General features: G+C 40.8%; 91 protein-coding genes, 4 tRNA genes, 3 pseudogenes and 1 other annotated feature (1 of these 99 running past the window's edge). Of the genes and pseudogenes, 27 read left to right on the forward strand and 71 right to left on the reverse strand.

All coding sequences use genetic code 11. The features are described from left to right. Positions 1–552: the 3' portion of a GntR family transcriptional regulator gene (locus tag MHB67_RS18370; RefSeq protein WP_024423998.1), read on the forward strand. It extends 159 nt beyond the left edge of the window; the window shows 552 of its 711 coding nt (coding positions 160–711); its start codon lies off the left edge, out of view; it ends in the stop codon at positions 550–552. Positions 553–602: 50 nt separating this feature from the next. On the opposite strand, the gene MHB67_RS18375 is transcribed toward MHB67_RS18370, so the two are convergent. After that, positions 603–1,613: a hypothetical protein gene (locus MHB67_RS18375; RefSeq protein ID WP_209304735.1), complete on the reverse strand. Its 1,011-nt coding sequence runs from the start codon at positions 1,611–1,613 to the stop codon at positions 603–605. Positions 1,614–1,718: 105 nt separating this feature from the next. Next, positions 1,719–3,902 carry an Ig-like domain-containing protein gene (locus MHB67_RS18380; protein WP_234107489.1) on the reverse strand — a complete coding sequence of 728 codons (2,184 nt, stop codon included), beginning with the start codon at positions 3,900–3,902 and terminating at the stop codon, positions 1,719–1,721. A 243-nt stretch (positions 3,903–4,145) separates the two neighbouring features. On the opposite strand from MHB67_RS18380, the gene MHB67_RS18385 reads away from it, so the two are divergent. Further along, positions 4,146–5,042 carry a PhzF family phenazine biosynthesis protein gene (locus tag MHB67_RS18385; protein WP_024424000.1) on the forward strand — a complete coding sequence of 299 codons (897 nt, stop codon included), beginning with the start codon at positions 4,146–4,148 and terminating at the stop codon, positions 5,040–5,042. 39 nt (positions 5,043–5,081) lie between these two features. Here the strand turns inward: MHB67_RS18385 and MHB67_RS18390 are convergent, their stop codons facing one another. Further along, complete coding sequence (locus tag MHB67_RS18390; RefSeq protein WP_238550007.1) at positions 5,082–5,957, reverse strand: LysR family transcriptional regulator; 876 nt, start codon at positions 5,955–5,957, stop codon at positions 5,082–5,084. A 225-nt stretch (positions 5,958–6,182) separates the two neighbouring features. Here MHB67_RS18390 and MHB67_RS18395 point away from each other — a divergent pair, with 225 nt between their 5' ends. Further along, on the forward strand, positions 6,183–7,829 hold the full coding sequence (locus MHB67_RS18395) for a DUF2075 domain-containing protein (RefSeq protein ID WP_342492697.1): 1,647 nt from the start codon (positions 6,183–6,185) through the stop codon (positions 7,827–7,829). After that, positions 7,822–8,127 (forward strand): nucleotide pyrophosphohydrolase, encoded by a 306-nt coding sequence (locus tag MHB67_RS18400; protein WP_342492698.1) that lies wholly within the window; start codon positions 7,822–7,824, stop codon positions 8,125–8,127. The genes MHB67_RS18395 and MHB67_RS18400 overlap by 8 nt, the downstream gene beginning before the upstream one ends. Before the next feature lie 84 nt (positions 8,128–8,211). Here the strand turns inward: MHB67_RS18400 and MHB67_RS18405 are convergent, their stop codons facing one another. The 6 genes from MHB67_RS18405 to MHB67_RS18430 all read right to left on the reverse strand — a co-directional run bounded on the left by MHB67_RS18405 (position 8,212) and on the right by MHB67_RS18430 (position 12,496). Further along, positions 8,212–8,718: an LURP-one-related family protein gene (locus tag MHB67_RS18405; protein WP_024424003.1), complete on the reverse strand. Its 507-nt coding sequence runs from the start codon at positions 8,716–8,718 to the stop codon at positions 8,212–8,214. 105 nt (positions 8,719–8,823) lie between these two features. Further along, positions 8,824–9,165 (reverse strand): darcynin family protein, encoded by a 342-nt coding sequence (locus tag MHB67_RS18410; RefSeq protein WP_144489733.1) that lies wholly within the window; start codon positions 9,163–9,165, stop codon positions 8,824–8,826. Positions 9,166–9,235: 70 nt separating this feature from the next. Further along, the gene (locus MHB67_RS18415; RefSeq protein ID WP_342492699.1) at positions 9,236–9,826 is read right to left on the reverse strand and encodes a Crp/Fnr family transcriptional regulator; all 591 of its coding nucleotides are present in this window, start codon (positions 9,824–9,826) and stop codon (positions 9,236–9,238) included. A gap of 147 nt (positions 9,827–9,973) precedes the next feature. Then, positions 9,974–10,822: an MBL fold metallo-hydrolase gene (locus MHB67_RS18420; RefSeq protein WP_342492700.1), complete on the reverse strand. Its 849-nt coding sequence runs from the start codon at positions 10,820–10,822 to the stop codon at positions 9,974–9,976. 66 nt (positions 10,823–10,888) lie between these two features. Then, complete coding sequence (locus MHB67_RS18425; RefSeq protein ID WP_149126100.1) at positions 10,889–12,055, reverse strand: MFS transporter; 1,167 nt, start codon at positions 12,053–12,055, stop codon at positions 10,889–10,891. Positions 12,056–12,193: 138 nt separating this feature from the next. Continuing rightward, the gene (locus MHB67_RS18430) at positions 12,194–12,496 is read right to left on the reverse strand and encodes a metalloregulator ArsR/SmtB family transcription factor (protein WP_039182804.1); all 303 of its coding nucleotides are present in this window, start codon (positions 12,494–12,496) and stop codon (positions 12,194–12,196) included. Positions 12,497–12,610: 114 nt separating this feature from the next. On the opposite strand from MHB67_RS18430, the pseudogene MHB67_RS18435 reads away from it, so the two are divergent. Continuing rightward, positions 12,611–12,715: pseudogene (locus tag MHB67_RS18435) on the forward strand (family 1 glycosylhydrolase); the annotation flags it as partial. Between the two features lie 403 nt (positions 12,716–13,118). Here MHB67_RS18435 and MHB67_RS18440 read toward each other — a convergent pair. The 12 genes and pseudogenes from MHB67_RS18440 to MHB67_RS18495 form a co-directional block, all read right to left on the reverse strand. After that, a pseudogene (locus MHB67_RS18440) lies at positions 13,119–13,871 on the reverse strand (MBL fold metallo-hydrolase). A gap of 158 nt (positions 13,872–14,029) precedes the next feature. Continuing rightward, on the reverse strand, positions 14,030–15,793 hold the full coding sequence (locus MHB67_RS18445) for a DNA cytosine methyltransferase (protein ID WP_257802292.1): 1,764 nt from the start codon (positions 15,791–15,793) through the stop codon (positions 14,030–14,032). A 430-nt stretch (positions 15,794–16,223) separates the two neighbouring features. Then, entirely contained in the window at positions 16,224–18,035 is a 1,812-nt protein-coding gene (locus MHB67_RS18450; RefSeq protein WP_257802291.1) for an AIPR family protein, read from the reverse strand. Positions 18,036–18,038: 3 nt separating this feature from the next. Next, positions 18,039–19,064, reverse strand: a complete 1,026-nt coding sequence (locus tag MHB67_RS18455; RefSeq protein ID WP_257802290.1) for a PD-(D/E)XK motif protein — start codon at positions 19,062–19,064, stop codon at positions 18,039–18,041. Between the two features lie 17 nt (positions 19,065–19,081). Next, complete coding sequence (locus MHB67_RS18460) at positions 19,082–21,727, reverse strand: Z1 domain-containing protein (RefSeq protein ID WP_257802289.1); 2,646 nt, start codon at positions 21,725–21,727, stop codon at positions 19,082–19,084. Beyond that, entirely contained in the window at positions 21,714–23,192 is a 1,479-nt protein-coding gene (locus MHB67_RS18465) for an ATP-binding protein (protein WP_257802288.1), read from the reverse strand. Before MHB67_RS18465 ends, MHB67_RS18460 begins: the two co-directional genes overlap by 14 nt. A gap of 148 nt (positions 23,193–23,340) precedes the next feature. Next, positions 23,341–23,820, reverse strand: coding sequence for a 23S rRNA (pseudouridine(1915)-N(3))-methyltransferase RlmH (rlmH, locus tag MHB67_RS18470; protein ID WP_125586994.1), 480 nt, complete (start codon positions 23,818–23,820; stop codon positions 23,341–23,343). Positions 23,821–23,900: 80 nt separating this feature from the next. Continuing rightward, entirely contained in the window at positions 23,901–24,071 is a 171-nt protein-coding gene (locus MHB67_RS18475; RefSeq protein WP_065215011.1) for a CxxH/CxxC protein, read from the reverse strand. 158 nt (positions 24,072–24,229) lie between these two features. After that, the gene (locus tag MHB67_RS18480; protein ID WP_342492701.1) at positions 24,230–25,060 is read right to left on the reverse strand and encodes an energy-coupling factor transporter transmembrane component T; all 831 of its coding nucleotides are present in this window, start codon (positions 25,058–25,060) and stop codon (positions 24,230–24,232) included. After that, positions 25,051–26,766 (reverse strand): ABC transporter ATP-binding protein, encoded by a 1,716-nt coding sequence (locus MHB67_RS18485; RefSeq protein ID WP_176967100.1) that lies wholly within the window; start codon positions 26,764–26,766, stop codon positions 25,051–25,053. The genes MHB67_RS18480 and MHB67_RS18485 overlap by 10 nt, the downstream gene beginning before the upstream one ends. A 19-nt stretch (positions 26,767–26,785) precedes the next feature. Continuing rightward, positions 26,786–27,343, reverse strand: coding sequence for an ECF-type riboflavin transporter substrate-binding protein (locus tag MHB67_RS18490; RefSeq protein WP_024424020.1), 558 nt, complete (start codon positions 27,341–27,343; stop codon positions 26,786–26,788). Positions 27,344–27,357: 14 nt separating this feature from the next. Continuing rightward, a complete protein-coding gene (locus MHB67_RS18495) occupies positions 27,358–28,218 on the reverse strand; it encodes an S-adenosyl-l-methionine hydroxide adenosyltransferase family protein (RefSeq protein ID WP_024427616.1) in 861 nt (286 codons plus the stop codon). Between the two features lie 111 nt (positions 28,219–28,329). Beyond that, positions 28,330–28,600: a binding site (T-box leader), on the reverse strand. A 192-nt stretch (positions 28,601–28,792) separates the two neighbouring features. Here MHB67_RS18495 and MHB67_RS18500 point away from each other — a divergent pair. Both MHB67_RS18500 and MHB67_RS18505 read left to right on the forward strand, forming a co-directional pair. After that, on the forward strand, positions 28,793–29,482 hold the full coding sequence (locus tag MHB67_RS18500; RefSeq protein WP_342492702.1) for an ABC transporter permease subunit: 690 nt from the start codon (positions 28,793–28,795) through the stop codon (positions 29,480–29,482). After that, complete coding sequence (locus MHB67_RS18505) at positions 29,483–30,364, forward strand: ABC transporter ATP-binding protein (protein WP_342492703.1); 882 nt, start codon at positions 29,483–29,485, stop codon at positions 30,362–30,364. A gap of 39 nt (positions 30,365–30,403) precedes the next feature. Here MHB67_RS18505 and MHB67_RS18510 read toward each other — a convergent pair whose 3' ends face one another. From MHB67_RS18510 to MHB67_RS18560, 11 genes are all read right to left on the reverse strand, one after another. Then, positions 30,404–30,868, reverse strand: a complete 465-nt coding sequence (locus MHB67_RS18510) for a GNAT family N-acetyltransferase (RefSeq protein WP_342492704.1) — start codon at positions 30,866–30,868, stop codon at positions 30,404–30,406. A 68-nt stretch (positions 30,869–30,936) separates the two neighbouring features. After that, positions 30,937–32,124, reverse strand: coding sequence for a trypsin-like peptidase domain-containing protein (locus MHB67_RS18515; RefSeq protein ID WP_024427620.1), 1,188 nt, complete (start codon positions 32,122–32,124; stop codon positions 30,937–30,939). An 81-nt stretch (positions 32,125–32,205) separates the two neighbouring features. Continuing rightward, complete coding sequence (locus MHB67_RS18520; protein ID WP_024424026.1) at positions 32,206–33,000, reverse strand: MBL fold metallo-hydrolase; 795 nt, start codon at positions 32,998–33,000, stop codon at positions 32,206–32,208. A 6-nt stretch (positions 33,001–33,006) separates the two neighbouring features. Then, on the reverse strand, positions 33,007–33,870 hold the full coding sequence (gene yycI, locus MHB67_RS18525; RefSeq protein WP_122632110.1) for a two-component system regulatory protein YycI: 864 nt from the start codon (positions 33,868–33,870) through the stop codon (positions 33,007–33,009). Continuing rightward, positions 33,857–35,236 (reverse strand): two-component system activity regulator YycH, encoded by a 1,380-nt coding sequence (gene yycH / locus MHB67_RS18530; RefSeq protein ID WP_073208144.1) that lies wholly within the window; start codon positions 35,234–35,236, stop codon positions 33,857–33,859. The genes yycI and yycH overlap by 14 nt, the downstream gene beginning before the upstream one ends. Beyond that, positions 35,226–37,064, reverse strand: a complete 1,839-nt coding sequence (gene walK / locus MHB67_RS18535; RefSeq protein ID WP_024424029.1) for a cell wall metabolism sensor histidine kinase WalK — start codon at positions 37,062–37,064, stop codon at positions 35,226–35,228. Before walK ends, yycH begins: the two co-directional genes overlap by 11 nt. A 7-nt stretch (positions 37,065–37,071) precedes the next feature. Further along, positions 37,072–37,779, reverse strand: a complete 708-nt coding sequence (gene yycF / locus MHB67_RS18540) for a response regulator YycF (protein WP_024424030.1) — start codon at positions 37,777–37,779, stop codon at positions 37,072–37,074. Positions 37,780–38,126: 347 nt separating this feature from the next. After that, positions 38,127–38,199 (reverse strand) — tRNA-Phe (locus tag MHB67_RS18545). Positions 38,200–38,226: 27 nt separating this feature from the next. After that, positions 38,227–38,303, reverse strand: a tRNA-Asp gene (locus MHB67_RS18550). Positions 38,304–38,385: 82 nt separating this feature from the next. Continuing rightward, positions 38,386–38,457: transfer RNA gene (locus MHB67_RS18555), tRNA-Glu, on the reverse strand. A 6-nt stretch (positions 38,458–38,463) separates the two neighbouring features. Beyond that, positions 38,464–38,539 (reverse strand) — tRNA-Lys (locus tag MHB67_RS18560). A gap of 343 nt (positions 38,540–38,882) precedes the next feature. Here MHB67_RS18560 and MHB67_RS18565 point away from each other — a divergent pair. Next, a complete protein-coding gene (locus MHB67_RS18565) occupies positions 38,883–39,407 on the forward strand; it encodes a peroxiredoxin family protein (protein WP_024424031.1) in 525 nt (174 codons plus the stop codon). A gap of 29 nt (positions 39,408–39,436) precedes the next feature. On the opposite strand, the pseudogene MHB67_RS18570 reads toward MHB67_RS18565, so the two are convergent. The 4 genes and pseudogenes from MHB67_RS18570 to MHB67_RS18585 form a co-directional block, all read right to left on the reverse strand. Next, positions 39,437–39,647: pseudogene (locus MHB67_RS18570) on the reverse strand (hypothetical protein). A 13-nt stretch (positions 39,648–39,660) separates the two neighbouring features. After that, on the reverse strand, positions 39,661–40,794 hold the full coding sequence (locus tag MHB67_RS18575; protein WP_342492705.1) for a DUF418 domain-containing protein: 1,134 nt from the start codon (positions 40,792–40,794) through the stop codon (positions 39,661–39,663). A gap of 136 nt (positions 40,795–40,930) precedes the next feature. Then, a complete protein-coding gene (locus MHB67_RS18580; protein WP_024424032.1) occupies positions 40,931–42,220 on the reverse strand; it encodes an adenylosuccinate synthase in 1,290 nt (429 codons plus the stop codon). Positions 42,221–42,430: 210 nt separating this feature from the next. Then, a complete protein-coding gene (locus MHB67_RS18585; RefSeq protein ID WP_044333093.1) occupies positions 42,431–43,018 on the reverse strand; it encodes a TetR/AcrR family transcriptional regulator in 588 nt (195 codons plus the stop codon). A gap of 136 nt (positions 43,019–43,154) precedes the next feature. Between MHB67_RS18585 and MHB67_RS18590 the strand changes: the two genes are divergently transcribed. Further along, positions 43,155–44,360 carry a cytochrome P450 gene (locus MHB67_RS18590; RefSeq protein ID WP_342492706.1) on the forward strand — a complete coding sequence of 402 codons (1,206 nt, stop codon included), beginning with the start codon at positions 43,155–43,157 and terminating at the stop codon, positions 44,358–44,360. 32 nt (positions 44,361–44,392) lie between these two features. Here MHB67_RS18590 and MHB67_RS18595 read toward each other — a convergent pair whose 3' ends face one another. The 4 genes from MHB67_RS18595 to MHB67_RS18610 form a co-directional block, all read right to left on the reverse strand. Further along, a complete protein-coding gene (locus MHB67_RS18595) occupies positions 44,393–44,806 on the reverse strand; it encodes a VOC family protein (RefSeq protein ID WP_024424033.1) in 414 nt (137 codons plus the stop codon). A 129-nt stretch (positions 44,807–44,935) separates the two neighbouring features. Then, positions 44,936–46,300 carry a replicative DNA helicase gene (dnaB, locus tag MHB67_RS18600; protein WP_024424034.1) on the reverse strand — a complete coding sequence of 455 codons (1,365 nt, stop codon included), beginning with the start codon at positions 46,298–46,300 and terminating at the stop codon, positions 44,936–44,938. A 215-nt stretch (positions 46,301–46,515) separates the two neighbouring features. Beyond that, a complete protein-coding gene (locus MHB67_RS18605) occupies positions 46,516–47,472 on the reverse strand; it encodes a DUF4885 family protein (RefSeq protein WP_103132532.1) in 957 nt (318 codons plus the stop codon). Further along, complete coding sequence (locus MHB67_RS18610) at positions 47,469–48,416, reverse strand: DUF4885 family protein (RefSeq protein ID WP_103132531.1); 948 nt, start codon at positions 48,414–48,416, stop codon at positions 47,469–47,471. Before MHB67_RS18610 ends, MHB67_RS18605 begins: the two co-directional genes overlap by 4 nt. A gap of 107 nt (positions 48,417–48,523) precedes the next feature. Here MHB67_RS18610 and MHB67_RS18615 point away from each other — a divergent pair, with 107 nt between their 5' ends. After that, on the forward strand, positions 48,524–49,381 hold the full coding sequence (locus MHB67_RS18615; protein ID WP_103132530.1) for a hypothetical protein: 858 nt from the start codon (positions 48,524–48,526) through the stop codon (positions 49,379–49,381). Between the two features lie 161 nt (positions 49,382–49,542). Here MHB67_RS18615 and MHB67_RS18620 read toward each other — a convergent pair whose 3' ends face one another. After that, complete coding sequence (locus tag MHB67_RS18620) at positions 49,543–49,761, reverse strand: hypothetical protein (protein ID WP_103132529.1); 219 nt, start codon at positions 49,759–49,761, stop codon at positions 49,543–49,545. Between the two features lie 534 nt (positions 49,762–50,295). Here MHB67_RS18620 and MHB67_RS18625 point away from each other — a divergent pair. The 12 genes from MHB67_RS18625 to MHB67_RS18680 all read left to right on the forward strand — a co-directional run bounded on the left by MHB67_RS18625 (position 50,296) and on the right by MHB67_RS18680 (position 68,259). Then, positions 50,296–51,180, forward strand: coding sequence for an alpha/beta hydrolase-fold protein (locus MHB67_RS18625; RefSeq protein ID WP_103132528.1), 885 nt, complete (start codon positions 50,296–50,298; stop codon positions 51,178–51,180). A gap of 4 nt (positions 51,181–51,184) precedes the next feature. Further along, the gene (locus MHB67_RS18630; RefSeq protein ID WP_103132527.1) at positions 51,185–51,970 is read left to right on the forward strand and encodes a 2,3-dihydro-2,3-dihydroxybenzoate dehydrogenase; all 786 of its coding nucleotides are present in this window, start codon (positions 51,185–51,187) and stop codon (positions 51,968–51,970) included. A 26-nt stretch (positions 51,971–51,996) separates the two neighbouring features. Beyond that, positions 51,997–53,175, forward strand: coding sequence for an isochorismate synthase DhbC (gene dhbC / locus MHB67_RS18635; protein WP_122632121.1), 1,179 nt, complete (start codon positions 51,997–51,999; stop codon positions 53,173–53,175). Positions 53,176–53,202: 27 nt separating this feature from the next. Further along, positions 53,203–54,822, forward strand: coding sequence for a (2,3-dihydroxybenzoyl)adenylate synthase (locus MHB67_RS18640; RefSeq protein WP_122632122.1), 1,620 nt, complete (start codon positions 53,203–53,205; stop codon positions 54,820–54,822). 18 nt (positions 54,823–54,840) lie between these two features. Further along, positions 54,841–55,749: an isochorismatase family protein gene (locus tag MHB67_RS18645; RefSeq protein WP_025093681.1), complete on the forward strand. Its 909-nt coding sequence runs from the start codon at positions 54,841–54,843 to the stop codon at positions 55,747–55,749. Positions 55,750–55,764: 15 nt separating this feature from the next. Continuing rightward, positions 55,765–62,913: an amino acid adenylation domain-containing protein gene (locus tag MHB67_RS18650; protein WP_342492707.1), complete on the forward strand. Its 7,149-nt coding sequence runs from the start codon at positions 55,765–55,767 to the stop codon at positions 62,911–62,913. Positions 62,914–62,933: 20 nt separating this feature from the next. Beyond that, a complete protein-coding gene (locus MHB67_RS18655; protein WP_025093680.1) occupies positions 62,934–63,161 on the forward strand; it encodes an MbtH family protein in 228 nt (75 codons plus the stop codon). A 123-nt stretch (positions 63,162–63,284) separates the two neighbouring features. Next, complete coding sequence (locus MHB67_RS18660; protein WP_342492708.1) at positions 63,285–64,910, forward strand: helix-turn-helix domain-containing protein; 1,626 nt, start codon at positions 63,285–63,287, stop codon at positions 64,908–64,910. A gap of 98 nt (positions 64,911–65,008) precedes the next feature. Beyond that, entirely contained in the window at positions 65,009–65,974 is a 966-nt protein-coding gene (locus tag MHB67_RS18665) for an iron-hydroxamate ABC transporter substrate-binding protein (RefSeq protein ID WP_342492709.1), read from the forward strand. Between the two features lie 94 nt (positions 65,975–66,068). Next, a complete protein-coding gene (locus tag MHB67_RS18670; RefSeq protein ID WP_247721720.1) occupies positions 66,069–66,803 on the forward strand; it encodes an alpha/beta hydrolase-fold protein in 735 nt (244 codons plus the stop codon). 72 nt (positions 66,804–66,875) lie between these two features. Further along, positions 66,876–67,022, forward strand: coding sequence for a YycC family protein (locus MHB67_RS18675; protein ID WP_064498621.1), 147 nt, complete (start codon positions 66,876–66,878; stop codon positions 67,020–67,022). A 22-nt stretch (positions 67,023–67,044) separates the two neighbouring features. After that, on the forward strand, positions 67,045–68,259 hold the full coding sequence (locus MHB67_RS18680; protein WP_044333124.1) for an MFS transporter: 1,215 nt from the start codon (positions 67,045–67,047) through the stop codon (positions 68,257–68,259). A 39-nt stretch (positions 68,260–68,298) separates the two neighbouring features. Here the strand turns inward: MHB67_RS18680 and rplI are convergent, their stop codons facing one another. From rplI to MHB67_RS18695, 3 genes are read right to left on the reverse strand one after another with little or no spacing between them, the layout of a single operon-like run. Then, positions 68,299–68,748 carry a 50S ribosomal protein L9 gene (gene rplI / locus MHB67_RS18685; protein ID WP_008359128.1) on the reverse strand — a complete coding sequence of 150 codons (450 nt, stop codon included), beginning with the start codon at positions 68,746–68,748 and terminating at the stop codon, positions 68,299–68,301. Continuing rightward, the gene (locus MHB67_RS18690; RefSeq protein ID WP_048238316.1) at positions 68,745–70,724 is read right to left on the reverse strand and encodes a DHH family phosphoesterase; all 1,980 of its coding nucleotides are present in this window, start codon (positions 70,722–70,724) and stop codon (positions 68,745–68,747) included. The genes rplI and MHB67_RS18690 overlap by 4 nt, the downstream gene beginning before the upstream one ends. Positions 70,725–70,754: 30 nt before the next feature. Continuing rightward, positions 70,755–71,693, reverse strand: a complete 939-nt coding sequence (locus MHB67_RS18695) for a YybS family protein (protein WP_142927729.1) — start codon at positions 71,691–71,693, stop codon at positions 70,755–70,757. 303 nt (positions 71,694–71,996) lie between these two features. Between MHB67_RS18695 and MHB67_RS18700 the strand changes: the two genes are divergently transcribed. Further along, entirely contained in the window at positions 71,997–72,923 is a 927-nt protein-coding gene (locus tag MHB67_RS18700) for a manganese-dependent inorganic pyrophosphatase (RefSeq protein WP_024424048.1), read from the forward strand. Positions 72,924–72,978: 55 nt separating this feature from the next. On the opposite strand, the gene MHB67_RS18705 is transcribed toward MHB67_RS18700, so the two are convergent. The 3 genes from MHB67_RS18705 to MHB67_RS18715 form a co-directional block, all read right to left on the reverse strand. Beyond that, entirely contained in the window at positions 72,979–73,833 is an 855-nt protein-coding gene (locus MHB67_RS18705) for a DUF3298 and DUF4163 domain-containing protein (protein WP_073208192.1), read from the reverse strand. Then, positions 73,834–74,328: an RNA polymerase sigma factor gene (locus tag MHB67_RS18710; protein WP_073208195.1), complete on the reverse strand. Its 495-nt coding sequence runs from the start codon at positions 74,326–74,328 to the stop codon at positions 73,834–73,836. A gap of 147 nt (positions 74,329–74,475) precedes the next feature. Beyond that, a complete protein-coding gene (locus MHB67_RS18715; protein ID WP_073208199.1) occupies positions 74,476–75,135 on the reverse strand; it encodes a hypothetical protein in 660 nt (219 codons plus the stop codon). 105 nt (positions 75,136–75,240) lie between these two features. Between MHB67_RS18715 and katX the strand changes: the two genes are divergently transcribed. Then, positions 75,241–76,830, forward strand: a complete 1,590-nt coding sequence (katX, locus tag MHB67_RS18720; protein ID WP_064498946.1) for a catalase KatX — start codon at positions 75,241–75,243, stop codon at positions 76,828–76,830. A 162-nt stretch (positions 76,831–76,992) separates the two neighbouring features. Here katX and MHB67_RS18725 read toward each other — a convergent pair whose 3' ends face one another. The 13 genes from MHB67_RS18725 to MHB67_RS18785 form a co-directional block, all read right to left on the reverse strand. After that, the gene (locus MHB67_RS18725; protein ID WP_148960867.1) at positions 76,993–77,613 is read right to left on the reverse strand and encodes a LysE family transporter; all 621 of its coding nucleotides are present in this window, start codon (positions 77,611–77,613) and stop codon (positions 76,993–76,995) included. A 22-nt stretch (positions 77,614–77,635) separates the two neighbouring features. After that, positions 77,636–78,022 carry an ACT domain-containing protein gene (locus MHB67_RS18730; RefSeq protein WP_212052991.1) on the reverse strand — a complete coding sequence of 129 codons (387 nt, stop codon included), beginning with the start codon at positions 78,020–78,022 and terminating at the stop codon, positions 77,636–77,638. 4 nt (positions 78,023–78,026) lie between these two features. Next, positions 78,027–78,902 (reverse strand): 2OG-Fe dioxygenase family protein, encoded by an 876-nt coding sequence (locus tag MHB67_RS18735; protein ID WP_197173060.1) that lies wholly within the window; start codon positions 78,900–78,902, stop codon positions 78,027–78,029. A 386-nt stretch (positions 78,903–79,288) separates the two neighbouring features. After that, on the reverse strand, positions 79,289–79,903 hold the full coding sequence (wrbA, locus tag MHB67_RS18740; RefSeq protein ID WP_034283654.1) for an NAD(P)H:quinone oxidoreductase: 615 nt from the start codon (positions 79,901–79,903) through the stop codon (positions 79,289–79,291). A 72-nt stretch (positions 79,904–79,975) separates the two neighbouring features. Then, positions 79,976–80,584, reverse strand: a complete 609-nt coding sequence (locus tag MHB67_RS18745) for an alpha/beta hydrolase (RefSeq protein ID WP_044333137.1) — start codon at positions 80,582–80,584, stop codon at positions 79,976–79,978. Beyond that, positions 80,581–81,552, reverse strand: a complete 972-nt coding sequence (locus tag MHB67_RS18750; RefSeq protein WP_044333140.1) for a ring-cleaving dioxygenase — start codon at positions 81,550–81,552, stop codon at positions 80,581–80,583. The genes MHB67_RS18745 and MHB67_RS18750 overlap by 4 nt, the downstream gene beginning before the upstream one ends. A 191-nt stretch (positions 81,553–81,743) precedes the next feature. Beyond that, complete coding sequence (gene opuFB, locus MHB67_RS18755; protein ID WP_257802261.1) at positions 81,744–83,261, reverse strand: osmoprotectant update ABC transporter permease/substrate-binding subunit OpuFB; 1,518 nt, start codon at positions 83,259–83,261, stop codon at positions 81,744–81,746. After that, a complete protein-coding gene (locus MHB67_RS18760) occupies positions 83,254–84,219 on the reverse strand; it encodes an ABC transporter ATP-binding protein (RefSeq protein ID WP_342492710.1) in 966 nt (321 codons plus the stop codon). The genes opuFB and MHB67_RS18760 overlap by 8 nt, the downstream gene beginning before the upstream one ends. Before the next feature lie 203 nt (positions 84,220–84,422). Then, positions 84,423–84,662 (reverse strand): 30S ribosomal protein S18, encoded by a 240-nt coding sequence (gene rpsR / locus MHB67_RS18765; RefSeq protein ID WP_008359105.1) that lies wholly within the window; start codon positions 84,660–84,662, stop codon positions 84,423–84,425. A gap of 40 nt (positions 84,663–84,702) precedes the next feature. Next, positions 84,703–85,245 (reverse strand): single-stranded DNA-binding protein SsbA, encoded by a 543-nt coding sequence (gene ssbA / locus MHB67_RS18770; protein ID WP_007497456.1) that lies wholly within the window; start codon positions 85,243–85,245, stop codon positions 84,703–84,705. Between the two features lie 36 nt (positions 85,246–85,281). Then, the gene (gene rpsF / locus MHB67_RS18775) at positions 85,282–85,569 is read right to left on the reverse strand and encodes a 30S ribosomal protein S6 (RefSeq protein WP_024424058.1); all 288 of its coding nucleotides are present in this window, start codon (positions 85,567–85,569) and stop codon (positions 85,282–85,284) included. Between the two features lie 108 nt (positions 85,570–85,677). Then, the gene (gene ychF / locus MHB67_RS18780) at positions 85,678–86,778 is read right to left on the reverse strand and encodes a redox-regulated ATPase YchF (protein WP_024424059.1); all 1,101 of its coding nucleotides are present in this window, start codon (positions 86,776–86,778) and stop codon (positions 85,678–85,680) included. Positions 86,779–86,994: 216 nt separating this feature from the next. Further along, on the reverse strand, positions 86,995–87,201 hold the full coding sequence (locus MHB67_RS18785; RefSeq protein WP_008347561.1) for a DUF951 domain-containing protein: 207 nt from the start codon (positions 87,199–87,201) through the stop codon (positions 86,995–86,997). Between the two features lie 295 nt (positions 87,202–87,496). Here MHB67_RS18785 and MHB67_RS18790 point away from each other — a divergent pair, with 295 nt between their 5' ends. Beyond that, the gene (locus tag MHB67_RS18790) at positions 87,497–88,816 is read left to right on the forward strand and encodes a phage hydrolase (protein WP_044333164.1); all 1,320 of its coding nucleotides are present in this window, start codon (positions 87,497–87,499) and stop codon (positions 88,814–88,816) included. A gap of 15 nt (positions 88,817–88,831) precedes the next feature. After that, positions 88,832–89,242 carry a hypothetical protein gene (locus tag MHB67_RS18795; RefSeq protein ID WP_133744940.1) on the forward strand — a complete coding sequence of 137 codons (411 nt, stop codon included), beginning with the start codon at positions 88,832–88,834 and terminating at the stop codon, positions 89,240–89,242. A 25-nt stretch (positions 89,243–89,267) separates the two neighbouring features. Here the strand turns inward: MHB67_RS18795 and MHB67_RS18800 are convergent, their stop codons facing one another. Further along, positions 89,268–90,323 carry a hypothetical protein gene (locus MHB67_RS18800; protein ID WP_342492711.1) on the reverse strand — a complete coding sequence of 352 codons (1,056 nt, stop codon included), beginning with the start codon at positions 90,321–90,323 and terminating at the stop codon, positions 89,268–89,270. 72 nt (positions 90,324–90,395) lie between these two features. Between MHB67_RS18800 and yyaC the strand changes: the two genes are divergently transcribed. Beyond that, positions 90,396–91,022: a spore protease YyaC gene (gene yyaC, locus MHB67_RS18805; RefSeq protein ID WP_024424063.1), complete on the forward strand. Its 627-nt coding sequence runs from the start codon at positions 90,396–90,398 to the stop codon at positions 91,020–91,022. A 25-nt stretch (positions 91,023–91,047) separates the two neighbouring features. Here the strand turns inward: yyaC and MHB67_RS18810 are convergent, their stop codons facing one another. The 10 genes from MHB67_RS18810 to rpmH all read right to left on the reverse strand — a co-directional run bounded on the left by MHB67_RS18810 (position 91,048) and on the right by rpmH (position 100,647). Then, positions 91,048–91,902, reverse strand: a complete 855-nt coding sequence (locus tag MHB67_RS18810; RefSeq protein ID WP_024424064.1) for a ParB/RepB/Spo0J family partition protein — start codon at positions 91,900–91,902, stop codon at positions 91,048–91,050. Beyond that, the gene (gene soj, locus MHB67_RS18815; RefSeq protein WP_008360890.1) at positions 91,895–92,656 is read right to left on the reverse strand and encodes a sporulation initiation inhibitor protein Soj; all 762 of its coding nucleotides are present in this window, start codon (positions 92,654–92,656) and stop codon (positions 91,895–91,897) included. Before soj ends, MHB67_RS18810 begins: the two co-directional genes overlap by 8 nt. Positions 92,657–93,112: 456 nt before the next feature. Then, positions 93,113–93,988, reverse strand: coding sequence for a nucleoid occlusion protein (noc, locus tag MHB67_RS18820; RefSeq protein ID WP_024424067.1), 876 nt, complete (start codon positions 93,986–93,988; stop codon positions 93,113–93,115). Positions 93,989–94,093: 105 nt separating this feature from the next. After that, on the reverse strand, positions 94,094–94,813 hold the full coding sequence (gene rsmG, locus MHB67_RS18825) for a 16S rRNA (guanine(527)-N(7))-methyltransferase RsmG (protein WP_024424068.1): 720 nt from the start codon (positions 94,811–94,813) through the stop codon (positions 94,094–94,096). Between the two features lie 13 nt (positions 94,814–94,826). Next, positions 94,827–96,713, reverse strand: a complete 1,887-nt coding sequence (gene mnmG / locus MHB67_RS18830) for a tRNA uridine-5-carboxymethylaminomethyl(34) synthesis enzyme MnmG (RefSeq protein ID WP_073208217.1) — start codon at positions 96,711–96,713, stop codon at positions 94,827–94,829. A gap of 17 nt (positions 96,714–96,730) precedes the next feature. Further along, on the reverse strand, positions 96,731–98,110 hold the full coding sequence (mnmE, locus tag MHB67_RS18835) for a tRNA uridine-5-carboxymethylaminomethyl(34) synthesis GTPase MnmE (RefSeq protein WP_044333175.1): 1,380 nt from the start codon (positions 98,108–98,110) through the stop codon (positions 96,731–96,733). Positions 98,111–98,513: 403 nt separating this feature from the next. Beyond that, positions 98,514–99,137, reverse strand: a complete 624-nt coding sequence (jag, locus tag MHB67_RS18840; RefSeq protein WP_103132513.1) for an RNA-binding cell elongation regulator Jag/EloR — start codon at positions 99,135–99,137, stop codon at positions 98,514–98,516. Further along, positions 99,134–99,916, reverse strand: coding sequence for a YidC family membrane integrase SpoIIIJ (gene spoIIIJ / locus MHB67_RS18845; RefSeq protein WP_087976621.1), 783 nt, complete (start codon positions 99,914–99,916; stop codon positions 99,134–99,136). Before spoIIIJ ends, jag begins: the two co-directional genes overlap by 4 nt. 158 nt (positions 99,917–100,074) lie before the next feature. Then, entirely contained in the window at positions 100,075–100,434 is a 360-nt protein-coding gene (gene rnpA / locus MHB67_RS18850; RefSeq protein ID WP_024427652.1) for a ribonuclease P protein component, read from the reverse strand. A 78-nt stretch (positions 100,435–100,512) separates the two neighbouring features. After that, positions 100,513–100,647 (reverse strand): 50S ribosomal protein L34, encoded by a 135-nt coding sequence (gene rpmH, locus MHB67_RS18855; protein WP_073208224.1) that lies wholly within the window; start codon positions 100,645–100,647, stop codon positions 100,513–100,515. Positions 100,648–101,267: the final 620 nt, after the last annotated feature.

Below are 101,267 nucleotides of genomic sequence, written 5' to 3' on the forward strand. Positions count from 1 at the left end.
GGAATTATCTATCAAGTGAGGGGCAGCGGCATCTTTGTTCGAAGACACCGGCGCAAGGGCTACATCAGCCTTTTATCCAACCAAGGGTTTAAAAAAGATTTAGAGGAATTTCAACTGACATCAGAGGTTTTAATGCTAGACACCATCAAACCTACCGAAGAAACTGCACTTAATTTGAACATTGAACAAGAAGAGGATGTTTTTTATCTAAAACGAATTCGTTACATCAACGGACAAACCTTATGTTTAGAAGAATCCTATTACCGAAAAACGATCATTCCTTATCTCAACACAGAAATTGCTGCCGATTCCGTTTTTAAATTCGTCAGTGAAGGTTTAGGGCTCAAAGTCGGTTTTTCCGATATGTACTTACAAGTAGGCAAATTGAATGAAACCGAAGCGACACACCTCGGCCTCAAACAAGACGATCCCGCCCTCCGCGTCGAGACGGTCTTTCATCTCACAAACGGCCAGCCCTTCGACTTCTCGAAAATCACCTATAACTACATGCAGTCCCAATTTTTTATTCAAGCGAATAATTATTATGGGTGATGGATGGAAAAAGCCCCTCATAAGCTGAGGGGCTTTTTGCAAATAACCTATCACTTGTAATAGTTATAATCATTGAACGTTGCGATCATATCTTCTTGTGTGCCGTTCTTCCCGCGATTGGTATTAAAATATAACGTTCCGTCATCGAAATCAACAGCTTCTATTTCAAAAAGAGTAAATGCACTGCTCGTAATTCGGAATGAAAGGTCTTTTCTAGTAAACAACTCTTTTGAAAAATCTTTTGCAGGTGTGTCCTTTTGCTCTTTCAGCATTTGATTGATATTTAACGGGTATGTGAGAATGACACTCACATTAGAAGCTCCGCCATTAGAGTCTGGCTTAGATAATGGTACATATAATGTTCCTTGGTAGAAAGAAATACCTTGAAGAATGTACTTAGAAACATCCACCACTGATTGATTTACAATCGCTTTCGTATAATTTAATGTAAACGTTGCCTCATATTCAAATTGTCCTTTTTGGTCATTAAAATTCCCAATAAAAAAGCGATTTCCAGACCTTACAATAAACTTGTCCGCTCCAACAGAATATGTGATACCGCTAATTGATAAATTCGCCCCTTGGTATGGAAGGACATAAGATTTAGCCACTTTGTACGTATTTTTCTTCGTGTTCACACTTAACTTCACTATCTTTTTTACATACTTTACACCATCAGACATAGGCGCTACATATAAGCTAACTTGATCATCACCTTTTTGAGCTTTCACAGCTAAGTCATTGGCATGTCCTAAGTCATTGCTAGTACTGTTGGTGTCAGAGTTTTTAAGGAGCTTCACAGTTCTATTACTTGACGAGCCATTCATTTTAATCGCGTACAATTGCGTCATGTGGTTGGACGTATTTATTTTTGCAGCATAAATCATATTATTATTACGATCTACAGCCATCCCTTGCATAGAAGTGTAGAACCCAGAACCTGACATTGCAGAATACGTTGTATACGTGTTGAAATATCCGGATTGTGCCTGAACAGTCGCGGACCACATACTGCTGCAAAGGATGACAGCCATTAGGATAAAACACTTTACTCTTTTCAATATAAACACTCTCCTATCATTGGAATTTATGTCGTTTGGCTATTAAAAATAAAATCGTCACCATAGAAATGAATGACGATTTTTTTAAAATTGTAAGATTGAACTCTACTTTTCAGCTTTAAACGCCTTTACCGTTTTACTGCTTTCCGACATGCCTTTCCCAGTGACGGTAAAGTAGAGTTTTCCTCCCTTAGCGCCTAGTTGTTTGAAAGTGACTTTTACAACTTTGCCTTTAGTAGCTGTTGACTTCCCAATAAGCTTTCCTGAAGAATGATAGATTTTGACAACATCTTGATTTGTGAGTTTACTAACCGTGACCACATCTTTTTTCTTTTTGTTGTTCACGATGTTGATTTGATTACTTTTTAACGAAGCAGACGGCTCACCTTTAAAAGAAATGGCTTGCTTTCCGCTTTCCAGCATTTTATCGCTGCTGCGCGTGACATACACTTTACCGCTCTTAGTTCCTACTTGTTTGACGTACAATTTGATGGATGAACTGTTAGCTGGTTTTGATATGGCTAGTAATTTCCCGCTTGTTGAGTAGACTTTAATCACATCTTTTTTCTTCAATTTACTCACTGTAATGATGTCATTTTTATTTTTAAGATTATTGATTTTGACTTGGCTGGCTTTTAAAACGTCTGACTTTTCACCCTGATAACGAATCGGTACTCGATTTCCCTCTTTTAAACCAGGCTCTTTCATACTGATATAAAGCGTTCCACTTGTTTGGCCCAATTGTTTGATGGAAATTGCCATGTTCGAACTTGAAGCAGTCTGCTGGGCAATCGCTTTACCGCCAGAGGCTTGTTTAAATATTTTGATGACTGATTGCTTTTTGATTCCTTTTATCGTCACCGTATCATTTTTCCCTTTGTTGTTCGTCACCTTCACTTGGGATGCTGCAAGTGGAGATGTGACGACTTTTTTGACGGTTACGGCAGGCAGAGCGACCTTTCTATTTCCGCTTAGCAACGTGATCGTTACTTTAGACCCTTGTTGTAATTTTCCCGTTTTCAATTTAAAATCTTTGCCCGGCGTAATGTTGAATGGTCCAAATTTCTTTTTCGTTGTGCTAGCGCTGAGTTTCGACATTGTTTTTATTGTGTTATTCGCTGAATCAGATTGCACCTCTACAATAGCTTGATTACCAAATGTACTCATGCCATTAATGGTATCACTTGAATCATCGATTTCTTCCACAAAAACTTTCTGTACATCTTCCTGAGATTGATCTGTTTCACTCGGAGTATCAGCCATGTACGACTTGACTGTAATTAAGTCACCACCGATTAACTTTGAAACAGGAACATCATAGACGCCATTAGAGTCTGTCTGACCTTCCCCAATGACTCTTCCCTCTCCATCTAAAATGTTGATTATGCTTTCAGGAGTTGCGGTTCCACTCACTGAAGTTGAAAGCTGGGTAAATGGATCAATAGTTGGAGCAGTTGATCTCAGTTGGAAAGTGGTCTCATGCAAAGCATTATCATAAGAGGGTTCCAATACTTGAAATTTACTTTGATTTAATGATTTTATTGAGTTTTTGTCCAAACTCAATTCAAAGTTGCCATCACCATCTGCAGTCATCGATTGAATGATGTCACTTGATTTTTGATTTTTAAAGACGATCTTTGCATAAGGAATTCCTGTTTGGCCTTTCACTGATTTAGACCATTTTGTCGTAGGAATAAGTGAGATTTTCTTAGGATTCACAATTTTTTTGTAAACGTCGATATTGCTGCCAGTCGTCATTTTCACTGTTAGGAATGTACCTGCATTTAGGGGAGGCAGCTTTAAATGAATGGCATCATTGAATGTGCCTGAGGTAATCACTTTGCCATCTTTCATGACCTCTACTTTTGTGTTCTTCACAGTTTTCCCAGTTAACTCCTGAGAAGTATCATATATCGGATCTAATGAGCTAAAAGATTCCTTGAAAACATACACTTTGTTTGAAGAAAGCATTGTTCCATTTTGGTCATATGTATCTAACTCAAACGTTTGGCCTGAACTAAAGTTCCAAGAAAACAACTTAAAGTTTCCGTCACTATCTGCTTTTGCGTAGTGCATATATTTAGATTTCCAGTTACTCGGAACACCCCAATCTGCGAATGCAACGATTGCGTTTGGCGCTGTTTTACCTGTCAGATAATTATCACCATATTGATAACGATCAACCGTTGTTTTCGTTCCACCCTCTGTGGCACTCACACTTTCTTGTATATGAAAACTCAACATCATCACACATAGAACAGAAGCTACTAATTTCAGGACCATTTTCATAAATATATCCTCACTTTTCCTATTAATGTTTTTATATACAAATATTATACATTTCATCTAGTATAGATACAAGAGTTAATAACATGACTAAAGACTTATCAAAATACCAATTTAATAGGTACAGTGAACCCTCCTTCTCTTACATGAACACTTCCGATTTAAACCATCAAAAAGATTCATTTTACGAATGCATCAAACAAACTTATGATTAACGTAACAAGAGTGTATAGGAGGGTTCGTCAGATGAGAGACATTAGAGTGTATCATGTCGATGCGTTTACAACTGAGAAATTTGGAGGAAATGCCGCTGGAGTGGTGTTGGATGGTGAATTTTTAACAGAAGATGACATGCAGAGCATCGCCAAGGAGTTGAATTTACCGGAATCCGTCTTCTTGCTGCCTGCCCATGATCAGGAAGCCGATTATCGTGTCAAATACTTCACCCCGACGGAAGAGGTCAATTTCTGCGGGCATGCGACTGTTGGATTGACTTGGCTTCTGGCGACGGAGCTAAGACTGGCTAAAGAGAGATCAGGGGTTGTGTTAGAAACAAAGATCGGCAATGTTCCTGTTGTATGGAATGAAGAAAACGGCAAAGTCGTTGATGTGGAAATGACGCAGGTGACACCGAAGACGCGGGATTTTGTCATCGATTTAGAAGAGCTTAGTGACATGCTTGGTGTGAGCAGTGACCGCCTTGATCCTTCCTATCCTATCAAATTAGCAAACACCGGTAACTGGCATCTTCTTGTTCCGATGAAGGACCAACAGGACATTGATCAAGCGGCACCAAACTTAGCGGCTTTAGCTAAAATGAATAAAGAGCATGGCATCTCGACAACCCACCTTTATACGTTTCACCCCTCAAAAGAATGCGATCTTTATACGAGGGATTTTGCACCTGGGATTGGTATACCCGAAGATCCTGTGACGGGGGCAGCAAATGGGGCGTTGGCTGGATATCTTTATTTGGAGGGTATCATTTCTCAGCAAGAAATCACTCACCTGAACATTGCCCAAGGGGATGCCATCGGCAGACCTGGCTTGCTTCGTATCACAGTCATTCCAAATGAATCAAAGCCGGTGATCAAAGTGGCAGGCGCAGCTGTCATCACGATCCGCGGCGTGTTGACTTTATAAAACATCAGCTTGAATGGGGACTTCCTGTTCAAGCTGATTCTATTTAAAATGATTTTTGACCGTTTCGATCCACCTCTTGGCCGATGGGGAAGCTGTTTTGAATGATTTGAGCGCCAAGTTGACCTCACGAAAGACGCTCGTCTCCAGTGGAATGACTTTCGTATGAGGTATGTGCGGCGGCAACACTAATTTGGGAATGATCGTGACCCCAAGCCCTTCTTGCACCATAGAAATGAGCGTATTGTTGTCTTCAATTTCAAACAGAACATGAGGCTTCACGCCGCCTCTTTCTTTTAACAGCTTCTTAACGAGTATGTCACAGCCCGCTTTCGGCATGATAAAGGCTTCATCATGTAGCGAGTCCACTTCAATCACTTTCTTCGTATGAAAGCGATGATTCTCTTGTATGAGCACCACCAACTCATCCTGAAAAAGTGGAACGGTCTCAAATTCCCTCGATGACTGCGTTAAAAAACCAACATCAACCGTCCCTGAAGCAATCCATTCCTCAATCTCCTCATAACCGCCTTCATATAACTCCAGCTTGATATGCGGATAGCTTTGCGTAAAACGATGAATAAGGCGTGGAAGGACATTTGAAGAAAAACTGGGGAATGTCCCAATCTTGATGCTCCCTACTTCCATCCCTTGAATCAGCGCCGCCTCCTGCTCAAGCAATGCCGCATGATACATGATTTGCCGAATATGCGGCATCACCCGCTCACCTGCGTCTGTTAACGAAAGCCCATTTCGATTCCTCCGAAGCAGCACAATCCCGAGTTCCGACTCAAGCTTCGCAATATTATGACTCACCCCAGACTGCGTCAGCCCAAGCTTCTCCCCTGCTTTTGTAAAACTGCCGCATTCGACGACTGTTAGAAATACTTTGTATTGGAATGTGATCAGTGTGCTCACCTCGTATGTTCATATGATAAATCGAAAGATATACTGCTAGTTATAAAGTTCATTTGGGTTTAGTAACTTCCCCCCATCACCAGTAAAACAAAGACACCTATCTCTCTATGGAAAATAACTCAACATGTCTAATTTGTCGAGAATCAATATCCACCTATAAGCACTGAGATATTTTGCTAAATTTATGATACGATAATAGGCAAAAAGACTACAGGGGCTAGCTAAATGAGTGAACTTTTTATTGAAAAACGCGATTTTAATACAAATCATATTCTTTCTTTACGAACAACCTTATTTCATAATCAACCTATTGTCTACATTCTTTATGATGAAAAGAAGAAACCATCTGCTTATATTGGTCAGTCAGTCCAAGCTAGCAGACGATTGAAGGATCATTTGAAAGACCCAAAAAAGAACAAATTAACTAAAACAATTCTGATCGGACATGAACGATTTCATCAATCTGCCTCTTACAATATTGAGACAAATCTCATAAACTACTTTATTGCAGAAAATCGTTTCCAATTAAAAAATGTTAGTCAGACACGATCGAGGGAAATGCATCATTATTATCAAAAAGATTTTTACAATGAAACTGTTTTTAAAGAGATATGGGAGCAACTGCAAAAAGATAAGATCGTTAGTAATTCAATTGAAACCTTAAAAAATAGAGATATTTATAAACTTTCTCCCTATAAAGAATTATCACCTCAACAAGTAGAAATTAAATATGAAATCTTATCTTTTTGCAAAGAGCATATCAAACAGTCAGGTCACCATGTGATTTCGATAGAAGGTGATGCAGGAACTGGGAAGAGTGTTTTACTGAGTTCTCTTTTTAATACGATTCAAGATTTATCAAATGATATGGACTCTGTCTTAAACAATAAGAACAATTATTTACTTGTAAATCATGCGGAAATGCTTAAAACATATCAAAACATCGCAAAGAGTCTGCCAAATCTGAAAAAGAAACAAATTATGAGACCAACCTCGTTTATCAATAAGATGACAAAGTCAGGTGAAATGGCTGACATCGTGTTAATTGATGAAACCCATCTTTTATTAACAAAAGATGATAAGTACAATAACTTCCATTACCAAAACCAACTAGAAGAAATTATCAAACGAAGTAAAATAACCATTGTCATTTTTGATCCAAAGCAAGTACTCAAAATTAAAAGCTACTGGAATGAAAAATTACTCGAGGAAATTACAAATAGATATCATGCCAAAACTGTAAAACTCACAGAACAAATGCGTATGCATGCTGATACTGATACGTTGAAATGGATTGACCAATTTGTGTCAAAACAATTATTACCTCTGCCTATAAAACAGGATTCTTTCGAACTTAAAATTTTTGAGGAGCCTGACAAATTTAAAACGGCCATTCAGCAGAAAGATGAAGAGGTAGGCCTATCCCGCATTGTATCTACCTTTGACTTTTTACATAAAAAAGATGGAGCTGCCTATATCGTAGATGAAGCTGGTATCAATATGCCATGGAATTTTACAAATGATAAATGGACATGGGCTGAACATGCAGATTCAGTTAGAGAAGTGGGCTCAATCTATACAGTTCAAGGATTTGATTTAAATTATGTCGGCGTCATACTTGGCCCTTCTATCAGCTATGATGAAGAAAAGGATGAACTTCTCATAGACACATCAAATTATAAAGACACAGGTGCATTCACATCAAGAAGTGACATGTCTCCAGAGGAAATCAAACAGGCAAAAGAAAAGATTATACTAAACTCGATTAACGTTTTGATGAAGCGAGGCATTCACGGGCTTTATATTTATGCAACAGATGAAAAATTGAGAAGAAAATTACAAGAGATAAAAGAGGGAGGAAAATATGACTGAGATCAAAGATTTAATACATTCAATTAACCAATTTAGAGATGATCGAAACTGGAGACAATATCATAACCCAAAAGACTTGGCCATCTCAATCTCGATAGAAGCAGCTGAACTGCTTGAAGACTTCCAATGGAAAAGTAATGAAGAAGCTCTTGAGGCGAACGAAGAAAACATCCGAGAGGAAATAGCCGATATCTTAATATATTCACTAATGTTTTGCTCAGATCTTCATCTAAATGTGAAAGAAATAATTGAAGAAAAATTAATAAAGAATGGAGAGAAATATCCCATTGATAAGTAATGAAACATGATTCGTCTTTTTAATGAAGAAGAGTAATGTCCTATCACTCTTCTTCATTTCATTATACTTTAAGAATATATTTAACTAATTCGTCGTTGCCGACGACGAAGACCTAGACGCTGCTTCATCAGCTTTCACACAATCAATCGCAACAACGAGCGCAATCATCACAGGCTCCATTTCTTCTTTCAAAATATCAACCTTATAGCTGTCACCCCAAGTAAACCATTCCTTCTTCACCTGACCAATCACTTCGCCGTTCTGGAGCACCTGGAAATTCATATCCCACCAGTTACCTTGTACTTCAATCCCAGCAGCATCAATTGAATATTTTGCTTTAAAGAACGTAAACTCTTTTTTAATCGTCAATACCTCTTGACCACCAACTTCTACTAAAAACTTCGGTAAAAAGGTAAACATTTTCTTCGTAATCACAGCGATTTCATCTCGTTCTGTATTCAAAATGGTAAACGTCTTCGGCATCTTCATAAAGCTGCCCTCAACCACATACACATCGTTCTCCTGCTGATCCTTTACCGTAAACCTGCCGCTCAGGCTAAATACTTTCTGCTTCATGTAAAGCTGTTTCATATGTACCTCCGATTCAGTTCAAAAATTTATCCGTTCTAACATTACCTCTGATTATACCAAAAAATAGAATGTACAAAAAACCACCTGATAGCAGGTGGTTTTTGATTACTGATCCATTTTCAGAGATTCTTTTTCATATGTTTGAAAAGCATTTTCCATTCCCATGATGACTTCTTTAATTTTGACATAACCACTTGTGTAAGGAATAGAATCTCTAATCTCTTCCCACATAAAATGATAGAATTTCAGGTCATCCGTTTCACACATCACAAAATCTGTGTAATCTTTACCTGGAAGAGCTTCAGCATCAAAAAAGCGCACCGTCACATGTTCCTCATATTTCTGCATCAACTCTTGCAGCGAAGCCGCATGGGTTCTTCGCTCCTCTCGTGGTAAAGCAAGCCAAGATGGATAGAACTCTAATAAAACAACCATCATATATTTCATCATCATACCCCCGATTTTTCTATGATGTGATGATTGTACGTAAGATCTAGAGAATGTGCATTATCATAGGTTAATGTTCAGCAGGATGGAGCAGCCTGCTCAGCGAAACCGGAGAAATACCGATATATGAGGCAATATGATATTGAGCGATACGTTGATGTAACCCGGGATATTTCAATAAAAACGCCTGATATCGCTCAATTGCGGGCAAATATAGCAGTTCCCTCTCACGCTCTTCCTTTCTCGTATACAGCCTTTCTACACTAACCCGAACAAACCGCTCCCACATATGACTTCTATCCATCAACATTTGAAGCAGATCATACGGAATTTCAATCACGATCGAATCCTCCATCGCTTCAATCGAATAAGGAGAAGGCTGCCCGTTGATCATACTTGCATAAGAAGTAGCAAAATCATCTTCCAACGTAAAAGCCACATTGTACTCCCTTCCATCCGGTAACAAATAGAAGAGACGGAAGAGCCCCGTTATGCAAAAATAAGCATGCTGCACCCGATCGCCAGCTTTGATCATGCATGTACCTGCTTTTAATTGTTTAATCGTTGTTCCATCTTTGAAGGCTTGCCAATGATTTTGTTCGATTGGATACTTGGATATTTTGGTTTTGAAAGTGTCGTAAGGGTCAGTTATTTTGTCCATCTGTTTTTTACCTCCTAATGGAAAACTCAAGCCTACTTGGGGATTGTTTTTATGATCAATGCCAAAAATAAGTCTGTCACAATACATGATGCAAAAAAAGTCCCGTTTGAGGGAAATCACTCAAATGAGACTTTTTTTAGTGAGTATTTAATAACCATTTACAAAGTAATCAATGGTTTCTAATTCATCTTCTTTCAGTTCTCTGTTCACGTAATGTTGATATTCTTTCGTGATTTTTTGCTTATCTCCACCACATTGATCAGTGAATTTCGCTATCATCCGAAGTTTGTCTGTTTCCTGACGAAACTCCTTTTTTGTCCACGGTCTTTGGTGTGAAGGAATATAAGTATCAGCATCAAAAGCTTCTAACTCATCTAAAAGACGCAATATTTCTTTCACCGTATAATGAACTTTTTCGGCATACATTTTCGGATAAATACAATCACCAAGAAAAAGAATTTTCTCTTCTTTCACATACACGATCACTGAATCTGCCGCATGATCGCCTCCAACCTGCTGCACAATGCAAGTAACCCCGCCAAGATCAATCTCTATCCAACGGTCAAACGTGACATCCGGTAAAACCACCTGAATATCTCGATGACCCTGATATTCTTCCTTAATGGCCTTCGCGCAGAACTCAATCTCCGTTCCTTCCCTCACCCGCTCATCAATCGCCTCATCTGACCACGAAAACGGAACAAGCTTCTCCATTTCCTTTTTTGTCTTTGCAGAAGCAATTGAAACCGTATCAGGCAGCGCAGGCAGACCAAAAATATGATCCCAATGCCAATGCGTGAGGACAACCATATCAGGCGTGGCGCTCTTGTGTTCTAAGGTTTTTTGGATGAAATAGTTCGCATGATCTTCCGAGTTACCAGCATCGATCATTAATGTTTTGTTAGTGCCTGCGACCATACCTAGGATGGGGCGGTCGGTAAGTGATACTGGTGTGATGTACCAAAAACTCTGACCTATTTTTTTAATTGAGTGCAAAGGTGCTTCCTACTTTCTGTCATTATTTTTTAAATTGAATCACGTTTTTTCCCATCGTTCTACTGTTTAAGTATATCGAATTTCATTACTCGAAGTAGCACGCGAAGCCAATATTGTGACAATGATCGCGATTGCAACGCCTAAAGCACCTGCCCAAGTAACAGAAGATAGAGAAACCCTCTCTACAAAGATACCTCCAATAGCTGCACCTGCAGCCATCGCCAATTGCATCATTGACTGATTGAGACCTAATAGTATACCTGATGACTCTGGCTCCATTGTAGCTAAGTGATATTGTTGAGTCGGGCCAGAAGACCATGCAGCAAATGACCATAATATTAAAATGAGCAATACTCCAACATAAGAATGCGTAACTAGTGAGAGCAATATGAGCATGATGACATGTAATGTCATTCCACTAATTAGAGTAAAATTCACACCCCATCGATCGGTACTAAATCCACCAAACTTTGACCCAACTAGACTAGCAACCCCGAATACGAGGAGAACTCCACTCAGCAATTTGCTGCTTACACCTGATATATTTAAAAGGTAAGGGGATAGGTAGGTATAGGCAATTGAATAACCACCGAGCCAGAAAAAGGTGATGGCTAATCCCAACACTACTTTTGGTTTTTTAAAAAGAGCGAGTTGTTGAATTAAAGGTACAGGTTTATCCCCTTGGATTTTTGGAATCGTAAGAGAAATGATCACCATAGCTAATAATCCGAGTAAGGCTATTCCTCCAAATACAGCCTTCCAACCAAAGAAATCACTAGTCATTCTGCCCAGTGGGACTCCAATGATCAATGACGCTGTAAATCCCATTACTACTGTAGCAATAGCGGTACCTTGCTTACCTTTTGGTGCAATTTTTTCAGCAATTGTTAATGCAGTAACTACGACCATCCCCGCTCCAAGAGCCATAATAATTCTTGACACAATAAATAATTGATACCCAGGGAGGACGAATGCAAGAATATTACCTAGAATAAAAACGCTAAGTGAAAATAACATTAACTTGCGTTTATTCATTCCCGATGTTAAAGCCATTAATACTGGGGTGAAGATGGCATACACAAGAGAAAAAATCGTAATTAACTGGCCAGCAGCAGCTATCGTAATCCCTAATGATTCAGAAATATTATCCAAAATACCAGAGATGATATACTCTGATGTACCAACTAAAAAACTGACAATAGCTAAAATGTAAATCTTTACAGTGTTTGACAATGTAGATCACTCCTTATATAGTAATACATTTACATATCTAGAATTGTTAATATGTATGGACAAAAAAACATATTACGATAAGTCGATTTGTATTTAATAAATGAAACTGAATTCTGATGTATGAATTCAGTTCATTTATTAAATATTTTTTTCTAGAATCTCAGCAATTTGTTTTATGGCATTTTCATCTCTTTTATAATACGTGTATTTACCTATACGCTCTGTCGTAATTAATCCAGCTCGTAATAAAATTGAAAGGTATTGAGATGCTGTTGATTGCGTCATTTTCAATTTATCTGTTATTTGACTAACACATACCCCTGTAGTATTCATATCAATCCCTTCATGGGGTGTAAAATGACGATCAGGTTCCTTTAACCATTGTAAAATTTGCAATCTGGATTCATTGGATAAGGCTTTGAAAACTTCTATTGGCTCCATACAAATCATTATATCGATTAATAACGATATGTCAACATGTGTTGTTGGAGATTCCTTAAAATTTTCTAATTTCCTTCTTCCTCTGGTACGGTTCGCCGTGATGTCTTTACATGCATTGAGCCTGTTATTACGCTGTCTCACTTTGAGATGCCGCTTCATTTGGTAAGAGAGTATGGCGGGTTCCGTAGCCGAAAAGTTGCTGAGTATTTCGTGAAATTCATACTTCAGCAAATAAAGCTGGTTCTTGGCTCTATAATAAGATTAGTTATTATTTCAGTAAGAAAGATGCTGATACTGCAGCTAAAAAAATCCCAAAGAGTTTAAAAAACATCAGAGGGTAAAGTTGATTTAAAAAAGTTTAAAGACAAACATGGAAAAACGCCAGCCAAAAAACAAGCGGTACGTTCAAAAATGGTAAATGGGTAATAACAAAAGATGTAGCGAACCATATATAGAAAATCGGCACTTCTACACGAAAAGCATCACTAGATAAGTATGGTAATGTTATCAGTGAATAAAAGGAGGAACTATGAAGAAAATCACTTTTTATGATTGGACAGCTCGCTATCCTGAACATTTAACAGTCCGTCAAAGACGAGTTTAGTTACCTTACCATAATTATTTAATAACCATTTACAAAGTAATCAATGGTTTCCAATTCATCTTTCAGTTCTCTGTTCACGTAATGTTGATATTCTTTCATGATTTTCTGCTTATCTCCATCACATAAATTAGTGAATTTCGCAATCATCCGAAGTTTGTCTCTTTCCTGACGAAACTCCTCTTTTGTCCACGGTCTTTGGTGTGAAGGAATATACGTATCAGCATCAAAAGCATCTAACTCATCTCAAAAATGCAACGTTTCCTTCACCGTATAATGGACTTTTTCGGCATACATTTCGGATAAATGCAATCACCAAGAAACAGGATTTTCTCTTCTTTCACATACACGATCACTGAATCAGCAGCATGATCGCCACCAACATGCTGCACGACACAAGTTACCCCCCCAAGATCGGTCAAACGTCACATCCGGTAAAACCACCTGAATATCTCGATGATCCTGATATTCCTCCTTGATGGCCTTCGCACAGAACTCAATCTCCCTTCCTTCCCTCACCCGCTCATCAATCGCCTCATCTGACTACGAAAACGGAACAAGGTTCTCCATTTCCTTTCTTGTTTTTGCAGAAGCAATCGAAAGCGTATTAGGCATCGCCGGCAGACCAAAAATATGATCCCAATGCCAATGCGTGAGGACAACCATATCAGGCTTGGCGTTCTCGTGCTTTAAAGTTCTTTGGATGAAATAGTTCGCATGATCTTCTGAGTTACCCGCATCGATCATTAATGTTTTGTTAGTGCCTGCGACCATGCCTAGGATGGGACGATCGGTAAGTGATACTGGTGTGATGTACCAAAACCTTATGATTTATCTTGTTTTTTATCCAAAGCTATTTCAAAAGAGTTAATTTAAATTAATTTACTTTAAAATTAAATAGGTTATATAAAGCTTACAGGTTATAGTATTTATCAGACCTTTACCCGCAAGTTTTTCGCTTCAGAAAATGCACATTCTTTTAACGAATTTTCAACAACACGATTAGACAAAAGTATTTCTCTAATATTCTCCTCAACCTCTTCACCTAAAGATTGCAAAATTCCCTCTGCAATAGCCCTAGCAAGCAATGGGGGAACCGCATTTCCAATTTGTTGATACTGTGAGTCCTTTGATCCACAGAATTTATATGAATCCTGGAATGATTGTAGCCTAGCCGCTTCTCTAATACTGATAGCTCTGTCTATAACAGGATGAACCCACATCGATTTTCTGGCATTAAGTACAGTATCTGAAGGCTCATTATATGCAAGTCTTCTGTAAATCGTATTTTGTGTTCTGCTATGATCTGTGTAGGTTGTCTTCAATGAATCATCCAAATTATGGAAATTCTGACCTTCTTTAAGGGCCTTAAACCTTTTTAGAGCTACTTCACCAGTTTCAGTTCTAACATGGTTGTAAATCTTATCTATATTATTAAGATAATTATTAAGAGGACTATTAAGTAGCGGTTGATGGGACGACTTATCTAGTTCATCATCTTTAACATTTACACCTGGTGAAATGTTTTCTAAATCACCTATAGCATCATAGATTTTATTATACTCTTTCTTTTTATGAAATAATGGCTCAGGCGTTTTAACTGTTTTCGTTTTTAAACAAGTACCTTTGATTCCCATTAAAACTAATCGGCTTCTTTCTTGCGCTACTCCATAATGAGCAGCATTAAAAATATACTTATTTTCATTTAATACATAACCCAAGCTGGTAAACTTTCTTTTAATATAATTAAACACATTAAATGATTTAATGATAATCTCAATATCGTCATGATTTTCTTCTATATCGAATAACAAAACTTTATTTTCGATTACTTCTGATATCTTGCGTATTATCTTCTGAGCCTCAATGATGTTTTCAAGAGTATCTGTATATGAAGCGAAATCTTCAGTTGTTTTGTCTAAAAGATTCTTCAGCTTTTCTCCCAGGTCAGTCCAATCTAATTGGTATAGGCTATTCCAGTATTCACAATGCTGACTAAGCCATTGCTTGTTTATTACCTTCATAAAAAATTTATAGTTTGCCTCTTTTTCTATAAAACGCAATAAATCAATGGGCGATTTCTTTTTAGCATGTTTTAAAAGTGTATTTAATTTAGAAAAGAGTTCATTACTTATCATAAAAGGTGTTAAATCTGTCCTCTGTTCGTACGCATTCATAAGAAAATTTCTCAAGTTAACAGAATAAGATGTCCTTCTGCCAATCTTAATATGTTCTTCCACAGGCTCGATTTCCAGCTTAACAAGTTCGACTTCGTCACCCTCACTCAAAAAAAACTTATGCTTTTCTGACTCCATACTTTTCACGTTTTCCATCACAAAAGCTAAAGGACGAATTTCTTCAATCGCCCGCAAATACTCCTTAACAAGATTATTATTCGAAGAAATTAAGGTATTCTGCTGCCGATTCGCATTGGAAAATCCTTGACATGGCGGTCCTCCGATCACAACATCAATATCACAGAATTCACCAATCTTTTTTCCATTTTCGTCTGCATATTGAAGTTTTGTAATATCCTCATGTAAAATGACATCATTATGGTGGTTTATTTTGAAGGTTTTACGTGCGTTCTCATTAATTTCGACAGCGACTTTCACTTCGAACCTGCCTGTCTGTTCAAAGCCGTTGCTGAGACCGCCTGCCCCTGCAAAAAGATCCATTACTTTAAATTTTTTCATTATAAAACCTCACTTCATTAAGAAGTAGTCTTTCATACTATATTTTCGATAAGAACATAAGTTCCTGAATTTGTTTTTTAATTAACTTTTCAATTATATCATAATTATATTTATATCAAGTGGTTTAATGTTGGGTACTCGAGTAAGATTCCTGAATATACACTAGACAATTTTTTCTCACAAAGAATAACAAAACCACAGCGCTCCTATCCATGTCAGAAAATGCTCTCTAAAATTCTCTGGCAATGTCTTCAGATATCAGGAAGTGAATCAAAAAGACTGCTATGTAATGAAGTTAATATGCATTTGGGAGCATGAACTCATGCAGGACTTCAACACTCCGTTAATCATATTGCATCGTATATAAAACACTATATGCCCTTAAATTAAAAACACCCTGAATCTCTGTCAAAGGATTAGGGTGATAAGATTAAATTAAGTTTTTTAATTCCTGTGCGCAGGTTTCTTTGTACTGAATCCAGCATGCTTCTTGCTTCGCCCATTGTGTAACGTTTCGCTCTCCCGCAGATTCCCTAAGGTAGGACAATGTCTTTTCTGCGATTATTCGAATAATATCATCCCATTTTTCGGAAAGGGATTGCTTTTCCCATACTTCAACTAAATCTATCTGTTCACTATATATTTGATGAAGCATTGCAGTTGTATAATAAAGGACGTTTGCTTTGTAACCTCTTAGCTTCATTTCATCAACAATTTTCTTTACCCTAAGATTAATTATAGCTCGGGCAATTAGTTTTTGATAGACAGATAATGTTATCTTATCTAGGGTATTTCCGCTCCAGAAGCTCTTATTCAACTCCATGAATTTTTTAAAAGCTTCTTCCCCTCCTTTACTAGAAACGTGAGGATAGCCTTCCCATGACATGAAATATTTAGCCAAATCAACTTTTGTGAGGACTTTATTTTTCGGATATTGCTTCTTAAAGTCGGTCTGTTCTTTGCCTCTATTGCGTCTATTTATATCAACCATATACTGCCCTCTGGCACGTTCAAAGTACCATTTGCTTTCGGATCTTCTGCCCTCTATTCCAGGAATCCAGATATTTCTTGAAAATTTTTCGAGGTCAGACATGAAACGTGTATTGGCTAATAAATCTGATTTATTAATCTTGTTTTGTGTATTAGCATACTGTGATATGCGTGAAATCATCTCATCTTCGATCTGGTGCTGATCCCTTTCAACAAATTCATTCACCTGTAGGATTGTAAGTTTTGCCTGAACATAGACATCCTTCAGGCTGATACCATCCTTGTAGGCTTTATGAATAGAAGCTGTCGTTTGACCTCCGTTGACAATCTGCCAGCCACTTAATCCCTTAATCTTAAATTGGTTTACCCCGTCTTTTACTGGTTCAAAGTCACCAGTACGAGCAACTGTTGATATACCATTGTTATATGCAACAAACATTTTACGCTGAAAAGGATCCTTTAATGTATCGCGAATGCCTTTGTTGGTTCCGCCCCTCGCTTGAAGGAATGAACGTACATTTCGCTCAACAAGCTTTTGCCCCCATTCATCATAAGATTTAGCTAGTAACTCAGCTGAAATATAACCTATATAACATTCAAAATCCTTCACACCACTTGAAGGGCCAGGGACAAACATCATTTCAAATGTTTCACCGTAATCCTGTTCAAAATTAATGTAGTCTGTTTCAATAGCTTGCTCAGAAGTGATCAGTTGCTGAACTCGATCGATATCCCATACTTGAACATTAACCGTCTCAATTCCAGGGATGGTTATTTCTACAGGCTTATTGGAAGTATAATACATGTTTGTGATAACAAAAATATTAATCTCATTTAAACTATTCAATACTTCATCAATGATTTTAGCAAGATCATGAGCTTCCAAAGAATGATCAATCGTCTGAAGGAGATTCTTTGAATTTGTAATAAAGCGTTTTGCCCTATTGGCTATTTCAGTAACAGCAGTCATGTTGATGGAAAGCAAATCTTCTTCATTCTGCTCAAAGTTATAATCAACAACGTAAACATCTAATACTTGATTCTCATCATCATAAGAATAGGCATTTACGGCAATGTTTTTTCCAGAATCCTTAAAAGGAGGTAACAGAATTTCAGGTTCATCTGGTCTATCCATAAAAGAAATCATTTTTTCCAGGAAAGGAACCTGGTAACTACCAGATTTTATTGCTTTTTCCTCTAACTCTTCTGTAAAATCGAGCAGGAATTCTTTTCTTTGTCTTGTTTCTATCATCTTTTATCCTTCCACTCTAAACAATTGATATATGGTTTCCAGCTGCTTCTCATGTGCTGAACAATGAGTCAAATCAATATTATAGCTTACATGTGAAATTCCTTTTGGCAGATGCTCCTTTATTAAGCGGGGAAATTTTTCACCAGCCTCATACACCTCTGTCTTTTCCATAAAATACAGTACATCTTCATATTCTTCTTCTCTAAACCCCAGATCAGTCAATAAATCGCTAAAAATTAGTGCAATTCTTTCAGATCTTTCTGCAAGCTTGACACGAACCTGTCCTGCCAGCTCTTGAAGAGAAAGTCCATGTGTTCGGCTTTGCTCTAGAAAACATACATAGAGATAAATTGAAGATACGGCTTCATTCAGCTTTAGCTGGTTTTCATTTGATATTTTAATCGTTTTTGATAATTTTTCAATAATTGTTTTGATCTCAATTCCGCATCTAGTCCCCTTAAAATCAATGCGACCTTTCGTTGGTCCTTCCCAATGCTCGATTATAAGAGGCGGCTGGCCAGGATGCTTTTCCAGCCATTCATTAATAAACCATAATTCCCCAAACAACCCACGCTGTTGCTCTTCTGAAAGCCGCTTAAATCCTCCGCGCTGAAAGAAAGTCCTCCATCGATCAAGTACTTTATAAACTGTTGAAAAGAGGGAGCCTTCTTCTTCAGCTACTGCCAGATGATCAGCGAGATTCTGCAGAACAAGCTCAAAGATTTCTGGACTTTGTTCATCCTCTTGTCGGATAACAAGAAAATAATGTTCCTTTAAGAGGGATAGTTTTTCAAAGTATTCCACCTTAACGGACATTCCCCTCCATTTAGGCAATGCTTTTTCCTGGTCTTCGTCCCATCCTCCTGGCCCCAAATCAATGTACAGCTGCCTATGATGATTAGCAGGATCAATTCCTGCAAACATAATTGGATTCTCATAAGTCAAGACATTCAATTTGTAAACTTCACTATCATCCTTGCCCCTAAGTTCTTGTATCAATTCCTCAAATTCTAATTTTAGGTTCAACACAATACTCTCCTTAAAAATTATATCGTTTTATTTGTCTGGTAGATGCCTTTCTCTTCGATTTCCGTCGCAGGGAAAGAAAACGCAATTCCAATTGGCACTAGTTTCGAGGAGAATTTCACATCTAAACTCTTAAAGATAGGAACTTCTGGATGCAAAGGATATATTAACATTAGGCCATTTTCCTTTGAACGCACTCCTCGTTTATCTTTACGCTCTTTAAGTTCTTTAATTTTATCGAAGTCCAAATCCATATCCTCATGGTTTGGAGACACAATAGCCCCAATGTCTCTAATTTGATACTTGCTATCAGGCTCTTTGATTTTATTCCCAAGTGCAGAAGCAGATTTCAAACTGATTTTCCCTAATTCAACCGGGTATTCCGATAGACCATTAGCAGATTTAAGCTGACCTTCTACAATTGAAACTGTCCAATTTAATAACTCGCCCTCTTTGTTCACTCTATCAATATAGTCAGCAATTAGTGCAGAATTTACAATATTACTGTCAGCCGTTCGATATTCTGACAGAAATCCCTTTATGTGTTCTGCATTCACACCAGATGCCGAGTAGAAGTTGGTCTTTTTGTATGTTGTCTTTGTTAAAGGAAGTATATTAACGAGTTTAACAGCCGCATCCATGTTTCCTTTCATTACATCTTCACTTGGATCAAATAGTCTTGTCTGTTGTAGGGTACCAGCATAAATGACATTTGAAGAAACTGCATTTCTCATTTTCAAAGGACTTGTAAGCTTCATTGTTGGATGGCTGAGCATTTTTATTGCATATTCAGAAGGTGTCTTCTTTATTGCAGCCAGACGGTCAAATTCCTGTCGAAGTTGAATCATCGCAATAGACAGATGTTCAAAATTTGAAGCAATCTCATTAGAAGTATAAATGCGGCAGATATCCATATAACCCCTTCTATAGCCAAACCAGCGCCCCATCTGCATGAGAGTATCGTACATAAGCGTATTACGGAAATAATAGGTGATACTTAAGCCTTCTAGTGTTAATCCTCTGGATAATTTGTCTCCACCAACAGCAATGACATTTAACCCTTCTTCTTTATATTGATGGTAGTCTAATGCATCCCGGCTGTTACCATTTATCTCAAAAACTTGGATACTTTCACAGCAATTAATCAATTCTTTATATACTTCATTCCAGCTGAATTCTGGATGATTTTCATTAGGCCAATCTTTACTTGTTGGGAGAATATCATTTTCATAAAGGTCTTGTAGCTCTGCAATCACAGTGCTTTCTGGATTATACTGTAGTTGCTTTGATATAGCATCAAATGCCCGCGCCACTGCGTCTTTTACACTTGACTGGACATCTTTAAAGCGAGAAGTATGTATAAGCATTGAATTATGCTTATTTCTTTGTCCTCTCAGATTGCGGATAGCAATCACAAGGAGGAATTCAAGTATTGCTTCACGCATTTGAGGAGGAACTTCTTCGAATTTATTTGCGTCAGATTTCTTTTTAATTTTTGTAAATACATCAAGGTCTTCTTGACGCAAATGGCGGATCAGACTTGGGCGAGTATCTTCAGCGTCCTCTTCCACATTAAAATATTCCTCAGGTCCGCAATATTCCTTCGGCTTTGGTAGGCCGACAAGGAAATCTTTTGGATACAGGTCATCGCCTTCTTCATTTGTACTTCCTTCATTGCTGATTAGAAGATTTGCAAAAGGTGTTGCAGTATATCCGACAAAAGCCTTCCGACTAAAAATTTCAAGAATTTGCCTAATTAAACGATTGATCGTTTTCGGATCTTCATTTTTATCAGGGTTGGAAGTGTCAACGGATGCCTGATCAGCTTCGTCATCAACAATTAAGACGGGAATATCCAAATTATATATATCCCGATGATAAATTAACTGGTCTCGAAGTGACTCTAGTACAGTTTTATTTTTCTTAACAACCATTAATGTTGGTGAATTTAGGTTACTAGTACCCCTTTGGCTTGATTTGATATCATGGTCTTCTGTTGTCCAAGAAGAAATGATATGATCAGCCGTATTTGCGCTTATTTGGGCAACCCCTATTGGATTTCCATCTTTGTCTGTTCGGTTTCCGATCACCTCTTCATTCAGACGGATCTGTGTCTGAGTTCTTAAATCATTATGAATACCTGACAGCACAATTATAAGCATATAGCCGACATCAAAAGCTTTATTGATTAAGCCAGTGAAATTAGCTGTTTTACCTGACTGAACGTAACCTAATACAAGCCCACGTTTATCGAATGGATCCATCGAGCTTGGATTTCCTATAGATGCCATTATCTGATTTGTTGTTTCATCTATTGCAGTAACTGCCTCAAAAGGCCAGTTTTTCGAACTGGAGAGATATCTACGGTACCTGGACCAGAAAAATCCGCTAGCTACCATCTTAGGCTCAAACCAGCTTTTTTCTTTGGATTCTCTCATTACATAATCCTTTGGAACTTCCAAACCAATTTTGTACTTTATGTACATTTCAAGTGACCATCTTTGAAATGTTGGATCGTCAATATGGCTCTCCGCTGACGCTAATCCTCTTGCTGATTCCAAGGCTTTTTCAGCTGCCTCTTCCTGATTTTTATAAACTGTTTTTAGGTAATAATATGTATTTGAAAAGTTCTGTTCAAAAAAATCTTTCAAATCAATTGCTGACATTCAAATTCGCCTCCAATAAAATTACTTTTAAAGTTGCACGGTTTAATCCATCAAATGCAGGCTGCGTTAACAAAATATTCAAAAGCTGTTCTTCGTTTTCAGCAACATTCAACTGCATCATAGAAGAAGCAAATTGGAATACCAATTCTTTCTTGCTGTCTGAAACCTTTTGCACTTCTTCTTCTGAAACCTTAGGAGCATCAATAATATTGCTTGGCGAGCCAAGCTGTACAAATTTCAAGTATAAGTTTAAGAGTTTTACATGTTCATCATCCAAATTTTTAAGCAACTCAGAAAGAATCGGATGATTCCGATTTAAAATAAATTGAGGACCATCATCTTTTCCTGACTGCTCCCATGTATTTAGACTTCCCTTAACAGAAGGATTTCTAGGACCAGACTGTGTCCGGAAATAAAACATATCCCTTGAAACTTTTCGTGCAATGGATGAAATGGATTCAAGTCTTCTTTTAGCGTCTTCAGGCAAATTAATGCCCGATTTTTTTATATCAACCTGCCAGTCTGAATCAGCTGAATTCGGAAGATCGATGCGAACCCTGGCCAGCTGTGAAGCTGCATCCTTTGGAAACAGCCCCATCCAATCACCAAAATATAGAAGGCGATTTTCTCTATAGATATATAACCCCTGGTGATCACGCCAGCCTTTGTAACCGCCAGCCTTCCTATATTCAGATTCTGTTAGATTGGATGCATGAGGCAAAATAAAATACTGTACTTTAATTCTATTATCATTAATTTTAAGAATCTGCATTTCTCCTTCCAGTGTATTTGAATGACTCCTCATAAAGGGATCCCACGGATCTATCACTTTACCGTTAATAAAGAGGCTTACTTCTTTTTCTTCCAGTATAGAGTGAAAGACAAATTCCAGGTGTCTATTAATACGGGAAACTTTATTGTAGAAGCTTGTTTCCTTTAATCTGCGCTTTCGTCCGACTCCCATAAAACGGTCAAGTTTATCAATACAGACGACTGTGCCGTTTTCTTCCTTTATTTCACCCATTTTCAATTTGATTTCTTCAGGAATTCTGGTAAAAAGCTGCCATTCATTACATTCCGATACATGATCAAGATCCCAGCATCTCTCATAATATACTCCATCTTTTTTTGTCAAAACACTCAACCGCTTTCCAAGTGAAAAAGAAGCCGTTTTTAACCCCATTCCAAAACGACCGAGTTCGTTTGCTCTTCTATGCTCTCTTGGGTCTTTAGAACCAATACTCATGGCAATTTGAAGCATATCTTCAGTCATACCGAAACCATTATCTTTTATGGTAATCATTCCATCTGTATCGTTATAAGTAAAATTAATTTTAATAGTTGATGCCTTAGCATCGAGACTGTTATCTACAAGATCAGCAATAGCTGTGCTAGCGTTATATCCAATAGAACGAAGCGCCTGAATCACAGGCGTTGCTGATGGTCTTGTTAGAACTGTATTCATCTATAAAACCTCGTTTCAAAGCAATATTCATCTTAATTATAGCAAATAATTAGTAGAATAAAGTGTAGATAATAGTTTGTACTTAAGTTTACAGATAGATAAAACAAAGGTTTCTTATTAGGTTTTATTAAATGGTAAAATACCTCATCTACTTATGATACGGCTCCCCCCGCACAATCCGAAACGCCCGATAAATCTGCTCCACCAACACCAATCTCATCAACTGATGCGGAAACGTCATCCTCGAAAACGACAGTTTCTCATTTGCACGCTGCATGACAGCATCACTTAATCCAAGGGATCCGCCTATAACAAAACATACTTTGCTTTTTCCGTATGTTGCCAGCTTATCTATTGTATCGGCTAATTCTTCGGAAGTTTTCATTTTTCCTTCGATGGCGAGGGCGATGACGTGGGCGTCGGGGTTGATTTTGCTTAGGATGCGTTCGCCTTCTTTGTCTTTGATGATTTTCATGTCTTGATCGCTGAGATTCTCGGGTGCTTTTTCGTCCGCGAGCTCAATGATATCGATTTTTGCGTAAGCCTGTAATCGTTTTGTATATTCGGCTATGCCTTGCTTTAAATATTTCTCTTTTAATTTTCCTACTGTGATAATTGATATATTCACAGGTCATCCCCACCTTAAGAACAAGTTATTCATATAAGTTATCAACAATTGTGGATAAAATTTGTGTATTTTGTGTCCGATCATTCGTTCCCCACTATATATATTGCAGGTTCATCGCACAATTCACAGGTTGTGGATAAACTGTGTGTATGTTCGATTTTTCTGAATTCCGGCGGCGTTTCATGATCATCTATGTACATGTCTAATACGGTTTCTATGTGTTCTGCACACGCATAAAATGTTTTGTTCATAAGTTTCTGATTCCTCCAATAAGTTCTCTGGTTATTCACAAGTGTTTCGCTCATTGTCCAATATAACCGATTTATTCACATGTTAATAGTCTTTTACCATTTCTCACACCTTTTATCCACAAACTAAAAGAAGCCTCCACTTCTGTGAAGGCTTCTTTCTATAAAAATGGATTATAAAATCTCGTTCCTCTAACAAATGTAATCACTAGCGACACGATCAGCACCACACCAACAAACAATAACGCCACATAATCTGCTTTTTGAAAGTCTTTTGCTGTAAACCATGTTCGCTTTTTATGCTTTCCAAACCCTCGCAGCTCCATCGCATTGCTGATCGTTTCAATCCGCTCTAGGCTAGAAAATATCAATGGCATGACAATAGACAGCGCATTTTTAATCCGTTTCCCCAGCTTTTCATTCTTCGATAAATCAATGCCTCTTGCTTGCTGAGAAATCGCGATCGTGCGAAAATCCCGCTGAATATCTGGAATATAACGAAGAGCAATCGCTACCGCATACGAAATCCGATAGCTGACCCCAATTCGGCTGAGAGATGAGGCGAATTCACTTGGATTTGTTGTCACAATAAATAAAAGCGCTGCTGGCATCACGGTCACATATTTTAGCGTAATATTCAACTGATAGAAAAGCTGTTCAAGTGTGACATTGTACCAGCCGGCAATATGAAATAGCTCGTGCTTCGCTCCGTAGATGGCGACACCTTGCTGGGGCGCAAAGATGTAAATGGCGATGTTATTGATCAGTAGGAAAATCGCCAGGACAATCACCACGAAGGAAATATCACGAAATCGTACGTTCGATAGCTGAAAGAACACGATACTAGCAACTAGCATAAACACTAAAACGCCTGTATCATACGTGAGCATCGCTGCGGATGACCAGAGGATAAAGCAAATGAGTTTGGTTGCACCTGTCAGCCGGTGAATCGGCGACGGGCGATCGATATAGGACAGCATGTCTACAGCCATGTCATTCGTTCCTTTCTGTCAACCTCAATGAAGCGATCCACGAGTTCATTTGGATTTGGCCAGTCTGCTTTCAGCGCCAGTTCATACAGCGACGTTTCCTTTAAACTCGCCTTTTGAACAAGCAGCTGATCTGTCAGCACTTTGGCTGGTGTATCATCTGCGATTTTTTCTCCATCTGAAATGACAATGGTTCTTGTTGTGTATTCAAGCATCAAGTGCATATCATGGGTGATCATGAAAATCGTGACACCCTGCTGGTTTAATTGCTCTAAAAACGTCATCATCTCTGTGTAATGTTTAAAGTCCTGTCCTGCGGTTGGTTCGTCTAGGATGAGTATTTCTGGCTCTAAAACAAGAATAGACGCGATGGTGACGCGTTTTTTCTGTCCAAAGCTGAGGGCTGAGACCGGCCAGTTCCGAAATGGATACAGTCCGCACACTTTCAAGACCCGCTCCACCCGTTCCTTGATCTCGTCTTCCTTTACGCCTCTTAAAACGAGCCCGAGTGCCACCTCATCAAAGATCATTTGTTTTGAAATCATTTGATTGGGGTTTTGCATAACAACACCGATTCGTTCGGAGCGCTGTTTGATCGTATCTCCTGTGATGTCATCACCATTTAAAAGAATTGACCCTTTCGTTGGCTTTTCAAATGCACAAAGCACCTTAGACAATGTTGTCTTGCCTGCTCCATTGGCTCCTGCGATGCTGATCATTTCTCCTTTTTTGACGGTAAAAGAGATGTTGCTCAGCGTGTTTGGTCTTGTTGGATAGTCAAAGCACAGCTCGCGCACTTCTAGTAAATCCTGTGCTGCAATCTGCTCTACTGATGGCTCAGATGCTTCCATCCATTGCTCGATTTTCTCTTTTGCCTCGTCGTCTAAGGTGAGACGCTGTAAATCAGCGATTTGATCTCCTGGCGCAACCGGAATGCCTGCATATTTCATCGCCTTTACATATAAAGGCTCACGTAAATACGCCGCTTCTAATACGTTTGAGGCGAGCAATTCATCTGGTGTCATATCCGCTACAATCGTTCCTTCATTGACAACGATGATGCGGTCCACATGACGGAAGAGAACGTCCTCTAATCGGTGCTCAACCATCACAATGGTTTTTTTCGTTTGTTTTTGCAGCCGGTCAATGAGGTCGATGACTTCTTTACCTGTTGCGGGGTCTAGGCTTGCAAGTGGTTCATCAAACAGCAAAATGTCGACATCATTGACAAGTACACCCGCAATGGCGACACGTTGTTTTTGCCCGCCTGACAGCTCATGCACGGACGATGCCAGCTTGCCATCTACCTCTGTTAATCTGGCAGCTTCCTCCACACGTGTGTTCATTTCTTCGCGTGTGACTTGATCATTTTCAAGCGTGAACGCGATGTCTTCTCCAACGGTCAGCCCGATGAATTGTCCATCAGGGTCCTGAAGCACCGTTCCGACAAGCTGTGAGAGGGAGAAAATGTTCTCTTTCTCTGCATTTTTCCCGCCGATGTGAAGACTTCCTTCCATAGAACCTTTATAAGACGCAGGAACTAGCCCATTGATACAATGGGCTAGTGTGCTTTTTCCCGATCCAGACGGACCTGCGATGAGAACTTTTTCTCCTTCATAGATCGTCAGGTTGATATCCTTTAATGTTGGTTCTGCCTGACTGCGATACTTGAATCCGAAATGTTCGAATTGAATCATCGGTTTCTTCATTTATGTGTTCCACCTTGCTTCATGATGTTTCTTTCGATAGGCTGCCGCTTTTGCTTCTCGTTTTCGCATAAGCTGCAATGATGATGGTTCCTAGTACACCAACTGTGATGATGTTTGAAATTCCTGCCACAATGCCTTGAACAAACACTTTGTTCGCAGGTTCTGCATAGATCACAATGTCAAGAACAGGAGCAATGATAAACCAGCCTAATGCCTGTGCACCTGCTTGTACGGCGTTAAAGAGCGTGATTTTCTTCCAGCCGAAGTCTCCCTCTTCTACTTTTAAACGGTTAGAAATAAAGCCGATCAATAAACCAACCACACCCGATACAATAATCCAGCTCCACCAAGGGCCAAATGTGGTCGCATCTTTAATGAGATGGCCAATAAAACCAATCAGTGCACCTGCAACAGGACCAAATAGCACGGCCATTAATGCAAGGAATGCGTATGAGGTTTCAATTTGCGTATTCGGAATTCCAGTTGGAATGGAGACGAATCGTCCTAGAATCACAAAGACGGCTGCGCCAATTCCAATAGCAACGACAGTTTTCGTTGAAAGTTGTTTTCCTGCCATGATGTATCCTCCTCTTATTCGTATATAATGCGCGGAGCTTTGCGAATCGAAAGGCGCCAGCCTGTGCCTGTACCGATGTTATAAGCCTTTGCAAATGACCCTTGATTGATCGCCACGCCTAAATGGTCGAGTGAATTGACATATACGAGTGGTTCGCCTACCTTTAAGTCGGCAAAAGATCGTCCATAGGTCATGATATTTTTATACACATTTTTCGGCCCGTTGGCAATGGTAACTTCTATTGCATCGCCGTAATTAATTGAAAGCTGCTCAAATAACGTGTGATGAATGTTTGTCCATAGGTTTCCGAATCTCACATCTAAAATATCAATCGTCCCTGTGATCACATCTTCTTCCGCATAAGCCTGTACGACTGGAAGATGGATAATATCATCAATATTCGCCTTTGGCCCAACCTCTTCAAAAGAAATCACACCTGATGCAATTCTCGCCCCTGTATAAGCGTAAATATCTCTCCCATGGAATGTATGTGATTTTCCCGACTTTGGCAGCCGGTTAATGGTTTCATCTAAATAACGGGCTTCCACAATGCCAATATCCTGGGCAACGTGCGTGAGTGTCCCGTTATCTGGGGTAATGATATAGTGTGAGCTTGTTGTTTTGACGACAAGACTTTTTCTCTCTGATCCAACGCCCGGGTCAACGACGGAAACAAATACCGTCTCTTCCGGCCAGTATGTGACGGTTTGAAGCAGGCGATAAGAGGCCTCCCAAATGTCATACTGCGGAATATTGTGTGTTAAATCAAAAATGCGGATGCTGCTGCTGACCGTATTTGCCACTCCGTACATTGCACTGACAGCTCCATCATCAATGCCGAAATCTGATTGTAAAACCAATGCATGTTCACTCATGTCAATCTCCCTTTCATTTGAAAAAATGGATGTGGTGTTTCACGTGGAACATTTGAACAATTGTATGAAAAAAAGTGGACAATAAAAAATACCCCATCCTTATCTTTGAATCATAAGGACGAGGTATTTGTCTCGTGGTACCACCTTTATTTACTGTTTGCTCGCGCTAAACAGCCTCTACAAGTACAAAGCTCCAATCTGGCTCATATACTGTGGTTTTGATAACGAGTACCAACTCTCGTCGTCACCTACTAATATCATAGATATGTTCAGCACGAGGCTCAGAGACCATTTTTCGAATCATTATTTTTGCTTCTTTTCAGCTGCCGAAGCTCTCTGTGAAAAAATTGATGATTGTACTTTCTCTCGTCATTGCCTGTATAACTATCTTGAATTAAAGCTATCATACATGATGTTTTTTGATAAATCAAGATATTTTTCTGAACATTTTTAAAAATGTGTCAACTGGTGCTGGAAGAGTCTTCTTTTTATGAAATTTAAACAAATGTTAAAGAGCGAGATATGGTGTCTTTCTTTTCTAGGGGTATAATAAAGGTGAAGGGAGGTACAGCGTGTGTGGACCATCTGTATGAATGAGTTTAAGCAGCTCTTCAAAAGCACAAAATCTATTTTAACAATTGTTATTATTTTCATTTTATCTACTTTTGTTTCAAGTCTTCCGTTTATCGCTGTTCATCAGGAAAAATGGGAACTGGCAAAGGATCCTTATTCTATTGGGAATGAACTGGTGATTTCTTTATTTGGTTTCTTCCTTATTTTTTTGTTGTCTCATGATATTTTAAGCCGCGAAATTCATTTGAAAACCATTCGTTTTCTCGTCAGTAAAACAACCCGTTTGAACATTATCATCGGGAAATATCTAGGACTGATGCTGTTTTGGCTTAGCTGTATTATGACGACATATGTGCTGAATATGGTGATTTCACACCGTTTTCTGTTCTCAGATGCCTTAAAAATCTTAACCTTTATCAGTGTCGGTATCTCATGTACTTTATTTTTGTCCATGCTCTTTCCAACACCGCAGAAATCAATGTTTGTCGGTATGTTATTTTCCTTTCTTTTCCCAATCGTCAGTATGATTTCTGTTCTTTCTTCAGAACGAATGATTCATTGGTTCCAATATATGACGCCTTATTATTATGCGCGTTGGAGTGAACCGCTGACCTACGTCCTAATGAACACGGCATTGACCGTTATCTTACTCATTGGAACTGCACTGCTGTTTCAAAGGAGGGATGTGTAGATGCTTCATACAAAAGGGCTCACAAAAAAATATCGTACAAAAGTCGCGATAGATCATATTAATCTTGATGTCAATCAGGGCGATATCTTCGGCCTCATTGGACCAAAGGGATCTGGTAAGACGACGTTTTTCAATATCATTACCGGCATCTCCCGCCCTACCTCTGGTACGTTTACAGTGATGAATATGCCTTCGCTAAAAAAAGTGAGACAGCATATCGGTGTTCTGCCAGAATATACGGATTTATATGAAGGTCTTACGGCTCTTGAGCATATTGCCTATTTATCAAAAATCACCGGAACACGCCAGAAAACGAGTGATTATGAAGAACTGCTCGAATTTGTTGGTTTACATCACCATCATCAGGAGAAGGTCGGTGCCTTTACACCTGGTATGAAGAAACGGCTCGGAATGGCGCAGGCCATCGCCCATCAGCCGGAATTTATTTTACTCGACGAGCCTTTTGCCGATATTGATGCAGATTCGATCTTGCACATCCAGCAGGTCATTGAAGCATTAAAAGATGAAGGAAAAACCGTCTTTTTAACAGCTGACCGCCCAAGGTTCACCAATAGTATTTGTACCAAAACTGCGTTCATTTCTGAAGGAAAATTAGTGTCCCCACATACTCATCCTCAAGAAAAAACCATCACATCCTCAAACATACGTGCAACCTTCAAGCATGCATGGATTGATGATGAGGTGAAACCTGTTCTCACGCAGTACCTACAAACTGTCGGAACAGATCTTGTGATCAGTGATGACGAGACCTCATTGTTAATTCGTTCAGAAGCTCAAGTTCCAGCGATCATTCGCGCTTTCGTGAAGTGTAAAGTCGATTTATACAGAGTCACGGCTCAGGATGCCATGATGTCCTCATAAAAAAGTACCGTACGCTTTCTGCACGGTACTTCTTCTTTTTTATAAAGGTTTACTCATATAGATACCGGTTTCTGCAAATCCCGTTTTCTCGTACAGCGAACGGGCGATTTGATTGTGAGCAAAGACATGGAGCGAGAGTTTTTGCACACCTAATGACTTTGCCTGCTCTTCTAATGCAGCAATGGCCTGCTTTGCAAAGCCTTTTCCTCGATAAGCTTCAAACAAAATAAAGTTATAAATAAATCCTTCGTGCTGCGGGTGATTCGGGTCATAACAAAGCCAAACCCAGCCAATCGCTTCATCTCCGTTTAAGAAATTCCACAGCTCATGATGCTCTGTCTGAAGTCCTTCTGGAAGAAGCCTGTCAAATTGTTCTTCTGCGTTCGCAAGTGACTCTTCCTTTTCCCATGTTCCTGCGAGTACCTTTTCTTCCGCGTACCGCTGAATGGCTTTCTCCATCAATACATCGTAATCAGTTTGTGACATCCGTTGTAGTGTAATCAATCGTACCGCCCCCTCTCCATTATCATATGATGAGCATGCAAAAAAAACCAGTCCCTTACTGGAACTGGTTAGCCGCCATATCGGTCGGTTTGAGAAAGTTTGATCTCTGCTGATTTTTTCTTCCCGCTTCGGTAAAATTGCACCTTTACCTTGTCGCCGACCTTCCTTTGATATAAGTACTTACGAAGATCCACGATATTCTGTACACTCTTGCCATCAAAGGAGGTCACGACATCCAGCTCTTTTAGGCCCGCTTTTCCTGCTGGAGATAACGGCTCAACACTCATGACAACGACCCCGGATGTAACCTTAGATGGCAGTTTCAACGTTTCCTGCCAGTGGTAGCTCGCAATATCCGCTAATGATTTCATGCCGACGCCAAGATACGGACGCTTTACCTCTCCGTAGCGCTCTAAATCCTCTATGACAGGGATGACCAGATTCGCTGGAATAGACAGCCCGATTCCTTCTACCTCTGATTCAGCAATCTTCATTGAGTTGATGCCGATCACCTTTCCGTCCATATTGATCAAGGCACCACCGCTGTTTCCAGGATTGATGGCGGCATCTGTTTGCAGTACCTCTGCATTCCAATCCGTCTGTCCGTCTCCATTTGAGTCAACAGGGATCGCACGCTCTGTGCCTGATATGACTCCTTGTGTGACAGAGCCTGCGAATTCAAGCCCTAATGGATTTCCAATGGCGATGACTGGCTCACCCGGTTTCACATGATCTGAGTTACCGAAGGCTGCCGTTTTCTTGATTTTATTACTTTTGACAGTGAGAACTGCTAAATCCATGAGCTGATCGCTGCCGACAAGATTGGCACTAATTCTTGTCCCGTCATGGAGGCTCACTTCAAGCTGGTTGGCGCCTTTGATGACGTGATGGTTTGTGACAATATAAAACGTGTCACCCTTTTTTTTATAAATCACACCTGACCCGCTGCCTGCTTCTCCGCCTTCCTCCCAAAAGCTCGACTTTTGGATATTAATGACGCCGACCACCGTATCTGACATATTAGACACCACTTTCGTGACAGCATCATTGACGTTTACATTCACCGTCTTTAAAGGACCCTGTGATGCTTGCCCATCACCGTTCTGCTGCCATCCAAAGGGACTGCCGCTCTGTCCAGATACATAGGGGAAAAAGAATCCCATTAAAAAAGCTCCTACCAATACACCGATCAAACCAGAAAGAAAATATCCTTTTCTGCTTCGTCTCGGCTTCCACTCTACATCGCGATAATCCACTATGTTTCCTTCCTTTCAGTGAATAGATGATGTATATAGTGTTGGTAAGAAGCTCTTATCTTAATCATACGATTATAAAAATCATACGGCGCAAAGCGGGGTTGCTTTTTTCGGATCCGTATCAAATAAATCAAAGCCGTCCCCCACAACAAAGCCCTTCATTTCAAGCGTCTGCTGGACCGCCATACGGGCTAAATCCTTCATGTTGTTGTCTTGACTCAAGTGAGCCAAATAAATACGTGAGGTGGCATCTCCAATGACATCTGTCATTGCAAGAGCAGCATCTTCATTTGATACATGTCCGACATCGCTTAGAATTCTGCGCTTAATGCTCCATGGGTATCGGCCCATTTGCAGCATCCCGACATCATGATTGCTCTCAAACACAAACGTATTGGCTGACTTAATAATGCCTTTCATGCGGTCACTCACATAGCCTGTATCCGTCATGAGGGCAAGTTTGCGCCCTCCATAATGGAACACGTAAAACATAGGCTCTGCCGCATCGTGTGAGACGCCAAATGACTCGACATCAAGGCCGCCAAAGGATTGAACGGTCTCCATATCAAAATGGAATTTCTGCTCTGTATCAATTTTTCCGATATGAGATTCCATCGCCTTCCATGTTTTCGCATTTGCATAGACAGGAAGCTTGTACTTTCTTGCCATGACACCAAGCCCTTTAATATGATCGGAGTGCTCGTGTGTCACAAAAATGCCGTCCAAGTCCTCAGGCTTGCGGTCGATTTGGCCAAGCAGCTCGACCATCTGTTTGCCGCTTAAACCAGCATCCACCAAAAAGGCATGCTCGTCTGTTTCTAAATAAAAAGCGTTCCCCGTACTTCCGCTCGCTAGTACACTGAACTGCAAGCTCATGTTCTCTCACTCCATTGAAGATTTGTCATCTTTCTCTATATGATCAAGTGTTGAGCCATCGATGGCATTGATCAAATATTCTTCCTCTGTCTTTTTCTTTGAACCTGCTGATACGCCTTCAAGCTCCACCCGCCATACAGGAACCATGACTTGCGTGCTTGCCCCTGGGTATTGCGTATAGTAGCCAAGCTCTACCTTTTTCACGGTCGTGTTTTGACTCAGCATATTTTGCGTATATAAGTCCTTCACGGTTTCAAGTGCTGGGACAAGGGTTTCTTTTCTCACTTCATTAATCGATGTCACCATCGATTGCTGATATGAGACGACTTCGTTTTGATCGTTGAGATTTAAGGTAATTTGCCCGATGGTTTCGGTGTCATCAAGGCCTTCTTGGAAGATGTATTTCCCTTTATACGTTTGGAAAAAGACGATTTTCCCTGTCTCTTCATCTATATTCCACAGCTTATAATTCTTCCCATCCAGCAAACGCTGGTTCACAAGGTTCGTCGCCGCTGTTTTAATATCCTTTTTCGGCAAGGCAACTGGCTTGTTGAAGGTCATTTCAAGCAGCGTGACAGGATCATCTTTGTCTGTCTTCGGGAATTTGCTTTTCGCCTTTTGATCAGCTAATCCGTCGACATCCTTTTTCGTATATTGCTTCTTTTCAGCTGTAATGCGGTATCCAATCTTCGCTTCATCTGATAGATTGCCATATTTGATCCCGTCTGCCTTCATTTCTTCCAGCGTATCCGTTTTTTCGATAATCGCAAAATGATCGGTTGACCGTTTTTCAAAGTATTGAAAACCTAGAAAGATATCGAGAACGAGAAAGGCTAGGATAAAGATCGTTTTGGTCTTATTCCACTCCATGATTCTCGCTCCCCTCTGTCAAAAGATCATTCGATAGAATCACGGTTTTGCCGTTATATTTCATGCACCATACAGGCTCCAGCCAGACAAACATCGCTTGATCTTGATCTGATGCAGTTGAAGCAGCTTGATATGCAGGGAAAATCTGTTCAATTTTCTCCAGGTCATCATATTTCGTCTGCTTGATGATCAAGTCCTTCAGCTCTGTCCCGTTCATCAGCTTGACCTGTTCACTTTGACTCGCTTTATTGCCAAGAATATAGTTTGGACGCTTGTAATTCAAAATGTCATCATTCGCCCATTGAACTTCAAGGGAGGTCATCCCAAATGGATGCTTTGTACTGTTCACAATCGGCAGACCGTCCATAAACATATTAAAGGACAGCTGTTGGTTGCTGTTGATACCAAAATATTGATAGTCATCAGTAAAGCTTCCCGTATCATTGAAATATTTCACGCTTCGCTTAATCAAATCCCCCGTTTGGAAAACAGTGCTGGAATTGATATTGCGGTGCTGATATTGAATGCGGTGGTCTTTTTGATTGGCTTCAAGGCGGCTTGTGCCATCTGTGTACACTGTCCGGTTTAAATTAGATTCCTCACCGACAAGGCTCGGGTCCGTAAACAAAGCGTCTTTGAACTTGTTTGTCTTAATCGTTTCGATAAAGAACATCTTCGCTTCAAGCTGCTTTTGCTTTCTCGGAAGAAGGAAATCTCGTTTAGAATTCGTCGAGAATGTATAAAGATCATAGCGCGGCATCTCGTTTTGAGCCGCTGCGATACTGTTCATTAGATTACGGTAATTGGCGGACTCAATTGTCAGCTCAAGCACCGTCTCCTTGCTGTATGAGACCAAATATACTTTTTTATTCGCCTTATCCTGCTGAGCGAACGGCACGATCATCCGATCAAACGAGTTGTATTCAATGGACTTGTTCGGCCATTTAAAGAGCGCTTGGAAAATATCAATCGGAATCGGATCATTGAATACAAGATCCAATGTCTTACCTTGTCCTTCGCGTCCATAGAAGAAATTCTTAAATTTCTGCTCGGAATATTGATCTGACACATCATTAATCTCTTTGACATCCCAAAGGCTCACATCATTCCAAAAGTTTTGAAAAAGTTCCTTTTGATCCACTTTAAAATGCTCTCCATTTGAATGGATGAACATCTCGCGCGGCTTCACGACATCAATGAGACTTCTAGGCTCGTCGCTTGAAATCTTCTTCGTTTCCACGACCTTTGTGCCGGTATCTGCCTGATCCTGCATGACGGGCTGGAACATCCAGATATTCCACGTAAATACAAGACTGATCGCAATTAGGATTGTCAATATTATGGTTTTAAAGGTCTCACGCTTCATCCCAATCATCCTCTTGTTCTTCATTGTACGGAAGGGTAAAGGTCACCGTTGTCCCTTTTCCTTCAATGCTGTCAGCCCAAATATCTCCGCCATGAGCTTGAACCATTTCTTTTGCAATCGCAAGACCGAGGCCGGTTCCGCCAAGCTTTCTTGTTCTTGCTTTATCTACCCGATAAAAACGTTCAAAGATTTTATCCATATCCTTCTTCGGAATACCGATTCCTTCATCTTTGACGCTAAATAACACAAGGCCTTTCTCTTCATCCAGATCAACGGTAAACGTGATATGTCCACCCTCTGGTGAGTATTTCATGGCATTGGAAATGATATTATCGAGCACCTGTGTAATTTTATCTTGATCGATTTCTACATATACTTCACGCTGCGGCAGGTTGCGGATAAAATCGACATGCTGCTCCTTCGTCATTTCAAAACGATCAATGACGAGCGAGATAAACCTGATAAAGTTCGTCCACTCACGGTTGAATTGATAATCCTTGCTGTCGAACTTAGACAGCTGCAGCAGGTCATTGACAAGCCGGATCATGCGCTCCGTTTCATTTTGCGTGACACTGAGAAATCTTGGCGCAAGCTCTTTATCACCAATCGCACCTTCAGCCAGTGCCTCAAGATAGCTTCGCATCGTCGTCAGCGGTGTGCGCAGCTCATGCGATACGTTCGCTACGAATTCACGGCGTTCAGCATCAATTTTCTCCTGCTCTGTGACGTCATAAATGACCGCAATTAAGCCATCAATTTTCCCATGCTCTTTCTGAATGACGGAGAAATTAACACGCAATACAGACAGCTGATCTTCGCGCTCAATTTCGATCAGCATGGAATCTTGATTTTCGACTAAATCTTCAAATGTATGAGTTTCTTCTAAGCCAAGCAAAGACGTGATCGGCATCTCTAGTGCTGTTTCACGTGAAACATTTAACAGCTCTAATGCAGGGCTGTTTAATAGAATAATTGCACCGTTTTGATTCGTTGCGATGACACCGTCCGTCATATAGGCAATAACAGAAGAAAGCTTTTTCCGCTCCCCCTCCGTCATCAGCTGAGCTTCCTCCAGCTCTCTCGTCAGATGGTTAAAGGTTGTCGCAAGCTGGCCAATCTCGTCATGCCCATACTTCCGGACCTTTCTGGAGAAGTTCCCTTTGGCAAGCTCGATCGCCTGCTTTCTCATATCTGAAATAGGATGAGTGATCGTTCTAAAGATGAAGATACCAAGTAGAGCAGTCGTCCCAAGTGCAATCAGTGTCCCAGTCGCTAAAATGGTGTTAATGGTTCGCATTTGGTTAAACACACTTTCCATTGAAGACACAACATAAATCACACCAACGGTCTCTTGGTTCTCATTTTTTACGGCTGTCGCAGAAATACGCACCCTTTTATTTGACTCAGGGTCATAGAATTTTTTCTCATAGTCTTTGCCAACTGCGAAAATACGGCTAATGATTTGATCAGTAATTTTCTTACCGGCAATCTCTTGACTGCCGTTATTGACAGAGGCAATGACCTCTCTGCTTTCGTCAATATAGCTGACTTCAGAGATTTCATTAGACTCATCCTTGTTGTTAAAATCGTTTAATATCTTTTGAGCATCCTCTTTTAATTCTGCCTTGCTCTTCGATGAATCTTGTTCTAGGTAATACGATAACGAGTAGATTCGCTGATTCAAGGAATTATCATATGAATTAATTAAGGACTGCTCTAGCTGCTTCACAAAGTACACGCCAATGATCTGCATGGCAACGATGATCAGCAGCACGTAAATCAAGGTCAATTTAAAGTGAATCGAGCGAAAAAAACCTACTTTACTCATAAGAATCTTAGTCCTGTTCTGGGTTTCTTAAATAGTAGCCGACGCCTCGTCTTGTCACGATCCAGCTCGGGTGACTAGGGTTGTCTTCAATCTTCTCACGAAGACGGCGGACTGTGACGTCTACTGTACGGACATCTCCGAAGTAATCGTAGCCCCATACCGTTTGCAGCAAGTGCTCACGTGTCATGACTTGTCCGATATGTTTCGCTAAGTAATGAAGCAGTTCGAACTCACGGTGCGTTAATTCTATCGTTTCCTCGCGCTTAGACACCACATACGCATCTGGATAAATAACAAGTGATCCAACCTCAATATCATTTGATTCAGATTCTTCCTCCGTCTGCGGAGCAGCGGTTTGTCTTCTCAAATTCGCTTTCACACGGGCAAGCAGCTCACGTGTGCTGAAAGGCTTCGTCACATAATCATCTGCGCCAAGCTCCAGGCCGATGACTTTATCAATTTCAGAGTCTTTTGCTGTCAGCATGATAATCGGCATGTCATATTTCTTTCTCACTTCACGGCATACTTCAACACCATCTTTATTCGGCAGCATAATGTCGAGCAGAATAATGTCCGGCTTGATTTCTTCTACCATTTCAAGGGCTTCATTTCCATCATATGCACAATGAACCTCATAGCCCTCTTTCCTTAAATTAAATTCCAATATATCAGCAATCGGTTTTTCATCATCTACGACAAGAATCTTTTTTTCCATTGTGATTTCCTCCTGCATTTTTAGCATCTATGTCATTCCATTTTGCATGTATCATTACGCCTTTTCCGTTTATGAAAAAAAGGCTCACTGTCTATTATAACGTTTTACGAGGCAAAGATAAAAATAATAACGGCTTTCTTTTCTAGTAAACGCTGGATAGGAAGGCGCCTCCCGAAAAAATTGATGACTTTTTCCTTTTTTATTGAAACTTTTCCAATCACCAGCCGTCTATATAGATGTAACGTCTTCTTCTTATGGAGCCGGGCCCTACCTAGGTCCGGCTTCTCCCTTTTTATGCCTTCTTTTCATAATAAAAACGCACCTGCGATTGCAGATGCGTTTGGAAGTGGCTCGGGACGGAATCGAACCGCCGACACACGGATTTTCAGTCCGTTGCTCTACCAACTGAGCTACCGAGCCATCATCAAAAAGATGAATATGTATAAATGGCGGTCCGGACGGGACTCGAACCCGCGACCTCCTGCGTGACAGGCAGGCATTCTAACCAACTGAACTACCGGACCTCAGTAACTTGCCCGAAAAAGCAATCGTGGTGCTCCTTCAAGCAAGTGAGGAAAAAATTAGCTTAACGCTAAAGTAAATCAATGACCCGTACGGGATTCGAACCCGTGTTACCGCCGTGAAAGGGCGGTGTCTTAACCGCTTGACCAACGGGCCAATACATGGTGAGCCATGAAGGACTCGAACCTTCGACCCTCTGATTAAAAGTCAGATGCTCTACCAACTGAGCTAATGGCTCTCGGTTTGTGAAAAGTGAATCTGAAGAAGCTGTATTGCGCCAAACCAATCGCTTTAAAAAAGCTGGAACATCGCATCCTAACAAGTTTCAGAGACCTTTGCAACAACGAGATTTATAATATCATAGAGTAATTACATATGGCAATACGTTTTTCGACATTTTTTTAAAAAAAGTGTCGGATTTAAATATCTCCTATCAAAGCTCCCACTTCTGCAACCGCCTTCATTAGATACGCCTTTTCGGATGTCTTCTGCCTACTCAAACACATAGACACGTTTCAGGTCGCTCAAAAATGGCTATACATGAAACAAGTGACATTGTCATTGAAAAAGGAGGAAGCAGTATGAGTTCATTCAAATTAGGAGATAAAATGCCCAACTTTTCACTTCCAACAATACAGGGCGATCACATTGATTTCGACAAACATTTAGAGGAGCATCAAAGTTGGCACCTGATCGTTTTCTTTAGAGGATCTTGGTGTCCGGTATGTGTAGAAGAATTAAAAGAGCTCGAACAGCAGCAGTCATATTTTCAGGACAAGGATATTCACTTGATGGCGATTTCCACGGATAACCCTGATGACTTGAAGGCATTTGCGGATAAAGAGGGACTGTCCTTCCCGATCATGTATGACCATGACCTCACGTCATTAAAAGCATATGAAGTCCACTATCACGGGGAAGATGCCCCATATGAAGACCACGGGGTGCACGGTGAACCCGCCTATTTCTTATTAAATGAAAAAGGTCAAGTGCTCTATCAGCAAAGACAAACAAGTCCGTTTGGCAGACCGCATGCCAACGAACTACGCAAAATCATTCAGTACATCCGCAAAAATTTAAAAGGCCAATATAAAAGCCTGAAGTAAGGAAAAAGCCCTCGTGATGAGGGCTTTTTTTATGAACGCTTTTTATTATATAGCCAATCTGCGGTGAAAAAAACAAAGAGACCCGCCACGAGAATGACAAAGGTGACGGGTGGTTTATTCCCCTGGAAATACATGTACAGCGCATGCCCTCCTAATGCCAGAAGATAAAAGACAAAATGCCTGCACAGCTGCTTTATGTGCATTCGTTTGTTCTCTTTTCGTCATTTTTTTAAAAAACATTGTGCTCTCCCCTTTATGATGCTTGTTTCATCGTCACCCTGCGAAGTGCCCGTGAACGGATATATTCCATTGGCCCGATTCCCCAGACGTTTAAGCAGCATGCTGAAATCGCGATTTGCAGAAGTGAAATCAACAGCCATGCCAATACAATAAGGGGCGCATTGATTTGACCGCCAAGACCCAATCCCCAGCTATAAAAGAGAATGGAGCAGATGACATTTTGCAGGATGTAGCAGCTAAGCGCCATTTTCCCTACATATTCAAACCAAGTCCACATGAACCATGACTCCGTGCGTGCTAGGAGCTTCGCAATGACAGCTATATAGAAAATAGAGAGGAATGGTGAAAAGGCGTAGCGCACCACAAATTCCACTAGATCGTTCGGTACGAAAACTAGTGCATTCAGCGGCAGACCAATCCACAGTCCGATTCGGAACAATATTTTCCGGAGAGATTGTCCGCGTTCATTTGCATAAAATACACCAGCTCTCATCATCCGCACCCCTAATAAAAACAGAAATGTGTTCATTGGAATGATAAAAATCGCTTCTACTCGGTACATGAAGAAGTATTGTAACCGTTCTTGAACCTGCGAGATCCATGTCTCTGGCAGCTGCTCTTCCAGCGCCGGTTCACCGCTTTGATCATCGGTCGCTGACTCCATTTCAGAGAGGGAGTACAGCATCAGACATGACATCATGAGCAGATGAATCACACCTGAGAACACCATGCCCTTTTTGATGCGCCTGCTTCCTCCCCGTACAATGTAAGCCACAAGCAGTCCCGTAACGGCATAGCTCATGAGCACATCATATTCCATCACAAGTGTAAAATGGACAAAGCCTTCGAAAAATAAAAATAAAAGAATCCATAAATAAGTACCCGGCCAAGGCGTGTCCTTCCTTTTTGCCTGCTGGTATTTCAGCTCCAATCCAACACCAAACATGATCGTGAGCAGCGAGAGCATTTTTCCATAAACAAACATGGAGACAAGACTTTCTAGAAAACTGCCATTTTCATATTCATCCGCAATCTGATCTGTCGCAAAGGTATCCCCTGCATACGCAAAAAACCAGACGTTCGTTCCCAAGGTGCCTAGTATGGCAATACCTCGTAAAATATCTAATAATCGTATTCTTTCTTTCACTAGAACGCTCCTTCCTCCTATACAGTTATCATATTTTGGTAATGACCGGAAGTCCGTTCTACTGAAATTAAGGAATATTTAAACAAAAAAACACCAGTAAAATGCGAGATTTTACTGGTGCTTCATCAATCTATTCTTATGGACGGTACACGCTGCGGACAACGTTCGTTTGTGAACGATCTGGTCCGACTGAGAAAATGGAAAGTGGAATACCTGTTAATTGTGAAATGCGCTCTAAATAATGGCGGGCATTTGCAGGCAGTTCACTTAAGTTCTTTACGCCTGTAATATCCTCTGTCCATCCTGGCATTTCTTCGTAGACAGGCTCACATTTCGCTAATTCATTTAGGCTTGCTGGGAATTCCTCAGTGATTTCTCCATTCAATTTATAAGCGACACAGATTTTCAATTTTTCAATCCCTGTCAGTACATCAATTGAGTTAAGAGATAAATCTGTAATTCCGCTCACACGGCGTGCATGACGGACAACAACGCTGTCAAACCAGCCGACACGGCGCGGGCGTCCAGTTGTCGTACCGTATTCACGGCCAACCTCACGAATTTGATCGCCAATTTCATCATGGAGTTCTGTTGGGAATGGGCCATCTCCAACACGTGTTGTGTACGCTTTTGACACGCCGACTACATGTTGGATTTTTGTTGGTCCTACACCAGAACCAATCGTCACGCCTCCAGCTACCGGGTTAGATGATGTCACAAATGGGTATGTCCCTTGATCGATATCAAGCATGACCCCTTGTGCTCCTTCAAATAACACGCGGCGGCCTTCATCTAGTGCATCATTCAAAACAACAGATGTGTCTACGACATATTTTTTCACTTGCTGGCCATATTCATAATACTCGTCTAAAATATCTTCAATCTTGAAGCCTTCTGTGTCGTACATTTTCTCTAAAAGACGATTTTTCTCTTCTAGATTGCGTGCAAGCTTTTCTTCAAATACTTCACGATCTAATAGATCTGCGACACGGATACCGACGCGGGCAGCTTTATCCATATAAGCTGGTCCGATTCCTTTTTTCGTCGTACCGATCTTGTTAGCCCCTTTCCGCTCTTCTTCTACCTCGTCCAATTTTAAATGGTAAGGCAGAATAACATGGGCTCTATTGCTGATTCTGAGGTTATCTGTACTCACATTCCGTTCGTGAAGATACGCAAGCTCAGTGACCAACGCTTTAGGATCAACTACCATTCCATTACCGATGACACAAGTTTTCTCTTTATAAAAAATACCGGATGGAATGAGGTGTAGCTTGTATGTCACTCCATCAAATTTGATCGTGTGACCTGCATTGTTTCCCCCTTGATAACGGGCAATCACCTCTGCATTTTCTGAAAGGAAATCGGTAATTTTCCCTTTCCCTTCGTCACCCCACTGCGTACCTACTACGACTACTGAAGACATATCGTGCACCTCCGTTAACCTTTCAAAACGTTATCTCTTTCAAACACATTTATTTTATCAATGCACAACGAAAAAGTCAACGCGAAATCCGAACATTAATATCTCGAAATTGAATTTTGTTCGTTTTAAATATGAGAAAAAGCGCTTTAATCGTCTCTTCAGTGCTTAAAAAGGGAGATTTTGAGTAAAAACAACGATTTTGATTTGTCCCTATTTTGATTGATTTTGAATCAGCTGAATCATTGAACTTGCCATAAAATCAGGTGAGTACGGTCTTCCTGTCCTCAGCCACCATTCAGCCGTGCCAGCATAAGCGGACATGACGAATTGCTTCTGCATGTCGAGAGGAACAAGATGCCGAGCAGCCTTTTTACCTGCGACCTCCTCTGCCCCTAAAGAAAAGCTATCTTCAAAAAAAGCACAAACCGTTTGACGAATATTGAGCTCTCGGCCTCTTTTCAAGAGAATTTGATACTCCTCTTCATGTTCCTGCAAATGCTGATAAAATCGAAAAATATACACATATGCTGCATGCTCTTCTTGCCAATCTTCTTCCGATACAGGAGCAAAAATAGCATCTTTCATCACATCAAACATCTCAGCCATCACCTGCTGGGCAAGATCAAATTTATCCTCATAATGCTGATAAAAAGTCGTCCGGTGGATGCCTGCCCTCTTCGTCAAATCCTGTACAGAAATTTTGCCCCACTCTTTTTCTCTTAATAACTGAAATAACGCTTTTCTTAAATGCTGTTTTGATTCCGTTGCGCGCTTATCCCCTCTGTAGCAGTCCGCCACAAGCCGCTCTCCCCTTCCTCTTTTCTTCAACAGATTTCGTTTTTCTGTTGGTTGAATCCTCCAGGCTGATGAATTAACTTTAATCTAACACAATGAAAAAAAGGAATCATCTGACAACCCATAAGGAGTGATAATCGTGGAAACAACAACACCAAATGCCGTGCAAAAAGCGTTATTAAGAGGGAAACATAAGCAGGATCCGTATCACCCGTTCGATTGGTATGCCAACATGCGTCAGACATCACCTGTTCATTTTGATGAAGCCAGCCAAACATGGAGTGTATTCACCTACGAGGAAGCAAAGCGTGTGACAATCGATAAAGATACCTTTTCGAGTCAGCCGCCTAAAGACCGGCGGAAGCACTCCTTGATGAAAACAATGGTGATGATGGACCCGCCCAATCACACTCGCATCCGCTCCATTGTCAGCAAAGCCTTTACACCTCGAGTCATAAAATCGTGGGAGCCGCGTATTCAAGAATTGATGGAAGAACTCATGGCAGAATTAGAAGGAAAACAAGAGATTGACCTTGTTCAAAACATTTCGTATCCACTCCCAGTCATCGTGATCGCAGAGCTTTTAGGTGTGCCGTCAGAGCATAAACAATCCTTTAAAGAATGGTCAGATATTCTCGTCAGTATGCCTAAAAGTGAAGATACGGAGGATGTCGCTGAATGGCAGAAAATTCGGGACCAAGGAGAAGCTGACATGATGGCGTTTTTTGCAGACACTATTGAAAGAAAACGTCACAACCTCGGTGATGATTTGATTTCCCTCCTCATCCAAGCAGAGGAGAATGGAGACAAGCTGTCAGCGGATGAATTAATTCCATTCTGTAATCTTCTTCTTTTAGCTGGCAATGAAACAACCACTAATTTGATCTCCAATATGGTCTTTAGCTTGTTAGAACAGCCAGGTACGTATAAAGCACTCGCTCAATCTCCTGAACTTATTCCTCGAGCGGTAGAGGAAGCAGTCCGTTTTCGTGCACCAGCTCCTACGATCGTCCGCTATGTCACAGAAGACACAGTGCTCGGAGGAAAAATGTTGAAAAAGGGGGACAATGTCATCGTGTTTCTTGCGTCTGCCAACCGGGATGAGCGTCATTTTTCAAACGCACATGAATTTGATATACACCGCCATCCTAACCCTCATATTGGTTTCGGGCACGGCATCCATTTCTGTCTAGGCGCACCGCTTGCTCGTCTTGAAGCATGCACTGCTATGAAGGTCTTAATGGAACGATATGAGGCGCTGGAGCTTCTCTCTTACGTTCCAATGACAAGCAGCAGTATGTATGGATTGAAAGAGCTGAAACTGCGTGTGACATCTCGTTCATAAAAGAAAAGACTCCCAGACGTGGGAGTCTTTTTTTAAACGGGGGTGATTCCATCTGTGTTCATGAGGACAACTCGGTACCCATCTGGATCTTCAATGGTTGCTCCTCCTCGTTCCCAATATGGATTTGTTGAGGTGACTTGCCGTCCGCCAAATGAGAGCAATCTCTTTTTCATTTGCTGAAATTCCTCTGCATCTGGAATATAAAAAACAAGCAGCTGTTCTGGATGCGGGACGGGCAGGCTGTCTTCTTCTTCATGTTTGGTGATTTCTAAATGAACATGCTGGTGAGGCAGCCCGAGCATCACACCATCGTACCCTTCATGCTGATCAAATGAGCCTATTCGTTTGAGCCCTAAGCCTTCTTCATAAAAGGAAACAACCTCTTTCATGTTGACGGTTGGGCGTGCGATACGTAATTGAGCGGCTTCAAACTGTTGAAATTTCATCAGTCTTCACTCCTTTTCTCCTTTTAGTATACGCTCTCTCTTTTTCTCTCTCCTCCTCATTTTGATTGTTTTTTCAATCATTCTTTCGATGTAGATCAATCAAAAAAGCCCAGCTTCTTGAGCTGGGCTTTAAGCACCGGGCGGAACTCCCGCATCATCAAATCTTCTTTCCAGATTGACGAATTTGTTATATTCTTTGACGAACGCCAGTGATACTGTACCAACTGGACCGTTACGCTGTTTGGCAATAATGATTTCGATAATGTTCTTATTCTCTGATTCTTTGTCATAGTAATCATCACGATAAAGGAATGCCACGATATCGGCATCCTGCTCGATACTTCCTGATTCACGAATATCAGACATCATCGGACGTTTGTCCTGACGCTGCTCTACCCCACGGGAAAGCTGAGACAAGGCAATAACCGGAACTTCAAGCTCCCTTGCCAGCGATTTTAATGCCCTAGAGATTTCAGAAACCTCCTGCTGACGGTTATCGCTTGATCGCCCGCTTCCTTGAATGAGCTGCAAGTAGTCAATCAGGATCATGCCAAGACCATTTTCTTGCTTCAATCGGCGGCATTTCGAACGAATTTCACTTACTCTGATTCCAGGTGTATCGTCAATGAAAATTCCGCTGTTTGACAGCGAGCCCATCGCCATTGTCAGCTTGCCCCAGTCTTCTTCTGTCAGATTACCGGTTCTTAGGTTTTGTGCATTGATATTCCCCTCTGCACAAAGCATACGCATAACGAGCTGCTCCGCACCCATCTCTAAACTAAAGATAGCAACACTTTCGTCCGTTTTGGTCGCGACATTTTGGGCAATGTTCAATGCGAAGGCGGTTTTCCCTACTGATGGACGAGCCGCTACAATGATTAAATCATTTCGCTGGAATCCAGCTGTCATCCGGTCAAGCTCAGAGAAACCTGTTGGAATCCCTGTGATATCGCCTTTACGGTTATGAAGCTGTTCAATATTATCGTATGTTTGAACAAGAACGTCCTTAATGTTTTGAAAGGCTCCTGAGTTTTTACGCTGCGCCACTTCCATAATGGTCTTTTCAGCATCGCTCAACAGGTCCTCTACTTCATCCTCACGCGTGTATCCATCTTGTGCAATGGTTGTCGCGGTACGGATCAGACGTCTTAAAATGGATTTTTCTTCTACAATTTTTGCATAGTATTCAATGTTTGCGGCAGTTGGGACAGAATTCGCAATGTCGGTTAAATACGAAATCCCGCCTACCTCTTCTAGTAAATCTGTATTGGCAAGCTCAGATGTCACCGTGACAAGATCGACCGGTTCTCCTCTATCGCCAAGTATAAGCATCGCATTGTAAATCTTTTGATGCGACATTCTATAGAAATCCTCTGGAATTAATACCTCAGAAGCGAGCGTTAGCGCAGATGGTTCTAAAAAAACAGCACCTAATACGGCCTGCTCGGCTTCTATATTTTGCGGCGGCAGCCGGTCATCGAGAAGTTCCGTCATGCCAAGCACCGTCCTTTCATAAAAAAATACGCTACTCATCATTTTAACATTTTCATCAATAAAAAAGTGAAAAACATCGACTATAGTCAAAATTACCATGTTGATATTTTGTACAAACCAGCGCATTTCATATAGAAAAGACTCTGTAACATCAATTGTTATAGAGTCATTTATTAACGGTATCTGGTTTTGTACCTGTTGTCGTCCACGTTTTGTTAATCTATTGTTCTCTTAATCCCATAATTCTCTTTTTGTCCAATGTCTTGTAAAGAGCCATTTTGATAACCAATAGATAGCACCAAATCGGGAATAGAATCAAACCCATTTTTGGCTAGATCAAATAGCTGTGCTCCGTAATGTGAAGCGGCAATGCGCGCATTTTCTGCTGTGTATGGATTTTTCAGGAGTTCTTCTTTGTATAGATCAAAAATATTCGTTCCGTTTTCCGTTACAAATTGACCGTTTACAATGCTTAAATCCTTTAAATTGTAGCCTGTCACCGTTTTGATTTGATTAACAAGATGGAACTTTGCCAGAGAATCCGGTGTGAATTGAGTAGAATCATCATTTCTGCTTTTCATAATATGGAAAAATAGTTCTCTTGTATTGTTGGTTGTATTTAATAAGTCTTCTATTTGTTTCATCAGCGATTCGTCTGTTGATCCACTCACCACTAATTTGAAATTATTTGGATCAATGGTAAAAGTTAAATTTGTGTTTTTAGGAATGGTTATACCGTTTTTAGAGAATAAATCTTGTAATTGTTCGTTGACCTTTTGACGATTGAATATTTTTTTCTCTACGCTTTCTTGGGTTGGATCGTACCGTTTTTCATTACGGAAGATGGCATCATTAAAGTCATATTGTCCACCTTTATTATTCCTTGCCCAACTCATTTCCATAATGTAAGCAGCTTCTCTTTCCGGTTTTGTTAGATCACTTCTGAAATAAGAAGAGTAAGGGTTTCTATACTTATTATATATATGGTCTTGAGGATCATTGAAACGTTTATTTTGTTCATTTATTTTTTCGTATTTTTCATCTAATATTTTCATCCGTCTATCAGATTCGGTCATCACCTCATTTGTACTTTTAATAGCTGGATGGCTATTGAAGTCCGGAAGGTTCTGCTTATTTAGAACAGCTGTCGTGTTCGATGTATTTATCTTCACTTTGATACTCCGTAATTCACCTTTTGTCCAATGTCATATAAGGAGCCGTTTTGATAACCAATAGATAACACCAAGTCTGGAATGGAATCAAACCCGTTTTTCGCTAGGTCAAATAGCTGTGCACCGTAATGTGAAGCGGCGATGCGTGCATTTTCTGCTGTGTATGGATTTTTAAGAAGTTCTTCTTTGTATAGATCAAAAATATTCGTTCCGTTATCCGTTACAAATTGACCATTTACAATGCTTAAATCCTTTAAATTATAGCCTGTCACCGTTTTGATTTGATTGACAAGATGGAACTTTGCTAGAGAATCCGGTGTGAATTGAGTAGAATCATCATTTCTGCTTTTCATGATATGGAAAAATAATTCTCTTGTATTGTTGGTTGTATTTAATAAGTCTTCTATTTGTTTCATCAGCGATTCGTCTGTTGATCCACTCACCACTAATTTGAAATTATTTGGATCAATGGTAAAAGTTAAATTCGTGTTTTTAGGAATGGTTATCCCGTTTTTAGAGAATAAATCTTGTAATTGTTCGTTGACCTTTTGGCGATTGAGTATTTTCTTTTCTACACTTTCTTGGGTAGGGTCATACCGTTTTTCATTACGAAAGGCGGCATCATTAAAGTCATATTGACCTCCTTTTCCAGAATTAGCCCAGCCAATCTCCATCGTATATGCAGCTTCTCTTTCTACTTTAGTTAGATCACTCCTAAAATAAGGCGAGCGTGGATTTCGATACTTATCGTGTATATGACCATGAGGATTTTTGAAACGTTTATTTTGTTCATTTATTTTTTCGTATTTTTCATCTAATATTTTCATCCGTCTATCAGATTCGGTCATCACCTCATTTGTACTTTTAATAGCTGATTGACCTTTATAATCGATTCTGTTCTGATTGTTTGAAACACCTGCCGTGTATGACGTATTAATATTCATTTTGATTCTCCTTTTTAAAAAATAGTGATTATTAAATATATCGGCAATTCAGTTAAAATTTGTTAGTTTTGATCCGATATAGTAATTATTACAAGGAGGGTTAAAATATGACAAATACTATCTTCAAACGTTTTTTATTACCTGCATTGGCATTCGTGCTTGTTACTAGTTTTTTTGCACCTCATTCAGCGGAAGCGGCTATTACGGGGAATAACAGTCCTAACACAGCCAGCTCAATGGGATATTGGAAAAATAGTCGTTCAGATACAACAATCTTACCTGAAGGTGAAAATGAAGCGTATTATCAGTTCACGATCAATAAGGGTGAAAGGGTCTATGTGCGAAGTTCGTATAATAAGCAATATACGGGGATGAAAATCGAGGTGTATAATTCGAAGAGTTCTAAGCCAGGGTCAAGAGTGATTAATCCTGATTCAGTAACACCCTTTATATTTGCAAATACTGGTGACGTTACTTCAACTTCAGAAACTTATTTTGTGAAAGTGACCCGTGGCTCATATACAGGGAATATGTATTTTACTGTCTCCATTCAAGATCGTATCAAATCTGGGAATGGGACATTCAATTTTACCGGGACTGCTACCAACCTGGGGAATTCATCTTTGAATCTAGCAGGTGTTGATTCTTCTGTCATTACAATGGATTTAACAACCAATTCTTCTATTCCTAACAATGCTGTCGTTAAATCGATTTCAACGACTAGTACCCAATCGCCTAACCAAGGAAATGTCACACACAAACTGATGGCTAGTGAAAGTAATATTTGGTACACATCACTTGTTTCATCTGCAACAAGTGGGTCCTATCGTATTTCACTGGAAGATGAATTAAAAGTGGCTCAAAAATGGAGCTTTAAGTACAACGCAAAGGCTACTGCGAGATCTACTATGAGCAATGTCAAAGCCGATATTCGTTACGAATATGATGTCACAGATGGTTTCTAATTGAATGGTGTTTACAGACATGTAAACCGATTGATCAAAAAGTAAGGGGACATCCCTTACTTTTTTCATTTCCGCATTTTTAATGCTATATGATATTTGGCCAACTTTAAAACAGCACTGTGCTTCCATAAGAAATACGCTGCTCATAAAAAGTGAAAATGTTAATGGTCGTTTTGCTTGAGGGCGTGTTGAAAGAGGAGGATGGTGATCATATCGGTGGCTCGCTGGTATAAATCCCATTGTTCATAGGCCGCAAATGTCATCCGTATTTCATGTAATGATTGCTTCATTTCATGATATTCTTCCACTGTAAACGTATTTTTCAGTTTGAGCTGATGTTCAAGCAGTTTTAGCCTTAGCTTTCCTAATGGAGTTTTCATTCTGCCTACATTCCCTTCGATCTTGTCTTCCTTAGAAAATTGTATATGAATTTACGCATGAGATTGAATAAGTTGTGAGATATGCTCTCCAGCTTTTCGAAAAATTCTCCTCTTTTTTCCTAAAAATACAAGGAGGTCTATAGACTTATTTTTCCTCAAAATGATTTCAAGAAGAAAAACCTATATATATTCCTGAATCAAACAGAAGAAAATGGTAAATATCCCGTGACGGTCAAGGTCTTTTGGTATTTCTCCTCTTTTTAAATGACTCAGTCCGGCATTCCCTATTTCCATTCATTTGGTAGTTATTTAGTCCTTTATTTTCCGAAAATTTAGATCAAATTATCAATTACACCACTTAATGAACATTTGACTTCATAATTGATAACCATTATCATTTGATTTGCTTGCGTGATAATTGAGAATCATTTTCATTTGAAGGGACCATTCTTCAATCTCTACACTCATCCTATATCCGCAAGCCTGCTTTTATCAGCATATGAGAGTCAATTTGAGGAAGGGGATATTTTACACATGTCCAAACGCCCTGAAGGAATAGGTACTGAGGATTCTCTTTTCAGTGAAAGCCGTCCTTTTTTTATACCTGGGACGGAGCAGCTGGATATCACAGCACACCCTTACAGACTTTTTATATTTAAACCGAATACAACTCCTCCAGCGGCTGGTTTTCCAGTCATGTACGTGCTTGATGGAAATTCACTTTTTGGCTCAATGGTCGAAGCACTTCGTTTACAGTCAAGAAGGCCTGAAAAAACAGGTGTCGTACCTGCCATCATTGTTGGAATTGGCTATCAGACAGAAGCTCCCTATCATCCGCTCAGGCATTATGATCTCACTCTTACCGGCCCTGACGCTTCCATTGGTGGCAAAAGAAAGGACTTCTCCAACCATACATATGGCGGGGCCTCTGCGTTCTTTTCTTTTTTAGAAAAGATTGTAAAGCCTTATATCGAGCAGCGCTTTCCGATCAACCAGAGTCGTCAAACACTGTTTGGACACTCTCTTGGCGGTCTTTTTGTATTACACACACTATTTGAGCACCCTGATGCTTATCAGACATATATTGCGGGCAGTCCTTCTATCCACTGGAACAAAGAATTATTTCTAGAAAAGGAACACCAATTCACCAGCCATATACGTCAGATGTCTATGAATGTCAGGCTGCTTGTAGGTGTAGGTGAGTTAGAAAAACATCATCCATGTCAAATGAATGATCATGCACATGGACTAGCAAATCGTATGCTGCCTTTATCCGCATATGGCTTGCATACGTCCTATCACGAATTCCCTGATGAAGGACATACGTCCGTTTTACCGGTGCTGATGAATTACGCTTTTCGTTTTGCACTCTATCATGATGATCCTTTCACAACCACAGACATGAAGGAAAGGCAGTGAACACATGAAACACAATGGTCTATCTCAAAAAATTGCCTTGATCACAGGCGCAGGTCAAGGTATTGGACAAGCAGTCGCAAAAAGACTAGCCGAAGAAGGGGCGATTATTGCAGCAGTTGACGCAAATGAAGAGCAGCTGCAAAGCACCGTCCAGCAAATGAAGGATGAAGGCATACGTGCCTTTGCCTATCCAGGTGACATCACCGATCAAGCTTCTGTTCAGCATATTGTCGATCAAATTGAAAAGCAGCTTGGCTCTATTTATTTACTGGTCAATGTAGCAGGCATTCTTCGAATCAGTTCTATTGACAAGCTTAGTGCAGATGACTGGCAACAAACTTTCGCAGTCAACACACATGGTGTCTTTTACGTATCTCAAGCTGTCTCCAAATACATGATGAAAAGATCAGAAGGGGTCATTGTGACTGTCAGCTCTAACGCTGGTGCCATTCCTAGAATGAATATGGCTGCCTATGCCGCTTCAAAAGCAGCAGCTACTTCCTTTACAAAAACACTTGGTTTAGAGCTGGCTGCCTATGGCATTAGATGCAACGTCGTCTCTCCCGGCTCTACCGCAACACCCATGCAATGGGCTTTATGGTCTGATGAACAAGGAGAAAATCAGGTAATTAAAGGCTCATTAGAGACGTATAAAACCGGTATTCCTTTACAAAAAATCGCTGATCCTCAAAACATTGCTGATGCAGTCATTTTCTTTGCATCTGAGCAATCCAGTCATATTACGATGCAGAACCTCACGATTGATGGCGGCGCAACACTCGGAATCTAGCATTTCATTTAAAAGGAGGCCTTTTCATGAAACATTCATTATTGTCGTCAGAAGAAAAAATACAGTTGCTTCAAGACTATCAGCCAGGCGCTTTTTTTCTTGCTTCACCTAAACGCACGATACTTGCCGAAGGGATTTTCCAGCATATTGAAACCAATCAGCTAAATGAACTATCCACAAGGGTAGCGCATGTATTTGACGATGCCAAACAAGCTGGTATCCAAACACCGATTGTGGCAGGTGCTGTCCCGTTTGATCCGGCGCAGCCCGTTCGTTTAAATGTACCAGTCCATGTACAGTTTAGTGATCCACTCGAATTTCAACAAGGTGATGAGGAGTCAGAAGCGGCATTGCCATCCTATGAGGTGACACCTGTCCCCGCTCCAGAGGTCTACATGAATGGTGTGAACGAAGGATTAGCTAAAATTGAGAACGGAGAGCTTAGCAAAATCGTACTCTCTCGATCTCTCCATCTCAAAGCAAATCGAGATATTCATACGAAAACAATACTCGAACGACTGGCTCGTCATAATACAACTGGCTATACGTTTGCTGCAAATGTAGCTGACCCGGCATCTTCCCAAAAGCGCACACTTCTTGGGGCAAGCCCTGAACTGCTTCTTTCAAAAACTGGTTCATCTGTGATTTCCAATCCACTCGCTGGTTCTCGGCCGCGCAGTTCAGATCCAGTAGAAGACCAGCGCCGCCGAGATGAACTCCTCACCTCAGCGAAGGATTTACACGAGCACGCAGTGGTTGTTGAAGCTGTCACTAAAGCGCTTACTCCATACTGTCATACACTAGATGTGCCTGCATCACCATCCGTCATTCAAACAGAAACGATGTGGCATTTATCTACTGTGGTCAAAGGTGACTTAATAGATTCCAGTGTGTCCTCAATTGATTTGGCACTTAGCCTTCATCCAACACCCGCAGTATGCGGCACACCTACAGCAGATGCACGTGAAGCCATTCAAGCGATTGAACCCTTCGATCGAGGATTTTTCACAGGAATGATCGGTTGGGCAGATACAAATGGTGATGGGGATTGGATTGTCACCATTCGTTGTGCAGAAGCTGAGGGTCACTCTCTCCGTCTCTTTGCTGGTGCAGGAGTGGTCAAAGGATCAAAAGCAGAAGAAGAGCTAGCTGAAACATCTGCAAAATTCAACACGATGCTTCACGCGATGGGCATCCATCAGTGATAAAAATAAATAGGAGATGACAAAAACATGTTTGTTCAACCACCTACATGGCCAGAAGAATTTGCAAAACGCTACCGTGAAAACGGCTGTTGGCGTGGGGAAACCTTTGGCGGTATGCTTCGTGAACGCGCCGCATCGTTAGGAAATAAAACAGCCATTACATACGCTGATACGCACATGAGCTACCAAGAACTTGATCAGCGCGTCAGCAGTCTTGCTGCCGGTTTTCATCAGCTTGGAATTCAGAAAGGAAGTCGAGTTGTCGTGCAGCTTCCTAACATTCCTGCTTTTTTTGAAGTCATTTTCGCTTTATTTCGAATCGGTGCTTTACCCGTCTTCTCTCTGCCATCTCATAGAAGCAGCGAAATCACTTATTTTATTGAGTTTGCCGAAGCAGATGCATATGTCATACCAGATATTGATGGCGGTTTTGATTATCGATCACTCGCACGTCAAGTGAAAGAAAAGCTTCCCTCATTACCTCATGTCATTGTTGCAGGGGAAGCTGAGGAATTCCTTGGCTTAGATGAACTTCGCAAGGACCCAGCACTTGATCCTCAAATTCATGTAGAGGCAAGCGATATTGCATTTCTTCAGTTATCTGGAGGCAGCACAGGCCTTTCAAAGCTCATTCCTCGTACACATGATGACTATATTTATAGTCTTTGGAAAAGCAATGAGGTGTGCGAGCTCACACAAGAAAGTGTGTATCTAGCCACACTTCCAGTCGCGCACAACTACCCATTAAGCTCGCCTGGAGTCCTTGGAACGTTATACGCAGGCGGAAGAGTCGTTCTTGCACCTGGATCAAGCCCTGATGTCGTCTTTCCACTCATTGAAAAAGAACGGGCGACCATTACCGCTGTCGTTCCACCAATCGCATTGATTTGGCTAGAGGCCGCTCCTCATCGATCAGATGACTTATCGAGTCTTGAAGTCTTACAAGTCGGTGGTGCTAAATTCAGTGCTGAGGCAGCAAAACGAGTGATGCCTGCCCTTGGATGTAAGTTACAGCAAGTTTTTGGCATGGCAGAAGGTCTGGTCAACTATACCAGATTAGATGATCCTGAACATATCATAATTCATACACAAGGACGCCCGATGTCTGAATATGATGAGGTACTAGTGGTAGATGATGAGGACAAGCCAGTCCCGCATGAAGTGGCTGGACATCTTTTAACAAGAGGGCCTTATACGATTCGCGGCTACTATAAAGCCGATGAACAAAACAAAAAAGCATTTACACCCGATGGTTTTTACAGAACAGGTGACATCGTGCGATTAACCAAAGAAGGAAATGTTGTTGTAGAAGGCAGAGACAAGGATCAAATCAATCGTGGCGGCGAAAAGGTCGCCGCAGAAGAAGTTGAAAACCATTTACTTGCGCATCCTGACATTCATGATGCCGCCATGGTGTCTATGCCAGATCCATTTCTTGGCGAACGCTCATGTGCCTTTGTTATTGCGAAAGGAAACAACAAACCAGCACCGCACATCTTAAAATCATTTCTAAGAGAACGCGGGCTCGCAGCCTATAAAATTCCTGACCGCATTGAATGGATCGATGCGTTCCCACAAACAGGTGTAGGCAAAGTCAGTAAAAAAGCATTAAGAGAATTAGCTGCAACCCATACTGCTAACGTATAAAAATAAGGAGTGAAAATCATGGCAATCCCTACTATTCCTGCATATCCAATGCCAAGCACACAAGATTTACCCGAAAATAAAGTGAACTGGATACCTGATCCGAAACGTGCTGTTCTGCTGATACATGACATGCAGCAATATTTTTTAAATGCATTTCAACAAGATACATCACCGATCACAGAGTTAGTTCAGCATATTGAACAATTACGTGACACATGCAATGAACTTGGAATTCCAGTCGTCTATACAGCTCAGCCTGGTGACCAAGACCCGAAGGATCGTGCCCTATTAACAGATTTTTGGGGACCTGGACTTGGTGATGATGAAGCATTGACAAAAATCATTGATCAGCTTGCTCCATCTGAAGCAGATACAATGCTGACAAAATGGCGTTATAGCGCATTCAAAAAATCTAATTTTTTGGATATCCTTCAAGAAGGCGGGCGTGATCAACTAATCATTACTGGCGTATATGCACATATTGGCTGTATGCTGACAGCCGCAGAAGCATTCATGCTCGATATTGAAACTTTTTTTGTCGCCGATGCCGTCGCTGACTTTTCACTGAAACATCACAAAATGGCGATGACCTATGCAGCTGAACGCTGTGCAGTCACCACAACGACAAACCAAATCATCAGTCGTTTAACAGGACAAGAAGCAAACAGTGATGATTTATCCTTTGAGGCCATCGTTCACCAAGTAGCTGAGTATCTCCAAATCGAGCCAAATGAAATACCACTTGATGAGAATCTCGTCTACCTTGGGCTTGATTCTATTAGAATGATGAGCCTAGCGGAAAAGTGGAGGCAGCAAGGAGCGGCAGTTAATTTCGTTGAGCTTGCCGCAAATCCAACGCTCGCTCATTGGCGGACTCTTCTTTTCCCAGAAAAACAGCCATCTATCCCAAATATCGATTACTTGTAAAGGAGGTATAGACCCTTGTCGATCCAGTCAGTCGATTCATTCCCACTAACCGGTGCCCAATCAGGCATTTGGTACGCGCAGCAGCTTGATCCAGCTAATCCTATTTTCAATACAGCAGAGTATATAGATATTAAAGGTCCTATTGATCCCATACATTTTGAAGCCGCCATTAGAAAGACTGTCTTAGAAGCAGATTCCTTGTATATGCGCTTCATTGAAGATAATGACGGTCCAAAGCAATGGATGACATCTAAGAAAGAAATTCCATTCCAATTGATTCATTTACAAAATGAAAAACAGCCGCTTGATGCGGCTAAAGCATGGATGAAGGCAGATCTTTCAACACCAGTCTCTTTAGAGAAAGATGTATTATTCCGTGAAGTACTTTTTCAGCTTGCTGACGACCGATTTATCTGGTATCAGCGCATTCATCACATTGCCATTGATGGATTCGCCTTTTCGCTCATTGCACGTCGTGTTGCTGAGGTCTATTCAGCCTTATCGCAAGGGACACCTGTGCCTCCTCAAACATTTGGAGCCTTACATGACGTAGTTCAAGAGGAGTCCACTTATCGACAATCCAATCGATATGAAGCTGATCGAACGTTTTGGAAAAATCGCTTTGCTGATCAACCTGAAATTGTCAGCCTTGCTGAGCTTGCCCCAAGAACGTCGGATCATTTTATTCGAAAAACGGCTGGCTTCGATGCCGAAAAGGTAAGCAAAATGAAAAAAAATGCTCAAGCCTTCGGTGGTACGTGGCATGAAATGATCCTTGCAGCATCCGCATTATATATGCATCGTATGACTGGTGCACATGATATTGTTTTAGGGCTTCCTGTGATGATGCGCCTTGGATCGTGCGCCTTACAAACACCCGGAATGGTCATGAACCTGGTACCATTTCGTTTAACATGCAAACCAGAAATGACACTCTCAGCACTTGTTCGCCAAGTATCTGAGGAACTAAAAGCCATTCGCCCTCATCAAAGATATCGTCATGAGGACATGCGGAGAGACTTTAAACTTATCGGAAGAAATCAGCGATTATTTGGCCCACAGATCAATATCATGCCATTTGATTATGATCTCATGTTCGATCAGAGCATTGGTCAAGCACATAACCTTTCAGCAGGACCCGTGGATGATATATCGATTAACATATACGACCGCGCGGATGGGAACGGATTTCAAATCGACTTTGATGCAAACCCTGCCGTTTACAAAGAGCAAGCAGTTGACGCTCATCAGCAGCGTTTTCTGCAATTGCTGGAGGAAATAACCGGACTAGAGCAAGATCAGACAATCAGTCAATTCAACCTTCTTTTGTCTAAAGAAAAAGAGAACATTCTCAAGCACTGGAATGATACAAAACGAGAATTACCAAAGGAATCTTTACGGGAACTATTTGAAAAACAAGTGAGCAAGACACCACAAGCAAAAGCATTACAGTTTGAAGGAATTACTTTGACCTATGAAGAGTTGAATCAGCGGGCTAATCAATTAGCTCATTATTTGAAAAAACACGGCATTGGACCAGAACAATTTGTCGCAATTGCTCTGCCTCGATCCATCGATATGGTCGTAAGTCTATTAGCCGTCGGCAAAACGGGAGCCGCATATCTGCCACTAGATCCTGATTATCCTAACGATCGTGTCGCCTATATGCTAGATGATGCCAAACCGGCGTGCTTGCTCACAATTAAAGAGACAGCAGACGGTTTGGACCATCCGCACATCGTTCAACTGGATGATGCAACTGTCCATCAGGAGATAGCAGGCAGTCCAAATCTCAATCCGACTTGGAGCGATGGCTCTCCACATCACCCCGCCTACATCCTGTACACATCAGGATCGACAGGCAAACCAAAGGGTGTTGTTGTAACAAAACGAAATGTGATCAACTTTATATTGTCCATGCAAGATTCATTTTTATTAGATCAAGAAGACCAGCTTTTAGCGGTAACGACTATTGCCTTTGATATTTCCGGGCTGGAAATGTTCCTCCCGCTTTTACATGGGGCTGCTATTTTATTGGCAAAAAAAGAAACCATACAAGAACCAGCAAAGCTTTCAGACATGATTCGTTCTCATCATGTCACCATCATGCAGGCAACGCCAACGTTGTGGCATGCATTGGCAGATGAGTACCCTGACGTGATAACAGGTATGCGTGTTCTTGTTGGAGGAGAAGCACTCCCTGCTTCCCTTTTGCACACATTGCAATCTCTTCAATGCGACATTACTAATTTGTACGGGCCTACAGAAACGACGATCTGGTCTACGATGGAAAATGTCACAGCACACCGGGAGAATAGCGGGCCGGCAATCGGTAAACCCATTTGGAATACGAGCATTTACATTTTAGATGAAGGACTAAACCCAGTCCCAGCAGGATCAATTGGTGAACTTTATATTGCAGGTGAAGGAGTATCCAGAGGATATCTTGGACGATATGATTTAACGGCTGAACGTTTTGTCGCTGATCCATTCAGCACAAAAGGCACGAGAATGTATCGTACCGGTGATTTAGCCAGATGGCGTGAAGATGGTTCGATTGATTATATCAGCCGTGCCGATCATCAAATTAAAATACGCGGCTTCCGTATTGAACTAGGTGAAATCGAAACCGTAATGATGCAGCATCAAGCCATAAAGCATACATCTGTTATCGTTCGTGAGGATCAACCTGGGCAGCAGCTTCTTTGTGCGTATGTTGTGCTGACAGATGGCTCTTCTCTGCACCCTTCAGAGCTCAGGCAGTTTGCGGCTTCATTACTTCCTGACTACATGGTGCCCTCTGCTGTTGTCGTGTTGCCAGAACTTCCACTTACACCAAACGGCAAAATCGACCGCAAAGCATTACCAGCACCAAATATGTCTTTAGTCAGTTCTGAGCGTACACCTAGAACACCACAAGAAGACATGTTATGTAGTTTATTTGCAGAAACCCTTGGCCTATCTCAAATTGGCATAGATGATAGTTTCTTTGACTTAGGAGGACATTCCTTACTCGCCGCTCGCCTGCTTAGACGTATACGCGATACACTTGGTGCGGACCTAAACATGAGCACCATTTTTGAATCTCCTCGGGTTGCTGAGCTTGCGCAGCACATTGACAAAGCGAAGGACATTCGGCCGCCGCTTCAGGTTGAAGACAAACCAGATGAAATTCCATTATCCTTTGCCCAAAAACGGCTCTGGTTCCTTCATTGCCTTGAAGGGCCAAGTCCAACTTACAATATTCCACTTGTCATTCAGCTGACAGGTACACTAGATCAAACAGCTCTCATTGGTGCTTTGGCAGATATCACTGAAAAACACGAAACCCTTAGAACCATTTTTCCAAATAAGAACGGCATGCCAAGACAGGTCATTTTACATCCGAAAAGTGTTCAGCCTGAACTCCATGTCACAGCTTCAAGCGATCAAAAAATTGAGAATCAGTTAAACGAAGCCATTCGGTATAGCTTTCAGATTGAAGAAGAACCTGCACTTCGAGCTGAATTATTCACGCTTGATGCAAACCGATCCGTACTGCTTCTATTGCTGCATCACATCGCTGGTGACGGCTGGTCACTTGCACCATTGACACGAGACTTAGCTGCTGCTTACGAAGCCCGTATACAAGGAAAATCCATCTCCTTGCCAGCAGAACCTGTTCAATATGCTGACTATGCTATTTGGCAGCAGAAGCTGTTGGGCAGTGAAGAAGAGACGGATAGTCTATTTGCCAAGCAGCTCAGCTATTGGAAAGGTGCCTTACAAGACCTGCCCGAAGAACTTGAGCTTCCCTATGACTTCCCGCGTCCACAGGAAGGAAGCTTCAACGGTGCGACGATAGACTTTACGATTGAACCCGCTTTACATCAGAACCTCCTTGAGCTTGCAAAGCAGCATCAGGTGAGTTTGTTCATGGTGCTTCAAGCATCACTTGCAGCATTACTGACACGCCTTGGGGCCGGTTCAGATATCCCAATCGGCAGTCCGATTGCTGGACGGAATGACGATGCACTTGACGACATTGTCGGCTTGTTTGTGAACACACTAGTTTTACGTACAAATACAGCTGGTAATCCAACCTTTAGTGAGCTATTGAAGCGAGTGCGAGACGTTGACTTAGCAGCGTATGAGCATCAGGATCTGCCATTTGAACGGCTAGTCGAAATCCTAAACCCAACCCGGTCCAGATCAAGAAATCCATTGTTCCAGGTCATGCTAGCCTTCCAAAATACACCGAAGGCGGAAATGAAACTGACACAGCTTGATTCAGACCTCTACGTGAAACCAGTAGGGTCAGCTAAATTTGATCTGACCATCGAATTAACAGAACAAAGAACGGAAACTGGGTCAGCAGCAGGTTTAACAGGATTGTTTGAATTCAGTACAGATGTATTTAAACAAAGCACCATTCGAGCAATTGCTGACAGAATGAAGCGCTTTTTAACTGAAGTGACTGAGCGCCCACATGTGCCGATTGGTCAAGTGAACATTTTATCAGATAAAGAGCAGCAAACATTTCTCCCTGATAAAAAGACATTCGCTCAGTTAGATCAAGCACATAGTCTCCCGGCCTTATTTGAAAAAACGTCGCAGCAATACCCTGATCGAGTGGCTGTAACGTATGGCAATAGGCAGCTGACCTATGGTGAGTTAAACAACAAAGCCAATCGTCTTGCTCATTTATTAATACTAAGAGGCGTTGGACCAGAACAGTTCGTTGCACTTGCCCTGCCTAGATCAATCGATATGCTCGTAAGCTTATTAGCCGTTCATAAAGCAGGCGCAGCCTATGTTCCGCTTGATCCAGATTACCCAGCAGACAGACTGGCATACATGATACAAGATGCCAAACCCGTTTGCAGCATCACAACAAAAGCAGATGCAGTGCATCTTCCAGCTGATTGCGATTTGATTTTGTTAGACGAAAAAGAAACGAGCGATCAATTGCTGACAATGCCAACTCACAATCCGGCTGATATAGACAGAATTGAGCCGCTATCTTCTCTGCATCCGGCCTATATTATTTATACATCCGGTTCTACAGGCAAACCAAAAGGAGTGGTCATCCCACACCAAAATGTCATCCGTCTTCTGACATCTACTGAACATTGGTTCCAATTTGATGAAGAAGATGTTTGGACAATGTTCCATTCATATGCCTTTGACTTTTCAGTATGGGAAATATGGGGACCACTTTTATATGGCGGCCGGCTTGTCATTGTACCTCATACCATCTCTCGCTCTCCAGAAGAGATGCTGCAGCTTCTAGTCGAGGAAGGTGTGACTGTGCTTAATCAAACACCTTCTGCCTTCTATCAGCTCATGCAGATAGACAAGGAACAACAAACACTAGGCCAAGCATTATCACTCCGCTATGTCATCTTTGGCGGTGAAGCATTAGAGCTTAGCAGATTAGAAGATTGGTACAGCCGTCACTCAGACTGTAAGCCAAAGCTCATTAACATGTACGGCATTACAGAAACCACCGTACACGTTACGTACAATGAACTCAATCGAGATATGATCACAAAGAACTCCAGCAGTTTAATAGGCGAACCGATTCCTGATTTACATGTGTACGTACTAGATGAATACTTGCAGCCTGTTCCCCCTGGGACGACAGGTGAAATGTATGTAGCTGGATCTGGCCTTGCAAGAGGTTATCTAGGCAGACCTGACCTGACATCAGATCGATTCCCTGCCGATCCTTATGGCGCACCTGGCACAAGGATGTATCGCACAGGCGACCTTGCGCGCTGGACAGAAGAAGGGGCTCTTGATTACATTGGGAGAGCTGATCATCAAATTAAAATACGCGGCTTCCGCATTGAACTTGGAGAAATCGAAGCCGTTCTGGCACGCCACGATGCAGTTGCACAAGTTGCCGTCATGATGCGAGAGGATCAGCCTGGCGACAAACGCCTAGTCGCCTATATCGTCCCAACTGAAGAAAACCGTTTCGATACAGAGACCCTTCGTCATTTTGCAGCAGCCAGTCTTCCTGATTACATGGTGCCCGCGGCATATGTACAGATTGACGCCATGCCGCTTACAGCAAACGGGAAGCTTGATCAAAAATCACTGCCAGCCCCTCAATTGCATTTACAGCAAACGGATGGCCGCGGCCCAAGAAACCCGAAAGAGGAAATCCTATGTCATCTCTTTGAAGAGGTGCTTGATTTGCCTAAAATCAGCATAGACGATCGCTTTTTTGACATTGGCGGGCATTCACTGATTGCAGTTCGTTTAATCAGCCGCATTCGTGATGCACTTGGTGTCAAACTAAGCATTGGAACATTGTTTGAAGCACCAAATGTGGCAAGTTTGGCAGAGAAACTAGAAGCAGGAAGCGATGAAAACGCACTAGACATCTTGCTCCCGCTGCGAACAAATGGAGAAAGATATCCTCTTTTCTGTGTTCACCCAGCAGGTGGTCTGAGCTGGTGCTATGCAGGTCTCTTGAATACATTAGAGAAAGACATCCCTATTTATGGATTACAGGCACGAGGAATCGCAAGAAAAGATGACTACCCGCACACACTAGATGATATGGCTGCGGATTACATCAAGCACATCCAAACGATTCAGCCAAAAGGCCCTTATCATCTTCTTGGCTGGTCATTAGGTGGAAACGTTGTACAGGCAATGGCTACACAGCTCCAGCAGCAAGGTGAAGAAATCGCACTCGTTGCGATGCTGGATGCCTATCCAAACCATTTCTTACCGATTAAAGCAGCACCTGATGAAGAAGAAGCACTAATTGCTCTTCTTGCGCTCGGCGGTTATGATCCAGATACCTTAACAGGTGAACCGCTCACGATGAAAAGTGCCGTCGACATTTTGAAAAAAGATGGCAGTGCACTAGCAAGCTTAAGTGAAGATGCCATTAGAAATCTAAAAGAAACCTATGTGAATTCAGTTCGATTGCTCGGAGAATATCAGCCAAAAACTTATCAGGGGGACATATTATTCTTTAGATCTACCATAATCCCAGATTGGTTTACACCAATTGATCCCGAAGCATGGGCACCTTATATCAATGGAACAATTGAACAGCACGACATTCATTGCCGGCACAAAGACATGTGCCAGCCTAAACCCCTAGCAGAAATTGGTGTCATCTTAGACAACGCACTGCATCGGGTCAAACAAAAGCACTAAGAATAAAGGAGAGATGACAAATGACAAATCCCTTTGATCGTGAAGACGGTGTATTTCTTGTGCTGGTCAATGAACAAGGACAGCATTCACTTTGGCCATCATTTGCACCAGTGCCAGATGGATGGGAAAAGGTCTTTGGTGAAGACACTAGAAATGCCTGCATCGATTATATCCAGACACACTGGCAGGACTTGCGGCCATTAAGTTTAACAAAAGAACCAGCGCTAGCTCATGGAAAAACGGAATAAATCATCGCACCCTGATCTCCATCAGGGTGCTTTTTTGACAGAATAAACATCACCATCTTTCAGCTCTTTCTGCTACAATTTAATTGAGAATACTTATCAATCAATAAGAGATCAGGTGGTTTTATGGGAAACAACAATCAATTACGTACATTGGCAAATGCCGAACAATTCATCTATCGATTAACATATACTGAAAAAATAAATAATGCAGAGCTTCCACATACAGAGCAGCAGCTATCAGATACATTCTGCCTCCTCTTCAGCATAAGCGGCAGCGGTTTACTCACATTGAACGATCAAAAATGGCGATTGAAACATCTGACACTCTATACGATCATGCCTGGGGAAACATTTATGTTGAAAACAGAGACTTATCAAAAACACGAGCTCTATCTGTTTCGCTTTCAGCTCTACACGCTGCAAGATCAAAACATAGGAGAAGTATCAACGGAACATGCCCGTTCTTTACTGAATAAATGGCAATTTATCGATATTAGTTCGATTGAACACATTCATTCTTTACTGTCCGATATGACAGAGGAATGGCAAAGACCTGAACCCATTAGCTTTTTTAGAAGCCAAACTCTTTTTCAGCAGCTCATTATGCAGCTTTTCACACTGCATAAAGAAGATATTTGTGACACGGCACATGCCCTTTTCAAAACAAAACAATATATCGATCAACATTCCGAAGAACCTCTCAGCCTGACAAGTCTATCTCATATGGCTGGCATCAGCTCTAATCATTACAGTGAGCTATTTAAAAAGCATTTTGATGTGAGTGTCACTGATTATATCACCAAGAAAAGGATGGCTAGAGCCAAACAATTAATGGCAAAAGGCAACGCAAAGCTCAAAGACATTGCACTTGAAATCGGCTATCAAGATCCGTATTACTTCAGCCGCATCTTTAAGAAAAAAACGGGCATGACCCCTTCTACTTATATGAAAAGCCGGCAGCGGAAAATTGCAGCCTATGGCCATTCCATACTCGGCCAGCTCACACCCATTCATATCATCCCATATGCTGCTCCCCTTCACCCAAAATGGACAGCACATGATTTTGAGCATTATGCAGAAGAAATTCCGATTCACCTGAGTGCACATCGGATCAACGAGCACGCTAATGCCAATTTACAGCTATTAAAGGAAACAAAACCTGAGCTGATCATTGCCAATGATCATGTGACAGAGGATGAAAAACAAGTGTTAAAAACCATCTGTCCTGTTCACTTTGTTCCATTCACACAATTGGATTGGCGCACTCAATTTAGACAAACAGCTACGTTCCTAAACGAAGCGAACGAAGCAGAAGAATGGTTGATTCATTACGAGGAACTCGTCATTCAAGCGAAAAAGGCATGCCTTTTTGATCATCCACCAAAAACCGTCCTGCCTCTTCGTATCTTTCAAGATCAGCTCTATTTGTCTGTGAATCGCACCATGTCAGAAGTAATTTTTCAAGACATTGGCATTCTGCCAGCTTTTCAGAATGATGGTCAGCTAATAGAAAAGAAAATCAGCATTCGCTCTATACAACAGCTAGATCCAGACGCCATCTTCCTCTTCCTGCATAAGGAGCCAAAAACCATTGCTTTTTATCAAAAGTTAAAGCAGCAGGAGTCTTGGCAAAATCTCAAGGCTGTGACGCAGCAAGCCGTCTATCCGCTCACTTCTGACCCTTGGCGTGAATACACAGCAGCCAGTCATCAACGAGTCATTCAGGACCTTTTATCTTTTTTTCCGTAAAAAGTCCATCCTTTGACAGAGATTTGTCTATGGATAAAAGGACGAAAGCCTAATACAATCTTTAATTGAGAACAATTATCAGTTAAAGGAGAAAACAAATGAAAAAATGGTTCGCATTGCTTATCCTTTGTATCATGACGGTCACCGCAGCAGGCTGTGGTGCTGCAGAAAATAAACCTGCTTCAAACACAGCCAAAAGCAAGTCAGCTGAAGCAGCAGAAACGAATATCAACTACTTAGATCAAACGTACAAACTCAAAACACCAGTGAAACGAATTGTCATTGCTGGAAGCCTTGAATCAATGGAAGATGCAAAATTACTTGGTATCGAGCCTATTGGTGCTTCTACTGTAGGCGGCACATTCCCTGAATTATTTAAAGACATCACAGCGAAAACGGAAGGCATCGGTGAAAAAACAGAACCGAACCTAGAAAAAATCTTAAAACTAAAGCCAGATGTGATACTTGGATCAACAAAGTTCCCACCTACAACAATTAAAAAACTAGATAAAGTCCAAACGACGATCCCAGTATCCCATGTCTCTTCCGACTGGGAAAGCAACCTTTTATTACTCGGTGAATTGACTGGAAAAAGTGAAGAAGCCAAAAACATCATCTCTGATTATCAGAAAGATCTCAAACAAGCGAAAGAAACCCTGAAAGACAAAAGCAGCAACAAAACAGCTGTCATTTTGCGCATTAGACAGGGCGATCTGTACGTATATCCAGAAGACGTATACTTCAACTCTACCTTATATGGGGATTTAGGATTTAAAGTACCAAGTGATATCAAAAAAGCCAAAGCACAGGCATTGATTTCATTGGAGCGCCTAGGCGAACTCAATCCTGACTATATTTTTGTTCAGTTCTCTAAAGAAGAAAACTCATCGAATCCAAATGCATTGAAAGACTTAGAGAAAAATAAAATTTGGACAAGCCTAAAAGCTGTGAAAAATGGGCACATCAATGAAAATGTCGTTGATCCTATGCTTCAAGGAGGAACAGCACTAAGCAAGACAACCTTCCTTGACAAGGCTGTCAAATGGTTAGATCAAAACAACTAAAAAGATGCGTGATCAGATGGTTGACAAAGGGCTAAAATGTTTAGCCCTTTGTCTTCTTTTCAACGTAGTTGAAAACCGTTAGGAGAGGATACACATGAACGGAACGTTTCTATATGACGAGCTTAACGGGCGTCAGCTTGATATTTACCTTCCGCAAGACACCTCTATTGATGTCCCAGCTGTCTTTGTACAAGATGGCTCTTCTTTGTTTAGAACACACCTGCTAGAGATCGAAAGAATGATCGAAACCAAAACCATCTCGCCAATTATCATCGTCGGCATACACCCCTTCAATCGACTTGACGAATATACACCATGGAAGGCGTCATCACTGCGATCTGGGTTTCCTGACTTTAAAGGCGAGGCACAGACGTATGTGTCATTTTTAGCGAATGACTTGCTCCCATATATCAAAAGAGAATATCCAGTTCAAGAGACCTGTCATGAACATAGCCACGTAGGTGCTTCATTAGGCGGGCTGTTTGCTATTTATACTTTATTCATGCACCCTGATCTTTTTAAAAACATCGCATCGATCTCCGGGTCATTTTGGTATCAAGATTTTCTACCGTTTGCTAAACAACAAAGCATTCAGTGTGTGGATCACTTTATTTATTTGTCTGTAGGCAGTGAAGAAGGGAAAGGAAAAACATCTGCTCAACAGCACATGCCGTTATTCACCAAACAACTACATAACCTTTTATTACAGAAAGGGATGCAAGAAAGGCAGCTGCAATATCACATCGAACAAGGGGAGGGCCATCATCTGAAACAATTTCAAAAAAATTTCTTATCGGCCCTAAAGTGGTTTTATCAAAGAGAACGCTAATTTTTTATCAGCATGGCCCAAAGCCGATATGATATATTGGAACGTATAGATTGAAAGAGGAGGGATTTGCGCATGAGACCTTTACAAATCTCAGCCGATACCGCACAAAAGCTTGCTGCATCACTCAATGTACCGTTAGAACAAATTATGCATATGCCGCAGCATATCTTATTAGCTAAATTAGCGGAGCTTGAACAGAAGAAAGATCGTTCTTCTTAAAGAAATAAAGGAGTTTACATTCATGGAACAACAACTAGAAAAATCAACATTACAACCTCGCAGTACAGGACAAACCATCCTGCTGATTGCTGGGATTTTGCTCATTGCATTTAATCTTCGGCCTGCCATTACATCCGTTGGCCCTGTGATCGGCGCGATTCGCTCCGATTTACAGCTTTCAAATGGACTGGCGGGTTTTCTTACGACATTACCACTGCTTTCATTCGCATTACTTTCTCCAATTGCCCCTAAAATCGGAAAACGACTTGGCAATGAACGAACCCTCTGGCTTGGACTTGCTGTCCTTCTCTTTGGGATTGTGATTCGCTCGTTTGGCACCATCACCTTCTTAATGATTGGCACGGCGCTGGTCGGAGTTGGAATTGCGATTTGTAATGTGCTCTTACCGGGGCTTGTGAAGCATAAATTTCCTGCACATGCAGGTTTGATGACAAGTGTATATACGACTTCAATGTCCGTTTTCGCTGCACTTGCATCAGGTGTCAGTGTTCCGCTCAGTCATACGATGCCTGGCGGCTGGAATACATCATTCCTTGTATGGGCTGGACTTGCCCTTCTCGCCATGATGGTTTGGGCGCCGCAGCTTCTTCATCAGAATACAGCGGCCGTCAAAAGTATTTCTCTTACAGAGCAGCCAATATGGCGTTCACGTGTTGCATGGCAGGTGACCTTTTTTATGGGTTTGCAGTCATTCCTTTTCTATAGCAGCATCGCTTGGTTTCCTGATATCTTAACATCACATGGAATGAACCTGTCGACAGCTGGCTGGATGCTGTCCATTATGCAGTTTGTTGGGCTGCCATCCACCTTCTTAACGCCCGTTTTTGCAGAAAAATTAAAAACACAAAGACCGCTTGTCGCCGGCCTTGTCCTTGTGTATTTACTTGGCATGATTGGACTTCTTCTCGGAGGATCAACGCCTATTCTTGTCATCTCTGTTCTATTGATCGGCATTGGACAAGGGGCCAGTATCAGTCTTGCCCTCACATTCATTGGATTACGTACAACCAATATGGAACAAGCAGCTGCCCTTTCTGGAATGGCGCAGTCTCTCGGTTATTTATTAGCTGCTGTTGGGCCGTTCATGATTGGAATCCTTTTTGATTCCACACAGACATGGACACCCGCGATTATCATCTTTATTGTCATCCTATTTTTCATGTTTTTATCCGGTATGCGTGCCGGACGCAATGTCTATATTTCAGATCCTTCATAAAAAAGAACCCGCCTCCTCGTGAGACGGGTTCTTTTCTGCTTATGCCTGCTCTGTCACATGTACCTTTAACGTTGCTTGTACCTCTGGATGAAGCTTTACCGGTACATTTGTATAACCTAACGCACGGATGGCGTCATTCAGCTCGATTTTGCGCTTATCGAGTTTAATTTGATGATCTTTTTGCAATTTATCAGCGATTTGTTTGCTTGTAATTGAGCCAAACAAACGGCCGCCTTCACCTGATTTTGCAGTGAGTTCCACTGTTAACGCCTCAAGTGTTTCTTTTAATTGTTTTGCTTGTTCAAGCTCTTGGATGGCATTCTTTTTCTCTTTGTTTTTCTGCCCTTCCAATGCGCTTAGGTTCGTTGGAGTTGCTTCAACAGCTAACCCTTGTTTGATGAGAAAGTTGTGAGCGTATCCGTCAGCTACATTTTTGACTTCGCCTTTTTTCCCTTTGCCTTTTACGTCTTTTAGAAAGATGACTTTCATCTTTGAACCCCTCCTTCGAAATATTCGTCTATGGCAGCCTTTAACTTCCCTACCGCTTCTTCAATGGTTATACCATAAATCTGGGTAGCAGCGTTAGTCAAATGACCGCCGCCGTCTAATGCTTCCATAATAATTTGAACGTTGATATCCCCTAATGATCTGGCACTAATACATACTGTGTCGTCATCTCGTCTAGCGACAGCAAATGACGCTTCTACCTCACTCATTGACAACAGGGAATCAGCCGTCTGGGCAATCGTAATTTGATCATAATACTCCGACCTGTCAGATGGCAACGAAGCAATGGCCACCTGATTTTGATACAGCTCTGTATGCTGAATGAGTTTTGCTCGTTTGATGTAATGATCGACTGTTTCTTTTAAGAACTTTTGCACAAGGACAGGATCTGCTCCCTTTGCACGAAGATAGGATGCTGCATCGAACGTTCTTGACCCCGTTCTCAGAGAGAAACTCTTCGTATCAACAATGATCCCAGCCAGAAGCGCAGTCGCCTCAATCATGTTAATCCGTAATTTCTTCGGCTGATACTCTAAGAGCTCTGTTACAAGCTCTGCTGTAGATGAAGCATACGGCTCCATATAAACAAGTAAAGGATCACGGATAAATTCCTCGCCACGTCTATGATGGTCAATGACCACGACATTTTCAATCTTATTCAGCAGTCGTTCCTCCATGACGAGAGACGGTTTATGTGTATCCACGACCACAAGCAATGTATCATCCTTTGCAAGCTCCATTGCTTCCTCTGGTGTGATAAAACGTGACCAAAGCTCTTCATAATTCTTAATTTCACTAATTAAGCGTTGAACACTGTCGCCAATCTGGTTGGCATCAATGACAATATAACCTTCTTTTCCATTGGCCTGGGCAACCTTTAAAATCCCAATGGATGCACCGATTGAGTCCATGTCTGGGAACTTATGCCCCATGATCATGACATTACCGCTTTCAGATACAATTTCTTTTAAAGCATGAGAAATGACCCGTGCGCGTACGCGTGTCCGTTTCTCCATTGGATTTGTTTTTCCACCGTAGAATTTCACTTTTCCATTCGGCTGTTTAATGGCGACCTGATCCCCGCCTCGTCCGAGGGCAAGGTCAAGACTCGACTGCGCAAGTGCTCCAAGCTCTTTCAAAGAAGGAACGGAGGCACCGATCCCGATACTCAGAGTGAGCGTCGCACTATGTGCCCCTGTTTTCTCACGGACCTCGTCTAAAATGGAAAACTTCGACGCTTCAAGCTCAGCTAAAATGCTCTCATTTAGAACCGCCATAAATCGTTCAGACGAAATTCTCTTCAGAAAAATACCGTATTCTTGTGCCCAATTGTTGAGCAGAGACGTCACTTCACTATTAATAGCGCTGCGCACTTGATCATCAAGTCCCTGCGTGACATCGTCGTAGTTGTCTAAAAAGATATAAGATAACACCGTTCGTTCATTTTCGTACTGTCGTTCAATCTGTACCTGCTCCGTGACATCAAAGAAATATAAAAGGCGCTCTGACCGTTTAATAATGACTTTGAATTTCCGGTCATTCAGCGTCACATTTTCGGTCTCGACCTCTTGTTTAATAAGAGGCACAATGGACTCGAATGTATCGTACAAGGATCTGCCGACAAGTGTGCTTTCATGAAAGCATGAAGCGAGAAACGGATTGGTCCATTCGATATAATACTGGTCATTAAACAGCATAATACCAATAGGCATCTCCATTAATGCTTCTTCTCCAACCTTTTTGACTCGATAGGATAATGTTGAAATATATGAATCAATCTCTTTCTGCACTTGCGTATCTGCCCACTTTAAGAAGTAGAGCACACCTGCAAGGACGAAAAGACCAACTGCTCCTATGATCCAATTAAAATAAAGGTTGAGGAGGACTGTGATCACCGCAAGAACAATTAACGCGAAGATCGGATACTTGATGACAGGTTTTCTATAGAAGCTTGGCACTGATATCAACTCCTCAACATTCAGAGTGAATTATTTGTTTTTTACTTTTTCTCTTAAATCAAAGCCTATGTCAGCAATCCCTATAATTCGCACAATCACACCGATCGGCGGAAAGAAAACCGTTAACACGACAGCGAAAATGGGTACCGCTTTTGAGATGTTTTTTTCGTGGCAATAATAGAAGAGAAAAGAAAATCCCTGAATAAGCACCAGTATAAATAAAATTTGAAACGCACTCGTTTGAACGAGCCATAAAAAGCTGCCTTTTTCCGTCTGAATCAGCATCAAAAGCAATGTGAGTAAATAATACCATACCATGCTTTTTGGCAGCCGCATATCCTTAAATTTCTTCAAGGACGGCATGTCTTTGACAAACCGTTTGATCAGAGGCTGCACGAACCAGTGATTCACGAAAGCCATCAGGGTGACCAAAATCAATAACGCTACAGGTAAAGCACTTAATGCCGTATCCTGCATATCTTTAAACTGTTTGAGCTGTTTGGCTATGTCCTTTTCAGAAGCCCCGGATTGCTTTAAAACACTCTCTACCATCGGCATCATTTGCTCAATTGACTCTTTCGCGATACTCATGATATCGATCTGAAAAAGCTGAACACTGACAACAAAGGAGATGAGAAAACTGAACAAATAGATCAGCGCACCTGTAATGATGGCATTCCCGGGCTGCCTTCTGCTGTAGAAAACACCCATGCCTAAACCGACAGCAATCAGAATAGGTGCACTCATGAGTCCAGTTATAGACCCAATTAAAAAGCTGATCACTATGCCAATAGCGCCAGCAGCAATTCCCTTTTTCAAGCCGTGTCTGATTGTATAGAGAATGATTGGAATCGGAGCAGCTAGAAAGAAAATAATGGATAATAGCGGCACATACAAATAAAACAGCGTCATGACCGCGAAAATACTGATCATGATTGCGCCCTCTACTAACGCTTTTGTTTGTTTCACACCTTCACCTCTATCCAATCCTTTTGTCTATATCTTGCTCAATGTGTACTTCTATGTATACGTATGATGTCAGCTCCATCATGTCTTGCCCCAACCTTTATTTTACCATAGCGGTAAATCTCAAGTAAAATGCAGGCTGTCCTGGGAGCGTTTCACGTGGAACACCGATATGGAATGGCATATGCAAGTTTTCAAACAGCATGTTACAATTTTTTAGATTATTCTTAGCTATAAACCCTGAATTCAAGGTCAAAAGCTGTTAGAATAGAAACATCATCAATAAATGTAAGAAGGAGAATTCACATGGGAAAAACACTCGTATTCGGACACAAAAATCCTGACACAGACACGATTTGCTCTGCTATTGCTTACGCTGATCTGAAAAACAAAATCGGCGTTCAGGCAGAAGCCGTCAGACTTGGAGAAATTAATGGAGAAACACAATACGCATTAGATTTCTTTAAACAAGAAGCACCTCGTTTCATTGAAACGGCTGCAAACGAAACAAAGCAAGTCATTCTTGTCGATCATAACGAATTCCAGCAAAGTGTAAGCGATATTGATCAAGTACAAGTAACTGAGGTCATTGACCACCACCGTATTGCCAACTTTGAAACAAGTGAACCTCTTTACTATCGTGCAGAGCCTGTAGGCTGTACAGCAACGATCTTAAACAAAATGTATAAAGAAAACCAAGTGACGATTGAAAAAGAAATCGCTGGTTTGCTTTTATCTGCGATCATTTCTGATTCCTTACTATTCAAATCCCCAACATGCACACAGCAAGATATTGATGCTGCACATGAGCTTGCAAAAATCGCAGGGGTAGATCCAGAAGTTTACGGCCTAGACATGCTGAAAGCAGGCGCTGATCTAAGCCAAAAAACGGTTCAAGAATTAATTACACTTGATGCAAAAGAATTCGCACTAGGCAAAAGTAAAGTGGAAATTGCACAAGTCAATACAGTAGATATCGCTGAAGTGACAGCAAGACAGGCTGACATTGAAGCAAAAATTAATGAAGTCATTGCAGCAAAAGGTCTTGATCTATTTGTTTTAGTCATCACAGACATTTTAGAAAATGACTCCCTTGCTCTTGCACTAGGTGCAGAAGCAGCAAAAGTAGAAAAAGCATTTAACGTCACGCTTGAAAACAACACAGCTTTACTAAAAGGTGTTGTATCAAGAAAGAAACAAGTCGTACCTGCACTGACAGACGCACTTTCTTAATAAAACACGACAAGACTGCTGAATCATTCAGCAGTCTTTTTTGTCTATATTCTTTTTAATGAATATACATATCACTAACGAGAACATCCTTTAGCACACTTGTTGGGATCGTAAATTCAACAACACCCATGTAACCAGGAGCCACATCATATTCATTAAAGGAAATCACAAGCTTTCCTTTTGAATTGATATAGAAGTTTTGATCCGGCTTAATTTTCTTAAATGGATCTGTTTCTTCCTTGCCAATCCAGTATATTTTGTCTGAATCCTCTTTCATCTGTTTCTTCATTTGTTCTTTAATATTTTCACTAATCACATCAATATAACGATCATCTTTAAACAGGCTTGGTAATGTAATGAGTACATGGTTTTTCTTATCAACCGTATCATACGTCATTTCCTCTGCCGCAGAAGCCTGAGTCGTCACCTTGTATCGGCCTAGTGAAAGGATTTGATCATTGTTCGTTCTCACTTCATAACCGCTCTCAACACTTAAATGACCATTTTTATAACCCTTTGTTTCCTTTTCAAAATCTTGATACAGCTTTTTGTTTTCAGCTAAATATTTTTGATTCAGGCTGTCTTGTAATGTTCCGTCCCCAAGTCCTGAAACGTGTGGTGTTTTGAGATCAATATTCGTTCCTTGATCGCTCTTTTTAAATTCTGTAAACGTTACGACTTTCACCAGCTCGCCAATGACAGGCACCTCTGAAATCGCTCTTGCTGCCTGTGGACTGACATTAACCGTTGTAACAAAAAGAGCTGCCGCCGCAACAAGCCCTATGGTCCATTGCTGAAAATGAGGTTTTTTATTTTTTCTTTTTAACGTTCGTTCAACCATCGCATCATATTCCGGTGGAATAGGAATTTCTAAATATTCATCTTTTAAATGTTCCAAATACTTATCCATTTATATTTCCTCCTGTGATAATTCTACTTTTAAAAGCCGCAGCGCCTTATATAATCTTGTTTTAATGGTGTTTTCATTTTCATCGAGAATCTGGGCGATGTCCTCTAGTTTTAAATCTTCAAAGAATCTCAAAATAATGACGACTCGATACATCTCAGGCAAATCCTCTATAGCCCGTTTGACGTCTTGATCCTCGTATACATCTGATTCACCCTGAGATAAGAATTCAAGCGTATCATCATCTGTCACCTGCACCCGCTTCTTCTTTCGTAAAAAGTCTAGGGCAGCGTTCACCACGATTTTATAAAACCAGCTATGCATCTTGCTCGCATCCTCTAATCGGTGAACAGATTTGAGTGCTTTATGAATGGCCTCCTGAACAACATCCATAGCATCTTCTGGGTTTTTGACATAACTATAGGACAACCGATAAAAACTGTGTTTATGTTCCATGACGTAATCCGCAAATTGATCGTCTATTTTTCGTTTCTTCATTTTACAAAGAGCTCCTTTATCTTAAATGCGCATCTGTTATTTCTTACATTGGATAGACGCGCACCTTTTGAAAATAGTTTGCGCTCGATTATTTTTTAACATGTCTCGCATTTACGTTCCTATACAAAAAGAGCGAACCTAATGGGTTCACTCCTTCCAAGCGGATAGTGTTTGATGGACAAACTGTTTTAGTGGAGAAAGCGGATGAATGATAGAAACGCCTGTCTCCCGCTCCACCTGCTTTGCCGCATGAACCATCGAAAGCTGCATCACGCAAATGTCTCTCCCTTTTTGCTTCATACATCTTCTCAGCTGCTCCTTGATTTGTTCATCATAAGCTTGCATATCACCGTTTAGGCAGAGATGAAAGACATCCTCCATCACAACCATTTCTACTTCAACCTGTTTGCCCCTCTCTGTGGCATATGATTCAAGCCGCTGCATCGTCCCTTCCACTGTATCTGGGTTGGAAAACACCAGTTGAAGAGGCCTTTGTTTCTCACAAATCAGCTCAAATAACGGTTCATCGATCGGAACAATCGGTTGTTTAAAAAGGTGCTGCTGATCACCCAAAGCGGCAATGTATTGTGTACACGTGAGCAGAATGAGATCGGCTTCACTTTCTTGTTTTAATCTGTTGATAGCATACATTTGCTGCTTGTGTTGAACAAATGCAGGATCTTGTGTCGCGCGTTCTATAAATGATGAATCGACCGTGTGATGCAAATCAACATCTGTATCACCAAAAGCATCTTCTATATATGACTGATTGGATGGATGGGCGTGAAGGCAGTGTAATCGAATCATCAGGCTCGCTCCTCGTGAAAGTTTTCAATCATTATATCAATCCTTGTATGAAATAGGGAGCAACATGACCATATTGTTAGAGAGATATTGAAGGAGGGATTCGAATTGAAAGAAGATCAACAGCCTAAACCATCTTCAGAGTCAGAAGAAACCTTAACAAATCGGCAAGGTCATCCCGTAACAGACAATCAAAATATGAGAACTGTTGGGAATAGAGGACCCACTACGCTTGAAAACTACGATTTCCTAGAGAAAATCAGTCATTTTGATCGTGAACGCATCCCTGAACGTGTTGTTCATGCACGCGGTGCTGGAGCTCACGGGTATTTTGAAGCCTACGGCACATTCGGGGATGAACCCATCTCCACCTATACGAGAGCAAAATTGTTTCAGGAAAAAGGGAAAAAGACGCCTGTTTTTGTTCGTTTTTCTTCTGTGATTCACGGCGGTCATTCGCCAGAAACATTACGCGATCCGAGAGGGTTTGCGATTAAATTTTATACAGAGGAAGGCAACTGGGATCTCGTAGGGAACAACCTGAAAATTTTCTTTATTCGAGATGCTTTAAAGTTTCCTGATTTGGTTCATGCCTTTAAGCCTGATCCTGTCACCAATCGTCAGGACGGCGAGCGTATTTTTGATTTTGTCTCACAATCACCTGAGGCGACGCATATGGTGACATTTCTCTTTTCACCATGGGGCATCCCAGCTACATACCGGCACATGCAAGGCTCAGGTGTCCATGCGTACAAATGGGTCAACCATGAAGGAAAAGCGGTGCTGGTTAAATATCATTTTGAACCGAAACAAGGCATTCGCAACCTGACCCAAGAACAGGCGCAAGCGATCCAGGGAGAAAATTTTAACCATGCCACACAGGATTTATATGAAGCGATTGAGCAAGGAGATTATCCTGAATGGGAGGTATATGCACAGATCATGGAAGATGATGCCCACCCTCACCTCGACTTTGACCCGCTAGACCCGACAAAGCTTTGGTACAAGGATGACTATCCATGGAAACCAATCGGACGGATGGTATTAAACAAAAATCCAGAAAACTATTTCGCAGAAGTCGAGCAGGTTGCCTTTGGGACTGGTGTACTCGTAGACGGTTTAGATTTCTCAGATGATAAATTGCTTCAAGGCCGTACCTTCTCCTACTCTGACACGCAGCGATATCGTGTAGGGCCAAACTATTTACAGCTGCCGATCAATGCACCGAAAAAGCATGTCGCCACCAATCAGAGAGACGGTCAAATGGAATACCATGTCGATCAAGGCAAAGGCCAAAATCCCCATGTGAATTATGAGCCATCGATCCTCGGAGGATTAAAAGAAGCCAAACAGGATGGAAAGGATCATACGCCTTTTGTAGAAGGTGAAGTCAAACGAGAAGCCATTGACCGCCCAAACAATTTTGGACAAGCGGGAGAAACGTATCGCCGTTTTAATGATTGGGAGCGTGAGGAACTGATTAAGAACTTAGTCAATACTCTTGCGACATGTCAAAAGGACATTCAAGACCAAATGATTGAAAACTTTACAAAAGCAGACCCTGATTACGGAAAGCGTGTCGCTGACGGCTTAAAAGCCTTTAAACAAGAGCAGCCAAGCGGACCTATCGGCTCTACAGGTGCTGCTCAAGCCGTGGACGAAGCCATCAACAACAGCACACCATCAGATCCTTATTAATGAAAAAAAGAATGCATATTAAACTCATTAAGACCAATTGTTAATCACACAAATTCATCTAATTTAACTGTTTGAAGCATTGTTAATGTTGTACAACGTTCCTCAAGACGTCTGACTTAGTATAAATAAATGCACAGTTTCATTTGAAACTGTGCATTTTAGTTACATACTTATAAAAGCAAACTGGATGAGTTGATAGGAAAGCCAAATCATTAAACATCCAATACCAAAATCTAATATCCTCCAAGCTAATGGCTTTTTAAATATAGGGATGAGCCATCTAGAACCATATCCGATTCCAAAAAACCATATAAATGAAGCGATTAAAGCCCCAAATAAAAATTGAATTTTTTCATCCCATGTTAGTGTGCCAGCAACACCGCCTACGATAACGATCGTGTCTAAGTATACATGAGGATTAAGAAGTGTAATAGCCAATGTTAATAAGATAGTTTTGTGAATAGGAAATATTTCAGTATCTTGGTTAATATCCATGGCATTAGACATAAGCAAAGCACTTCGAAATGATTTTAATCCATAGATCCCTAGGAATAGTCCACCCGCAAGTGCTAGAGTGACGGTAGCAATAGTACTGCTACTAATTATAGATCCCACTCCTAAAACGCCGATAAATATTAAAAATAAATCACAAAGAAAACAAGTTAACGAAACCCAAAAAATATTGTTTTTCAGCAACCCTTGTTTAAGAACAAAGGCGTTTTGAGCACCAATAGCTATTATAAGACTACCAGAGATTAATGCTCCTCTTAATAATTCATTCATACATTCAACCCGCTCTTCTTCACTAATTAAATTGATACCCTGCAATCTTAAGTGTATATAATGCCTTATCTAAATCTTCTTCCTTAACAAAAATGTAATCAGTATCAAAAGTCGAAACAGCTAAAATACTAATTTCGGATTCTGATAAGGGGGTAATAATAGAATGCAAAACTCCGGTTTGGGAAAAGTCGAGTGTTGCATCAATTTTTAGTACTCTCCATCCATGTGAAACTTCTAAGAAATATTCATCTTCTATTTGATTTTGTTTGTAAATATAAGTTGTTACATGTGCTTCTTTCATAATACAAAAAACTTGATTAAGGTTAACAAACAAAGATTCATTTGAAACTTTAGATACAGCATATGTATCTTCAAGTAACTTTAAATTAGGATTGGAATTTTTATTCACAGTATCACTCCATAATCAAAACATCGAAGCCAATAGTTGATCTATATCCTGAATGTTTTGGATCCACTAAAGAAATGGGGGTAACCTCATGCCATAAATCGGTTCCTTTATCTGGCTGAAAAATACCTTGACCAGATTGTAATGTAATATTAAGTAAAGGTGTTGTTGCATCTGCACCATAAATAATACTTTCTCCACCACTAATATTATTTCTTTCTACTACCAATGCAGATACTATATAATCCATTCCGTCTTGATGAATTCCTTCTGGAGAGTTAGAACTTACTTGATCTGGAATACAGAGAACTAAGGTATGATGAATTGCTATACTTAGTTTTTTCACTGCCGTATTATGTTTTTTAACCTTATTACCTACTTGAATAATAATCTTCTTCAAATCTTCATCAAACAAAAACTCAGGTAATTCCTTGAATTTCCGAGGAATTAAACGGTAATCTAAATCATTAGTAGAAATAGTTGCTTCTGATTGTTGAAATGAACTACAAGGAACTCTTTTAATAACCCAACTTTCTCCATCCCAATTTAATTCACACTCAGAAATAAGACGCTTTCTCGAAGGTTGAAGAGATGAGAAACTGAGAATGACCTCGTTCGGTATACTTGGAAAAATATTATGTAAATCATTATCTGCAATCTCATTTTTATAAATCTTTATCCAAATTTCATTTCCTATTTTCTTTAACTCATCTTGTGATAAATGTGCTTGTAAAATCTCAATTTTATTTTTCTGAACTAAATAATTATCATTCTCATAATCCTTATAAGCTTTTCTTAACTTATTTTTCATTTTTTCTACGTCAATATCAAAATCAATAACATTCACAATACTAATTGGCGTGTCTAATTCCTTTATTAACATAACTATCTCCCCTAAATTATTTTTATTAGTAGTAATTTATAGTATAATAATACACAAAAATGAATTTTTAATCAATAAATAATTGAAATTTATATATATTATTACATTTAAGGTAAAATTATCACGCATAAATATATTTTACAAATATTAGAATAGACACACTTCTTTAAATGGATATATTTTTTTATATTTCACTTTTAAGGATAATTAGAATTTTTTAATGAAATGCTATACTGATAAAAACAAGTTTTTTATAATTAGTCTCTACTTATTACATGTTGCTGCTCAAGCCGTGGACGAAGCCATCAACAACAGCACACCATCAGATCCTTATTAATGAAAAAAAGAATGCAGCGGCGAGGCTGCATTCTTTTTGTATACATCTATTAAGCGTTTTGACCTTTTTTGATCCATTCTGCCACATTGACTGTACGTTTTGCCTGATGTTTCACAGCTGCTTCTGCATCCTCTTGGATTTTTCCATTTTGGTCAACAGTGACACTTACGCCATAAGGGTTGCCCCCTGCACCGTATAAGGAATCATCTGTGTATCCAGGAGCGGCAATAATGGCTCCCCAGTGGAACATCGTCGTATATAGGCTGAGAACCGTCTGCTCCTGTCCGCCATTTGCGTTTTGAGCTGAAGTCATCGCGCTGACTGCTTTGTTTGCCAATTTACCTTGGAACCACAAGCCGCCTGTTGTATCTAAGAACTGCTTCATTTGAGCTGGCAGGTTACCGAAACGTGTCGGCATGCTAAAGATGATGGCATCTGCCCACTCTAAATCACTTAATTGAACCTCTGGCACATCCTTTGTTTCGTCTAAATGTGCTTTCCATGCTGGATTTGAAGCGACAACTGCTTCTGGTGCCAATTCAGCAACCTTTAATACTTTGACCTCTGCGCCAGCTTCTTTTGCTCCAGCTTCAGCCCATTTCGCCATCTGATAGTTTGTACCTGTTGAACTATAATAAATAATCGCTAATTTTACGTTTTCCATTTGTTCCAGCTCCTTTTGTTTGTTTTGCCCAAAAAGCTTCTGTAAAAATCCCACCTGTATTCCCCACCTTATTTAAAATTGACGACGATACCATAAAGCCGCAGCATCGACTTCTTCTCTCGTTAGCTGATGTCCGCGATTTTCCCAATGAAGTGTAACCGATGCGCCTGCACCCTGCAGCAATTGCTCCAGCTCCTGTGATTCCTCTGGACGGCACATTGGGTCATTTTCACCAGCTGCTATAAAGACTTGCTTCCCCGCTAATGAAGGCAACGAAACCCCGCGTCTTGGAACCATTGGATGATGCAGGATAGCTCCTTTTAAAGCATCCCCATAATGGAATAACAAGCTTCCAGCAATGTTTGCCCCATTGGAATATCCGATAGCCACCACATTGTGACGATCAAACCCATATTCATCAGCTGCTTCGCCGATAAATGTATATAGTTCCTCTGTACGCTCAATCAAATCCTGCTCATCAAATACACCCTCTGCCAAACGTCTGAAAAAACGCGGCATGCCGTTTTCTAATACATTCCCTCTCACACTAAGAACAGATGCATCAGGATCTACTATCTGTGCAAGCGGCAATAAATCTTCTTCCGTCCCGCCAGTTCCATGCAGTAATAACAGCACAGGTTTTTGTTCATTCTTTCCTTTTCGAAAAAGATGCTTCATCATGAATCTCCTTTCCCTTTAACTTCTCTCACTTCAATTGGCAGTACAATTTGTTCAATCTGACTGCGCTGCGTCTCATATTGCGGTGGCAGTTTCAATGCTTCACCCATTGTTTCCACTGATTCATCGTGTGCAAACCCTGGAGGATCAGTAGCAATCTCAAATAATATGCCGCCAAGCTCTCTAAAATAAATAGCATTAAAATAATTTCGATCTTGCACAGGTGTCACTTGATACCCGCTTTGTGCAATATGGCTTTGCCAATCTAATTGGTCCTGATCATCTGTTGCTCTCCATGCAATATGGTGCACAACTCCAACACCCATACGTCCTCGTGGAACAGGTGTGATGTTCACATCAATGACATTGCCTATTTCACCAAACGAACGGAATCTCACATAGTCTCCTTCTTCTCCGACTCGTTCAAGTCCCATCGTTTGCTCTAGCAGCTGCATCGTTTGCTCCGGCTGTGATGTTAATAAAACAGCTCCGCCAAATCCTTTAATGGCTACATCTGGTGTGACACCATTAAATGTCCACTCGTTTTGCTTTCCTTCCGCACGTTCTACTAGCTCAATCAATAAGCCATGTGGATCTTCAAATGAGAGAAAAGCTTCGCCAAAGCGTTCAACCGTTTCATAAGAAACATTAAACTGCTCAAGACGATCCTTCCAGAAAGAGAAAGCGCCTGTCGGTACAACATATGTCGTCACGCCCACTTGCCCTGCACCAATTTGACCTTTTTGTGCCCCCGGCCAAGGGAAAAACGTAATAATGGTCCCTGGAGAGCCGCCTTCATTTCCAAAATATAAATGGTATGTGCCCGGATCATCAAAATTTACGGTCTTCTTCACGAGACGAAGTCCTAAAACACCTGCATAAAAATCAACGTTCTCCTGAGGATGACCGACAATAGCTGTAATATGGTGAATTCCTTCTGTTTTTTTCACTTCTAATGACCTCCTAATCATGAAGTAATAAGCCTCTATTCATTATGTCTTTACTGACGTCTTTATATTATCTCGAATTCGAGATATTAGATCAAAAAAATATATTTATCTCGAATTAAGGATATTATGTTTTTAAGTAAATGTCAATGATTTTTGTTTTTCTTTTAAAAAAGCAGAGCTGTTTTGCATGAAACAGCCCTGCTTTCCCTTGATTATTTCAACAATTTTTTCTTTTTTAAATAGGCCTTCGCTACCTGAAATGCATCCTTCCCCTTCACATTGACTTCATAATTCATTTCTCTCATCTCATCGTCTGTGATTTGACCCGCAAGCTTATTGAGAGAGGTCTCAATCTCAGGGAATTCAGTTAATGTCTCCTGCCTGAGCAGCGGTGCTCCTTGATATGGCGGGAAAACATGCTGATCATCATGAAGCACCTTTAATTTGTATTGTCTCAATTCACTGTCTGTCGAATACGCATCGACTAAATTGATATCTCCTTTTTGAATCGCACGATACCGTAGCTTCGGCTCCATCGTCACAACATCGTCAAAGGAAAATTGATAGGCTTTTTGAATGCCTCGATACCCATCCTGACGATCAGAAAACTCTAAGGTGAATCCAGCTTTTATGCGGTTTTTGATCTTACCTAGATCTGAAATGTTGGACACTTCATATTGATCAGCCAGTGACTGCGGCACGGCTAAAGCATATGTATTGTTGTATGCCATGGGCTCAAGAAGGCGAAGCTGAAAGGACGATTCCAATCCACGCCGCGCTTGCTCATACACTTTTCTTTTATCTGTGCTTTTTGCTGTTTCTTTGAGGAATTCAGAAATTGCTGTACCAGTAAACTCAGGATAAATATCGATATCACCAGAGCGTAAGGCCTGGAAAACAAAGGATGTCTTACCAAGACCGGGCTTCAGGTTCACTTGAATATCTGTATCCTGTTCAATTAAAAGCTTATACATCGAGATCAAAATCTCAGGCTCTGATCCTAACTTCCCGCCAATGGTGATTTCCTTCTTTCCTTGCTGAAACAGCACGGGGGCAGCGACAACTGCTCCTGCAATCAGAGTAAAAACAGTCACAGAGATCACAGTCTTTTTAAAGGAAATTTTCTCAAAGGTACGCAGCACCACATCAAATAATAGAGCGAGTAAGGCAGCTGGTATCGCGCCAATGACAATGAGAGACATATCATTTCGATCAATTCCCAGCAAAATTAAGCTTCCTAATCCCCCCGCCCCGATCAGTGCTGCCAGGGTGGCAGTCCCCACAATGAGTACCATCCCGGTTCGGATACCTGCCATGATGACTGGCATGGCAAGAGGAAGCTCCACCTTTAATAACCGTTTGCGATGATTCATCCCCATAGCAAGCGCCGCTTCTCTCAGAGAAGGATCAACCTCCTGAATGCCTGTATATGTATTTCTTAAAATAGGGAGTAGGGCATAGACCACAAGCGCAATAATCGCAGGTACTTGCCCAATCCCCACAAGAGGAATCAACAAGCCAAGAAGTGCGAGCGACGGAATCGTTTGTAAGACGGCCGTCACCCCGATGACCCACTCCGCTAGCTTTGGAACCCTCGTTAAATAGATACCTAATGGAATAGCAATCAAAATCGCTAAAAATAAAGCAATAAAAGAAATTTGAATATGCTCAAGTAAGGCGTGTCCCAATTGTTCTTTGCGTTCCCATAACACACGGGTCCAATCATTCATGTGACTCGCCCCTCTCTTTAGGAGAATCAGCTAAATACTGAATCACTGCTTGACGATTCACTAGTCCAATCCGCTCTCCATTCTTTTCAACAGCCAATTCCTCGTGCTTTGCCAATTGAGACAAGACTTCATCCAGTGAGGCATGTGCTGAGACCGCCTCATAGGGTAAAAGAGCTTCGTGGGCTATCGGTTGTGCCAAGATTTCCAGCTCAAAAGCTTGATGTCCCACATGGCGGGCAGCCCCTGAAACAAACTCCTGTACAAAGGCATTGGCTGGATGTTGAACCAATTCCTCAGGACGTCCGATCTGCACTACTTTTCCTTCATTCATCACACAAATCCGATCACCCAGCTTCATAGCTTCCTGCATATCATGCGTCACAAAAACAATGGTTTTTTGTATACGGCGCTGCAAATCAAGTAGATCATCCTGCAATTTCTCCCTCGTTAGTGGATCTAACGCACTAAAAGGTTCATCCATCAGGACAATCTCAGGATCAGCTGCAAGTGCACGTGCCACACCGACACGCTGCTGCTGTCCACCAGAGAGCTCTGCTGGCTTTCGATGCCGATACATAGCAGGATCAAGCCCGACCATCAACATGAGTTCATCGACACGCTGATTGGTCTCATTCCGGCTCCATTGTTTAAGCTCTGGCACCACAGCAATATTTTCTTCTATGGTCATATGAGGAAAAAGCGCAATTTGCTGCAAAACATAACCGATATCCCAGCGCAGCTCATACATATCATAATCACTTATTTTTTGACCCTTTATGTAAATCTCACCTTCTGTAGAAGAAATGAGACGATTGATCATTTTCAATGTCGTCGTTTTCCCGCTGCCACTAGGTCCAATCAATACAAAAAACTCACCTTTCTGAATCTCCAAATCAACGGATTGAACGGCATAGCGCTCATCGGAAAATTGCATCGATACCTTTTTAAATTCAATCATCTTCCCACGCCCTGACTGCAATTATTTTCTAGACTATCAATATGACAGATCAACCTCATATTTGTATAGAATAAACTGTCACTTTTACATACTTCCCTTCGGTTGACTGTCAAAAACAACTCTAGCAAAAATAGATGAGATTCACAGTGAGGAAAATAAAAAAAGCGAAGAGCTCGGGGCTCTCCGCTTTTTAAGTCAACGACTTACTCACCAGTAACGTATGGAAGTAATGCCATTTGACGTGATCTTTTGATCGCTAAAGTCAATTTACGTTGATACTTAGCGCTAGTTCCTGTTACACGACGAGGTAAAATTTTACCACGCTCAGAAACAAACTTTCTAAGAAGATCAACATCTTTGTAATCGATGTGCGTGATACCGTTAGAAGTAAAGAAACATACTTTACGACGTTTCGCACGACCGCCTCTGCGTCCACCTGCCATTTGTTTTCACACCTTTCCTTTAGTCATTTTTTCAGATCAATTAGAATGGCAAATCATCATCGGAGATGTCAATCGGTTTACCATCGTTCGCAAATGGGTCATCATTAAAGCTATTTCCCTGATTACGATTTTGGTTGTTTTGATTGCCATATGGATTTTGACTTGGTTCATTTCCAAATGGATTCTGATCGTTTTGGCTACCGCCATAATACTGGCCTCCGCTATTGCCACCGCCGCTGTATCCACCTGAACCAGCACCGCCGCTCTTAGGCTCAAGAAATTGAACACTTTCAGCTTGAACCTCTGTCACGAAGACACGCTGTCCTTGCTGATTTTCATAGTTTCTTGTCTGCAAACGACCGTCTACACCGGCAAGACTTCCTTTTTTCAAGAAATTAGCCACGTTCTCGGCTTGTCTTCTCCAAGTAACACAGTTAATGAAATCGGCTTCACGCTCTCCAGATTGATTCGTAAACGTACGATTCACAGCTAGAGTAAACGTGGCTACAGCCGCACCATTAGGCGTGTAGCGAAGCTCAGGGTCTTTTGTTAGTCTTCCGACCAATACAACACGGTTTAGCATATTGAAAGACCACCTTTAAATATATATTTCAATGATTTATACTTCTTCTTTAACAACAATGTGGCGAATGATATCGTCACTGATCTTAGCTAAGCGGTCAAATTCTTGAACTGCTGCAGCGTCAGATTGAACGTTTACGATTTGGTAGAAACCGTCACGGAAATCGTTGATTTCGTATGCAAGACGACGTTTACCCCAATCCTTTGTTCCAGTGATCTCCGCACCGTTAGAAGTTAACACGTTATTGAAACGCTCGATAACTGCTTTTTTAGCCTCATCGTCAACTGTTGGGCGGATGATGTACATAACTTCGTACTTTCTCATCTGATTGCACCTCCTTTTGGTCTAAGCGGCCCTAAACGGGCAAGGAGCAATAAATTATATTACTCACAATTGTATATTATAACAAATTACTTGGCCTATGACAAGAACCTATACATTAAAACGGAAATGAATGACGTCTCCATCTTTCACTACATATTCTTTACCTTCTAGACGAACTTTTCCTGCTTCTTTAGCAGCAGACATGCTTCCGCCAGCTAGTAAATCCTCATACGCAACCGTTTCAGCACGAATAAATCCACGCTCGAAGTCTGTGTGAATGATTCCAGCACATTCTGGCGCTTTCATTCCTTTTTTAAATGTCCAAGCACGTACCTCTTGCTCACCTGCTGTGAAATACGTAGCTAATCCTAGAAGAGAGTAAGATGCTCTAATTAGCTGATCAAGCCCTGACTCATTAATACCAAGCTCTTCAAGGAACATTTGCTTCTCTTCTCCTTCAAGCTCTGCAATTTCAGACTCGATCTTCGCACAAACGACGATAACTTCAGCGTTTTCACCAGAAGCAAACTCACGGATTTGCTGTACATATTCGTTGCCCTCATGATCCGCTACTTCATCCTCACTCACATTTGCTACATAAAGAACTGGTTTAGATGTGAGTAAATGAAGCTGTTTCACAAGCTTTTGCTGCTCATCAGTAAATTCTACAGATCTTGCCGATTTCCCAGCTTCAAATGCGTTCATTAGCTTCGACAAAATCTCAAATTCAGCTACTGCTTCCTTGTCCTTTTGTTTTGCAAGCTTACTCACACGAGCTAAACGCTTTTCAACTGTTTCTAAATCAGCCAAAATCAATTCGAGATTAATCGTTTCAATATCTGCCACAGGATCAACCTTACCAGCTACGTGTGTAATGTTATCATCTGCAAAAGCTCTAACCACGTGACAAATCGCATCTACTTGTCGAATATGAGAAAGGAATTTATTCCCTAAACCTTCACCTTTAGATGCACCTTTGACAATACCCGCAATATCAGTGAATTCGAAAGCAGTGGGAACTGTCTTTTTCGGCTGCACCAATTCTGTTAGCTTTTGTAAACGCTCGTCAGGAACTTCTACAATTCCGACGTTTGGATCAATAGTACAAAACGGATAGTTAGCAGACTCCGCTCCAGCCTGTGTAATTGCATTAAATAGCGTTGACTTCCCGACGTTAGGTAAGCCAACAATACCAGCTGTTAAAGCCATTCTTTCATCTCCTCTATATCAAACGTGCTCGTTATACTGCGTAATATGAACCTAGAGCAATTATAAGTAGGTTTACATGAAAAGACAAGCTAACCATCATGCATTTTCAATAGAAGAAACATCGTCAAAAAGAATAAATCAATGCTTCAAAACGAGAAGATGCACCTGGCTTTGCTATAGAAAAGACAAATTTAATAAAAAAAGCATGAGGCCTACTTAAGCAGTTGGCTCCTCATGCTTGACGAGAATTTTCTTCATTTTTCGTTCAAAATCTCTTCTTGGGATCATCACGCTGTGTCCGCAGCCTTCACATTTAATACGGATATCCATGCCCAAACGAATGACCTTCCACCGATTGGCACCACATGGATGGGGCTTTTTCATTTCTACAACATCATGTAACCCAAACGCTTTGTCTGCCATCAGCCTTCACCTCTCCTTGCTCACTTCATTGAATCTATTGTACAAAAAAACGGCGATGAAGGGCAATGCACAAAACAAAGAGTCTCTTTCAATCGTTCATCCTATTCTTTTTTAGAGAAAAAACCCTCCTTTTAGATCATTTTATTTGTGACCAATAGTTACTTAAACTCCGTTTTTTTTCAATATTGTCACAAACACTGTAGGTCAAAAGGTTTTTATTGGTAGAACGCGGTGGTTTTTCCATATTTTTTGATTTATGATATCTGCATAAATGTTATGTGAGGGAGCAGGTACGATGGTCAATCGAAAGGATAGATTAACTGATAAAGAATATAAAATCATATCCGATCATGCTGGAAATATCGACAATTACCAGCAGCACCATACGATAGAAATAGGTCAGCAAACACTCACTGTCCACGATTTTCTAAAGATCGACCAAAAATTATATGGTTTAACGATGCAGCCGGAACAATCAGATGAATTCATCGTCGCTTTTCACTGTCCGCTGCCACATCAAATGAGGGTGACATCTAAGCAAGATGTACACAATGCGGCACAGTCATTGCTCAAAACAGACTATGCCTATCCAATTGAAAGAAAGTCCCTTGACGGCAATCAAGACCATGTCTTTTTTAAAGGGAAGGAATACATAGAGAAAGTCTGTCAGAAGCATCCGAATGCAGGTATCCATCTCACTGGACAAGCACTTGCCGGTGCTGTTTGTGCTTATGTTGCAACAGAACAGCCAGCTGTCAAAAAAGCCGTTACCTTTGACAGCCCAAATATATGGAGTATCCTGTCGCCTTCGATTCAGCAAAAGGCGCAGCAAGGTCAATATAAACGCATGTTGACTGAATATATTCAGCCTAGTCATTACGTCGGTTTACTCAATCGTCATGATCAAGGAGTTGGGCAAGTCAAGTACACCGTACCGCCACGGCAGCAAGACTCAGTCCAAGAATCCGTTAAATACAAAAAAAGGGAAATTGACACCTTTTTAAAATCAGCTTTTGCATCTATGAATATAGAATGGAACGAATCCTTTGATACAAATGCTTTTTTAGCTCTCGTTTCAGGTGAATTCAAAGCAAATGGATATTCATTCCATCCGAATGGATCTGCCCGTATTTTAGATGAACAGCTTGATCATAATACAAGTTTTACAGCCATGCTGCTGCAAGAAATTCATTCTGGACGTGCATATGCACAAAGCGGACTTGAAATTATCATAAAATCCCATTTACTAAAAAATTCATCCTATGATCTGCAAAGCATTATTGAACATGAAGTGCACACTGTATTTGAAAAAATCGATGGAATGGATGAAAGTGTAAAAGACGCCGTCCATCATGTAAAACAAGAGCTTAAAGGACTCGTAGGCTTTGGCCACTATGATTTATTAAGTCATAGTGATGTGGAAGCACTGGTAGACGAAGTGAGGATGGAACAGTCGCATTCCTCCTTTTATTCACACGAAAAACAGCTGAATGCCTTGTACACCCTGAGGGATTACGAACAAGAGCTTTCTGCTCTTTCAAGACATATGTACACAATGGGTGATGACTACGCCAAGGCAGATAGACGCCTTGCAATGCAAATGGGTATTCATTAAGAAAGGAGTCATCGCATGATCAATCAAAATAAGCCTCCTAGTGACGCCCAGCGTTTCTTACAAAATGTGAGTGCCCGCCGCTCCATGTCTGTATTCGAAAATCAATCGGCACCACACACACAAACACAGTCTCCAGAAGAAATTGCCGCCATTCAGGCCATGCGCAGAGAAGGACAGCGAAAGGATCTAAAACGGCTGCTCAAAATGCGGCTGCACGACGAATTAGCAAATACTCGCGTGCACTTGGAGTATCAATTGGCTAAAACAGAAGACATAATAAACCAGACGACCATTGTCAAACAACACATTTCCCAGCATTTAAAGGGACAGGCCATTTCAGAATTAGAGGATCGCCTCCAGCGTCTCAAGCAAATGCCTGTCTATGATGATATCAAAGAAGCGATTGATTCAATTCAGATCAAATAAGCACAGCTCTAAAAAAGAGAGGTGCTTATTTTGTTTTATCAATATAATTTTTGGGACAAGAAAATATCTTTTTACTTAAAATCGGATACAGCATTAAACAGACGAGCAAATAAAGATTCAACAAACTATAAATTGGATACAAGAAAGCAATCAAATCAGCAAATCCAAGAGATGTTAAAGGTGCCATCAAAAGAAGCATCACCAATACAACCAGCCAGCGGGGCATTCGTACAAAAGAAAGCATCCGGCTTGATAATCCAAATAAACCTGCTGCCGTCGTCGTATAAATTGCTAGACAAAGGACAACGGTCATAAACACAAACAAAGAAGTCGGCGCCCCTTCTAATACTGTAAACAAAGGAATTCCTTCTGATGAAAGGCTTCCAGAAATATCAACCAGTATTTCGTTATACACATACGAGATGACACCAAAAATAAGACCGCTTAATATACTCGCCACCTTGGCTTCCCCAAGCCCCTTCATTTCTTTCCCAACCGAAGACAGCACTGCCACGACAGATAATATATTCAAAGAAGCAAAGACAATGCTGGCAGGCCAATTGTACTGCTGCCCAAAATCAATCCGCCACATATGATCATGATTCATATAATAAAAAACAAACGCATAGATGAGCCCCGCCACCAAAATTGGTATAATGAAAGCATTCACAGATAAAAGCCCTTTCACATCCCAGAAAAAAATCATAAATGAAAACAAACAAAACGCGCCGATGCCAATCCAAAAAGGCACATGATACATCTCAAGAGTCACCCCGCCGCCGGCAATCATGACCGTCGTTGTCGTGAATAAATATAGGACAATTAACACGTCATACACCTTAGCCAGCCATGGACCGACAAGCCGTTCCAGCACTGGCACAAAGTGATCGGCACGCACCTCATAACTGATTTTTAACACCACATAGGTAGACAGCATAAACATCAATGTAAACAGTAGAATGGCTAGTCCGCTATCAATGCCAAAAAACTGCCAAATTTCCTGGCCGGAAGCATATCCTGCTCCTATTAAGCTTCCTAAAATTAAAAGCGTCCACCTTGAACCAGCCTTCCACACAATCATCACCTCATAGGTATAGAATTAAGCTTGTTTCCGTATACTGTTACTAACTACTATGACAAGGAAGTGAGACCTATGAATAGCAAGAACGGTCTTTTTTTTAGAAATAGGGTAAAAGAATACGTGTCCCATACGGATACAAACGCCATTCAACAGCTTAAAAGTATTTTATTCTCGCATCTTCAGAAAGCAGGAAAAAGACCCGTTGCCATCGTCTGTATTGGAACAGACCGCTCAACTGGCGACTCTCTAGGTCCACTTGTTGGTACAAAGCTTTCAGGTCTGGATTTGAAAAAGCTTCATGTATATGGAACACTCTCTGACCCAGTGCATGCGGTCAATTTAAAAGAAAAACTCGCTGAAATTGAACAAGCTCATAAACACCCGTTTATTGTAGCGGTTGATGCCTGTTTAGGAAGAGTGAAAAGTGTCGGTTCCTTCCAAATTGGAGATGGTCCGTTAAAGCCTGGAGCTGGTGTCCAAAAGGAGCTGCCAGAGGTAGGAGATATTCATATTAATGGGATCGTCAATGTGAGTGGTTTCATGGAATACTTTGTCCTCCAAAACACACGTCTTCATCTTGTCATGTCTATGGCCAATACACTTTCTGAAAGTCTATCTCACATTGACCAAATGGATTGGACGAGAGAAAAAAGCCGGTCTCTCTTCACCCCTATTCAAAATATCACTGGGAGAATATAAAAAAGACCATCTCATATCAAGATGGTCACTCTGATGATTCCCTCGTAGAAAGCAATTCAAGAATTCTTTCTAAATCTTCATTCGAGAGGAATTCAATCTCAATTTTCCCTTTTTTCTTCTGTTTCTTGATCGTCACTGAAGTACCAAAGTAGTTTTGTAAGAAAGACTCTCTTTCTTTCAACACTCGATCCTTTGGTGCTTCTTTTTTCTTTGTTTCACGTGGAACATTTTCGTTTAACTGCTGAACAAGTTTCTCAACCTGTCGTACGTTTAACCCCTCATCCACGATTTTCTTTACCAAAGGCGCCAGCTTCTTTTTGTTCTTTAAGCTGAGCAATGTGCGGCCATGTCCCATTGATAACGTTCCATTTGCAATCAGCTTTTGGATGTCATCCGGTAAAGTCAACAGACGGAGATGGTTCGCAATATGCGGTCTGCTTTTCCCTAATCGCTTCGCTAATTCCTCTTGCGTCACACTTAGATGATCCAGCAAGGAAGCATATGCTTCCGCTTCCTCTAGTGGAGAGAGATCCTCACGCTGCAGGTTTTCTAAGAGGGCAATTTCTCTCATCAGTGTTTCTGAAAACTCTCGAACGATTGCAGGAATTGTTGTCAGACCAGCTTGTTGTGCTGCGCGGAAACGGCGTTCTCCTGCTACTATGTCATATCCTTTAATCGATTTACGAACAATGATCGGCTGTAAAACCCCGTGCTGCTGAATCGATTCTTTCAGATCAGACAATGCATCATCATCAAACGTTTTCCTTGGTTGATACGGATTCGGACGCAAATCCTTTAATTTGATTTCTTCAACCGTTTCTTCATTTGAGTCTACATTGTTAAATAGTGCATTAATACCCTTTCCAAGACCTTTAGCCATTCGCATCCACTTCCTTTGCTAAGTCTAAATAGACATCTGCACCTCTTGAACGTGGATCATACAAGATAATCGGCTTTCCATGACTAGGCGCTTCACTCAGCCTCACATTTCTCGGAATGACGGTTTGATAGACTTTATCTCTAAAGTACTTCTTCACTTCTTCGATTACCTGAATCCCAAGGTTTGTTCGGGCATCAAGCATTGTCAGCAAGACACCTTCAATGGCAAGATCGGTATTTAAATGTTTCTGCACGAGACGAACTGTGTTTAACAATTGGCTCAATCCTTCAAGCGCATAATATTCGCACTGAACTGGTATTAAAACGGAATCGGATGCAGTTAACGCATTAATCGTCAGCAGTCCAAGTGATGGCGGGCAGTCAATAATCATATAATCATAATTCTGCTTAACAGATTCAAGTGCTCTCTTCAGCCTCACTTCCCGTGAGATTGTAGGCACAAGCTCTATTTCAGCCCCTGCAAGCTGTATTGTCGCAGGAATGACATCAAGATTTTCGACCTCTGTCGTCTTAATCACATCAAGAACATCTGCATCATCAACTAAAATATCGTACACACACTTTTCTACGTCGGCCTTCTCAATCCCAATACCACTCGTGGCATTGCCCTGCGGATCAATATCAACCAGCAACACTCGTTTGCCTATGTATGCTAAACACGCACCCAAATTAACAGAAGTTGTCGTCTTCCCGACGCCGCCCTTCTGGTTGGTAATCGCTATGATTTTCCCCACGATGTCACCCACTTTCAACTTAACAAGTTTCTCATTCATTCATACTTTCTATTCTATCAAAAAAAGTATGAAACGTTTGCTTTTTTTGTTTCCCTATTATAAATTCGTCGGTGAATGTACCTTTTCGTACATAAAAGGACGAATGAAAACGCATCGGAAAAGTATATTGATATATCTTTTTGGATGCCTGAATTCAATTGTACGACATTTGCTCACAAGGCTAGGTTATTGTTTGTTCACAAGTCATAGTTCTTCGGATCAGCTTCAGCAATCATCAAGTGGATCGTTCCCTCTTGGTGCGAATGCTGTACAGTCACTTCTTTAGACATACCGCTTTGTTTCATCATGATTTTATCATTTCATTTGCAAAAGCAAACAGTAAATAACAAATGATAACAAAATGATAATAAAAAGGTTTACAAAAAAAGCTGACGAGTGGCGCTCATCAGCTTTTTTCTATTTAGGAATTCGAATCGTTAATTGGATATATTCCTCAAACTCTTCTTCCTCGGTATTTATTTTAAGTCCGCTGTCTTCTACCATGTGGAGAGACTGACGAATGGTATTCATCGCAATTCGTGTATCACGACTAAACGCCTTACGTTTTGGCTTCGGTTTGCGATCCGTTTTTTGTTCAAGCATCTTCACTACACGCTCTTCAGTCTGTTTCACATTCAACTGCTTTTCGATGATTTCCTGCAATAGCGCGATTTGTAATTCTGGAAGCTTTAGGGGCACAAGTGAACGTGCATGCCTTTCAGAGATTTTTTTCTCTAAAATGGCTTGTTGTACCTCTTCAGGCAACTTTAAAAGTCTTAATTTATTTGCAACAGTTGATTGTCCCTTGCCTAAACGCTGAGCAAGCGCCTCTTGTGTTAAATCATGAAGCTCTAAAAGACGTGCATAAGCATGAGCCTCTTCAATAGAAGACAGCTCTTCTCTTTGCAAATTTTCAATCAATGCCACAGATGCCGTTTCCGTATCAGTAAAATCTTTTATAATAGCGGGGATTTTCTCCCATTGAAGAGTCTGTACCGCCCTCCAACGTCTTTCGCCGGCGATCAGTTCATATTTTCCTTCTTCTTCTGTTGGTCTAACAACAATCGGTTGGATAATGCCATGGGTATGAATCGTCGTGGCCAGCTCTTGTATCTTTTCTTCTGAAAAAATGGTGCGTGGCTGAAAACGGTTTGGCATAATTGTGTCGACCGGGAGCTCCTGTATCTCTTCCTTTAATGTATCATGCTCAGCAATCTCTGCCTCTATTTCGGTTTCACGCTCAGGATGTTCTTTGTCTCCAAGCCCGAAGAAGCGTGAGAGTGAATGCTTCATGAACCTACACCACCTTTAAAAACTACCTTTTTATAATTCTATTTTCTCATGTTTTTTCCTTCTGTAAAATCATAAATATTGAAGAAAAACCGACCTTTTACATGATCAACCTTCTATTGGTGATTTATTAGGTGTTCCTGGTTTTCTAGGATATTTTTTTGGTGTTTGCTTTTTCTTTTCAATGACAATGATGTTCCGTTCGCTTTCTTCTAAAGGAAGAACAAAGGAATGCTTTTCAACAACCTCTCCTCCGAGAACTGTGACAGCTTTTTTCCCTGCTTGCATTTCTTCATCAGCGGCAGATGCTTTTAAAGCAACAAACAATCCTTCCTTTTTCACTAGAGGCAGACATAGTTCGCTCAAGACGGATAAACGTGCAACTGCTCTAGCAGTGACAAGATCATAGCTTTCACGCTTTTCCTTACGTTGTCCAAACGTTTCCGCACGATCATGATAAAAAGTAGTATCTTGTAAGTTTAATCCTTTTGCTAACTCATTGAGAAACGTAATTCGTTTCTGAAGAGAATCAACAATGGTCACATGTAGATGAGGGAAACAAATTTTAAGAGGAATGCTTGGAAAACCAGCACCAGCTCCAATATCGCAAATCGTCGTCACTTTGTGAAAATCAATAAAAAATGCTGCTGATATTGAATCATAAAAATGCTTTAAATACACTTCTTCCTTTTCAGTAATGGACGTTAAATTCATTTTCTCGTTCCATTCTACAAGCATGCGGAAGTAGGTTTCAAATTGTTCAAGCTGCACAGGAGAAAGAGTGATCCCTTTCTCCTCTAGTGCTGCTGTAAATTGTTCAATGTTCATGCCGACATCCTTTCTATTCTGCTATCTTCGCAATACGCCCCTGCTCTAAATATACTAAAAGGATAGAAATATCAGCAGGGTTAACGCCTGAAATACGAGAAGCCTGTGCAACAGAAAGCGGTCGGACTTCTTTCAGCTTTTGTTTCGCTTCAGTTGCAATCCCTTTGATGGCATCATAATCAATACGATCAGGAATCTTTTTGTTCTCCATCTTTTTCAGTTTTTCAACTTGCTGGAGTGACTTTTCAATATAACCTTCGTATTTAATTTGAATCTCTACCTGCTCACACACATCAGAAGGAAGCGGTGTTTCAGCAGGAGCTAATTTCACAACAGATTCATAATTCATTTCCGGGCGCTTCATTAAATCACTTGCACGAATGCCGTCCTTCAACTCACTTCCACCGAGTGAACGAATAAATTCTTGAGTCTCTGCTGTAGGTTTAATGATGGCAGAATATAAACGTTTTTTCTCTGCTTCAATGGCTTCTTTTTTCTGCTGGAATGCTTGGAATCTTTCTTCAGAAATTAATCCAATTTGATAGCCAAGTTCAGTTAATCTTAAATCAGCATTGTCATGACGTAGAAGTAGACGATACTCAGCACGTGATGTCAAGAGACGGTATGGTTCATTTGTTCCTTTTGTGACAAGGTCATCGATGAGGACACCGATATATGCATCAGATCGGCTTAAAATGACTTCTTCTTTACCTAATGCTTTTCTTCCTGCATTAATACCTGCCATAATCCCTTGACCTGCTGCTTCCTCATAACCAGACGTACCATTAATTTGGCCGGCTGTATATAATCCAGAAATTTTCTTCGTCTCAAGTGTAGGCCACAACTGAGTAGGCACAATCGCATCATACTCGATAGCATAACCCGCTCTCATCATTTGAACATTCTCGAGTCCTGGGATGGTTGAAAGCATGCGCTGCTGTACATCCTCCGGAAGACTTGTAGACAATCCTTGAACATAAACTTCCTGCGTATTACGACCTTCTGGCTCTAAGAAAATTTGATGTCTCGGTTTATCATTGAAACGAACCACTTTATCTTCAATGGACGGGCAGTATCTAGGGCCAGTTCCTTTAATCATACCTGAATACATTGGAGAACGGTGAAGATTCTCATCAATAATTTGATGAGTCTCTAAACTCGTGTATGTTAACCAGCATGGCAGCTGGTCAGTAATATATTCAACCGTTTCATAGGAGAATGCCCGCGGGACATCATCACCTGGTTGAATTTCTGTTTTACTATAGTCAATCGAGTGGCTATTCACTCGAGGAGGCGTTCCTGTTTTAAAGCGAACCAAATCGAATCCTAGTTCTGCTAAATGATCCGATAATTTAATGGAAGGCTGCTGGTTATTTGGACCACTTGAATACGATAAGTCTCCTAAAATGATGCGGCCTTTTAAGAAAGTCCCTGTCGTTAATACAACAGACTTTGCACGATAGTTCGCCCCTGTTTGAGTAACAACACCCTTACATTCATCATCTTCTACAATTAAATGATCTACCATACCTTGCAGCATTGTCAGGTTTGGTTCATTTTCCATTGTTTTTTTCATTTCATGCTGATATTGGAACTTATCTGCTTGCGCTCTTAACGCACGGACAGCAGGTCCTTTCCCCGTATTCAGCATGCGCATTTGAATATGCGTCTTATCTATATTTCGTGCCATTTCTCCGCCTAGAGCATCAATTTCTCTGACGACAATCCCTTTTGCGGGGCCGCCTACGGACGGATTACATGGCATAAAAGCAACCATATCGAGGTTGATAGTCAATACAAGTGTTTTGGCGCCCTGTCTTGCAGAAGCAAGAGCAGCCTCAACTCCAGCATGACCGGCACCCACGACGATTACGTCATAATTGCCAGCTTCATAACCCATTTCTTATGTTCCTCCCTTTACTTTCCTAAACAGAATTGAGAGAATAACTGATCAATCAAGCTTTCATGAACAGCATCCCCAATAATTTCACCCAGCTGTTCCCAGCAGCGTGTTAAATCTATTTGAACTATGTCGATCGGTACGTCCATTTCAATTCCTTCAAGAGCATCCTCAATGGATTGTTTTGCTGCCTGAAGAAGGGCAATATGCCTTGTGTTACTTACATACGTTAAATCTCCACTTTCAATTGATCCCGTGAAGAATAATGATTGAATCGCCATTTCGAGCTCATCAATCCCCTTTTCTTGTAATAATGATGTAGTAACCACCGGACGATCCTTCGCTAACTGCTTGACCTTTTCGATATCAAGCTTAGGCTCAAGATCTGTCTTATTCACGATCACGATGATATCCATGCCTGAGACGGCCTCAAATAGTTTGATATCCTCTTCTGACAATTCCTCGCTATAATTGAGCACAAGTAAAATCAGGTCAGCTTCTTTTAAGACCTGTCTAGATCGTTCAACCCCTATACGCTCAACAATGTCCTCCGTCTCACGTATACCCGCAGTATCGACTAAACGAAGCGGTACACCTCTAACATTTACATACTCCTCAATGACATCTCTCGTTGTGCCAGGAATATCCGTTACAATCGCTTTTGTTTCCTGTACAAGACTATTCAACAAGGAAGACTTCCCAACATTCGGTCTTCCAATAATGACAGTGGATAAGCCCTCGCGAAGTATTTTCCCCTGCTGAGAAGTCGTTAGCAGTGACTCAATTTCCTTTTTCACTGATGTTGCCTTTTCAACTAAAACTCGATGCGTCATTTCTTCAACATCGTCATACTCAGGATAGTCAATATTGACTTCAACATGAGCCAGAGTTTCCAATATCTCACCGCGAAGTCGTTTAATCAAACCGGAGAGTCGTCCCTCCATTTGAGTAATCGCTACATTCATCGCACGATCTGTCTTTGCACGAATCAAATCCATTACCGCTTCAGCCTGTGAAAGATCAATTCTTCCATTTAAGAAAGCTCGTTTTGTAAACTCACCTGGCTCCGCTAATCTTGCCCCTTCTCTTAAAGCAAGCTGCAGTACTTTATTGACCGTTACAATTCCGCCATGGCAGTTAATCTCAATAACGTCTTCTCTCGTAAATGTTTTTGGTGCTCTTAATACTGACACCATGACCTCTTCTATGACTTGCTCAGTGCTAGAGTCCACAATATGACCATAATGAATCGTATGTGAATCCACCGATACAAGTTTTTTCTCCTTGGGACCTTTATACATCCGATCAGCAATCTGTACCGCATCAGGCCCGCTTAAACGAATAATCGCAATTGCTCCTTCACCCATCGGTGTAGAAATTGCTGCAATTGTATCCATCACTCATTCACCTCTTTCTCTACACTTAATAAACAGTCTGTTATCTATTAAATGGACATTGTCCATCTCTATATCAAAAACGCTTAATCCAAAATTTAAAGATACCATAAATGAAAGCGAAGTGAAAGTATCCCATATCTAATTATCCACAGCTTTGCATCTTATCTATTTTAACACTTAACTTATCCACATGTGAATAACGACGTTTGAAACTTGTCTTCACATCTTACACCTAAATCCAATAAATTTAAACGCCCTGATCCCTATACTTACTTGTTAAATTGGCGTTTTGCACCCATATCACACACTCATTTTTTAGAAATAAAGGATAAATCCTCTATAAAAAGCAATTTTTCAATAAAAAAAGACTAAAATCCAGCTTTGCCGAATCTTAGTCTTTCTGCTATTTTTTATACAGCACCACAACATGACGTTTGCTGCCTGTATCTTCAGATGCCGTTGCAAGTTCTTTAGAGAATGCAGCAATCGCATCATGAACAATTTTTCGTTCATTCGAAGGCATTGGTTCTAAATGAACCTTTCTCTTCGTTTTTAAAACCCGATTTGCTGTTTTGACTGCATATTGTTCAAGTGCTTCTTGTCGTTTCTTCCTATAATCGCCAATATCAATTGTTATATGATGATACTGATCAGAATAACGATTAAACACTAGCTGTACCAACGTTTCTAAAGAGTACAGTGTTTGGCCTCTTTTTCCAATCATTAATGACGTTTTATCTCCATCAATGTGGTAAGAAATCTTTTTCGGTTCCTGTTTGGAAATAATCTTTGCTTTAGGATCAATAGACTTAACAATTTTATCTAAATACTGTGTAGCTAATTTAAATGCATTTATCTTTTCTACTAACTTGACCACAGCTTGTCTTTTACCAAATAATCCTAAAAACCCTTTATTTCCTTCATCTACTACTGTGATTTCTACTTCTTCTTGTAGTAGCTGAATTTGTTTAAGTCCGGAATCTACTGCTTCTTCGATTGTACGACCGACAGCAGTTATTTCCTTCATTTTTTATTCCCGCCAGCTTTTTCTTTTGTATCAACTTTTACTTGAGGTGTTTTAATCACCAATGTTTGAATGATCATGAAAATGTTACCTACAACCCAGTACAATGAAAGTGCTGCTGGGAAACTAATTGCAAACACAACGATCATAATCGGCATCACCCATAGCATGATAGCCATTTGAGGGTTGTCCGAAGGATTTCCAGCCATCATCAGCTTTTGCTGAATGAAAGTAGCTACACCCGCAATAATCGGTAATAGGAACAATGGATCTGGGCTGCCTAAGTCAAACCATAAGAATGTATGCTTTTTAATTTCTGCTGTTCTCATAATTGCATGATAGAAACCAATAAGGATTGGCATTTGAATTAAAATTGGGAAACAGCCTGCTAATGGATTGACGCCATTTTTTTGAAAAAGAGCCATTGTTTCCTGCTGAAGCTGCTGCTGTGTTTTTTGATCTTTAGAGCTATATTTTTCACGCAGCTTTTTCAATTCAGGCTGTAATGCTTGCATCGCTTTTGTACTTCTTAACTGTTTAATCATTAATGGTAAAATAAGCAAGCGAATTAATAGTGTCACAATAATAATCGCTACACCATAGTTTTCACCAGTTAAGTTTGCCATGTACGTGATTAATTGAGATAGCGGGTAAACAATATAAGAATTCCAGAATCCCTTACTATCTGATGTAATTGGTTCATTGATCTGTGTACATCCTGCCAATAAAACCAATACGCCAATCAAGCTAAATATTAGTAATAATCGCCTTTTCAACAAGATTCCTCCCATTACTTCAAACTTTATTTAAGTTGGAATTGATTAAGAAAGTGACTCACCTAATCAGTATGGTAACATTTTTTCTTTGCAAAGTGGTGGTTTCATTTTAATTCACTAGATGAAGGAAGCGCTTTTAAAAATTGATTCAACGAAAGTTTCTATTACGAAGACTTTTTCGGTTGTTGTTGATAAACAGCGGATTTTCTAAATAAATGTTGGAGAGACTTCTTTGTTTCTTCAAAGGTCAATTCACTCGCTGGTTTTCGTGCAATGACAATGTAGTCTTTTTCTTGCTTTAACTTATGGCCTTCCTCTAAAAACACCTGACGGATCAGACGTTTTATTCGGTTTCTAATCACTGCATTACCAATCTTCTTACTGACAGACAATCCTAGACGCAGTTCAACTTGATTTGGCTGATCCAGCTGGTAAATAACGAATTGGCGATTTGCCATTGATTGACCTTTTTTGAACACCTTTTGAAACTCTTCATTTTTTTTTAGCCTGTTTCGCTTCTTCATGTTTTCTTCCACTCCGATAAAAACTGACAGTTCATTTACGATTTTATGTAAAAAAGACCACTGACATTATTCAGTGGCCTAAGCTGATAATTTTTTTCTACCTTTGCTGCGGCGTCGCTTTAAAACTAGACGTCCGTTTTTAGTACTCATACGGCTGCGGAAGCCATGAACTTTACTACGCTTACGGTTATTTGGTTGAAACGTTCTTTTCATTTATGACACCTCCCTGAGGAATAGCTGTTTAAGACAGTCTAACTCATTATATTTGTGTAACCCATCGATTGTCAATATCAATGATAAAACTCTTATTATCAACCTTATAAGCATAACATAAGTTATCAAACGAAGAAACCTTCTTTTTTAGTTTCCAGCATTTTATTCTTTTTTTCCTCCTAAAAGACCTTCAAAACAAGAATGTGGATATTTTTCCGGCATATTTAGACTATCCACACCCATTATCGACATTTTTTTCACACAAATAACCGATGTGGATAATTATTTTTCAACAGGATGTAAAGTGTGTGGATAAGTTTGTGACACCCATTGCACCATCTTGTTTATTTTGATATTATATTTGTGTTTTAACTCTTAATTACTTATCTGGCCCATTTATATTATCCACAATTTGTGGATAACCTGTGGAAAGTTATTACACAGCCTGTTGAATTGTTTATCCACAGCTTGTGTAATTTGTCGAAAAGACGTTTTTCTACTATATTAATTGTTTTCAACAATGTATGTGCACGAATGGTGATGACCATTTGCTCTTTTTCGTGTTCTATAACAGTTTGATACTGGTCATTTTAAAAAGAAAAGGAGGGGGGAGAAGCCTT

This window comes from Bacillus sp. FSL H8-0516 (assembly GCF_038635285.1).
GTDB classification, from domain to species: domain Bacteria; phylum Bacillota; class Bacilli; order Bacillales; family Bacillaceae; genus Bacillus; species Bacillus safensis.

What these genes read in the sequence shown, in the direction of transcription:
- MHB67_RS18410 (WP_144489733.1), bottom strand. Translation starts at nt 9,165, where the DNA reads ATGAAATATATGATGGTTGTTTTATTAGAGTTCTATCCATCTTGGCTT.
- MHB67_RS18735 (WP_197173060.1), bottom strand. Translation starts at nt 78,902, where the DNA reads ATGTTAATAAAGGAATTAGACACGCCAATTAGTATTGTGAATGTTATT.
- MHB67_RS18700 (WP_024424048.1), top strand. Translation starts at nt 71,997, where the DNA reads ATGGGAAAAACACTCGTATTCGGACACAAAAATCCTGACACAGACACG.
- MHB67_RS18680 (WP_044333124.1), top strand. Translation starts at nt 67,045, where the DNA reads ATGGAACAACAACTAGAAAAATCAACATTACAACCTCGCAGTACAGGA.
- jag (WP_103132513.1), bottom strand. Translation starts at nt 99,137, where the DNA reads ATGAAGGAAATAACTGCTGTCGGTCGTACAATCGAAGAAGCAGTAGAT.
- rpmH (WP_073208224.1), bottom strand. Translation starts at nt 100,647, where the DNA reads ATGAAAAGAACGTTTCAACCAAATAACCGTAAGCGTAGTAAAGTTCAT.
- dnaB (WP_024424034.1), bottom strand. Translation starts at nt 46,300, where the DNA reads ATGACGGAACTTCTCGATGACCGGCTGCCGCCGCAAAATATAGAAGCC.
- rnpA (WP_024427652.1), bottom strand. Translation starts at nt 100,434, where the DNA reads ATGAAGAAGCGAAACAGGCTAAAAAAAAATGAAGAGTTTCAAAAGGTG.
- MHB67_RS18790 (WP_044333164.1), top strand. Translation starts at nt 87,497, where the DNA reads ATGGTCAATCGAAAGGATAGATTAACTGATAAAGAATATAAAATCATA.
- MHB67_RS18445 (WP_257802292.1), bottom strand. Translation starts at nt 15,793, where the DNA reads ATGAAAAAATTTAAAGTAATGGATCTTTTTGCAGGGGCAGGCGGTCTC.
- MHB67_RS18725 (WP_148960867.1), bottom strand. Translation starts at nt 77,613, where the DNA reads ATGAATGAATTATTAAGAGGAGCATTAATCTCTGGTAGTCTTATAATA.
- MHB67_RS18505 (WP_342492703.1), top strand. Translation starts at nt 29,483, where the DNA reads ATGCTTCATACAAAAGGGCTCACAAAAAAATATCGTACAAAAGTCGCG.
- MHB67_RS18485 (WP_176967100.1), bottom strand. Translation starts at nt 26,766, where the DNA reads ATGAAGAAACCGATGATTCAATTCGAACATTTCGGATTCAAGTATCGC.
- MHB67_RS18675 (WP_064498621.1), top strand. Translation starts at nt 66,876, where the DNA reads ATGAGACCTTTACAAATCTCAGCCGATACCGCACAAAAGCTTGCTGCA.
- MHB67_RS18745 (WP_044333137.1), bottom strand. Translation starts at nt 80,584, where the DNA reads ATGATGAAGCATCTTTTTCGAAAAGGAAAGAATGAACAAAAACCTGTG.
- MHB67_RS18475 (WP_065215011.1), bottom strand. Translation starts at nt 24,071, where the DNA reads ATGAACAAAACATTTTATGCGTGTGCAGAACACATAGAAACCGTATTA.
- rsmG (WP_024424068.1), bottom strand. Translation starts at nt 94,813, where the DNA reads ATGAACATTGAACAATTTACAGCAGCACTAGAGGAGAAAGGGATCACT.
- MHB67_RS18415 (WP_342492699.1), bottom strand. Translation starts at nt 9,826, where the DNA reads ATGGACAAAATAACTGACCCTTACGACACTTTCAAAACCAAAATATCC.
- MHB67_RS18400 (WP_342492698.1), top strand. Translation starts at nt 7,822, where the DNA reads ATGACTGAGATCAAAGATTTAATACATTCAATTAACCAATTTAGAGAT.
- yycI (WP_122632110.1), bottom strand. Translation starts at nt 33,870, where the DNA reads ATGGAGTGGAATAAGACCAAAACGATCTTTATCCTAGCCTTTCTCGTT.
- MHB67_RS18710 (WP_073208195.1), bottom strand. Translation starts at nt 74,328, where the DNA reads ATGAAGAAACGAAAAATAGACGATCAATTTGCGGATTACGTCATGGAA.
- yyaC (WP_024424063.1), top strand. Translation starts at nt 90,396, where the DNA reads ATGAATAGCAAGAACGGTCTTTTTTTTAGAAATAGGGTAAAAGAATAC.
- MHB67_RS18430 (WP_039182804.1), bottom strand. Translation starts at nt 12,496, where the DNA reads ATGGAGCCAATAGAAGTTTTCAAAGCCTTATCCAATGAATCCAGATTG.
- mnmE (WP_044333175.1), bottom strand. Translation starts at nt 98,110, where the DNA reads ATGGATACAATTGCAGCAATTTCTACACCGATGGGTGAAGGAGCAATT.
- mnmG (WP_073208217.1), bottom strand. Translation starts at nt 96,713, where the DNA reads ATGGGTTATGAAGCTGGCAATTATGACGTAATCGTCGTGGGTGCCGGT.
- MHB67_RS18670 (WP_247721720.1), top strand. Translation starts at nt 66,069, where the DNA reads ATGAACGGAACGTTTCTATATGACGAGCTTAACGGGCGTCAGCTTGAT.
- noc (WP_024424067.1), bottom strand. Translation starts at nt 93,988, where the DNA reads ATGAAGCATTCACTCTCACGCTTCTTCGGGCTTGGAGACAAAGAACAT.
- MHB67_RS18655 (WP_025093680.1), top strand. Translation starts at nt 62,934, where the DNA reads ATGACAAATCCCTTTGATCGTGAAGACGGTGTATTTCTTGTGCTGGTC.
- MHB67_RS18715 (WP_073208199.1), bottom strand. Translation starts at nt 75,135, where the DNA reads ATGATTCGATTACACTGCCTTCACGCCCATCCATCCAATCAGTCATAT.
- MHB67_RS18565 (WP_024424031.1), top strand. Translation starts at nt 38,883, where the DNA reads ATGAGTTCATTCAAATTAGGAGATAAAATGCCCAACTTTTCACTTCCA.
- MHB67_RS18595 (WP_024424033.1), bottom strand. Translation starts at nt 44,806, where the DNA reads ATGAAATTTCAACAGTTTGAAGCCGCTCAATTACGTATCGCACGCCCA.
- MHB67_RS18750 (WP_044333140.1), bottom strand. Translation starts at nt 81,552, where the DNA reads ATGATTAGGAGGTCATTAGAAGTGAAAAAAACAGAAGGAATTCACCAT.
- MHB67_RS18620 (WP_103132529.1), bottom strand. Translation starts at nt 49,761, where the DNA reads ATGAAAACTCCATTAGGAAAGCTAAGGCTAAAACTGCTTGAACATCAG.
- rpsF (WP_024424058.1), bottom strand. Translation starts at nt 85,569, where the DNA reads ATGAGAAAGTACGAAGTTATGTACATCATCCGCCCAACAGTTGACGAT.
- yycH (WP_073208144.1), bottom strand. Translation starts at nt 35,236, where the DNA reads ATGAAGCGTGAGACCTTTAAAACCATAATATTGACAATCCTAATTGCG.
- MHB67_RS18395 (WP_342492697.1), top strand. Translation starts at nt 6,183, where the DNA reads ATGAGTGAACTTTTTATTGAAAAACGCGATTTTAATACAAATCATATT.
- MHB67_RS18465 (WP_257802288.1), bottom strand. Translation starts at nt 23,192, where the DNA reads ATGAATACAGTTCTAACAAGACCATCAGCAACGCCTGTGATTCAGGCG.
- MHB67_RS18785 (WP_008347561.1), bottom strand. Translation starts at nt 87,201, where the DNA reads ATGGCAGACAAAGCGTTTGGGTTACATGATGTTGTAGAAATGAAAAAG.
- dhbC (WP_122632121.1), top strand. Translation starts at nt 51,997, where the DNA reads ATGAAACATTCATTATTGTCGTCAGAAGAAAAAATACAGTTGCTTCAA.
- MHB67_RS18640 (WP_122632122.1), top strand. Translation starts at nt 53,203, where the DNA reads ATGTTTGTTCAACCACCTACATGGCCAGAAGAATTTGCAAAACGCTAC.
- MHB67_RS18480 (WP_342492701.1), bottom strand. Translation starts at nt 25,060, where the DNA reads ATGGCTGTAGACATGCTGTCCTATATCGATCGCCCGTCGCCGATTCAC.
- walK (WP_024424029.1), bottom strand. Translation starts at nt 37,064, where the DNA reads ATGAGTAAAGTAGGTTTTTTTCGCTCGATTCACTTTAAATTGACCTTG.
- MHB67_RS18615 (WP_103132530.1), top strand. Translation starts at nt 48,524, where the DNA reads ATGACAAATACTATCTTCAAACGTTTTTTATTACCTGCATTGGCATTC.
- MHB67_RS18380 (WP_234107489.1), bottom strand. Translation starts at nt 3,902, where the DNA reads ATGAAAATGGTCCTGAAATTAGTAGCTTCTGTTCTATGTGTGATGATG.
- MHB67_RS18450 (WP_257802291.1), bottom strand. Translation starts at nt 18,035, where the DNA reads ATGATAGAAACAAGACAAAGAAAAGAATTCCTGCTCGATTTTACAGAA.
- ssbA (WP_007497456.1), bottom strand. Translation starts at nt 85,245, where the DNA reads ATGCTAAACCGTGTTGTATTGGTCGGAAGACTAACAAAAGACCCTGAG.
- MHB67_RS18460 (WP_257802289.1), bottom strand. Translation starts at nt 21,727, where the DNA reads ATGTCAGCAATTGATTTGAAAGATTTTTTTGAACAGAACTTTTCAAAT.
- rplI (WP_008359128.1), bottom strand. Translation starts at nt 68,748, where the DNA reads ATGAAAGTCATCTTTCTAAAAGACGTAAAAGGCAAAGGGAAAAAAGGC.
- MHB67_RS18520 (WP_024424026.1), bottom strand. Translation starts at nt 33,000, where the DNA reads ATGAGCTTGCAGTTCAGTGTACTAGCGAGCGGAAGTACGGGGAACGCT.
- MHB67_RS18630 (WP_103132527.1), top strand. Translation starts at nt 51,185, where the DNA reads ATGAAACACAATGGTCTATCTCAAAAAATTGCCTTGATCACAGGCGCA.
- MHB67_RS18625 (WP_103132528.1), top strand. Translation starts at nt 50,296, where the DNA reads ATGTCCAAACGCCCTGAAGGAATAGGTACTGAGGATTCTCTTTTCAGT.
- MHB67_RS18760 (WP_342492710.1), bottom strand. Translation starts at nt 84,219, where the DNA reads ATGATTGAATTTAAAAAGGTATCGATGCAATTTTCCGATGAGCGCTAT.
- MHB67_RS18810 (WP_024424064.1), bottom strand. Translation starts at nt 91,902, where the DNA reads ATGGCTAAAGGTCTTGGAAAGGGTATTAATGCACTATTTAACAATGTA.
- opuFB (WP_257802261.1), bottom strand. Translation starts at nt 83,261, where the DNA reads ATGAATGATTGGACCCGTGTGTTATGGGAACGCAAAGAACAATTGGGA.
- MHB67_RS18405 (WP_024424003.1), bottom strand. Translation starts at nt 8,718, where the DNA reads ATGAAACAGCTTTACATGAAGCAGAAAGTATTTAGCCTGAGCGGCAGG.
- MHB67_RS18705 (WP_073208192.1), bottom strand. Translation starts at nt 73,833, where the DNA reads ATGGATAAGTATTTGGAACATTTAAAAGATGAATATTTAGAAATTCCT.
- ychF (WP_024424059.1), bottom strand. Translation starts at nt 86,778, where the DNA reads ATGGCTTTAACAGCTGGTATTGTTGGCTTACCTAACGTCGGGAAGTCA.
- MHB67_RS18580 (WP_024424032.1), bottom strand. Translation starts at nt 42,220, where the DNA reads ATGTCTTCAGTAGTCGTAGTAGGTACGCAGTGGGGTGACGAAGGGAAA.
- MHB67_RS18795 (WP_133744940.1), top strand. Translation starts at nt 88,832, where the DNA reads ATGATCAATCAAAATAAGCCTCCTAGTGACGCCCAGCGTTTCTTACAA.
- yycF (WP_024424030.1), bottom strand. Translation starts at nt 37,779, where the DNA reads ATGGAAAAAAAGATTCTTGTCGTAGATGATGAAAAACCGATTGCTGAT.
- MHB67_RS18490 (WP_024424020.1), bottom strand. Translation starts at nt 27,343, where the DNA reads ATGGCAGGAAAACAACTTTCAACGAAAACTGTCGTTGCTATTGGAATT.
- rpsR (WP_008359105.1), bottom strand. Translation starts at nt 84,662, where the DNA reads ATGGCAGGTGGACGCAGAGGCGGTCGTGCGAAACGTCGTAAAGTATGT.
- wrbA (WP_034283654.1), bottom strand. Translation starts at nt 79,903, where the DNA reads ATGGAAAACGTAAAATTAGCGATTATTTATTATAGTTCAACAGGTACA.
- MHB67_RS18660 (WP_342492708.1), top strand. Translation starts at nt 63,285, where the DNA reads ATGGGAAACAACAATCAATTACGTACATTGGCAAATGCCGAACAATTC.
- MHB67_RS18645 (WP_025093681.1), top strand. Translation starts at nt 54,841, where the DNA reads ATGGCAATCCCTACTATTCCTGCATATCCAATGCCAAGCACACAAGAT.
- MHB67_RS18665 (WP_342492709.1), top strand. Translation starts at nt 65,009, where the DNA reads ATGAAAAAATGGTTCGCATTGCTTATCCTTTGTATCATGACGGTCACC.
- MHB67_RS18800 (WP_342492711.1), bottom strand. Translation starts at nt 90,323, where the DNA reads ATGATTGTGTGGAAGGCTGGTTCAAGGTGGACGCTTTTAATTTTAGGA.
- MHB67_RS18610 (WP_103132531.1), bottom strand. Translation starts at nt 48,416, where the DNA reads ATGAATATTAATACGTCATACACGGCAGGTGTTTCAAACAATCAGAAC.
- MHB67_RS18495 (WP_024427616.1), bottom strand. Translation starts at nt 28,218, where the DNA reads ATGAGTGAACATGCATTGGTTTTACAATCAGATTTCGGCATTGATGAT.
- MHB67_RS18385 (WP_024424000.1), top strand. Translation starts at nt 4,146, where the DNA reads ATGAGAGACATTAGAGTGTATCATGTCGATGCGTTTACAACTGAGAAA.